At 41.1% G+C, this 115343-nt stretch carries 127 protein-coding genes, 1 other RNA gene and 2 riboswitches (2 of these 130 cut by a window edge); of the genes, 111 read left to right on the top strand and 17 right to left on the bottom strand.

Features of this window, described 5'->3' with window-relative positions; genetic code table 11:
* Positions 1-1490: the 5' portion of a phosphoglycerate dehydrogenase gene (serA, locus tag AAZR19_RS14110; RefSeq protein WP_024422834.1), read on the bottom strand. It extends 85 nt beyond the left edge of the window; 1490 of the gene's 1575 nt are visible here — the first part of the coding sequence; it begins with the start codon at positions 1488-1490; its stop codon lies off the left edge, out of view.
* A gap of 287 nt (positions 1491-1777) precedes the next feature.
* Positions 1778-1908: riboswitch (FMN riboswitch) on the top strand.
* Between the two features lie 144 nt (positions 1909-2052).
* On the opposite strand from serA, the gene AAZR19_RS14105 reads away from it, so the two are divergent.
* Positions 2053-2634, top strand: coding sequence for an ECF transporter S component (locus AAZR19_RS14105; protein WP_041109656.1), 582 nt, complete (start codon positions 2053-2055; stop codon positions 2632-2634).
* A gap of 34 nt (positions 2635-2668) precedes the next feature.
* Here the strand turns inward: AAZR19_RS14105 and AAZR19_RS14100 are convergent, their stop codons facing one another.
* Entirely contained in the window at positions 2669-2917 is a 249-nt protein-coding gene (locus AAZR19_RS14100; RefSeq protein ID WP_008361239.1) for a ferredoxin, read from the bottom strand.
* Positions 2918-3184: 267 nt separating this feature from the next.
* Between AAZR19_RS14100 and AAZR19_RS14095 the strand changes: the two genes are divergently transcribed.
* From AAZR19_RS14095 to fni, 17 genes are all read left to right on the top strand, one after another.
* Positions 3185-4237 carry a helix-turn-helix domain-containing protein gene (locus tag AAZR19_RS14095; protein ID WP_218677300.1) on the top strand — a complete coding sequence of 351 codons (1053 nt, stop codon included), beginning with the start codon at positions 3185-3187 and terminating at the stop codon, positions 4235-4237.
* Positions 4230-5738, top strand: a complete 1509-nt coding sequence (locus AAZR19_RS14090; protein ID WP_218677299.1) for a RecQ family ATP-dependent DNA helicase — start codon at positions 4230-4232, stop codon at positions 5736-5738. The genes AAZR19_RS14095 and AAZR19_RS14090 overlap by 8 nt, the downstream gene beginning before the upstream one ends.
* Positions 5735-6376, top strand: a complete 642-nt coding sequence (locus AAZR19_RS14085) for a CPBP family intramembrane glutamic endopeptidase (protein ID WP_041109653.1) — start codon at positions 5735-5737, stop codon at positions 6374-6376. The genes AAZR19_RS14090 and AAZR19_RS14085 overlap by 4 nt, the downstream gene beginning before the upstream one ends.
* On the top strand, positions 6321-7109 hold the full coding sequence (locus tag AAZR19_RS14080; RefSeq protein WP_041109652.1) for a LysM peptidoglycan-binding domain-containing protein: 789 nt from the start codon (positions 6321-6323) through the stop codon (positions 7107-7109). The genes AAZR19_RS14085 and AAZR19_RS14080 overlap by 56 nt, the downstream gene beginning before the upstream one ends.
* A 64-nt stretch (positions 7110-7173) precedes the next feature.
* Positions 7174-7629 carry a DUF2663 family protein gene (locus tag AAZR19_RS14075; protein ID WP_041109651.1) on the top strand — a complete coding sequence of 152 codons (456 nt, stop codon included), beginning with the start codon at positions 7174-7176 and terminating at the stop codon, positions 7627-7629.
* An 86-nt stretch (positions 7630-7715) separates the two neighbouring features.
* A complete protein-coding gene (locus tag AAZR19_RS14070; protein ID WP_076841009.1) occupies positions 7716-8504 on the top strand; it encodes a metallophosphoesterase in 789 nt (262 codons plus the stop codon).
* Positions 8505-8669: 165 nt separating this feature from the next.
* Positions 8670-9248 (top strand): genetic competence negative regulator, encoded by a 579-nt coding sequence (locus AAZR19_RS14065; protein ID WP_024428080.1) that lies wholly within the window; start codon positions 8670-8672, stop codon positions 9246-9248.
* Positions 9249-9444: 196 nt separating this feature from the next.
* Complete coding sequence (locus AAZR19_RS14060) at positions 9445-10719, top strand: Glu/Leu/Phe/Val family dehydrogenase (protein ID WP_007500982.1); 1275 nt, start codon at positions 9445-9447, stop codon at positions 10717-10719.
* 124 nt (positions 10720-10843) lie between these two features.
* Positions 10844-11815, top strand: coding sequence for a YpdA family putative bacillithiol disulfide reductase (locus AAZR19_RS14055; RefSeq protein ID WP_041109649.1), 972 nt, complete (start codon positions 10844-10846; stop codon positions 11813-11815).
* Between the two features lie 155 nt (positions 11816-11970).
* Complete coding sequence (gene prsW / locus AAZR19_RS14050; RefSeq protein ID WP_024422824.1) at positions 11971-12627, top strand: glutamic-type intramembrane protease PrsW; 657 nt, start codon at positions 11971-11973, stop codon at positions 12625-12627.
* A gap of 134 nt (positions 12628-12761) precedes the next feature.
* Positions 12762-13673 carry a spore cortex-lytic enzyme gene (gene sleB / locus AAZR19_RS14045; protein WP_434703537.1) on the top strand — a complete coding sequence of 304 codons (912 nt, stop codon included), beginning with the start codon at positions 12762-12764 and terminating at the stop codon, positions 13671-13673.
* A gap of 16 nt (positions 13674-13689) precedes the next feature.
* Positions 13690-15039, top strand: a complete 1350-nt coding sequence (gene ypeB / locus AAZR19_RS14040) for a germination protein YpeB (RefSeq protein WP_041109647.1) — start codon at positions 13690-13692, stop codon at positions 15037-15039.
* A 102-nt stretch (positions 15040-15141) separates the two neighbouring features.
* Entirely contained in the window at positions 15142-15789 is a 648-nt protein-coding gene (locus AAZR19_RS14035; RefSeq protein WP_041109646.1) for a flagellar brake protein, read from the top strand.
* A gap of 63 nt (positions 15790-15852) precedes the next feature.
* Positions 15853-16035 (top strand): YpfB family protein, encoded by a 183-nt coding sequence (locus AAZR19_RS14030; protein WP_041109645.1) that lies wholly within the window; start codon positions 15853-15855, stop codon positions 16033-16035.
* 71 nt (positions 16036-16106) lie between these two features.
* Positions 16107-16784 carry a (d)CMP kinase gene (gene cmk, locus AAZR19_RS14025; protein ID WP_024428083.1) on the top strand — a complete coding sequence of 226 codons (678 nt, stop codon included), beginning with the start codon at positions 16107-16109 and terminating at the stop codon, positions 16782-16784.
* A 223-nt stretch (positions 16785-17007) separates the two neighbouring features.
* On the top strand, positions 17008-18159 hold the full coding sequence (gene rpsA, locus AAZR19_RS14020; protein ID WP_024422818.1) for a 30S ribosomal protein S1: 1152 nt from the start codon (positions 17008-17010) through the stop codon (positions 18157-18159).
* Between the two features lie 14 nt (positions 18160-18173).
* Positions 18174-19229: a type 2 isopentenyl-diphosphate Delta-isomerase gene (fni, locus tag AAZR19_RS14015; RefSeq protein ID WP_076841010.1), complete on the top strand. Its 1056-nt coding sequence runs from the start codon at positions 18174-18176 to the stop codon at positions 19227-19229.
* Positions 19230-19246: 17 nt separating this feature from the next.
* Here the strand turns inward: fni and AAZR19_RS14010 are convergent, their stop codons facing one another.
* Positions 19247-19378 (bottom strand): YpzI family protein, encoded by a 132-nt coding sequence (locus AAZR19_RS14010; RefSeq protein ID WP_073206119.1) that lies wholly within the window; start codon positions 19376-19378, stop codon positions 19247-19249.
* A 120-nt stretch (positions 19379-19498) separates the two neighbouring features.
* Here AAZR19_RS14010 and AAZR19_RS14005 point away from each other — a divergent pair, with 120 nt between their 5' ends.
* The 36 genes from AAZR19_RS14005 to ypjB all read left to right on the top strand — a co-directional run bounded on the left by AAZR19_RS14005 (position 19499) and on the right by ypjB (position 51240).
* Positions 19499-20101, top strand: coding sequence for a YphA family membrane protein (locus AAZR19_RS14005; RefSeq protein WP_422109582.1), 603 nt, complete (start codon positions 19499-19501; stop codon positions 20099-20101).
* Entirely contained in the window at positions 20098-20982 is an 885-nt protein-coding gene (locus AAZR19_RS14000; RefSeq protein ID WP_041109639.1) for a YIEGIA family protein, read from the top strand. The genes AAZR19_RS14005 and AAZR19_RS14000 overlap by 4 nt, the downstream gene beginning before the upstream one ends.
* 6 nt (positions 20983-20988) lie before the next feature.
* The gene (locus AAZR19_RS13995; RefSeq protein WP_008344527.1) at positions 20989-21183 is read left to right on the top strand and encodes a capping complex subunit for YIEGIA; all 195 of its coding nucleotides are present in this window, start codon (positions 20989-20991) and stop codon (positions 21181-21183) included.
* A 159-nt stretch (positions 21184-21342) separates the two neighbouring features.
* Entirely contained in the window at positions 21343-22653 is a 1311-nt protein-coding gene (gene der, locus AAZR19_RS13990) for a ribosome biogenesis GTPase Der (protein WP_024422815.1), read from the top strand.
* 14 nt (positions 22654-22667) lie between these two features.
* Complete coding sequence (locus AAZR19_RS13985; RefSeq protein ID WP_041109636.1) at positions 22668-23705, top strand: NAD(P)H-dependent glycerol-3-phosphate dehydrogenase; 1038 nt, start codon at positions 22668-22670, stop codon at positions 23703-23705.
* A gap of 266 nt (positions 23706-23971) precedes the next feature.
* Positions 23972-24175, top strand: coding sequence for a DUF2768 domain-containing protein (locus AAZR19_RS13980; RefSeq protein ID WP_024422813.1), 204 nt, complete (start codon positions 23972-23974; stop codon positions 24173-24175).
* Positions 24176-24193: 18 nt separating this feature from the next.
* The gene (locus AAZR19_RS13975; protein WP_041109634.1) at positions 24194-24919 is read left to right on the top strand and encodes a hypothetical protein; all 726 of its coding nucleotides are present in this window, start codon (positions 24194-24196) and stop codon (positions 24917-24919) included.
* A gap of 205 nt (positions 24920-25124) precedes the next feature.
* A complete protein-coding gene (spoIVA, locus tag AAZR19_RS13970) occupies positions 25125-26603 on the top strand; it encodes a stage IV sporulation protein A (RefSeq protein ID WP_008344534.1) in 1479 nt (492 codons plus the stop codon).
* Between the two features lie 374 nt (positions 26604-26977).
* Positions 26978-27256, top strand: coding sequence for a non-specific DNA-binding protein Hbs (gene hbs / locus AAZR19_RS13965; RefSeq protein WP_003215863.1), 279 nt, complete (start codon positions 26978-26980; stop codon positions 27254-27256).
* 190 nt (positions 27257-27446) lie between these two features.
* Entirely contained in the window at positions 27447-28016 is a 570-nt protein-coding gene (gene folE, locus AAZR19_RS13960; protein WP_003215789.1) for a GTP cyclohydrolase I FolE, read from the top strand.
* A 24-nt stretch (positions 28017-28040) separates the two neighbouring features.
* Positions 28041-28271, top strand: coding sequence for a trp RNA-binding attenuation protein MtrB (mtrB, locus tag AAZR19_RS13955; RefSeq protein WP_008344541.1), 231 nt, complete (start codon positions 28041-28043; stop codon positions 28269-28271).
* Positions 28272-28385: 114 nt separating this feature from the next.
* Positions 28386-29153 (top strand): heptaprenyl diphosphate synthase component 1, encoded by a 768-nt coding sequence (locus tag AAZR19_RS13950; RefSeq protein WP_041109632.1) that lies wholly within the window; start codon positions 28386-28388, stop codon positions 29151-29153.
* Between the two features lie 3 nt (positions 29154-29156).
* On the top strand, positions 29157-29861 hold the full coding sequence (locus AAZR19_RS13945) for a demethylmenaquinone methyltransferase (protein ID WP_024422810.1): 705 nt from the start codon (positions 29157-29159) through the stop codon (positions 29859-29861).
* A 24-nt stretch (positions 29862-29885) separates the two neighbouring features.
* Positions 29886-30848, top strand: coding sequence for a heptaprenyl diphosphate synthase component II (gene hepT / locus AAZR19_RS13940; RefSeq protein WP_041109630.1), 963 nt, complete (start codon positions 29886-29888; stop codon positions 30846-30848).
* 129 nt (positions 30849-30977) lie between these two features.
* Complete coding sequence (gene ndk / locus AAZR19_RS13935) at positions 30978-31424, top strand: nucleoside-diphosphate kinase (RefSeq protein WP_024422808.1); 447 nt, start codon at positions 30978-30980, stop codon at positions 31422-31424.
* 145 nt (positions 31425-31569) lie between these two features.
* Positions 31570-32349 (top strand): CheR family methyltransferase, encoded by a 780-nt coding sequence (locus AAZR19_RS13930; RefSeq protein WP_024422807.1) that lies wholly within the window; start codon positions 31570-31572, stop codon positions 32347-32349.
* A gap of 73 nt (positions 32350-32422) precedes the next feature.
* Entirely contained in the window at positions 32423-33595 is a 1173-nt protein-coding gene (gene aroC / locus AAZR19_RS13925; RefSeq protein WP_024422806.1) for a chorismate synthase, read from the top strand.
* Positions 33595-34686, top strand: coding sequence for a 3-dehydroquinate synthase (gene aroB, locus AAZR19_RS13920; protein WP_041109628.1), 1092 nt, complete (start codon positions 33595-33597; stop codon positions 34684-34686). The genes aroC and aroB overlap by 1 nt, the downstream gene beginning before the upstream one ends.
* A complete protein-coding gene (aroH, locus tag AAZR19_RS13915; RefSeq protein WP_024422804.1) occupies positions 34683-35066 on the top strand; it encodes a chorismate mutase in 384 nt (127 codons plus the stop codon). Before aroB ends, aroH begins: the two co-directional genes overlap by 4 nt.
* 231 nt (positions 35067-35297) lie before the next feature.
* Positions 35298-36845 (top strand): anthranilate synthase component I, encoded by a 1548-nt coding sequence (trpE, locus tag AAZR19_RS13910; protein WP_041109626.1) that lies wholly within the window; start codon positions 35298-35300, stop codon positions 36843-36845.
* Complete coding sequence (trpD, locus tag AAZR19_RS13905) at positions 36817-37839, top strand: anthranilate phosphoribosyltransferase (protein WP_041109624.1); 1023 nt, start codon at positions 36817-36819, stop codon at positions 37837-37839. Before trpE ends, trpD begins: the two co-directional genes overlap by 29 nt.
* Entirely contained in the window at positions 37832-38584 is a 753-nt protein-coding gene (gene trpC / locus AAZR19_RS13900) for an indole-3-glycerol phosphate synthase TrpC (protein WP_041109622.1), read from the top strand. Before trpD ends, trpC begins: the two co-directional genes overlap by 8 nt.
* Positions 38581-39249 carry a phosphoribosylanthranilate isomerase gene (locus tag AAZR19_RS13895; RefSeq protein ID WP_041109620.1) on the top strand — a complete coding sequence of 223 codons (669 nt, stop codon included), beginning with the start codon at positions 38581-38583 and terminating at the stop codon, positions 39247-39249. The genes trpC and AAZR19_RS13895 overlap by 4 nt, the downstream gene beginning before the upstream one ends.
* On the top strand, positions 39230-40429 hold the full coding sequence (gene trpB / locus AAZR19_RS13890; protein ID WP_041109618.1) for a tryptophan synthase subunit beta: 1200 nt from the start codon (positions 39230-39232) through the stop codon (positions 40427-40429). Before AAZR19_RS13895 ends, trpB begins: the two co-directional genes overlap by 20 nt.
* Positions 40426-41229 (top strand): tryptophan synthase subunit alpha, encoded by an 804-nt coding sequence (gene trpA / locus AAZR19_RS13885; RefSeq protein WP_041109616.1) that lies wholly within the window; start codon positions 40426-40428, stop codon positions 41227-41229. The genes trpB and trpA overlap by 4 nt, the downstream gene beginning before the upstream one ends.
* Positions 41230-41240: 11 nt before the next feature.
* Positions 41241-42338: a histidinol-phosphate transaminase gene (gene hisC / locus AAZR19_RS13880; RefSeq protein WP_024422797.1), complete on the top strand. Its 1098-nt coding sequence runs from the start codon at positions 41241-41243 to the stop codon at positions 42336-42338.
* Between the two features lie 114 nt (positions 42339-42452).
* Positions 42453-43568: a prephenate dehydrogenase gene (locus AAZR19_RS13875; RefSeq protein ID WP_041109614.1), complete on the top strand. Its 1116-nt coding sequence runs from the start codon at positions 42453-42455 to the stop codon at positions 43566-43568.
* A gap of 10 nt (positions 43569-43578) precedes the next feature.
* Complete coding sequence (aroA, locus tag AAZR19_RS13870; RefSeq protein WP_041109612.1) at positions 43579-44865, top strand: 3-phosphoshikimate 1-carboxyvinyltransferase; 1287 nt, start codon at positions 43579-43581, stop codon at positions 44863-44865.
* A gap of 280 nt (positions 44866-45145) precedes the next feature.
* Positions 45146-46417 carry a tetratricopeptide repeat protein gene (locus tag AAZR19_RS13865; protein WP_024428100.1) on the top strand — a complete coding sequence of 424 codons (1272 nt, stop codon included), beginning with the start codon at positions 45146-45148 and terminating at the stop codon, positions 46415-46417.
* Between the two features lie 75 nt (positions 46418-46492).
* A complete protein-coding gene (locus tag AAZR19_RS13860) occupies positions 46493-47032 on the top strand; it encodes a ReoY family proteolytic degradation factor (RefSeq protein ID WP_008344562.1) in 540 nt (179 codons plus the stop codon).
* A 61-nt stretch (positions 47033-47093) separates the two neighbouring features.
* Complete coding sequence (locus AAZR19_RS13855; RefSeq protein ID WP_218677293.1) at positions 47094-47540, top strand: YpiF family protein; 447 nt, start codon at positions 47094-47096, stop codon at positions 47538-47540.
* A 144-nt stretch (positions 47541-47684) separates the two neighbouring features.
* The gene (locus tag AAZR19_RS13850; protein WP_007500911.1) at positions 47685-48191 is read left to right on the top strand and encodes a ubiquinol-cytochrome c reductase iron-sulfur subunit; all 507 of its coding nucleotides are present in this window, start codon (positions 47685-47687) and stop codon (positions 48189-48191) included.
* Positions 48192-48193: 2 nt separating this feature from the next.
* Positions 48194-48868 (top strand): menaquinol-cytochrome c reductase cytochrome b subunit, encoded by a 675-nt coding sequence (qcrB, locus tag AAZR19_RS13845; protein ID WP_003215804.1) that lies wholly within the window; start codon positions 48194-48196, stop codon positions 48866-48868.
* A 41-nt stretch (positions 48869-48909) separates the two neighbouring features.
* Positions 48910-49677, top strand: coding sequence for a menaquinol-cytochrome c reductase cytochrome b/c subunit (locus tag AAZR19_RS13840; RefSeq protein WP_024422792.1), 768 nt, complete (start codon positions 48910-48912; stop codon positions 49675-49677).
* 100 nt (positions 49678-49777) lie between these two features.
* Positions 49778-50371, top strand: a complete 594-nt coding sequence (locus AAZR19_RS13835) for a DUF1405 domain-containing protein (protein WP_024428102.1) — start codon at positions 49778-49780, stop codon at positions 50369-50371.
* 65 nt (positions 50372-50436) lie between these two features.
* Positions 50437-51240 (top strand): sporulation protein YpjB, encoded by an 804-nt coding sequence (gene ypjB, locus AAZR19_RS13830; RefSeq protein ID WP_041109608.1) that lies wholly within the window; start codon positions 50437-50439, stop codon positions 51238-51240.
* A gap of 30 nt (positions 51241-51270) precedes the next feature.
* On the opposite strand, the gene AAZR19_RS13825 is transcribed toward ypjB, so the two are convergent.
* Positions 51271-52143, bottom strand: coding sequence for a YitT family protein (locus AAZR19_RS13825; protein WP_024422789.1), 873 nt, complete (start codon positions 52141-52143; stop codon positions 51271-51273).
* A gap of 137 nt (positions 52144-52280) precedes the next feature.
* Between AAZR19_RS13825 and AAZR19_RS13820 the strand changes: the two genes are divergently transcribed.
* The 17 genes from AAZR19_RS13820 to AAZR19_RS13740 all read left to right on the top strand — a co-directional run bounded on the left by AAZR19_RS13820 (position 52281) and on the right by AAZR19_RS13740 (position 67233).
* Complete coding sequence (locus AAZR19_RS13820) at positions 52281-52616, top strand: nucleotide pyrophosphohydrolase (RefSeq protein ID WP_024422788.1); 336 nt, start codon at positions 52281-52283, stop codon at positions 52614-52616.
* A gap of 5 nt (positions 52617-52621) precedes the next feature.
* Positions 52622-53425 (top strand): 4-hydroxy-tetrahydrodipicolinate reductase, encoded by an 804-nt coding sequence (gene dapB, locus AAZR19_RS13815; RefSeq protein WP_041109607.1) that lies wholly within the window; start codon positions 52622-52624, stop codon positions 53423-53425.
* Between the two features lie 17 nt (positions 53426-53442).
* On the top strand, positions 53443-53862 hold the full coding sequence (mgsA, locus tag AAZR19_RS13810) for a methylglyoxal synthase (RefSeq protein WP_024422786.1): 420 nt from the start codon (positions 53443-53445) through the stop codon (positions 53860-53862).
* Entirely contained in the window at positions 53849-54553 is a 705-nt protein-coding gene (gene bshB1 / locus AAZR19_RS13805; RefSeq protein ID WP_024422785.1) for a bacillithiol biosynthesis deacetylase BshB1, read from the top strand. Before mgsA ends, bshB1 begins: the two co-directional genes overlap by 14 nt.
* A gap of 2 nt (positions 54554-54555) precedes the next feature.
* A complete protein-coding gene (gene bshA / locus AAZR19_RS13800) occupies positions 54556-55701 on the top strand; it encodes an N-acetyl-alpha-D-glucosaminyl L-malate synthase BshA (protein WP_041109605.1) in 1146 nt (381 codons plus the stop codon).
* Positions 55694-56896, top strand: coding sequence for a CCA tRNA nucleotidyltransferase (locus AAZR19_RS13795; protein ID WP_041109604.1), 1203 nt, complete (start codon positions 55694-55696; stop codon positions 56894-56896). The genes bshA and AAZR19_RS13795 overlap by 8 nt, the downstream gene beginning before the upstream one ends.
* Positions 56869-57852 (top strand): biotin--[acetyl-CoA-carboxylase] ligase, encoded by a 984-nt coding sequence (locus AAZR19_RS13790; RefSeq protein WP_041109603.1) that lies wholly within the window; start codon positions 56869-56871, stop codon positions 57850-57852. Before AAZR19_RS13795 ends, AAZR19_RS13790 begins: the two co-directional genes overlap by 28 nt.
* A 197-nt stretch (positions 57853-58049) precedes the next feature.
* The gene (gene panB / locus AAZR19_RS13785; RefSeq protein WP_024422781.1) at positions 58050-58889 is read left to right on the top strand and encodes a 3-methyl-2-oxobutanoate hydroxymethyltransferase; all 840 of its coding nucleotides are present in this window, start codon (positions 58050-58052) and stop codon (positions 58887-58889) included.
* Entirely contained in the window at positions 58886-59752 is an 867-nt protein-coding gene (gene panC / locus AAZR19_RS13780; protein ID WP_041109602.1) for a pantoate--beta-alanine ligase, read from the top strand. Before panB ends, panC begins: the two co-directional genes overlap by 4 nt.
* Positions 59745-60128: an aspartate 1-decarboxylase gene (panD, locus tag AAZR19_RS13775; protein ID WP_024422780.1), complete on the top strand. Its 384-nt coding sequence runs from the start codon at positions 59745-59747 to the stop codon at positions 60126-60128. The genes panC and panD overlap by 8 nt, the downstream gene beginning before the upstream one ends.
* A gap of 114 nt (positions 60129-60242) precedes the next feature.
* Positions 60243-63035 (top strand): ATP-dependent DNA helicase DinG, encoded by a 2793-nt coding sequence (dinG, locus tag AAZR19_RS13770; protein WP_041109600.1) that lies wholly within the window; start codon positions 60243-60245, stop codon positions 63033-63035.
* A gap of 132 nt (positions 63036-63167) precedes the next feature.
* Complete coding sequence (locus tag AAZR19_RS13765) at positions 63168-63338, top strand: YpmA family protein (protein WP_065214698.1); 171 nt, start codon at positions 63168-63170, stop codon at positions 63336-63338.
* A gap of 12 nt (positions 63339-63350) precedes the next feature.
* Positions 63351-63836 (top strand): cell wall elongation/penicillin-binding protein regulator TseB, encoded by a 486-nt coding sequence (gene tseB / locus AAZR19_RS13760; RefSeq protein WP_024422779.1) that lies wholly within the window; start codon positions 63351-63353, stop codon positions 63834-63836.
* A gap of 114 nt (positions 63837-63950) precedes the next feature.
* Entirely contained in the window at positions 63951-65243 is a 1293-nt protein-coding gene (gene asnS, locus AAZR19_RS13755) for an asparagine--tRNA ligase (protein ID WP_139336401.1), read from the top strand.
* 99 nt (positions 65244-65342) lie between these two features.
* On the top strand, positions 65343-66047 hold the full coding sequence (locus AAZR19_RS13750; protein WP_076841027.1) for a DnaD domain-containing protein: 705 nt from the start codon (positions 65343-65345) through the stop codon (positions 66045-66047).
* A gap of 17 nt (positions 66048-66064) precedes the next feature.
* A complete protein-coding gene (gene nth, locus AAZR19_RS13745; protein ID WP_024422776.1) occupies positions 66065-66727 on the top strand; it encodes an endonuclease III in 663 nt (220 codons plus the stop codon).
* Positions 66724-67233: a YpoC family protein gene (locus AAZR19_RS13740; RefSeq protein WP_163115415.1), complete on the top strand. Its 510-nt coding sequence runs from the start codon at positions 66724-66726 to the stop codon at positions 67231-67233. Before nth ends, AAZR19_RS13740 begins: the two co-directional genes overlap by 4 nt.
* Before the next feature lie 35 nt (positions 67234-67268).
* Here AAZR19_RS13740 and AAZR19_RS13735 read toward each other — a convergent pair whose 3' ends face one another.
* A complete protein-coding gene (locus tag AAZR19_RS13735) occupies positions 67269-69983 on the bottom strand; it encodes a PBP1A family penicillin-binding protein (RefSeq protein WP_163115416.1) in 2715 nt (904 codons plus the stop codon).
* A 19-nt stretch (positions 69984-70002) separates the two neighbouring features.
* Positions 70003-70638 carry a Holliday junction resolvase RecU gene (recU, locus tag AAZR19_RS13730; RefSeq protein WP_034280474.1) on the bottom strand — a complete coding sequence of 212 codons (636 nt, stop codon included), beginning with the start codon at positions 70636-70638 and terminating at the stop codon, positions 70003-70005.
* A gap of 46 nt (positions 70639-70684) precedes the next feature.
* Between recU and AAZR19_RS13725 the strand changes: the two genes are divergently transcribed.
* On the top strand, positions 70685-71641 hold the full coding sequence (locus AAZR19_RS13725) for a DUF2515 domain-containing protein (protein ID WP_041109590.1): 957 nt from the start codon (positions 70685-70687) through the stop codon (positions 71639-71641).
* A gap of 24 nt (positions 71642-71665) precedes the next feature.
* Here AAZR19_RS13725 and sspM read toward each other — a convergent pair whose 3' ends face one another.
* Entirely contained in the window at positions 71666-71770 is a 105-nt protein-coding gene (gene sspM, locus AAZR19_RS13720; protein WP_024422772.1) for an acid-soluble spore protein SspM, read from the bottom strand.
* A gap of 197 nt (positions 71771-71967) precedes the next feature.
* Here sspM and AAZR19_RS13715 point away from each other — a divergent pair, with 197 nt between their 5' ends.
* The 3 genes from AAZR19_RS13715 to AAZR19_RS13705 all read left to right on the top strand — a co-directional run bounded on the left by AAZR19_RS13715 (position 71968) and on the right by AAZR19_RS13705 (position 73201).
* Positions 71968-72201 carry a DUF5446 family protein gene (locus tag AAZR19_RS13715; RefSeq protein WP_223251001.1) on the top strand — a complete coding sequence of 78 codons (234 nt, stop codon included), beginning with the start codon at positions 71968-71970 and terminating at the stop codon, positions 72199-72201.
* Positions 72202-72250: 49 nt separating this feature from the next.
* Positions 72251-72631 carry a YppE family protein gene (locus tag AAZR19_RS13710; RefSeq protein WP_224426683.1) on the top strand — a complete coding sequence of 127 codons (381 nt, stop codon included), beginning with the start codon at positions 72251-72253 and terminating at the stop codon, positions 72629-72631.
* Positions 72632-72739: 108 nt separating this feature from the next.
* Positions 72740-73201 (top strand): YppG family protein, encoded by a 462-nt coding sequence (locus tag AAZR19_RS13705; protein ID WP_076841032.1) that lies wholly within the window; start codon positions 72740-72742, stop codon positions 73199-73201.
* A 19-nt stretch (positions 73202-73220) separates the two neighbouring features.
* Here the strand turns inward: AAZR19_RS13705 and AAZR19_RS13700 are convergent, their stop codons facing one another.
* Positions 73221-73640, bottom strand: a complete 420-nt coding sequence (locus tag AAZR19_RS13700; RefSeq protein ID WP_076841033.1) for an Hsp20/alpha crystallin family protein — start codon at positions 73638-73640, stop codon at positions 73221-73223.
* A 169-nt stretch (positions 73641-73809) separates the two neighbouring features.
* On the opposite strand from AAZR19_RS13700, the gene AAZR19_RS13695 reads away from it, so the two are divergent.
* The gene (locus AAZR19_RS13695) at positions 73810-74316 is read left to right on the top strand and encodes a PTS sugar transporter subunit IIA (protein ID WP_087975941.1); all 507 of its coding nucleotides are present in this window, start codon (positions 73810-73812) and stop codon (positions 74314-74316) included.
* A 53-nt stretch (positions 74317-74369) separates the two neighbouring features.
* Here the strand turns inward: AAZR19_RS13695 and AAZR19_RS13690 are convergent, their stop codons facing one another.
* Complete coding sequence (locus AAZR19_RS13690; RefSeq protein ID WP_229137046.1) at positions 74370-75488, bottom strand: NADH-dependent flavin oxidoreductase; 1119 nt, start codon at positions 75486-75488, stop codon at positions 74370-74372.
* Positions 75489-75647: 159 nt separating this feature from the next.
* On the opposite strand from AAZR19_RS13690, the gene AAZR19_RS13685 reads away from it, so the two are divergent.
* From AAZR19_RS13685 to pbuX, 12 genes are all read left to right on the top strand, one after another.
* Positions 75648-77894: a DEAD/DEAH box helicase gene (locus AAZR19_RS13685; protein ID WP_087975879.1), complete on the top strand. Its 2247-nt coding sequence runs from the start codon at positions 75648-75650 to the stop codon at positions 77892-77894.
* 24 nt (positions 77895-77918) lie between these two features.
* Positions 77919-79166 (top strand): ribonuclease H-like domain-containing protein, encoded by a 1248-nt coding sequence (locus AAZR19_RS13680; protein ID WP_434703512.1) that lies wholly within the window; start codon positions 77919-77921, stop codon positions 79164-79166.
* 317 nt (positions 79167-79483) lie between these two features.
* Positions 79484-79726, top strand: coding sequence for a spore coat protein CotD (gene cotD / locus AAZR19_RS13675; RefSeq protein ID WP_434703510.1), 243 nt, complete (start codon positions 79484-79486; stop codon positions 79724-79726).
* 48 nt (positions 79727-79774) lie between these two features.
* Positions 79775-80317: a DUF1273 domain-containing protein gene (locus AAZR19_RS13670; protein ID WP_029706022.1), complete on the top strand. Its 543-nt coding sequence runs from the start codon at positions 79775-79777 to the stop codon at positions 80315-80317.
* A 75-nt stretch (positions 80318-80392) separates the two neighbouring features.
* A complete protein-coding gene (gene gpsB / locus AAZR19_RS13665; protein WP_012010336.1) occupies positions 80393-80698 on the top strand; it encodes a cell division regulator GpsB in 306 nt (101 codons plus the stop codon).
* A 60-nt stretch (positions 80699-80758) separates the two neighbouring features.
* An RNA gene (gene rnpB, locus AAZR19_RS13660) (RNase P RNA component class B) lies at positions 80759-81145 on the top strand.
* A 108-nt stretch (positions 81146-81253) separates the two neighbouring features.
* Positions 81254-82408: a THUMP domain-containing class I SAM-dependent RNA methyltransferase gene (locus AAZR19_RS13655; protein WP_034623490.1), complete on the top strand. Its 1155-nt coding sequence runs from the start codon at positions 81254-81256 to the stop codon at positions 82406-82408.
* A gap of 105 nt (positions 82409-82513) precedes the next feature.
* Positions 82514-82711 (top strand): hypothetical protein, encoded by a 198-nt coding sequence (locus tag AAZR19_RS13650; protein WP_075623376.1) that lies wholly within the window; start codon positions 82514-82516, stop codon positions 82709-82711.
* A gap of 75 nt (positions 82712-82786) precedes the next feature.
* Positions 82787-84724 (top strand): ATP-dependent DNA helicase, encoded by a 1938-nt coding sequence (locus AAZR19_RS13645; RefSeq protein ID WP_434703507.1) that lies wholly within the window; start codon positions 82787-82789, stop codon positions 84722-84724.
* Between the two features lie 125 nt (positions 84725-84849).
* Positions 84850-86355 (top strand): carboxypeptidase M32, encoded by a 1506-nt coding sequence (locus AAZR19_RS13640; protein ID WP_041109575.1) that lies wholly within the window; start codon positions 84850-84852, stop codon positions 86353-86355.
* A 136-nt stretch (positions 86356-86491) separates the two neighbouring features.
* Positions 86492-86591: riboswitch (purine riboswitch) on the top strand.
* Between the two features lie 117 nt (positions 86592-86708).
* Complete coding sequence (gene xpt / locus AAZR19_RS13635; RefSeq protein ID WP_395893876.1) at positions 86709-87293, top strand: xanthine phosphoribosyltransferase; 585 nt, start codon at positions 86709-86711, stop codon at positions 87291-87293.
* Positions 87290-88609: a xanthine permease PbuX gene (gene pbuX, locus AAZR19_RS13630; RefSeq protein ID WP_087975882.1), complete on the top strand. Its 1320-nt coding sequence runs from the start codon at positions 87290-87292 to the stop codon at positions 88607-88609. Before xpt ends, pbuX begins: the two co-directional genes overlap by 4 nt.
* Before the next feature lie 189 nt (positions 88610-88798).
* On the opposite strand, the gene AAZR19_RS13625 is transcribed toward pbuX, so the two are convergent.
* Positions 88799-89653: a polysaccharide deacetylase family protein gene (locus AAZR19_RS13625; protein WP_041109569.1), complete on the bottom strand. Its 855-nt coding sequence runs from the start codon at positions 89651-89653 to the stop codon at positions 88799-88801.
* A gap of 674 nt (positions 89654-90327) precedes the next feature.
* Between AAZR19_RS13625 and AAZR19_RS13620 the strand changes: the two genes are divergently transcribed.
* From AAZR19_RS13620 to AAZR19_RS13590, 7 genes are all read left to right on the top strand, one after another.
* Positions 90328-90834: a GrpB family protein gene (locus tag AAZR19_RS13620; RefSeq protein WP_041109567.1), complete on the top strand. Its 507-nt coding sequence runs from the start codon at positions 90328-90330 to the stop codon at positions 90832-90834.
* Between the two features lie 318 nt (positions 90835-91152).
* Positions 91153-92253 (top strand): type III polyketide synthase, encoded by a 1101-nt coding sequence (locus tag AAZR19_RS13615; RefSeq protein ID WP_434703503.1) that lies wholly within the window; start codon positions 91153-91155, stop codon positions 92251-92253.
* A complete protein-coding gene (locus tag AAZR19_RS13610; protein ID WP_434703501.1) occupies positions 92250-92759 on the top strand; it encodes an isoprenylcysteine carboxyl methyltransferase family protein in 510 nt (169 codons plus the stop codon). Before AAZR19_RS13615 ends, AAZR19_RS13610 begins: the two co-directional genes overlap by 4 nt.
* A gap of 64 nt (positions 92760-92823) precedes the next feature.
* Positions 92824-92931 (top strand): Fur-regulated basic protein FbpC, encoded by a 108-nt coding sequence (gene fbpC / locus AAZR19_RS13605; RefSeq protein WP_306299200.1) that lies wholly within the window; start codon positions 92824-92826, stop codon positions 92929-92931.
* A gap of 133 nt (positions 92932-93064) precedes the next feature.
* Positions 93065-96661: a dynamin family protein gene (locus AAZR19_RS13600; protein WP_434703499.1), complete on the top strand. Its 3597-nt coding sequence runs from the start codon at positions 93065-93067 to the stop codon at positions 96659-96661.
* Between the two features lie 41 nt (positions 96662-96702).
* Positions 96703-96966 carry a YpbS family protein gene (locus AAZR19_RS13595; protein ID WP_041109561.1) on the top strand — a complete coding sequence of 88 codons (264 nt, stop codon included), beginning with the start codon at positions 96703-96705 and terminating at the stop codon, positions 96964-96966.
* Between the two features lie 278 nt (positions 96967-97244).
* Complete coding sequence (locus tag AAZR19_RS13590) at positions 97245-98132, top strand: 5'-3' exonuclease (RefSeq protein ID WP_024428128.1); 888 nt, start codon at positions 97245-97247, stop codon at positions 98130-98132.
* 19 nt (positions 98133-98151) lie between these two features.
* Here the strand turns inward: AAZR19_RS13590 and AAZR19_RS13585 are convergent, their stop codons facing one another.
* Genes AAZR19_RS13585 through AAZR19_RS13575 form a run of 3 tightly spaced genes read right to left on the bottom strand, consistent with a single transcriptional unit; the run spans position 98152 to position 99406 of the window.
* Entirely contained in the window at positions 98152-98277 is a 126-nt protein-coding gene (locus tag AAZR19_RS13585) for a hypothetical protein (RefSeq protein WP_003215584.1), read from the bottom strand.
* A 42-nt stretch (positions 98278-98319) separates the two neighbouring features.
* Complete coding sequence (locus AAZR19_RS13580) at positions 98320-98715, bottom strand: reverse transcriptase-like protein (protein WP_041109559.1); 396 nt, start codon at positions 98713-98715, stop codon at positions 98320-98322.
* 1 nt (position 98716) lies between these two features.
* The gene (locus AAZR19_RS13575) at positions 98717-99406 is read right to left on the bottom strand and encodes a queuosine precursor transporter (RefSeq protein ID WP_024422750.1); all 690 of its coding nucleotides are present in this window, start codon (positions 99404-99406) and stop codon (positions 98717-98719) included.
* A 94-nt stretch (positions 99407-99500) separates the two neighbouring features.
* On the opposite strand from AAZR19_RS13575, the gene AAZR19_RS13570 reads away from it, so the two are divergent.
* The 3 genes from AAZR19_RS13570 to AAZR19_RS13560 all read left to right on the top strand — a co-directional run bounded on the left by AAZR19_RS13570 (position 99501) and on the right by AAZR19_RS13560 (position 100711).
* On the top strand, positions 99501-100172 hold the full coding sequence (locus AAZR19_RS13570; RefSeq protein ID WP_041109557.1) for a ribonuclease H family protein: 672 nt from the start codon (positions 99501-99503) through the stop codon (positions 100170-100172).
* Position 100173: 1 nt separating this feature from the next.
* A complete protein-coding gene (locus AAZR19_RS13565; protein ID WP_024422748.1) occupies positions 100174-100356 on the top strand; it encodes a zinc-finger domain-containing protein in 183 nt (60 codons plus the stop codon).
* Between the two features lie 172 nt (positions 100357-100528).
* Positions 100529-100711: a hypothetical protein gene (locus AAZR19_RS13560; RefSeq protein ID WP_008346368.1), complete on the top strand. Its 183-nt coding sequence runs from the start codon at positions 100529-100531 to the stop codon at positions 100709-100711.
* 51 nt (positions 100712-100762) lie between these two features.
* On the opposite strand, the gene cspD is transcribed toward AAZR19_RS13560, so the two are convergent.
* Positions 100763-100963 (bottom strand): cold-shock protein CspD, encoded by a 201-nt coding sequence (cspD, locus tag AAZR19_RS13555; RefSeq protein ID WP_024422747.1) that lies wholly within the window; start codon positions 100961-100963, stop codon positions 100763-100765.
* A 261-nt stretch (positions 100964-101224) separates the two neighbouring features.
* Here cspD and AAZR19_RS13550 point away from each other — a divergent pair, with 261 nt between their 5' ends.
* Positions 101225-101926: an AIM24 family protein gene (locus AAZR19_RS13550; RefSeq protein ID WP_024422745.1), complete on the top strand. Its 702-nt coding sequence runs from the start codon at positions 101225-101227 to the stop codon at positions 101924-101926.
* Between the two features lie 33 nt (positions 101927-101959).
* On the opposite strand, the gene AAZR19_RS13545 is transcribed toward AAZR19_RS13550, so the two are convergent.
* A complete protein-coding gene (locus tag AAZR19_RS13545; RefSeq protein WP_041109555.1) occupies positions 101960-103111 on the bottom strand; it encodes a diglucosyl diacylglycerol synthase in 1152 nt (383 codons plus the stop codon).
* A 228-nt stretch (positions 103112-103339) separates the two neighbouring features.
* Positions 103340-104248: a homoserine O-acetyltransferase MetA gene (gene metA / locus AAZR19_RS13540; protein WP_024428133.1), complete on the bottom strand. Its 909-nt coding sequence runs from the start codon at positions 104246-104248 to the stop codon at positions 103340-103342.
* A gap of 139 nt (positions 104249-104387) precedes the next feature.
* Between metA and AAZR19_RS13535 the strand changes: the two genes are divergently transcribed.
* The 12 genes from AAZR19_RS13535 (at position 104388) to AAZR19_RS13480 (ending at position 115258) form a co-directional block, all read left to right on the top strand.
* Entirely contained in the window at positions 104388-106070 is a 1683-nt protein-coding gene (locus AAZR19_RS13535) for a formate--tetrahydrofolate ligase (RefSeq protein WP_076841086.1), read from the top strand.
* A gap of 74 nt (positions 106071-106144) precedes the next feature.
* Positions 106145-106627: a glutathione peroxidase gene (locus AAZR19_RS13530; RefSeq protein ID WP_041109551.1), complete on the top strand. Its 483-nt coding sequence runs from the start codon at positions 106145-106147 to the stop codon at positions 106625-106627.
* Positions 106628-106640: 13 nt separating this feature from the next.
* Positions 106641-107252, top strand: a complete 612-nt coding sequence (locus AAZR19_RS13525; RefSeq protein ID WP_242056736.1) for an HD domain-containing protein — start codon at positions 106641-106643, stop codon at positions 107250-107252.
* A 30-nt stretch (positions 107253-107282) separates the two neighbouring features.
* Positions 107283-108419: a conserved virulence factor C family protein gene (locus AAZR19_RS13520; RefSeq protein WP_034280519.1), complete on the top strand. Its 1137-nt coding sequence runs from the start codon at positions 107283-107285 to the stop codon at positions 108417-108419.
* 307 nt (positions 108420-108726) lie between these two features.
* A complete protein-coding gene (gene ilvD, locus AAZR19_RS13515) occupies positions 108727-110403 on the top strand; it encodes a dihydroxy-acid dehydratase (protein WP_024422739.1) in 1677 nt (558 codons plus the stop codon).
* Between the two features lie 81 nt (positions 110404-110484).
* Entirely contained in the window at positions 110485-110919 is a 435-nt protein-coding gene (locus tag AAZR19_RS13510; protein ID WP_024422738.1) for a BrxA/BrxB family bacilliredoxin, read from the top strand.
* Positions 110920-110985: 66 nt separating this feature from the next.
* Entirely contained in the window at positions 110986-111774 is a 789-nt protein-coding gene (locus AAZR19_RS13505) for a class I SAM-dependent methyltransferase (protein WP_041109546.1), read from the top strand.
* A gap of 297 nt (positions 111775-112071) precedes the next feature.
* The gene (locus tag AAZR19_RS13500) at positions 112072-112689 is read left to right on the top strand and encodes a YpjP family protein (RefSeq protein WP_076841085.1); all 618 of its coding nucleotides are present in this window, start codon (positions 112072-112074) and stop codon (positions 112687-112689) included.
* Positions 112690-112707: 18 nt separating this feature from the next.
* The gene (locus AAZR19_RS13495; RefSeq protein ID WP_024428140.1) at positions 112708-113235 is read left to right on the top strand and encodes a phosphatidylglycerophosphatase A family protein; all 528 of its coding nucleotides are present in this window, start codon (positions 112708-112710) and stop codon (positions 113233-113235) included.
* Positions 113236-113338: 103 nt separating this feature from the next.
* Positions 113339-114133 carry a thymidylate synthase gene (locus tag AAZR19_RS13490; RefSeq protein WP_434703490.1) on the top strand — a complete coding sequence of 265 codons (795 nt, stop codon included), beginning with the start codon at positions 113339-113341 and terminating at the stop codon, positions 114131-114133.
* On the top strand, positions 114130-114615 hold the full coding sequence (gene folA, locus AAZR19_RS13485; RefSeq protein WP_041109543.1) for a type 3 dihydrofolate reductase: 486 nt from the start codon (positions 114130-114132) through the stop codon (positions 114613-114615). The genes AAZR19_RS13490 and folA overlap by 4 nt, the downstream gene beginning before the upstream one ends.
* 19 nt (positions 114616-114634) lie before the next feature.
* Entirely contained in the window at positions 114635-115258 is a 624-nt protein-coding gene (locus AAZR19_RS13480) for a lysophospholipid acyltransferase family protein (RefSeq protein ID WP_434703488.1), read from the top strand.
* A 37-nt stretch (positions 115259-115295) separates the two neighbouring features.
* On the opposite strand, the gene trhA is transcribed toward AAZR19_RS13480, so the two are convergent.
* Positions 115296-115343: the 3' end of a PAQR family membrane homeostasis protein TrhA gene (trhA, locus tag AAZR19_RS13475; RefSeq protein ID WP_024428144.1), read on the bottom strand. The gene runs 591 nt beyond the window's last position; 48 of the gene's 639 nt are visible here — the last part of the coding sequence; its start codon lies beyond the right edge, outside the window; its stop codon occupies positions 115296-115298.

The following is a 115343-nucleotide window of genomic DNA, read 5'->3' as shown; positions in this document are numbered from 1 at the left end:
GAAAGCATCATAATGGCTTCGCCGCCTTTTTCTTTACGTCCCACCTGCATTGTTGCGATGTTGACATCATGGTCGCCTAAAATCTGTCCAACCTTTCCAATCACACCAGGTGCATCTGTATGCTGGATGTAGACAAGGTGTCCATCTGGGTAAAAATCAATATTAAAGCCATTAATAGAAACAACGCGTTCCCCTAAATGCGGGATGTAAGTCGCTTTTAGAGTAAAGGTTGAAAGATCACCTTTGACTTCAATAGAAATACTGTTTTCGTAACCAGATTCGCTGGAAGAAATTTTTTCACTAAAGCTAATGCCTCGTTCTTTTGCGACCATTCCAGCATTTACTTCATTCACAGTCGAATCAACACGCTCTTTTAAAAACCCTGACAGGAGACTCTTTGTGATAAAGGATGTTTCGAGTTTTGAAATAGAGCCTTCGTAAGAAATGCCTACTTCTTTTACAGGTTCTCTCATGGATTGAGAGACAAGACGTCCAAGTTTTCCTGCAAATTGATGATAAGGCTGAATCTTTTTAAACTCGTCTTTTGTCATCGCTGGTAGATTAATAGATGACATGACAGGAAGGCCTTTAGCAAATTGAAGGACTTCTTCAGATACTTGCGCCGCTACATTTAATTGTGCTTCTTTTGTAGAGGCACCAAGATGCGGAGTTGCAATGACGTGTGGATGATCCACAAGCGGATTATCAGTTGGCGGTTCTACCTCGAATACATCGAGTGCAGCTCCCGCAACATGGCCGCTTTCAAGTGCCTCAAGAAGGTCAGCTTCGTCAATAATGCCGCCGCGCGCACAGTTTACAAGGCGAACACCTTTTTTCGTTTTTGCAATCGTTTCTTTATTGAGAAGTCCTCGTGTTTCTTTTGTTAATGGCGTATGTACAGTAATAATATCTGATACTTCGAGTACTTCATCAAGTGATTTCGCATTGACGCCAATTTTTTCTGCACGTTCCTTTGTGAGAAATGGGTCAAACACGTTGACTGTCATGCCAAATGCTCTTGCACGCTGGGCGATTTCACTTCCGATTCTGCCTAAGCCGACAATCCCAAGAGATTTTCCGTAAAGCTCAGCACCAACATAAGCACCTCTGTTCCATTCTTTTGATTTGACAGAAATATTGGCCTGCGGAATATGACGCATAAGTGATGAAATCATAGCAAACGTATGCTCAGCTGTCGAGATCGTATTACCGTTTGGTGCATTGATTACAATGACGCCATGCTTGGTCGCTTCATCAATGTCAATATTGTCTACTCCCACACCAGCACGGCCGACAATTTTTAATGAAGTCATTTTTTCATAAAGCTCTTTCGTTACTTTCGTGGCACTTCTGACAAGTAAGGCATCAAACGTGTGTAATTCATCTTCTGCTTCTGCTACATTTTTTTGGACAATTTCAACAAAATCTGATTCTAAAAGTGGTAGAAGACCATCATTGCTCATCTTATCTGAGACTAATACTCGAAACATCGTAAGATTTCCTCCTAAAATAAACGTCATAAATATCTGATAATTTACCATATTCCTTTTCACTGTGTCAATCAAATTAAAGCAGTAAAGTGAAAAAGAAAACACGAACATTTCTTTGTGTCTTTATAAAGAATGAACACCTTTAAACAAAAGATAACCAATTTTTGCGCATTTGTCATTATAATTTTTGTGTTTTTTACGATTTCTTAAAACTGATGAATTTGCTCAGGATTTTTATCTGTACAAATGCTCATATATCATATATAATGATGTCGAATTGAATAATGATCAATCTTCGGGGCAGGGTGTAATTCCCTACCGGCGGTGATGAGCATAGTCTCTAAGCCCGCGAGCCTTTTTGGCAGGATTCGGTGTGATTCCGAAGCCGACAGTATAGTCTGGATGGGAGAAGATGGAGGTTCGTAAACGTTGAAAACATTGATGTTCACACGTTTATTTGTCTAGCCCAATTTCCCCGCTCCTGTTTTCAAGGGCGGTTTTTTTGTGGCTAAAATGGAACAATCCTCTTTTCGAAAGATTTGATCGAAAAGGAGAGAGAATATTGAATCAAAGTAAAGTAAAGCGTTTAGTTGTTACCAGTATGCTCAGCAGTATTTCGTTTGTGTTAATTTTATTGGATTTTCCTTTCCCGGGTCTTCCAGCGTATTTGAAAATTGATTTCAGTGATATCCCGGCGATTATTGCGATTTTAATTTATGGACCGGGTGCAGGGATTGCTGTTGAGGCATTAAAAAATGTACTGCATTACCTCATTCAAGGCAGTATGTCCGGTGTTCCTGTTGGGCAAGTCGCGAACTTCATTGCAGGCACATTATTTATCTTGCCAGTCGCCTTTATGTTCAAAAAAATCAAATCAGCAAAAGGGATGGCATGGTCTATGATCGCGGGTACATTGCTTATGACTGTGATGATGAGTATTTTAAATTACTTCTTATTCCTGCCAGCTTACACATGGTTCTTAAACGCGCCAGAACTATCTGATCATGCGCTCAAGACGACCATTACAGCAGGGATCTTACCATTTAACTTTATTAAAGGAATCATCATTACCATCGTGTTTAGCCTCATTTTTGTGAAAATGCGTCCATGGTTTGAAAATAAACGCCGACTTCAAAATAGTTAATATAAAAAAAGCCCCTGCATAAGGGGCTTTTATACTATTCGTGCTTAAGCGGGTCACCATCGAAAGATTCGTCCGCAACTTTGATTGAATCTGTTGGACATCCTTCAAATGCATCAAGCATATCTTCTTCAAGTACTTCTGGAACTTCTACAGTCCCTTGGTTGTCATCAAGCGTAACAAATGCAATGCCTTCATCATCATAATCATAAATGTCTGGAGCAGCTGCACCGCATGCGCCGCAAGCAATACATGTGTCTTTGTCTACAATTGTATATTTTGCCATGTTAAAAAAATACCTCCCAGATTGTTCGATGGAACAAATGGTCTAACCTTTTTAGTTTCACCGATAAAAAACAATTTCCTCAAACCTTATTGTAATGATTTTAATTTCACATTTCAACTGTAAAGTGATTGAGAATGCTTATCACATAAGGGTTTGTTCATAACTTTCCCCCACAAATTGAGTTTAAACATTTCTTCTTCTATGAAATCTGTTAAAATAAAGGGAGAAAATATTCGAATTTTGTCAGGAAGACAGGTGCTTTGGCGAATGACTCTTCATTACTTGGATGTCATGTTAATGGACAGCGTATATAAATTGAACGGCGAACGCTCCATAAGTGCTGTCTACCATCTTTTTAAAGGGAAAAAATCATCACAAACCATACAGGATGCCAGTTTGTTTCAGCTTTCAAAGTATTTCGGCTGTTACCCGGGGTTTACGAGGAATCAGCTGAATCGCTCTACTATAAAACTTGACGAAAAGCACTACATCAAAAAAACAGGGGAGACATTCACTGTTACAGATGCAGGACAGCATATGCTAAACCAGTATTTCTCAGAAAAACCGATGCCCGCTTATTTTCATGGTGCCAAATATCATGATAAAGCAAAGGTGCTATGGATGAGGCTCTCGTTACTTGTACAAGTGCTGTCTCACCATCTGGCTGGATCGCATCAATATGTCCCAATACAAAGAGATGTATCTGTACAAAGCTGGACGAAATCCTTCTTAAAACAGCATCACGAGAAGAATAAGCTTTCGGAAGAGCTGCATCATGAACTCGAAAAGCTCCTTAGCCGTATAAGTGATCAAGAGGCGCTGATATTTGTTTATTCATTGACCTCAAATGAAAGAATTGGGCGTACGTATCAGCAAATGGCAGAGTGGCTAAAAGAAGATGTGTGGTATGTGTACCTGCTTTTTTGGAATGTCCTCCATTATTTTATTCATGCTGCCCAAAAAGGTGAAGCGCAGGTCATGCAGCAGCTCGTAGGTGACCTTGAATTCAAACGCGTGCTAACAACCTCTACCCATAAAACGCTCGAGCTTGTGCAAAAAGGCTATGATATTGATCAGATTGCTCACATTCGTTCATTAAAAAAGGCAACGATCGAAGACCATATTGTCGAGCTTTCCATACATGAACCGAGCTTCTCAATAGAGCCGTATGTGAGCGAAGAAGAGCAGCAGGCCATTCATGCAGTAGCCAGGGAGCTTCAAACAAATAAAATGAAGCTGATTAAAGAAAAACTCGAACATCCATTTACTTATTTTCAAATACGATTGGCTCTGACAAGGATGGTGAAAGCAAATGGATAAGCTTCATCAGACGCTCATGCGATATTTTGGTTACGACTCATTTAAGGCAGGTCAAGAGAACATTATTCAAAGTGTACTGAATCAGAAAGATACGGTTGCCATGCTGCCTACTGGCGGCGGAAAGTCCATCTGCTATCAAATTCCCGGCTATATGACTGAAGGATTAGTTCTCATTATTTCGCCGCTGTTATCGCTTATGGAGGATCAAGTCGAACGAATGAAAATGCGCGGAGAAAAACGAGTGGCGGCACTGAACAGCACATTGTCTTTTCAGGAAAGGCGACATATCATTCGGCATTTGCCATCATATAAATTTTTATTTGTCGCGCCTGAGGCATTAATGTCAGAGGTGCTGCTAGAACAGCTCAAATCGATGCATATTGGTCTGTTCGTCGTCGATGAAGCCCATTGTATATCGGAATGGGGGCATGATTTCCGTCCGGAATATTCCAAGCTGGGAGAATGGAGAGAAGCGTTAGGTCATCCTGTCGCATTAGCACTGACGGCAACAGCAACGAAACAAACGCTAAAAGATACCGTGCAAACGTTAAGATTGCAGCATCCAGACTTTCATATCCATTCTGTCAACCGGCCAAACATCGCATTAGTCAAAGAAGCGCACGAAACGAAAGAAGCAAAAGAGAAACGGGCCATTGAGCTTGTGGAATTCCTGCAAGGCCCTGGCCTGATTTATTGCCCGACCCGGCAAATGACAGAAGATATGGCGCTCATAATGAAACAAAAAACCCATCAGCGTGTAGAGTATTACCATGGCGGGATGGATGCAGGAGACCGTATGCTTATTCAGCAGCAATTTATCAGCGGACAGCTTGACCTCATTTGTTGTACAAGTGCTTTTGGAATGGGAATTGATAAAGCAGATATACGATTTGTTATTCATATGAGCCCGCCGCAGTCAATTGAAGCATTTATGCAGGAAATTGGAAGAGCAGGACGGGACGGGAAAAAGAGTGTCAGCATTCTTTTATATACAGAAGAGGATGCGGACATTCAACAGCATTTAATACAAGCAGAGGGCTTTGATGAGCCAGAAATTAATTTCTTCTTAGCTAGGCTGACACAAATGCAGACAAATGATGAAAAGAAATTACGTGAACAATTGATGGAATCAGGGCTTCAGGAGACACGTGCAAGAATGCTGATCCATTATTACAGGATGTATCAGTCTGACGAGCCGCGTGTGCTCCTGGTGAAACTGAAAGAGAAATTGCAGGACAGACAAACAGAAAAACTGAGAAAAGTGTGGCAATTTAAAGAGCGAATCACAGATCATAGCTGCTTTAGACAATCTCTGTTATCATACTTTTACGAACAGCTTGATCAAACGGAGAGCGCATCCTCTGGCAGCTGCTGCTCTTCTTGCGGACTTGACCTGTCTGATTATGAAAAAAAAGATCAACCATTGGAGCTGAATGAAATGAAACACTGGAAGATCGTGCTGGATCGTATGTTTCATCTGACAAAAGAGGCGCAGCATTGATTGAACAACATCGCCGGATCATCGAAAAATTAACCGATCGACAAGTGGTAGAACAGCTGTATTTCACGCAGCTGCTGATGCTGGTCATTTCCTTTTTACTAGGTATATTTATGTTCGATCATTGGACAGATTTTACATCCCTTTGGGAGATCCAAGATGCGCGGATACTGACTTATGGAATTGGCGGCGCTGTGCTTGTGATCATCGTGGATGCGATTGTCATGAAGGTGTTTCCTGCTCATATGTATGATGATGGCGGTTTAAATGAAAAAATGTTCAAAAACCGCAGCATCCCGCATATTGTTTGGTTAACACTGCTCATCGCCTTTTCAGAGGAAATTCTATTCCGAGGGATCGTCCAGCAGCAATTTGGATTGGAAATTGCCAGTATTGTGTTTGCGCTCCTTCACTTTCGCTACTTATCAAAAATACTCTTGTTTATCCTTGTGGTTTCTATTAGTATTTTTTTAGGACTTTTATACGAGTGGACGGGGAATTTATTTGTTCCTGTCATGACCCATTTTGTCATTGACTTAGTCTTTGCTTGTCAAATTCGTTTGAAATATAGGGGGAGGGATGAACATGGAAGAAATGTCGAGAATGAAGAGAAAGAAGGAGCAGCTGACAAACATCCATGATGATGATGCAGAGGAAATTTTTGAAGAAGAAGTTCAGCCTTCAGATGACTCTCACTTTCCTACAAGAGAAGATTTCCATGAATATAAAAAGCAGCGCACGAAAAAGGTGCGAAATCCATTATTTACAACACTGGCTATTATCTTTCCTATTATCGTTGTCACAGTGTTCTTCCTTTTGATCTACTACACATCAAAGGAAATCAACCATAATAATAATCAAGATGTATATAATATTGATTCTACATCAAGTGCTGACACAGACCCAGTCCCGTCAGCACTTGTCGAAACGAAAAATGATTCTAATACTGATAAAGCGGATGCGTCTGATGATGAGAAGCAAAAAAAAGAGGAAGAAAAACAGCGATTGAAAGAAAAAGCTGAACAGAAGAAAAAAGAAAAAGCTGCTAAAGAGAAAGAAGAGCGTGAACAAGCAGCGAAAGAAAAAAAAGAACGCGAGAGAGCTGAAGCTGCCAAAAAGCGTGAACAGCAGCAGCTAGCCTTGCAAAAGCAACAGGAAGAGAAAAAAAGAAAAGAAGCCGAAGAGAAAAAGCAGCAGGAAGAAAAGCCAGTCCGTGTCGTACAGCACACTGTTGGTCCAGAGGAAAACCTGTATCGAATTTCAATGAAGTATTACAAAAACCGTTCGGGTGAAGAGAAAATTAGAGCCTATAATCATTTAAAAGGTAACAGCGTGTACAGTGGTCAAGTGCTAAATATTCCACTAGAAAACTAATCACCTGACATGAATGGAGAAGCACGCACATACATATGTAGAAAAAAGGGACAGGGTGTATGTGATGACATTGCACACAATCAGCCGATATATGGATCAGCCGACACAGAAGATGATGGAAACATTGATCAAAAGAAAGCATAAATATGAGGGTTTTGCCAAGCAGTGCAAAAGATGGCAATGGACAGCCCTTCTATCGCTGGCCATTCTTTTGTTTTATTTTGTGATCACGGCAAATGCGGGAGGCGGCTCGCTTCAGCCGGAAGCCATGATTGCAACACTGCTTGGTCATGAAGTATTTCTGTTTTGGATCATGGCCGAGGTCTTTGCTTTTTACGCCTCTTATTACTATAAGAAAAAAGAAGAAAAGGCTGAGGATGAATATCATCGGCTTAGATGTGAAATTATACAAAAAAGCACAGATTTATGGCCTCAATCAAATCAGTGGAAAGAGCGCGAGACGGTTTTTCACTTTATGCAGAAGCAATATGACATTAATCTCTATTATGAAAGTAAATAAATGAGAAAAAAGACGTTTAACAGTTGAAACGTCTTTTTTCTTTCAAGCGTCTTATGAAAGAAAGATACGTAAGGGAGCCATTTGTGATGAAATATGCCATCGGATTTACTGCCGCCATTGCGGCTGTTACAACAGGTGTGTGTGTAACGGCAAAAATGGTGAAAACGGCAAAACAAAACAACATCAAAAAGCATTATTTTACAATAGAAGCACTTCAATCAGATCGGCCTGCTGTCATTTTCTTTATTTCTGATACACACAGACGTCTCATCAGTGACACTTTATTAGCAGAAATCAGACAGGAAGAGCCAGATGTGATTATGATTGGCGGAGATTTAGCAGAAAAAGGTGTACCCTATGCAAGGATTGAAGAAAATGTGAAACGTTTATCAAGAATTGCGCCGGTTTATTTTGTTTGGGGAAATAATGATCATGAGCTGCACCAGCAAAGGTTTAAAGAGATTCTTCATGCATACAATGTCACGACTTTGCAAAATGAAACGGCTGTATGGAATTTCGAAGGCCAGCGAATCAAAATCGGAGGAATTGATGATATTCGGCTTGAAAAAGCAGATTATGAAGCCATACGGCCTGAGTTTGTGAAAGATGATGTCAATATTCTCTTATCACACAATCCAGATGTACATCATTTGATGAGTGAAGAAGAGGGAATCGACCTTGTCCTGAGCGGTCATACGCATGGGGGGCAGATCCGAATTGGGAAATTTGGTCCATATGAAAAAGGAAGAACAGGCCAGGTCAAGGGTGCGTTCTTTCTCATTAGTAATGGCTACGGGACAACAAAAATTCCCATGCGTCTCGGAGCAGAACCAGAAACCCATCTGATCTATTTAATGCCTCTAAAAACACGTTAACTTGCGGCACCCTCAATATTTTCCATAAAAGTCACCGTAAGCATAGCTTCATGCTTGTCTTCCGTCTTGACACAGTGTAAACTGAATACAAAATTAAGAACCTATGACTCATCATCTCATATACTACAGTATGATGTGTGTTTAGAAGAGGCAGGAGGGAACGTTATGCGACTGGAGCGTCTGAATTATAATAAAATCAAAATTTTTCTCACACTAGATGACCTGACAGACCGAGGTCTTACGAAAGAAGACCTTTGGAAAGATTCGTTCAAAGTCCATCAGCTGTTTAAAGACATGATGAACGAAGCGAATCAGGAGCTCGGTTTTGAAGCGAATGGACCGATTGCAGTTGAAGTATTTTCTCTTCAGGCGCAGGGGATGGTCGTCATTGTCACAAAGAGTCAGCAGGAAGATGCTGATGATGAGTTTGATGAAGATTACATTGAGATGCAAGTCAAGCTCGACGAGAGTAAGCATGTGCTCTATCAATTTGCCTCGTTTGAAGATGTGATTCAACTGTCCCATAGTTTAAGTCGTATTGGACTTTTAGGGGGTACAGTTTACCATTATGAAGGTCAATATTATCTCAGCCTGGATGATGTTGGAGAATTATCTGCTGATACAGTCATTTCGATTTTAGCAGAGTTTGGTTCACCTACGACACTCACCATTCACCGGCTAAAAGAATATGGAAAAGTGATCATGCAAGAAGATGCTGTGAAAACGATTCAAATGTATTTTTAATCACTTTTTTCTATTATATTTAATACTGTTGTGATGAAACAACAGTATTTTTTTATATCCTTTTTTATATTTATAAACGCTGATATTTTATTTTGATAAAAAACGCTTTTTACCTTTGCTTTACCAGTACGAAGGTGTATACTATTGCTTGAAAGGGAGCAGTAGATCATGAAAGATTTCTAGGGGGTTTATTTTAATGGCAGCCGATCAAAACGCCGCTCATAACGCAGAAGATAAGCTAGATGTTTTAAAGTCAACTCAAACCGTCATACATAAAGCGCTAGACAAATTAGGGTATCCGCAGGAAGTGTATGAATTGCTGAAGGAGCCAATTCGTCTATTAACGGTCAAAATTCCAGTACGTATGGATGATGGATCGGTGAAAATTTTCACTGGTTACCGTGCACAGCACAATGATGCTGTCGGTCCAACAAAAGGCGGAATCCGTTTCCACCCGAACGTTACGGAAAAAGAAGTAAAAGCGCTTTCAATTTGGATGAGTTTAAAATGTGGAATTGTGGATCTTCCTTATGGCGGAGGAAAAGGCGGTATTATCTGTGATCCAAGAGAAATGTCATTCAGAGAGCTTGAAAAACTAAGCCGCGGCTATGTTCGCGCCATCAGTCAAATTGTTGGACCAACAAAAGATGTTCCAGCACCAGACGTGTTTACGAACTCTCAAATTATGGCATGGATGATGGATGAATATTCTAGAATTGATGAGTTTAACTCGCCAGGATTTATTACAGGAAAACCAATTGTTCTTGGAGGATCACACGGACGTGATACTGCAACAGCAAAAGGTGTGACGATCTGCATCAAAGAAGCGGCGAAGAAAAAAGGAATTGACATTAACGGAGCTCGTGTTGTCGTACAGGGATTCGGGAATGCAGGAAGCTACTTAGCTAAATTCATGTATGATGCTGGAGCAAAAATCGTAGGGATTTCAGATGCATACGGCGGATTATACGATGAAGATGGTCTAGACATTGACTACTTGCTTGACCGACGTGACAGCTTTGGAACCGTCACTAAACTATTTAACGATACAATTACAAACCAAGAGCTGCTTGAGCTGGATTGTGATATCTTAGTACCTGCAGCCATTGAAAACCAAATCACAGAAGATAATGCGGCAAACATTAAAGCCAAAATTGTCGTAGAAGCAGCAAATGGTCCAACGACACTGGAAGGAACCAAAATTCTTTCAGATCGTGGTGTACTGCTTGTTCCAGACGTGCTTGCGAGCGCGGGTGGTGTAACTGTTTCTTACTTTGAATGGGTTCAGAATAACCAAGGGTTTTACTGGACAGAAGAAGAAGTTGAAACTCGTTTAGAAGATATGATGGTGAAATCATTTAATAATATTTATGAAATGGCGCAAAACCGCCGAATTGATATGCGTCTTGCTGCATATATGGTCGGTGTACGTAAAATGGCTGAAGCTTCTCGATTCAGAGGCTGGATTTAAGCGGCTGATTTGCATCGCGCCTTAAAATCTCCTATCCTTAAATAGGAGATTTTTTTATGGAATGGAACAAAGAATCAAACAGCCCAGCAATTGTTATTGCAGTGAAATGACAGGAGTGGAACAAATGAAACAAGAAAAAGCGATCATAATAGGAGGCGGCCCCTGCGGGTTATCAGCTGCCATCGCATTCAAGCAAATTGGGATTGATGCACTTGTGATTGAAAAGGGGAATGTCGTGAACAGTATTTATCATTACCCAACACATCAAACCTTTTTTAGTACAAGTGAAAAACTTGAAATCGGTGATGTCGCTTTTATTACTGAGAACCGTAAGCCCGTTCGTATTCAGGCACTTTCTTATTACCGAGAGGTCGTCAGACGAAAAAAACTGCGTGTGCATGCTTTTGAAAAAGTAAACGCCGTGACGAAACAAGATGGCCGTTTTACGGTGAGTACATCAAAAGACGACTATTCATGTGATTACGTCGTCATTGCGACTGGCTATTATGATCATCCAAACTATATGAATGTCAAAGGAGAAGACCTTCCCCACGTATATCACTATTTTAAAGAAGGACATCCATATTTTGATAAAGATGTGACGGTGATCGGCGGAAAGAACTCCAGTGTGGATGCTGCGCTAGAACTTGTGAAATGCGGAAGCAGAGTCACTGTGCTGTATAGAGGAACCGAATATTCATCCAGCATCAAGCCTTGGATTTTGCCAGAGTTTGAAGCGCTTGTCCGTAATGGAACGATTCGAATGGAGTTTGGCGCGCAGGTGAAAGAAATCACAGAAGAAGATGTGATTTTTACAAACCAGCAAGATCAAACGGATCGAGTGAAAAGTGACTATGTATTTGCTATGACTGGCTATCACCCAGATCATTCTTTCTTAGAAAAAATGGGTGTCAAGATTGATCCAGAATCAGGCCGTCCAGCATTTGATGAACAGACGATGGAAACGAATGTTGAAGGTATTTTCATTGCGGGAGTCATTGCTGCTGGTAATAATGCCAATGAAATTTTCATCGAAAATGGAAGATTTCATGGCGGACTCATTGCAGAAGAAATCAACAAAAGAATGAACGGATAAAAAAAGAACTGAACCCTTCAAAGGGGTTCGGTTCTTTTTTATATAAATTGGGATTATATAGAAAGATATTTTTAGAAAAATGGGCCCGAGTCATATAAAAAAAGGGTAAATCATGGTACGATAATGAAGGATAATGTAGGGAAAGAGGTCTGGTTATGATCGCAATCATCTCAGCAGGTTTAGCTCCCGGCATCGCACTTTTAAGTTATTTTTATTTGAAAGATCAGTACGACAATGAGCCGGTTCACATGGTCATCAGATCTTTTATGCTAGGTGTCATACTTGTGTTTCCAACCATGTTTATTCAATATGTCCTTCAAGAGGAAAATATCGCAACAAACCCTATCTTGATTTCATTTGTGACGTCGGGCTTTTTAGAGGAATCATTAAAATGGTTTATTTTAATGGTCAGCGTTTATGCACATGCCCAGTTTGACGAACACTATGACGGAATTGTGTATGGAACGAGTGTCTCACTTGGTTTTGCAACACTTGAAAATATCCTTTACTTAGTCGGTCACGGGGTCGAATATGCGTTTACCCGTGCTTTATTACCTGTATCAAGTCACGCATTATTTGGTGTTGTGATGGGTTTTTATATCGGAAAAGCCCGCTTCTCTGATAAAAAAGAGCAGCGCAAATGGCTGATCCTTTCTTTAACGCTCCCTGTGCTGTTTCACGGCCTGTATGATTTCATTCTATTAGGGATGAAAAACTGGGGATATATCATGGTGCCGTTCATGATTTTTTTATGGTGGTTTGGTTTAAGGAAAGCAAAAAAAGCCCGTGCGGTAAAAATGGTGCAAATTTAATTTTGGAAAACGTCCTATTTGTTTATAGGGCGTTTTTTTGTCTTTTCCATCCAATTCTCTCCTGTGTTGAATGTATAAAAATAGGGATCGGAAGAAACATATATTCAAACATCAAAAGTACAGGAGGATCAAATATGGATAAAGCTCGTTTCATGAAACAAATTGTTCTTATCTTCTCAATCGTTCTTCTTGCGTCTTCACTTTTGACAGCCAGTAAAAGTGAAGCATTCACCGGTCAAGTCATCCAGCGCGGGGCAACAGGAGAAGATGTAGTCGAGCTGCAAGCGCGGCTCCAATACAATGGGTTTTACAATGGCAAAATCGATGGCGTCTATGGCTGGGGGACGTACTGGGCCGTTCGCAACTTTCAAAGCCAATTTGGCATGAAGAAGGTCGATGGACTTGTAGGTCAGAAAACAAAAAACTTATTAGTTCAAAAGACGAAATACTACAAAGAGTTTGTTCAAAAGCAGCTGCAGCAAGGGAACCAGTTTACCCATTATGGCGGGAAGCCTCTTGATCAGCAAACAAAGGCTCCTGCGCAAAGAAGTTCGCAAAAAAAGACAGCCCAAGGTACAAACGAAAATCAAAAAAGTCAAAGTGGATCATCTGGGAAGCCTGGCAATCAGTCAGGCAGCCAGCAGGGAAATCAAACACCAAAACAAACAGCAGCCAACATGCCTGGTGGCTTTTCTAGTAATGACATTCAGCTCTTGTCGCAAGCTGTTTACAGTGAAGCAAGAGGTGAGCCGTATGAAGGACAGGTGGCCATCGCGTCCGTTATCTTAAACCGCTTGAACAATCCGACCTTTCCAAATACGATCGCAGGAGTCATTTTTGAACCGCTTGCGTTTACCGCTGTAGCAGATGGACAATTTTATATGACGCCAGATGAAACGGCAAAAAAAGCTGTATTTGATGCAATCAATGGCTGGGATCCATCTGAGAGCGCCATCTATTACTTTAATCCTGATACAGCAACAAGTCCTTGGATTTGGGGAAGACCACAAATTAAACGAATCGGGAAACATATATTCTGCGAATAAAAAGGGGTGTAAATAAATGATCAGAGGAATATTGATTGCTATTTTAGGAATTGCTGTCATCTCAACAGGTTACTGGGGCTATAAAGAACATCAAGAAAAAGACGCCGTGCTGCTTCATGCTGAGAACAACTACCAAAGAGCCTTCCATGATTTAACGTATCAGGTGGATCAGCTGCATGACAAACTGGGCGCAACACTTGCGATGAACAGCCAAACATCCATCTCACCAGCACTTGCAGATGTATGGAGAATGTCATCAGAAGCGCATAACAATGTCAGCCAGCTCCCTCTCACATTGATGCCTTTTAATAAAACGGAAGAATTTCTGGCGAATGTCGGAGATTTTAGCTACAAATCATCAGTCAAATCTTTATCAGATGAACCATTAAATAAAGATACACACAAAACCATTACAGCTCTATATAATCAAGCGTCAGATATCCAAAACGAACTTAGACAAGTGCAGCACCTCGTACTTAATAAAAACTTAAAATGGATGGATGTTGAAATGGCGCTCGCTGACGGCGATCGAAAGAACGACAACACCATCATTGACGGGCTGAAAACAGTCGAGAGAAATGCAGATGCATTTGCAGATGTCGATCTTGGGCCTACAAATGTGTCCACAGAAAAAGAAACACAAGGCTACAATCATTTAAAAGGCGATAAGATTACAAAAAAAGAAGCGATCCGCATTGCACAGCAATTCACACCCGACCATAATCAACATTTTAAAGTGAGAAAAAGCGGCAGCAAAACCAATCGCGACGTGTACAGCTTATCGATGTCTGATCCAGACAGCCATGCAAACTTTTACTTAGATTTAACTGAAAAAGGAGGACACCCAGTCTACCTTCTTCAGAATCGTGACGTGAAAAAACAGAAAATCAGTTTAAATGAGGCATCAGAAAAAGCACTCAGCTTTTTAAAGAAGCAAGGGTTTGACACAGAATCGTTCCATTTAGATGAAAGTGCACAATTTGATAATATCGGTGTATTTACCTATGTTCCTCTTCAGGAAAATGTTCTGCTTTATCCAGATAGTATACGCATGAAAGTCGCATTGGACGATGGTGAGGTTGTTGGGTTTTCAGCGAAGGATTACTTAACGAATCATAAAACACGAGACATTAAAGCACCTAAAATCTCGCAAAAAGAAGCGAAGAAAACATTAAATCAGCATGTAAAGATCGAAGATACTCATTTAGCGATTGTACAAAATGATATGTCAGAGGAAGTTCTGTGCTATGAGTTCCTCGGAACGATAAAAAACGATACGTATCGCATGTTCATTAATGCAGATACTGGAAAAGAGGAACGAGTAGATAAACTAAAAAACGCAGAACCTATATATAAAGACCTATAGAAGAGGAAACGAGGAAAAGGCTAATAAGTCTTTTCCTTTTGTTTTAGACATGGTTTAATATAGGAGAGGATACGATTTCACAGATGAAAAGAGTGATGAGGAATGTTACAAATAGGGGATGCAATCACAATTGAATATGTCAATGAGAACAAAGAAGTGAAAACAGCAAAATCGAAGGTTTTGGAAAATAATAACGATGATATTTGCATTAATTATCCAGCTGATCAAGAAACGGGACGCACCATCTACTTAAACCAGCAAACAGAAATCACCGTCTTCTTTTTTGACGAAAACCAAATTCCATACAAATGTACAAGCGAAGTCATCGGAAAAAGAAAAGAAGATATTCCGATGATTGTCATTTCCATTCCGCCAAAAGAAAAAATGATTCGCCTTCAGCGAAGAGAATATCTGAGAGTGGATACGATGGTCAAAGCTACTATCATGCAAACGGACGAAGAGGCCTTTGAGACGTTTATTGTGAATATGAGTGCTGGCGGCGTAGCAATCTCTGTTCCTGAGGGCGTGTCATTGAAAGAATATGGAGAAGTGGTCACAGAGTTTGAACTTCCCCTAAAAGAGCCCGTGAAAATAAAAGCGGTTGCAGAGATGAATCGAGTATATGAAGATGAACAGTCTGGCAAAACAAGAGCGATCATGGAGTTTTCAGAGATCACAAATGACCACCAGCAGCACATCATGAAATACTGCTTCCAGCAGCAGCTTTTAACACGTGTGAAAAAAGCATAAGAATAAAGGGTGTAAAAAGCTTCCATACTAGAGAGGAAAGAATCTAGCGTGGAGGCTTTTTGTATGAAGACAATGGAAAGATGGTTATTGAAAGTGGTGTTCATTCAGCTTGTTTTATTGCTCACCGTTCAGATCACACTTCATTTGACGAAAGGAGAACTTTTTTTGTCAAAAGTCGTGCAGTATGAGGGTGTGAACAACATGAGCATTGAAGAATGGATTGAAACGTTTAAGCAGAAGGATTGATAGAAAATTCCCCCGTTTGAGCGGTGATCGTGTTACAATTCATAAGGGAGATTCAATCAAGGAGAGGTATTATGAAAAAGAAATTATCTATTGCAATTGACGGTCCTGCAGCAGCAGGCAAAAGCACTGTGGCAAAAATTGTCGCAGCCAAAAAATCATATATTTATATTGATACAGGTGCTATGTACCGCGCGATTACACTTGCGGCACTCAATCAAGGTGTAGACCTTGAAGACGAACAGGCACTTGATTCATTACTGAAAAAAACGGTCATTGAACTAGTAACAACAGACGAGGGTCAAAAAGTCCATCTAAACAACACGGATGTCACAGAGGATATTCGCACAGACCGCGTAAGCAACCAAGTATCGGTTGTTGCAAAGCACAGAGCTGTTCGGGAAGAAATGGTCCGCAGGCAGCAAGAGCTTGGCAAACGAGGCGGCGTCGTTATGGACGGAAGAGACATAGGCACTCACGTACTTCCAGATGCTGAAGTGAAAATTTTCTTGCTTGCATCAGTAGAAGAAAGAGCAAAACGCCGCTTTGAAGAGAATCAGAAAAAAGGCTACGATGTCAATTACGATCAGCTGATCGAAGAGATTGCAAGACGCGATAAGCTTGATTCTGAGCGCGAAGTTTCACCTTTGAAGAAAGCAGATGACGCCATTGAAATTGACACCACTTCCCTTTCTATTCAAGAGGTGGCAGGGAAAATTTTAGATGCAGCAGACCGCGTGGAGAAACAGTAAGAAATTTTAGAAAACTTTTATAAGTTAGAGGTTTATCTCTTGACAAACAAGGTCTTTTATTAGAAGTTTATACTAATACTATTTTTATTGATCATTCAAGCAATTATATTGATTTGAATGTTTCTATAATACATATTCGGCTGGCAATCATCATGCTTAAGACACATATTCGCCCAGTCGTTTTAACTAAGCTGTGTAGGTTTGGACCAAGGAGGTTATCGAAATGACAGAGGAAATGAATCAAATCGATGTTCAGGTACCAGAGGTTGGAGATGTAGTGAAAGGGATTGTTTCTAAAGTTGAGGACAAGCATGTCAATGTAGATATCGTCAATGTGAAACAACCTGGTATCATCCCAATCAGTGAATTATCAAGTCTTCACGTTGAAAAAGCATCAGATGTCGTGAAAGATGGCGACGAGTTAGAGCTTAAAGTAACAAAGGTCGAAGACGATGCTTTGATTTTATCTAAACGTGCTGTTGATGCAGACCGCGCTTGGGAAGACCTAGAGAAAAAGTTTGAAACAAAAGAAGTATTTGAAGCTGAAGTAAAAGACGTTGTAAAAGGTGGTCTTGTCGTTGACATTGGTGTGCGCGGATTTATTCCTGCATCTCTTGTAGAAGCACACTATGTAGAAGACTTCACAGATTACAAAGGAAAAACACTCTCACTTGTCGTGGTAGAACTTGACCGCGAAAAAAATCGCGTGATTCTCTCGCACCGTGCAGTCGTTGAGCAAGAGCAATTAGACAAAAAGCAAGACTTCCTGCAAAAGCTTGAAGTAGGCAGTGTGATTGATGGTAAAGTGCAGCGGCTTACTGATTTTGGTGCATTTGTTGACATTGGCGGCATTGATGGATTAGTTCACATTTCTCAACTATCCCATGCGCATGTTGAAAAGCCATCTGACGTAGTAGAAGAAGGACAGGAAGTCAAGGTCAAAGTACTTGCTGTTGATCGTGATAACGAACGTATCTCACTATCTATTAAAGAAACATTACCAGGACCTTGGAGCCAAATTGGTGAAAAGGTAAAACAAGGTGATGTGCTTGAAGGAACCGTTCAACGTCTTGTGAGCTTTGGTGCATTTGTTGAAATTCTGCCAGGTGTAGAAGGGCTTGTGCATATTTCCCAAATCTCTCATAAACATATCGGCACGCCGCAAGAAGTCCTTGAAGAAGGGCAGACTGTGAAAGTGAAAGTGCTTGATGTGAATGAAGACGAAGAGCGCATTTCACTAAGCATCCGTGATTTAGAAGAAAATCCTGAAAAACAAATCGAAGAGGATTATCGTCAATATCAGGCGAAAGAGGAAAACACAAGCGGCTTCCAGCTTGGTGACCTGATCGGCGATAAACTCAATAAACTAAAATAATTTGGTGATCAAAATTGACGCGAGCAGAAAGAAAGAAGCAGCATATTGAGCATGCGTTGTCCACTGGCCAGCATGCAGCAACAGGTTTAGATGATGTTTCCTTCGTTCACGCCAGTTTACCAGATCTTGCGACATCACAAATTGATACACATACGACAATTGGCGGACTGACTTTCGGTTCGCCAATTTTTATCAATGCAATGACTGGCGGAGGCGGAGAATCCACCTATGAGATCAACCGCTCTTTATCGATCGCAGCGAAGGAGACCAATATCCCAGTAGCAGTTGGATCACAAATGGCTGCACTGAAAGATAAAGAAGAAAGACGAACATATGAAGTCGTTCGTAAAGTCAATCCGGATGGAATTGTATTTGCGAATTTAGGCAGTGAAGCGACAATGAAGCAAGCTCAAGAAGCAGTCAACATGCTCGAGGCAAATATGCTCCAAATTCATCTGAATGTCATCCAAGAGATTGTCATGCCTGAAGGCGATCGAGATTTCAGGGGAGCGCTTGAGCGGATTGCAGCTATCGTTGAATCTGTTGGTGTGCCTGTTGTTGTAAAAGAAGTTGGATTTGGCATGAGCAAGGAGACGGCAGGAAAGTTATTCCAAGCTGGGGTTGCAGCCGTTGATGTAGGCGGATTTGGTGGAACGAACTTTTCAAAGATTGAAAATCTCCGCCGCCAAAAAGCACTTCGTTATTTTGATCAATGGGGAATTCCAACTGCAGCGAGTCTTGCTGAAGTACATACAGCCTTTCCGAATCAAACGATTTTAGCCTCCGGAGGTATTCAAGATGCTCTTGATGTAACCAAATCAATGGCTCTTGGCGCATCTGCTGCTGGTCTAGCTGGATTTTTCTTAAAATCATTGACCAGTGGAGGAGAAAGCGGCCTCATCGCAGATATCATGGAACTTCAAGAAGATATCAAGATGATGATGACAGTGCTTGGCGTGAAGACGATTGAAGAACTGAGACAGGCTCAAGTTGTGATCTCAGGGGAAACAAGTCATTGGCTCAAAGAAAGAGGCGTTGACACAACGTACTATAGTAAGAGAGGCATGTGATGATCACATGCCTTTTTTTATTGATTTCTTTTTCGAGCGCTTTCTGGACCTTCTAATGCTGTTGCACCTTTATGATGAATGGATTGATCGCGGTCAGATTCCACTCTTCTTGACGCCTTTAAACGCTTTTCCTGTCTATCTTTTCCCATCATGTATCCCTCCTCAGGTTATTAGGGTGTCACCTCTTGTTTATTTCATACAAAGCCGGTAACGATCCGCATGTTTAAAAATTGGAGATTTTCCCATAATGTAATTGAGGTGATGAGGCGTTGGAGGCTTTGTACTATTATTGGTCTATATGGTTCGTTTGGATTATGGTGACATTTATCATGGAAAAAAGTTTGTGGCGCAGCGTGCTGGGCATTTGTGTACTTGTCCATATTATATTCAGTCATGTCATGATATCCGTTTTAGATATAAGAATCAATGCGGGATTCTTGATGACTTTTTTATATGCATGTGCCGCTTTCGTCATATTCAGGCCCAGTTACCGAATGATGAGAATCATGCAATTGGGCTCGATGGTGAGCGCGTATGCCTTTTTTATGATATTTGCATTATATGACCCTGTTTGGTTCACGATAATAAAGGTGGATTGGGTCGTATTTGCCCTGCTGATCTTAATGTGTATGACATATGGACAGCCGTTAACGGAACGAATCACCCTATGGATGATGTCAGTATGTCTCGGCGAAGCCCTTTATGCGCTGACGATTCACCGCCTCACATCATCTATTGTCATAGGGGATCTCTCTTTTCTTTCCTTCGTTGTTCAAGGAGCGGTCTTCCTATTAGGTGTCGATCAGCTTGAAAAGCTCTTGAACGCCCGTTCATCAAGAAAATCAGTAAAAGGGGCTGCAAAATCAACATGACAGACTATACGTTTCCTGTGATTATTGGTGTCATCTTTGGGATGGCGGCCAGACTTTACATGTTAAGAACAGATTACCGGCAATATCCTACGTATATTCATGGACAAGTGATTCACATTGCGCTTGGTTTTATTGCATCAGGCTTAGGTGCGATCATTATGCCTGCACTGATTCAGGAGGAATTTACGGCGATTACCTTTCTCACTTTGGCAGCCACGCAATTTCGAGATGTCCGAAATATGGAAAGAAATACGTTAACCCAAATGGATTCGTATGAGCTTGTCTCACGAGGCAGTACATATATAGAAGGCATTGCCATTGCCTTTGAAAGTCGAAATTATATTGCGATTCTCACTGCACTCATTACAACGACAGCCTGTATTTTCTTCTCACTTGTTGTTGGAACAGTGGTCGGTATTCTTTGTTTTTTCATGGCAAAGCTTTTAATGTCAGGCAGTCAATTAAAGGATATCGTCAGCATTCAAAAAGGGGAGCTTCGCTTTGATGGGGCAGGGCTTTATGTGAATGATATATACATTATGAATATCGGGCTGCCCGAAAAGCAAAAACTCATTTTAGAACATGGGATGGGCTTTATTTTGACACCGAAAAATTTCAACTCTGCTACAACGATTGCCAATCTTGGACAGCGGCAAGCGATTTTATTTGATTTATCAAACGTGCTTGGCGTGTACCGCGATTCTGGTGAACCATCGCTCTGTCCGCTCGCAAAACGTGATCTGAATACCGGCACACTTGGTGTGTTCATTTTACCGCAATGGTACCGTGAAGATTTAGCTGTCCGTGTATTAGAAGAGGTGCCTATTTTAGAAAATGCCATAAGAATGCCGACAGATTTCATTAAAAAGAAAGTGAGGTAATAAGGCATGGCGAACACCATTGAACAATTTATATTGGCTGTGGCAACAACAAATAAAGAGCGGGTTATTGGCGGAACAGCGGTTTTTTTCTGTGAAAATAAAGAAGAGCTCGACATGTATGCCATGAATTTAGAGGCCATTTTAGACGGAATTGCACACGGCATTGGAGAAGATCTTTACTTGATTGTCAAACATTTTTAAGTTATTCATTGTGGTCTGATTAAAAATTGATATAATATATAAGTTGAACCCTTCATGTTTGAAGGGTTTATTTCATAAAACTGAATGAAAATTATAAATCCCGGTTGAAACATGATGATGAACATATTGAATCGCGGCTGGATTGAAAGGAAGGGTACTATGGGTAAACCTGTCGTAGCCATTGTTGGAAGGCCCAACGTTGGAAAATCTACAATTTTTAATCGAATCGCAGGCGAAAGAATATCGATTGTAGAAGACACACCTGGTGTAACAAGAGATCGAATCTATAGCTCTGCTGAATGGTTAAATTATGACTTTAATTTAATAGATACTGGTGGAATTGATATTGGAGATGAGCCATTCTTGGCGCAAATTCGCCATCAGGCAGAAATCGCAATGGACGAAGCAGATGTCATTATCTTTATGGTGAATGGCCGAGATGGCGTGACATCTGCGGATGAAGAAGTCGCAAAAATTTTATATCGCACGAAAAAGCCAGTTGTACTTGCTGTCAATAAACTGGACAACCCTGAAATGAGAAGCGACGTGTATGACTTTTATGCACTCGGATTTGGCGAGCCGTATCCGATTTCTGGAACACACGGATTAGGACTTGGTGATCTGCTTGATGCAGTGGCAGAACATTTTAAAAATTTACCGGATACGCAATATGATGAAGAAGTTGTCCAGTTCTGCTTAATTGGCCGTCCGAATGTAGGGAAATCTTCTTTAGTGAATGCGATGCTCGGAGAAGACCGCGTCATTGTCAGCAACATCGCTGGTACAACAAGAGATGCTGTCGATACGATGTTTACGTACAATCAGCGTGACTTTGTCATTGTTGATACAGCAGGTATGAGGAAAAAAGGGAAAGTATATGAAACAACAGAGAAATACAGTGTGCTTCGTGCATTAAAAGCCATTGACCGATCTGATGTTGTCGCTGTTGTACTTGACGGCGAGGAAGGCATTATTGAGCAGGATAAACGAATTGCTGGCTATGCACACGAAGCTGGTAAAGCTGTTGTCATCATTGTGAACAAATGGGATGCTGTTGAAAAAGATGAGCGCACGATGAAGGAATTTGAGCAAAACATCCGCGAGCATTTTCAATTCCTTGATTATGCACCTGTCTTGTTTATGTCTGCTCTTACGAAAAAGAGAATTCATACATTAATGCCGTCCATTATCACAGCAAGCGAAAACCATGCAATGCGCGTTCAAACCAATATTTTAAATGATATCATCATGGATGCGGTGGCGATGAATCCAACGCCGACCCATAACGGACAGCGCCTAAAGATTTACTATGCAACACAGGTGGCCATTAAGCCTCCTTCCTTCGTTGTGTTTGTCAACGATCCAGAGCTTATGCACTTTTCTTATGAGCGTTTCCTAGAAAACCGCATTCGAGATGCATTTGGTTTTGAAGGAACACCGATTAAAATATTTGCGAGAGCGAGAAAATAAAAAGGGTGAGCAGGATGAAGAAAATTTCAGTACTTGGAGCAGGCAGCTGGGGAACAGCTCTTGCGCTTGTATTAGCTGATAATCATCATGATGTACACATGTGGGGACATAGACAAGAGCTCATTGATCAAATCAATGAGAAACATGAAAATCATGATTACTTGCCAAATGTCGAACTGCCAGCGTCTATTCAGGCGACAACCGATATGAAGCAGGTTTTAGAGGGGACAGAGGCGGTTATTGTCGCTGTGCCAACAAAGGCCATTCGTGAGGTATTGAAGCAGGCAAATGAGTTGATCTCATCGAAGGTGCCATTTGTCCATGTCAGTAAGGGAATTGAACCAGATACACTTCTTAGAATTTCTCAAATGATTGAACAAGAAGTCCCTTCTGAGAAAAGAGAGGCTGTCGTTGTCCTATCAGGGCCGAGTCATGCAGAAGAAGTAGGTCTGCGTCATCCGACAACTGTCACTGTCTCGTCAGAAAATATTGAAGCAGCTCAATTTGTTCAAGATTTGTTCATGAACAATCATTTTAGGGTGTACACCAACCCTGATGTGATTGGGGTGGAAATTGGCGGCGCATTGAAAAATATCATTGCTCTAGCGGCTGGGATCACAGACGGACTTGGATATGGAGACAATGCAAAAGCGGCGCTTATCACTAGAGGACTCGCTGAAATCGCACGTCTTGGCACAAAAATGGGAGGGAATCCCCTTACATTTGCCGGATTAACAGGCGTTGGCGATTTGATTGTGACATGTACAAGTGTTCATTCGCGTAACTGGCGCTGCGGGAATTTACTCGGTAAAGGATATAAGCTCGAAGAAGTGCTTGAAAAAATGGGCATGGTTGTAGAAGGCGTCCGCACAACAAAAGGCGCTTATCAGCTCTCCAAAGAATACAAGGTCAGCATGCCGATTACAGAGGCTCTTTACGGCGTCCTGTTTGAAGGGAAAAAGGTGGACGATGCTGTAGAATCATTGATGGCACGTGTGAAAACACATGAGATGGAAGACCTTGTGAACATGTTTGAAAACCAAACAAAATAAAAGGAAAGACTGAACTTAGGCATGTAGAGGATGCAAGAAGGGGAAGACTTGCATAACATAGCAATGAAGTTTGAATAGAGCTTTGCCTCTACAGAATGAGGAAAATAGTCGATCCAATGACTGAAGCAGAGTCCCCCTCTTTGCTTCAGTTTTTTTATGCGCTTTTTTCTGAATGATTGGAAAAATGATTGATATTTACCTTATTTTTGGTTTAAAATGAAATATAAACGCTTACAATTCGTTCGTTTTGAAGGGGGACAGGCACGATGAGTTTTGCTTTAATCAAGATGTGGTTTGCGCTTGGTTCAATGGGGCTCATGTTTTTAGCCGTAGTAACCATTTATCTCAGCAGGTTTAAGCTGAAAAGCAAATTTCTTAAAATAACGGCCTCGACCGTTGCATACAGCTTGATGCTGATATCAGGTATCATTGTGTTTTTAGTTGTCTTTAGCGGACCGGTCAATGAATAAAGAAAAAGGAAGAATATGATGATCAAAGCAAAAGTCAGTGTCACACTGTTAGCATTTATTTTATTAACAGGATGTCTGTATCCAGAAAATCGCAAAGCTGAGAACCGGGTGCCATACGAAGAGCAGCTGCAAAGTGTACAGACAGCGATTGAGGAATTTCAAAAAGCAACAAATGGTCTTTTGCCTATAGAAACGAAAGAAGCAGACACGCCGGTTTATCAGAAATATGTCATCGACTTTAAGCGCTTGTCACCAAGATATTTACACGATGTACCGTCTACATCTTATGAAGGCGGGGGCGAATATATTTATGTCCTCACAGACGTCGAAAAGAAACCCACTGTGAAACTGCTTGATGTCAAAATGACACAGACCATCAATGAATTACGGCTTAGAATCAAGATGTATCAAGATGAACATACATATCCGCCATACGGCAAAGTCGTATCAGCCAATTTATATACGTTAAATGAAAAAAAACTAGGATTAAAATCGTCGCCTGCGGTGATAAGTCCTGTGACAGGGAATTCCCTCCCACTACTGATTTCATCAAACGGTGACATCTATGTGGACTACCGCAGTGATTTTGCTCACATTTTGAAGAATACGAAGCAAAAGCTGAAACCAGGTGAAAACATTCAAGATGTATATTGGCAGGAAACCCCGTTTGTACCCGCGTTTTCTGTCCCATATACCATCAACAAAAAAGGTGAGCCTGCCTTTTTAGAAAAAAAGACGTCATAAACAAGAATGAACCTTTTTCCTCTGCATATAAATGAGGAGAAAGGTTTTTTTTATGGCTAAACTTACTCTCAAAACAAAAAGGTGTCATATTCAAATAGGACAACGTCATACACATATATTGTCCAGACACCTTTCAAGCACAGTTTGATTGAAGAATAGAGTATTTCATTTGAAAACGAGGATAGCAAGTCCGGGAGGGGATCACTTGGAAAAAGTCGATATTTTCAAGGATATCGCTGAACGAACAGGAGGCGATATATATTTAGGAGTCGTTGGCGCTGTTCGTACAGGGAAATCTACGTTTATTAAAAAGTTTATGGAGCTCGTGGTGCTCCCGAATATCAATAATGAGGCAGATCGTGCAAGGGCACAGGATGAATTGCCGCAAAGCGCAGCAGGAAAAACCATTATGACCACAGAGCCTAAATTTGTACCGAATCAAGCAGCATCAATTCACGTGAGTGACGGTCTTGATGTCAACATCAGGCTTGTCGATTGTGTGGGATACACTGTCCCTGGTGCGCGCGGGTATGAAGATGAAAATGGCCCAAGAATGATCAATACGCCGTGGTATGAAGAGCCAATCCCGTTTCATGAAGCAGCGGAAATTGGTACACGCAAGGTCATTCAAGAGCATTCAACAATAGGTGTAGTGATTACAACAGATGGTTCCATTGGAGAAATTCCAAGACATGATTATATTGAATCTGAAGAACGTGTGATTGATGAACTCAAAGAGGTTGGAAAGCCATTTATTATGGTCATTAACTCTGTGAGGCCATATCATCCTGAAACAGAAGCGCTCCGGCAGGAACTTAGCCAAAAGTATGATATTCCAGTACTCGCCATGAGCGTAGAAAGTATGAGAGAGCAAGACGTACTCAGCGTTCTTCGTGAAGCATTATATGAATTCCCAGTCCTAGAGGTGAATGTGAACCTGCCAAGCTGGGTGATGGTGCTAAAAGAAGATCACTGGCTGAGAGAGAGCTATCAGGATTCAGTAAAGGAAACTGTAAAGGATATTAAAAGATTAAGAGATGTCGACCGTGTCGTTGGTCAATTCAGTGAATTTGATTTTATCGAAAGAGCGGGTTTAGCAGGAATTGAAATGGGTCAGGGGATTGCGGAGATTGACCTGTATGCGCCAGATGATCTATATGATCATATTTTAAAAGAAGTGGTTGGTGTAGAAATTAGAGGAAAAGACCATCTTCTAGAGCTGATGCAAGATTTTGCTCATGCTAAGACAGAATATGATCAAGTATCAGACGCATTAAAAATGGTGAAGCAGACTGGTTACGGGATTGCAGCGCCAGCGTTGTCCGATATGAGTTTAGATGAGCCAGAAATCATTAGGCAGGGATCAAGGTTCGGCGTGAGATTAAAAGCGGTCGCTCCATCTATTCATATGATCAAAGTAGATGTAGAGAGCGAATTTGCACCGATTATCGGAACAGAAAAACAAAGTGAAGAGCTCGTCCGCTACTTAATGCAAGACTTTGAAGATGATCCGCTTTCGATCTGGAATTCAGATATATTTGGCCGCTCCCTCAGCTCCCTTGTCAGAGAAGGCATTCAAGCGAAGCTGTCTCTCATGCCGGAAAACGCAAGATATAAGCTGAAGGAAACGCTTGAAAGAATCATTAACGAAGGATCAGGCGGTTTGATCGCGATTATTTTATAGCAAGTGAGACCTCTCATTGATGGGGTCTTTTTTTTGCGTGTAGAATGAGTCATAAAAAGACAATTGTATAAAGATTAGTCAGATTCAGGCTGAAATTAGGAATATTCGTTCGCAAAAGTGCCCTTAATCCTTGACGAATAAGGATTCTTCCCTTTAAAATGCTTGATATGGTATTTCATATGTGTTAATCTACTTACAGAAAATCTTCACTTTGTTGGACAAACATTCCTTCAAAGAGACGTTTTCTAATGAAAAGCCATGTATAACGCTTTCTAGACGCTCTTTTTTTCTGAAAAAGGGTATAGAAAGAAGACGAATTGTGAAGAAATGATAACAATCTACTGAATGCATATTTTTGGGAGGAGGTGAAAGGCATGAACAAGACAGAACTTATTAACGCGGTTGCTGAAGCAAGCGAGTTATCTAAAAAAGACGCGACAAAAGCAGTTGATTCTGTTTTTGATACAATTTTAGATGCACTTAAAAATGGTGACAAAATCCAACTTATTGGTTTTGGTAACTTTGAAGTACGTGAGCGTTCAGCTCGTAAAGGACGTAACCCACAAACTGGTGCAGAGATCGAAATCCCTGCAAGCAAAGTACCTGCTTTCAAACCAGGTAAAGCACTTAAAGACGCGGTGGCAGGTAAATAATCGTTATGTGTAATGATCCTGTTGAAGGAGTTATACATATACAGTTTCACACTGGTCTAGAAAAGCCCCTTTCATAAGGGGCTTTTCCTTTTGAATCAAAAGGTTCGTTTAGAACGCTCTCCTTTGCTTTTAGGATCTGAAGTGTGCTAGAATCTGAATGAAATGTAATCGCCTTTGGAGGATATAATACATGAGTGAAATAAATAAAGAATTAATCGAACACGCAGTACGCGATATATTAAAAGCAATCGGAGAAGATCCGGATCGTGAAGGACTTCTTGATACCCCAAAACGAGTCGCAAAAATGTATGAAGAAGTGTTCTCGGGATTAAATGAAGATCCAAAAGAACATTTTAAAACCATTTTTGGCGAAGACCACGAAGAACTCGTCCTTGTAAAAGATATTGCTTTCCATTCAATGTGTGAACACCACCTTGTGCCTTTCTACGGGAAAGCCCATGTCGCTTATATTCCGCGCGGAGGAAAAGTAACGGGACTTAGTAAGCTGGCAAGAGCTGTAGAAGCCGTGGCTAAACGCCCGCAGCTTCAGGAACGCATTACATCAACCATTGCAGATAGTATGGTGGAAACACTTAATCCGCATGGCGTGATGATTGTCGTTGAAGCAGAGCATATGTGTATGACTATGCGCGGAGTGAAAAAGCCAGGCGCTAAAACAGTGACCTCAGCAGTCCGCGGCACATTTGCAAATGATGCAGCCGCAAGAGCAGAAGTGCTTTCCTTTATTAAAAACGACTAATTCAATAGATGGAAGGTGAACAAAATGAGTGAAAATAAAGCATCTGATTTTGTGGTGATTAAAGCCATTGATAATGGTGTAAACGTCATCGGCCTGACAAGAGGCTCTGATACAAGATTTCACCATTCCGAGAAACTCGATAAAGGTGAAGTGATCATTGCACAATTTACTGAGCATACGTCAGCGATCAAAGTAAGAGGCGATGCTGTCATTCAAACAAGCTTCGGCGAAATTCAAAGCGAAGCAAAGAAATAAAGAACTTGTAGCACTTGATAGCATAAAAGTGAGAGCTGATATGGTATAATAAATCTCTATACAATGTGCAGGTCTACATATGAAACTGTAATTTTTGGGACAAGGGTGATATCTTTGCAAGACATCTACGGAATTTTATCTAATCTAAATATAAAATTAAATAAAAAGCTTTCTCATCCTTATTTGGCGAAGCATTTACGCGCACCACTCATCGATGAAGATAAGCTCCTTCTTTTTCATGCAATGTTTGAAGAAGCTCAAATTGATGCAGAGAAAAAAGAAAATTATATTTTAACGGCGATGCTTGTGCAAATTGCCCTTGATACCCATGACGAAGTCACAACTGCTGCAGCCATCAAGCAAGACGAATTCAAAAATCGTCAGCTGACCATCCTGGCAGGAGACTATTTCAGCGGTCTCTATTATTCTCTTCTCTCTGACATGAAAGACATTTATATGATCCGCACGCTCGCTACGGCGATCAAAGAGATCAATGAACATAAAATTAGACTGTATGACCGGTCCATTCAAGATGCAGCGCACTTTTACAAAAGTGTAGCTACAGTTGAATCTGCGCTTTTCCAAAGGATTTCTGAGCACTTTCAATTAACGCATTGGAATGAGATTGCAAGTCGTTTTCTTGTTTATAAACGCTTCATGAAACAAGCAGAAAATGACAAACATTTAAAACTTTTTTTGAACGATCGTTATACGGACGCCTATTCATGTTTTGACAATTTTGAGAATGAAGGCTATGAAAAGGCCAAACGACCGATCAAGGAGCATCTTGTGTCATTTCCGGTCGTTCAAAAAGAGCTATTAAATCGCTTGGATCATATGAAAAATGAGCCTGCGTACCATCAGAAAGTGGAAGAAGGGTAAGTCATGCAGCAATCAAAAGAACAGCGAGTACACGGTGTATTTGAAAAAATTTATAAAAACTATGATCAAATGAACTCTGTCATCAGCTTTAAACAGCATAAAAAATGGCGCGATAAAACAATGAAACTTATGAATGTGCAAAAAGGGTCTAAAGCATTAGATGTATGCTGCGGGACAGCCGATTGGACAATTGCGCTTGCAGATGCTGTTGGGGAAAAAGGCGAGGTCAAAGGCCTTGATTTTAGTAAAAACATGCTGAGTGTTGGAGAAACGAAGGTGAAGACTGGGGGCTACAAACAAATTGAATTGCTTCATGGCAATGCGATGGAGCTCCCTTTTGAGGATAACTCATTTGATTATGTCACCATTGGTTTTGGACTTAGAAACGTTCCTGATTATTTAACGGTGTTAAAGGAAATGACAAGAGTAGTGAAGCCTGGCGGAATGGTCGTCTGTCTTGAGACTTCACAGCCTGAGATGATCGGTTTTAAACAGGGCTACTACATCTATTTCAAATACATTATGCCGCTCTTTGGTAAACTGTTTGCCAAAAGTTATCAGGAGTATTCATGGCTTCAAGAATCAGCCAAAACGTTCCCTGGTATGAAAGAGCTGGCGGCTCTATTCGAAGAGGCCGGGTTGTCTGATGTCTCGTATCATCCATTTACAGGCGGTGTAGCAGCAACACATATCGGAAAGAAGCTTTGAATAAACGATATTTGGGTGAAGATAATGAAACTAAAAGCAATGATCTCTTTTTTAAATCATGATATCGATATAATTGAAAAAGAGCTTGAACAAACAGTTCGCTCTGATTATGCATTATTAAGTGAAGCAGGTCTTCATTTGCTGCAAGCGGGCGGAAAACGAATCCGCCCCGTTTTTGTTCTCCTTTCAGGCATGTTTGGTGACTATGACATTAATAAAATTAAATATGTTGCCGTTGCCCTCGAGCTGATTCATATGGCATCACTTGTTCACGATGATGTTATTGATGATGCAGAGCTGAGAAGAGGCAAACCAACGATAAAGGCAAAATGGGATAACAGAATTGCCATGTACACAGGGGATTATATGTTTGCGAGATCACTTGAATACATGACAAAAATCAATCACCCAATGGCACATGAAATTTTGTCAAAAATGGTCGTCGAGCTTTGTCTTGGTGAGATAGAGCAAGTGAAAGATAAATATAATATGGAACAAAACCTCCGTACATATTTAAGAAGAATCAAACGAAAAACAGCCTTGCTCATTGCAGGCAGCTGTCAATTAGGCGCCATTGCAGCAGGTACAGATGAAAAAACACATAAAGCCCTCTATTGGTTTGGATACTATGTCGGCATGTCTTATCAAATCATTGATGATGTCCTTGATTTCACATCAACTGAAGAAGAGCTGGGCAAGCCTGTCGGAGGAGACCTTTTACAAGGGAATGTCACACTCCCAGTCTTATATGCACTGAAAAATCCGACACTAGAAGGTCAATTGAAGCTGATCAATAGTGAAACGACGGAGAAGCAGCTGAAGCCTGTCATTGAAAGCCTCAAACAAACAGATGCGATCGACCGCTCGATGCGAGTGAGTGAAATGTATTTGAAAAAAGCTTTTGAACAGCTCGACAAACTTCCTCGAGGACGTGCGAGAACGTCACTCGCCTCCATTGCAAAATATATTGGGAAACGAAAATTCTAATCAACGTGATGTTGATTGGTTTTTTTGTGAAATTTTTTGTCAAAAATTGATTATTATAAAAAAAAATGATACGATCACTTTGTAACAATGTAAGCCTATACATACATAACGACGGGGTGGAAAACGTATATGGACAAAACATTTCTTATGGTCAAACCTGATGGTGTGGAAAGACAATTAATCGGTGACATTGTGTCAAGATTCGAAAAAAAGGGGCTTCAGCTTGTTGGTGCAAAACTAATGAGTATTCCAAAGGAAGTAGCAGAAACCCATTACGGAGAGCATAAAGAAAAACCGTTTTTCGGGGAATTGGTTGACTTTATTACGTCAGGACCTGTATTTGCAATGGTATGGCAAGGTGAACAGGTAGTAGACGTGACAAGACAGATTATCGGCAAAACAAATCCAAAGGAAGCGCTTCCAGGCACAATAAGAGGAGACTATGGATTGACTGTTGGGAAAAACATTATCCATGGGTCAGACTCACCAGAAAGTGCTGAAAGAGAAATTAACTTATTCTTCAAACAAGAAGAACTCACAAGCTGGGATCAAACCATCTCAAGCTGGATTTATTAAGATTCAAGCCAAGGTGTTCATCTAATGAGCACTTTGGCTTTTTTTATATTGAACTTTCTACACGAAATTTCGCATGAGAAGATACAAATTTTCGATAAAAACAGCTATACTAGGACAAAGATAGATGAGACAGGAGAGGACATTGATGGATCCATATCAAGTATTTGTTGGAAAATGGAAAAAACTAACCGGGGTTGATCTAAATTTATATAAAGAAGCACAAATGAAACGGAGATTAACATCACTTTATGATAAAAAAGGATATAAAGATTTTGAAGCATTCGCGGCCGCGCTTGAAAAGGACAGAGCATTATTAGATGAGACGATGGACCGCATGACGATTAATGTATCAGAATTTTACCGAAACTATCAGCGCTGGGAAGTACTTGATCAAAAAATCCTGCCGCTGCTTTCGAAAAATGGCGGCACCTTAAAGATTTGGAGTGCAGCATGTTCGACAGGAGAGGAGCCATATACACTCTCCATGCTGCTGTCAAGCCATCCTCTTGTGAAAGACTTCCAAATTATTGCAACTGATATTGATGATAAAGTTCTGCAGTCAGCTCAAAAAGGCAGATACCATGAACGCTCTCTGCAAGAGGTGCCAGATCATATCAAGCAAAAATATTTCACAAAAGAAGATTCTTCATTTTACACTGTGAAGGATGAGGTTCGAAAGCATATTCAATTTAAGAAGCACAACCTTTTAGCAGATCCATATGAAAAACAGCTTGACCTCATCGTCTGCCGAAATGTACTGATTTACTTTACTGAAGAGGCAAAAGAAGAAATTTACTTAAAAATGAGCAGCAGTTTAAAACAAAATGGCGTATTATTTGTTGGTTCTACAGAGCAAATTTTTCATCCAGAAAAGTTTGGACTGACATCTGCTGATACTTTCTTTTATCAAAAGAAGGGTATGTAGCTGACTTTTTAGTAGCAAGTGTGTTATTATATTTTTACTTAAAAGCGTTAATGCGATGAAGGGAGATTGAGTCATGAGGTACTTAACAGCAGGTGAATCACATGGTCCACAACTGACCACAATTATTGAAGGAGTTCCAGCGGGACTTTACATAGAGCAGGATGACATCAATTATGAATTGGCTAGAAGACAAAAAGGTCATGGCCGCGGAAGAAGAATGCAGATTGAAAAAGACCAGGCGAAAGTGTTAAGTGGTGTTCGCCACGGGAGAACATTAGGTTCCCCAATCGCACTTGTTGTTGAAAACAACGACTGGAAGCATTGGACAAAGGTGATGGGGGCAGAGCCGATCACGGAAGAAGAAGAAAGTGAAATGAAGCGTCAAATCTCCCGTCCAAGACCAGGACATGCGGATTTAAATGGGGCGATCAAATATGGACACCGTGATATGAGAAACGTATTAGAGCGCTCATCAGCCCGCGAGACAACGGTTCGTGTAGCAGCAGGTGCAGTAGCGAAACAAATTTTGGCTCACCTTGGAATCAAAGTGGCTGGTCACGTCCTTGAAATTGGTGGAGTAAAAGCAGCTCATACAGCATATGAGTCTATTGAAGATTTGCAGAAGGTAACAGAAGAATCACCTGTTCGCTGCTATGACAGTGAAGCAGGTCAGAAAATGATGGATGCAATTGATGAAGCGAAGAAAAACGGCGATTCAATTGGCGGAATTGTTGAAGTCATCGTTGAAGGGATGCCCGTTGGGGTTGGCAGCTATGTTCATTACGACCGTAAATTGGACAGCAAGCTTGCTGGCGCTGTACTTAGTATCAACGCTTTTAAAGGGGTTGAATTCGGTATTGGCTTCGAGGCAGCCTCTAAAAATGGCAGTGAGGTCCATGATGAAATCATCTGGGATGAAGAAAAGGGCTATACGAGAAAAACAAATCGCCTAGGTGGTCTTGAAGGCGGAATGTCAACGGGTATGCCAATTGTCGTAAGAGGGGTTATGAAACCAATCCCAACGCTTTATAAGCCGCTTCAAAGCGTTGACATTGAAACAAAAGAACCTTTCTCTGCAAGTATTGAACGATCTGACAGCTGTGCTGTTCCTGCTGCAAGTGTTGTTGCAGAAGCAGTCGTTGCATGGGAAATTGCCAATGCAGTTGTGGAGCAGTTTGGCCTTGACCAAATCGACCGCATTAAAGAAAATGTTGAGAAAATGCGCCAGCTTCAGAGGGAATTTTAATGAAAACACTGGAAGTTAAGACGTCTTCAGCCACTTATCCTGTATTTATCGGTGATGGGATTAAACGCAATATCGTCGACTTGATAACTTCCACTGGGCATTCCTATACGAAGCTCTTAATCGTCACAGATGCAGCTGTTGATGCCATTTATGGTGATGAGATGGTTCGCTTACTTCAGCAGAAGTGGCCAGTGAACAAAGTGGTTGTGCCGAGCGGAGAGCAGTCGAAATCCTTTGCCGAATTTGAGCATATTCATACGAAAGCCATTCAATTTCAGCTTGATCGTTCCTCCTGCATCATTGCGCTGGGAGGCGGCGTGATTGGAGATTTGGCTGGCTTTGCTGCTGCCACTTATATGAGAGGCATTGATTTTATCCAAGTGCCGACGACGCTCCTGGCACATGATAGTGCAGTTGGCGGGAAAACAGGGATCAACCATCCGCTCGGTAAAAATTTAATCGGTGCGTTTCATCAGCCGAAAGCTGTGATCTATGATACTAGTATGCTTGAGACACTATCTCAAATTGAACGAAGATCAGGCTTTGCAGAAGTCATCAAACATGCACTGATTTCAAGTGAAGAATTTTTATCAGAACTCATGTCCATTCGTTCTTTGACGGATTTATCAAAAAGCGAGCTGGCACATATGCTGTATCAAGGCATTCAAGTCAAAGCGTCAATCGTTCAAGAAGATGAAAAAGAACAAGGTGTGCGTGCATTTTTGAATTTAGGCCATACACTGGGGCATGCCATTGAAGCAGAGTATGGATATGGCGCCATCACGCACGGAGATGCCATTGCAATCGGCATGCAGTTTGCGCTGTATGTGAGCGAAAAGCAGCTGGGGCTCAGCCTTAATCGTTTGGAACTAAAAGAGTGGATGAAAGAGCTTGGATTCCCTGTACAAGTCACACAAGATATTTCCACGAAAACATTTGTTGACCGGATGATTGGTGATAAAAAAGCAAGAGGCGGCAGTGTTCAATTTGTTTTATTAAAACAGGTTGGAGACGTCACCTTACAGTCTTTCACAAAAGGTGAGCTGCACTACTGGCTCGAAGAATGGAAACGGGAGGAGGGATGTCTATGATGTTTCGCGGGATACGTGGGGCTACAACTGTGATAGAAGATACAGAAACAGAAGTGTTAAACAAAACGAAACAGCTGCTAGAAGCGATCATTTCAAGAAACCAAGTAGATCCAGAACGTGTCGTGCAGATCTTGATTTCAGCTACACAAGATATTCACTCCGTTTTTCCGGCAAAAGCACTTCGTCAGTTTGAAGGATGGACATATGTACCGGTTACTTGCATGCAGGAACTGGACATTGATGGCGGTTTAAAGCAATGTATTCGTGTCTTAATGACTGTCCAGACAGATACAAAGCAGGAAGACATACAGCATGTATACTTGGAAGAAGCTGTGACGCTTCGCCCTGATTTACAGTTGACAAAAAACAAGGAATTATAATACGATATGAACAGCCGAAGTTTACACACAGGTGTAAACGGCATTGCAAGCTTAGAGAAGATGAGAATGAGACTAGGGTAGTTGAGATGAGTAGAGTTGAGCAGAGATACGATACTTCTATTTAATCATACTGCCTAAAAGAGCAACCCTCTTTTAGGCTTATTTCGTATACTCATACAAACCCTCTATATGTCCCCTCATTCTCCTTAATCCCATTTAAGGAGTGTGCTTATGAATTCCCAATCAAACCTGACTCAATTTTTAAAGGACAGTGAGTCCTACAAAACGATCCCAATTGTTGAAACCATTACAGTCGATACGCTCTCACCGATTCAAATTGTTGAAAAACTCAAACAAGATATTGTGTATTTGCTAGAAAGCAAAGATGAGTCTTCCAGCTGGTCGAGATATTCCTTCATTGGATTGCACCCATTTTTAACCTTACATGATGACCAAAACAAATACGTTGCACGTGACGCTGCGGGGCAGGAAGTCATGCAAAAGCAAGAGCTGAAAGAACTGCTGGATTGGATGAAAGAGCAATATCAAATCAAAACGCCAGATATTGATATCCCATTTACAGGCGGGGCTGTTGGGTACTTAAGCTACGATCTGATCCCAAACATTGAACCTTCTGTCAGGCCTCACCGAAGCGCATCGACGACAGAAAATTGCACATTATTTGTCTGCCAAACGATGATTGCCTTTGATCATGAAACAAATCATGTTCATTTTATCCAATACACTCAGCTGGCCGGACATGAAACAGAAGACGAAAAAATTCGAGCTTACAAAGAAAATCAAAAACAGCTTGAACAGATGATTCACAAGCTCCATTCAAAGGTTGATATGAAAGAACTGATTTTATCAGGGAATATGAATGAGCCGCCATCCTTTGAACATGTGACGTCAACCTATGAAAAAGCGCAATTTTTAAAGGATGTAGAAAAAATCAAAGAATACATTCGAGCGGGTGACATTTTTCAAGGCGTACTCTCGCAGCGATTTGATATCCCTGTATCAGTGAGTTCATTTGAGTTATACCGCGTGCTTCGCATTGTGAATCCATCTCCTTACATGTATTTTATGAAATTAAAAGATCGTGATTTAGTCGGCAGCTCGCCAGAACGATTAATCCATGCCAAAAATGGGCATTTAGAAATTCATCCTATTGCTGGCACAAGAAAACGAGGAACAACAAGAGAAGAGGATGCTGAACTAGCAAGAGAGCTGCTTGAAGATGAAAAGGAAAAAGCCGAGCATTACATGTTAGTGGATCTTGCCAGAAATGATGTAGGCCGTGTGGCAGAATACGGCAGTGTGTCCGTACCAACCTTTACAAAAGTAGTGAACTTCTCTCATGTCATGCACATCATCTCCATTGTGACAGGAAAGCTAAAGCGGGATACACATCCAGTTGATGCGCTCATGTCCGCATTCCCAGCAGGCACATTAACAGGTGCCCCGAAAATAAGAGCGATGCAATTATTAAATGAAATGGAGCCTGAGCCAAGGGAAACGTATGGCGGCTGTATTGCTTATATTGGATTCGACGGCAATATCGACTCCTGTATTACGATTCGTACGATGAGCGTCAAAAATCAGACCGCTTCTATACAAGCAGGCGCCGGCATTGTGGCTGATTCTGTCCCGGAAAATGAATGGGAAGAGACTTGTAACAAGGCAGGAGCACTTCTGAAAGCCATTCAGCTTGCGGAACATATTTTCTCAGAAAAGGAGAGTGTGCAGGATGAATCACCGACTATCAGCTCTTGTTAATGGAGGCTTTCTATCAGAAAATGAAGCAAATAAACTCATGCATGATATGATGAGCGGCTTTTTAACAGATGCTGAAGTCGCTGCAAGTCTCTCGATTTTAGCGCATAGAGGAGAAACCGCTGAAGAAATGACGGGTTTTGTGAAAGCCATGAGGCAAAATGCAGCACCAATGGAACGAGCGCTTGATGTTGTAGATACTTGCGGCACAGGAGGCGATGGACTCTCCACCTTTAATATATCAACTGCCGCTGCCATTGTCGCTTCCGCTGCTGGAGCCAAAATCGCCAAACATGGAAATCGATCAGTTTCTTCTAAAAGCGGGAGTGCCGATGTACTAGAGTGTCTTGGGATTCATATTCAATCCACACCAGAAGAAACAAGAAGACAAATACAAGAGAAAAACATGGGCTTTTTATTTGCTCCATTGTATCATTCATCTATGAAACAAGTAGCCGCAGTCCGCAAGCAGCTCGGCTTCCGGACGGTATTTAATCTCTTAGGACCGCTTTGCCACCCAATGCAAGCCAAAAAGCAAATCATCGGTGTCTACTCAAAGGAAAAGGCAAAATTAATGGCAAAAGCCCTTGCACCGTTAGAGCCAGAACATGTGCTGTTTGTTTGCGGAGAAGATGGACTGGATGAATTAACGATTACAGCAAATTCATATGTGATTGAACTTAAAAAAGATGTCATGACAGAATATACACTCAATCCAGAAGACTTTGGGCTGCAAAAAGGATACTTATCAGATATTCAGGTCCAATCACCGGAAGAGAGTGCTAAATTGATTCAGAATATATTGAATCATCAAACAGGAGGGGCACCGCTTCATATTACAGCCCTGAATGCTGGAGCCGCTTTATATGTCGCAGGGAAGTCAGAAAGCCTCATGGCCGGAACATTAAAAGCGATTGAAACGATTAAAAACGGCGCAGCCAAAGAACAATTGGCTCGTTTAAAACAAAAAACGAGAGAGGAAGAGATCTATGCTTAATCAAATCATTGCCCGCAAAAAAGAACATATCCAAACATTGCAGTTACCAGTAGATGGACACTTTGAAAGACGATCATTTAAAGAAGCACTCATGAATCCTCATCGCTCAATTGGTCTAATTGCGGAGGTGAAAAAAGCGTCTCCTTCCAAAGGAATCATTCAACCGAATTTTGATCCTTTACAAACAGCAAAAGCTTACGAAAAATCAAACGCTGATTGCTTATCTGTTTTAACGGATGAACCGTTCTTTCAAGGGAAAAACGAATACTTATCCCTCATTAAAAAACACGTAGATCGTCCAATTTTAAGAAAAGATTTCATCATTGACTCCATACAGGTAGAAGAGTCAAGACGTATAGGGGCAGATGCCATTTTATTAATTGGAGAAGTACTTGAGCCGCAAAAGCTGCAAGAGCTCTATGCTGAAGCGAAAGAGAAAGGCCTTGATGTCCTTGTCGAAGTACATGCAGCAGATACACTGGAAAATATTTTAAAGTTGTTCACTCCTGAAATCATTGGAGTGAACAACCGGAATTTAAATACATTTACAACAACAGTTGAACAAACAAAAGAGATCGCACCCCTCGTTCCAAACGATGTCTTACTAGTGAGTGAGAGCGGTATTCAAACATTTGATGATCTGACCTTTGTGAAGAAACATGGAGCGGGTGCAGTTCTTGTAGGAGAATCATTAATGAGAGAACAATCACAAGAAAAAGCCGTTCAAACATTGTTTGGAGAATGAACAGGATGAAGCCTTATGTAAAATATTGCGGGGCAGTATCACAAGATGATGTGGAATGTATTGCGCAATCTCACGCAGATGCCATTGGATTTATTTTTGCTCCAAGTAAAAGACAAGTCCAGCCAGATCAAGTGAAACAATGGCTCATCCATACAAAGTGTGAGAAAAAAATTGCCGGTGTATTTGTAAATGAAAAGATCGAAAAAGTGTGTGAGATCACAAAACATATACCTTTAGATATCGTACAGCTTCATGGAGATGAAACGCAGGATGACGCTAAAGAAATCAAACAACAAACAGGGGCTGTCGTTTGGAAAGTGTTCCACCACGAATCCAATATCACAAACACGCTTGAAAAAATGACGGCATTTGCGCCTGTTGTCGATGGCTTCCTTATTGATGCGAAAGTAAAAGGGATGAGAGGCGGCTCTGGAACAGCTTTTGCTTGGGAGGCGGTGCCTGCATACGTTAAGCATGCAAAACGGCTGGAGAAAACTTGCATAATTGCAGGCGGTATCACACCAGAAACGGTAGCAGAGCTCCTTGCCTATGGTCCAGAAGCGATCGATCTTTCAAGCGGAATAGAAGAAAACGGGAAGAAAAGCAGCGCTAAGATTGAAGCGCTCGAAGAAAGGATGTTAAATGATGTACGCATATCCAAATGAGATTGGCAGATACGGAGAATTCGGAGGGAAATTTGTCCCGGAAACGCTCATGCAGCCACTAGCAGAAATCGAGCAGGCATTTCGTGAATTAAAAGAAGACCCTGCTTTTCAAGCAGAATATGTATCACTACTTCGAAACTATTCAGGCAGACCAACTGCGCTTACATATGCTGACCAATTATCAGCATACCTCGGCGGCGCAAAAATCTATTTAAAAAGAGAAGATTTAAACCACACGGGTGCTCATAAAATTAACAATGCGCTTGGTCAGGCCTTGCTTGCGAAAAAAATGGGGAAATCAAACATCATCGCAGAAACAGGCGCGGGCCAGCACGGAGTAGCTGCTGCAACGGTGGCCGCAAAGTTCGGGTTATCCTGCACGGTATTTATGGGAAAAGAAGATGTGGAAAGACAATCACTCAATGTCTTTCGAATGAAACTGCTTGGCGCTGAAGTCATACCTGTCACAAGCGGGAATGGCACACTAAAAGATGCAACCAACGAAGCCATCCGCTATTGGGTTCAGCACTGCAGTGATCATTTTTATATGATTGGCTCCGTTGTAGGCCCTCATCCGTATCCTCAAATCGTCAGCGAGTTCCAGCGGATGATTGGTGATGAAGCAAAAGAGCAGCTGCTTGAAAAAGAAGGAAGGCTTCCTCATAAAGTCATTGCCTGTGTTGGCGGCGGAAGTAATGCCATTGGAATGTACCGGGCATTTTTAGATGAAGAGGTAGATATCATTGGTGTAGAGGCAGCTGGAAAAGGAATCGATACGCCGCTCCATGCTGCAACCATCACGAAAGGAACCAAAGGTGTGATCCATGGGTCTTTGACATATTTAATCCAAGACGAATTTGGCCAAATTATTGAGCCATATTCTATTTCCGCTGGTTTAGATTATCCGGGAATTGGACCAGAGCACGCATATTTACATGCGAGCGGGCGGGTTCAATATGTGAGTGCAACAGATCAAGAAGCACTAGATGCCCTAAAACTGCTAACTGAAAAAGAAGGAATACTTCCAGCAATTGAATCTGCACATGCGTTAGCCAAGGCGTTTGAGGTAAGCAAGACGATGAATGAAGATGAAATCATTCTTGTCTGCCTGTCAGGAAGAGGCGATAAGGATGTGCATACATTAATGAACGTGCTCGAAAGTGAGGGGAAAACAAAATGATTAGATTTCAATTAGAGCAAGGCGAAAAATTATTTATCCCATTTATCACAGCTGGAGATCCGTCAGAAGACATCACGATTGATTTAGCTATCTCCCTTCAAGCAGCCGGTGCACATGCGATTGAACTCGGTGTTCCTTATTCCGATCCACTAGCAGACGGTCCTGTCATTCAAAGAGCCTCCAAAAGAGCTCTAAATCATGGCATGAATATCGTAAAAGCGATAGAATTAGCAGGGAAGATGAAAAAAAACGGTGTAAAAATTCCTGTAATTCTATTTACGTATTATAATCCTGTGTTACAATTAGACACAGAATACTTTTTCGCTTTACTGCGCAAAAATCATATTTCGGGACTCTTAACACCCGACTTGCCGTTTGAAGAGAGCAGCGAGCTGCAAAAGAACTGTCAAACACATGACATTTCATATATTTCACTCGTTGCACCAACAAGCAAGGAACGATTAGTAAACATTGTAGAGCAGGCAGAAGGTTTTGTGTATTGTGTTTCATCTCTTGGTGTAACAGGTGTCAGACAATCCTTTGACGCGTCAATTACAGATTTTATTCAACAAGTGAAACAGCTGAGTCACATACCGGTTGCGGTCGGTTTTGGCATCTCAACAAGAGAGCAGGTAGACTCAATGAATAAACTGAGTGACGGTGTTGTTGTCGGAAGTGCACTTGTGAAAAAAATTGAAGAGCTTCAAGAACAATTGCTGGCAAGTGATACACGTCAAGAGGCTTTAAGAGAATTTGAAACATATGCAAAAACATTTAGTCCCCTCTATTCATTCAAATGAGGTGAAACATTTTGCAAATCAAAGATCAATTAAAACAGCTAAAACCGTATCAACCTGGGAAACCAATTGAAGAGGTCAAAAAAGAATATCAATTAGACAAAATTGTGAAATTGGCTTCAAATGAAAACCCTTTTGGATGTTCTGTACATGCAAGAGAGGCAATACAAGCTGAGCTCGAACATCTAGCGATTTATCCGGATGGATACAGCGCAAGTTTAAGAACGGAGCTTGCTGAGTTTCTTCAAGTAAGTGAAAAACAATTAATTTTCGGGAACGGCTCAGATGAACTTGTGCAAATTATTGCGAGAGCATTCCTTGACCAACATACAAATACCGTCATCCCATCTCCATCTTTTCCGCAATATCGTCACAATGCAGTGATTGAACATGCTGAAATTCGAGAAGTGCCTCTTTTAGAAGGGGGAGCTCACGATCTGAAGGGCATGCTGGATGCGATCGATGAAAATACGAAGGTTGTCTGGGTATGTAATCCAAATAACCCAACAGGAAATCATTTGTCAGAATCTGAGATTGTGGCGTTTTTAGACGAAGTGCCAGCTCACGTGCTTGTTGTACTAGATGAAGCGTATTTTGAGTACGTTCGTGCGGAAGATTTTCCAAACAGTTTATCTTTATTACACAATTATCAAAATGTCATTGTACTTCGAACGTTTTCTAAAGCATATGGACTTGCAGCGCTTCGAGTAGGCTACGGAATTGCATCAGAAGAGCTGATTACTGCCATTGAACCAGCGAGAGAGCCGTTTAATACCAGCCGTATCGCTCAGGCAGCTGCTCGTGCAGCGATCAAAGATCAAGATTTCATACAATCATGCAGACAGAAAAACGAAGCAGGTCTCAAGCAATATCAAGATTTTGCTGACCGTTTTGGACTATATATCTATCCATCTCAAACAAACTTTGTGCTGATTGATTTTAAAAGAGATGCAGATGAATTGTTCAATGCATTATTGAAAAAAGGTTACATTGTTCGTTCCGGTAAAGCACTTGGTTTTCCGACTTCTTTACGTATTACCGTCGGAACAAAAGAGCAAAATGAAGACATTCTAAGCACACTTGCCGATTTACTACAAGGCATTCGTGCGTAGCATAACCATAAAGTCATATCCTAAGGCAGGATATGGCTTTCATTGTACCAACCTCAATACATATAAGCTGTTGAAATAGGTTGTTTAATTTTCGCGAAAAATCAGGTGATGAATATGAATGATGCAAACGAAACAATATTAATCGCTGGACTCGGTTTAATTGGGGGATCCATTGCACTCTCGATTAAAAAAGAGTATCCTCATAAAAAAATTGTAGGATTTGATGTTTCCAAAGAGCAAATGGTTGCTGCAACGAAGCTGGGAATTATTGATGCAACAGCTGATTCGTTTTTGGCTGGTTTAGAAGAATCTTCGACCATTATTTTGGCAACACCTGTCCAGCAAACAGTAAAGATGCTTAGTGATATTGCAGACTCTGGAATTGAAAGAGAGCTCATAATCACTGATGTCGGCAGCACAAAGCAAAAGGTCGTCCATTTTGCTGAAAAAGCGCTGCCTGAGCATTACCAATTTATTGGTGGACATCCAATGGCAGGCTCTCATAAGTCAGGTGTTATTGCAGCAAAAGACTTTTTATTTGAAAATGCGTTCTACATTTTAACGCCTGCAAAGGAAACAAACCGCCAAGCTGTTGATCAGTTGATGGATTTGTTAAAGGGGACAAATGCTCATTTCATCGAGATGACACCAGAAGAACATGATGCTGTGACAAGTGTAATTAGCCATTTTCCTCATATTGTTGCAGCCAGCCTTGTGCATCAAGCACATCATTTTGAAGAACAATTCCCACTTGTTAAACGGTTTGCTGCTGGAGGCTTTCGTGATATCACACGGATTGCTTCAAGCAATCCTGCAATGTGGCGGGATATCCTGCTGCACAATAAACACAAGATTTTAGACCGATTCCATGAATGGAAAAAAGAGATTAACCGCATTGAAACCTTCGTAGAGCAAGAAGATGCTGAAGGATTGTTCTCTTATTTTCAAGATGCAAAGGAATATCGTGATGGACTGCCTCTAAGGAAAAAAGGAGCCATTCCTGCCTTTTATGATCTGTATGTCGATGTTCCGGATCACCCTGGGGTCATATCGGAGATTACAGGGCATCTAGCAAGTGAAAACATTAGTATTACAAATATCCGTATTATTGAGACGCGGGAAGACATTAATGGGATTTTACGCATTAGTTTTCAAACAGATGACGACCGCAAGCGTGCAGAAATCTGTATAAAAAATAGAGCGAATTACGATACATTTTATGCTGACTGAGGTGACAAACATGAAAATTCATAAAAATGCTCCTATGAATGGAGAAATTCATATCCCAGGTGATAAATCTATTTCACATAGATCAGTGATGTTTGGTGCAATTGCTGAAGGGACCACAGTAGTGAAAAACTTTCTTCCTGGAGCTGACTGTTTAAGTACGATTGATTGCTTTAGAAAGATGGGCGTTGAAATTGAACAAAAAGGGACAGATGTTGTCATTCATGGTAAAGGATTGAAAGAGCTCAAGGAGCCGTCTGACATTCTCGATGTTGGTAATTCTGGTACAACCATTCGATTAATGATGGGAATATTAGCTGGTTGTGAGTTTCACAGTACACTAATTGGTGATGAGAGTATTGCCAAAAGACCAATGAAACGTGTGACGGGTCCGCTTAAACAACTAGGAGCCAAAATAGACGGCAGAGCAAATGGCGAGTATACACCACTGTCTATTCGTGGCGGTCATTTAAAAGGCATCTCTTATGAGTCTCCGGTGGCAAGTGCACAAATTAAGTCGGCTGTCCTTTTAGCTGGGCTGCAAGCAGAGGGTACAACAACATTAACTGAACCACATAAATCAAGAGATCATACAGAAAGAATGCTCTCTATGTTTGGTGTAAAACTAGATGAAGATGAACAAAGTGTTTCCATTGATGGTGGCCAGACATTAACAGCAACAGATATATTTGTTCCTGGAGACATCTCTTCAGCTGCATTTTTCCTTGTAGCTGGATCAATCGTTCCTAACAGCCGGATTGTCTTAAAAAATGTCGGGCTAAACAAAACAAGAACAGGTATTATTGATGTGCTGAAACTTATGGGTGCAAATCTTGAAATCAATGAAGTAGATGCCAAAGGCGGAGAACCGTATGGTGATTTAACGATTTCTACTTCATCATTAAAAGGGATTGAAATTTCTGGTGACATGATTTCAAGACTCATCGATGAAATTCCGATTATTGCGCTTCTTGCGACCCAAGCAGAAGGAACAACGATCATTAAAGATGCTGCTGAGTTAAAAGTTAAAGAAACTAATCGAATTGATACAGTCGTATCAGAACTTAAAAAACTCGGTGCTGATATTGAAGCAACAGATGATGGTATGAAGATTCATGGTAAAACTACGCTTCAAGGCGGCGCAGTCGTCTCAAGCTACGGAGATCACCGTATCGGTATGATGCTGGGAATTGCCGCATGTGTGACAAAGCAAGCCATTGAGATTGAAGATACAGATGCTGTTCGTGTCTCATACCCGAATTTCTTTGAACACATTGAATATTTAACGAAAACAGTCTGAGGAGGTCCTCAGGCTTTTTCTTTCCTTTTGCATATTTGTCAGAAATATAGCATAGCTTGTCTCAAGGTGAAACCTTGAAAAAAAACATTTTGTCCGATAAAAATAGTGTCTGCAGTTTACAAATCATCAGTTTCGTATAGGATGAAATGAAAAACAGTCTTTAAAACACAAAAATGGGTTCATTTTAAAAGAGCAACATATTTGCTGGATGTGTACCTGTCGATTATGATATGAAGTAACAATAGTTTAGGTTTTTGGAAACAGAAAGGAACGGTTTGATTTGAATAGTTCATTACAAGAAGCCATAAAATTAGTTGAGGCGGGTGAGACTGAAAAAGGACTCCAAACACTTGCTCAAGCAGAGAAGCATTTGCATGATGAAGAAAAGGCGCAAGCGGCTCAATTATATTATGATTGGGGAGATATCGATAAAGCACGGAATCTCATCAGTGATTTACATGATTTATATCCAGAGGAAACAGGTTTAACGTGTTTTTATGCAGAGCTGTTGATTGACTCTGATGAAGAAGAGAAGGCGATTTCAGTATTAGAAACGATTCCTGAAGATGATGATGCGTACCCAGAGAGTTTATTGTTAATGGCAGATTTGTATCAAATGCAAGGACTATTTGAAGTCAGTGAACAAAAGCTTTTAAAAGCGAAAGAACTACTTCCGAATGAAGCCATCATCGATTTTGCATTAGGTGAGTTGTATTTTTCTCAAGGCCTTTCAAAAAAAGCGGCTGATTATTTCTACAAAGTGGCAGATCAACAGCATGAGGTTGGCGGTGTCAATGTGTATCAGCGGCTCGCTGAATCGCTCAGCACAGCTGGAGAATTTGAGGATGCACTTGAATGGTACGAAAAGGCAGTAAAAGATCAAGCAGACCCGAATACTCTTTTTGGCTACGGATTTACAGCAATGAGGGCTGGCAGAACGAAAACAGCCATTCAGCAGCTTACAGAACTGAAAGATATTGATCCGTCCTATTCGTCACTATATATGCCTTTAGCGAAAAGTTATGAGGAAGAAGGACTATATCACGAGGCTTTAGAAGTAGTAAAAGAGGGTATTAAAGTTGATGAGTATAACAAAGAATTATATTTATATGGTGCCAAGATTGATTTGAAAAATGGGGATTCAGAAGATGCGAAAAAACTGCTTCAAGAAGCACTTGCTCTCGATCCGGGTTATATTGAAGCAGTTCAAACATTGCTGGCGATCTATTTAAATGAAGAGCTGTTTGATGAAATTCTGGATGTTATTAAAGAGGTTAAAAGCTTTGGGGAAGATGATCCAAAATGGAATTGGTATGCTGCATCTGCTTCTGTCGGGCGAGAAGAATACAAAGAAGCTGCCGAGTATTTCAAGCTTGCCCTGCCTGATTTTGATGAGGAGCGTGACTTTTTATATGAATACGCTTCGTTCCTTTTAGAAGAGGGCAGACAAAAAGAAGCATTGCCGTTATTACGCAAAGTTCTAGAGAAAGATGGTACGAATGAAGAAATTGAAGAAACCATTTTAAGAATTGAAGACGAAATTTCCTTATAGTTTGCAGGAATGAAGAACTGGTTTGTTGAATAATTCATGTATAGCAATTTAATTTACGATAGAGGAGGGAATAACATGCAGACCCCTGTTTCTGTCAATGAAAAAAAGGAATTTATCCGGTGGTTCTTAAACCATTATCAGCTAAAGCGAAGAGAATGTGTTTGGATATTAAATTATTTAATGAGTCACGACTCTTTGATGGAAAAGGTTCATTTTGTAGAGCAAGCAGAATTTTGCCCAAGGGGAATCATCATGTCAACACACTGTGTGGATGAAGTTCCCTTTAGATTTTATAAAGAAAACATCATGACGACAGATGCTGAAAAGTCATTTCATGATATTCGTTTGAATAAACAGCAGGATTTGTTTATTCAATTGAATTTCCGTTCTGCTTATCGTTCGCCGGAATATGCAGCTGTTCTTGAAACAAATCCTCATATTCCAAAGGATCTTTATGAGAACGAAAAAGATAAGGATCTTGCTGAGAAAGTGCTTGAGCACTCAATCGCAACTTTCCAAAAAGAACGGCTCATGAAAGAGATAGATGAAGCACTTGACCGTCATGATCAAGAAACATTTAATAAGCTGGCAAAAGAATTAAGCCTATTGTCATAAACTGAACGAATAAGCCTTGCCCTATACAGGCAGGGCTTATGTCATGAAAGAGGGGAATTTGATGAGGTTTCAATCAGAGGATGCGGATCGCTTTTTGCAATCTAAAGCTTACATTGATACCGCTATCATTCCATTAGTTGGGATTGATGCGGATCAAATGAAACAAACCGTGTCTTTAGGAGAGTTTACTATTCTTGTAGCAGATGAACTTGAAAGACAGTTAAAAGGGCGGGTTTTTCTTTTTCCGCCACATACATATTTGGAAGTGAGTGACCGGAAACCAGAAGACATACTCACAATGAAGCAGTCGCTCAAAGATCATTTTCAGCATGTCATATTGATCACATCTGATCACAAGTGGAAAGAGCATGGTGAGATCAGTGAATCGCTATTTTTGCTCAAGCCGGTTCCGCTGGAGCATTTGAAGGTTGAATTAAAGCAAAAAGTCATTCAAGACAGTGTAGAACAAATTTTGAACTTTTTGTTACAAAAATGGAACCCTTCATAAAAACCCTTACATTTGCATTGTACATAGCTTTTTAGGATGTTGACCTTGTGAATAGATTGATATATTATGAGGGTGTCCTAGTTTTATGAAATTTTTTCTAATTCAGTTATAAAGTAGCTGACGACCTGAGGGGGGGAGAAAAAAATGAGCGAGAAGAGACATGGAGTGTCCAGGCGTCAATTTTTGAATTACACGTTGACCGGCGTGGGGGGATTTATGGCCGCTGGAATGCTCATGCCTATGGTTCGCTTTGCGCTTGACCCTGTGCTAAAAGGAACAGAGGATCAGGATATGGTTCAAGTTGTCAGTGTAGATGAATTGACAAAGGAACCGAAGCGCTTTGACTTTAAAATTGATCAAGTAGATGCATGGTACGAGTCAAAGGAATCTAGGTCAGCATGGGTGTACAAAGAAGGGGATGAAATTGTCGCTTTATCGCCAATTTGTAAACATTTAGGATGTACAGTGAACTGGAACAGTGATCCGAAAAATCCAAACAAATTTTTCTGCCCGTGCCATTATGGGCTGTACGACAAGGATGGTACAAACGTACCCGGAACTCCACCGCTTGCACCGCTTGACCATTATAAGCAGCAAGTGAAGGACGGATACCTCTATCTTGGAAAAGCTGTGCCGAAAGGGGAAGGGTAACGATGCTTAACAAGATTTACGATTGGGTAGATGAGCGGCTGGACATTACACCGATATGGAGAGATATTGCGGATCACGAGGTGCCAGAGCACGTCAACCCAGCACATCATTTCTCCGCTTTTGTGTATTGTTTTGGCGGTTTAACGTTTTTTGTGACAGTCATTCAAGTCCTTTCGGGCATGTTTTTAACGATGTATTACGTGCCGGATATTAAAAATGCCTGGGAATCTGTCTATTATTTGCAAAATGAAGTGGCATTTGGACAGATTGTCAGAGGGATGCACCACTGGGGTGCGAGTTTAGTCATTGTGATGATGTTTTTACATACGCTAAGGGTCTTTTTCCAAGGGGCGTATAAAAAGCCTAGAGAGCTGAACTGGATTGTTGGTGTGCTCATTTTCTTTGTGATGCTTGGACTTGGTTTTACAGGTTATCTTTTACCATGGGATATGAAGGCGCTGTTTGCGACGAAGGTTGGTCTTCAAATAGCAGAAGCAACACCTTTCATTGGTAAAGAGATCAAAACGCTGCTTGCAGGTCATCCTGACATTGTAGGGGCACAAACGCTGACGAGATTTTTCGCTATCCATGTCTTTTTCTTGCCAGCGGCATTATTTGGGCTGATGGCTGCCCACTTTATTATGATTCGTAAGCAAGGAATTTCTGGACCGCTATAAAATGCTGCGTTTGATGAATGTTCAATGAGGAGGGGATGACTTTGCATAGGGGAAAAGGGATGAAGTTTGTCGGAGATTCCAGAATACCGGCAGAAAGAAAACCTAACATACCTAAAGACTATTCCGAATATCCGGGAAAAACAGAAGCCTTTTGGCCGAACTTTCTTTTAAAGGAATGGCTTGTAGGTGCCGTTTTTTTAATTGGATTTCTTGTCCTAACTGTTGTTCATGCGCCTCCGCTTGAGCGGATGGCTGATCCAACAGATACTGGCTATATTCCGCTGCCAGACTGGTATTTCCTATTTTTGTACCAGTTATTAAAATATGAATTTGCTGCAGGAAACTTCACTGTCGTCGGCGCGATGATTATGCCTGGAATTGCGTTTGGTGCACTTTTGCTCGCACCATTTCTTGATTCAGGTCCAGAACGCAGACCGTATAGAAGACCAATTGCAGTCGGGATGATGATTCTTGCAGTCGGCGCAGCAACGTATTTAACGTGGGAGTCTGTTGCAACTCATGATTGGGAAGCAGCGGCAAAACAAGGTGAGATTAAGAAAGAAGCAGAGATTGATACTTCAGCTGAAGAGTATAAAATTTATCAAGAGCAGACATGTATCTCCTGCCATGGGGATAACATGCAGGGCGGAGCAGCCGGACCGTCACTCGTTGACAACGGTCTTTCGCCTGAGGAGATCGCTAAAATCGCTGTAGAAGGTAAAGGCAATATGCCGAAGGGTGTTTTTAAAGGCAGTGATGAAGAACTTGAGAAGCTCTCTAAATATTTATCTGAGGTCAAATCAAAATAATTCAGTTGTTTAAATGCAAGTACAAGGATATACTCAAAAGAGAAAAAGCTGGCGCTGTCAGCTTTTTTCTGATTTTAACAGATCGTGAGTGAAGAGACATATGAGATGGATTCAATATTTGCTAGCGACGCGCTACATGCTTGTGCTGGTGCTTATGATCAATTTCCTTGGCACTGTGTACGGCTACTATTGGTATATTCCGCAGCTCGTAGAGACACCGGCTGTCTTTTTAGCTTTTGTACCAGACAGTCCAACGGCCAGCTTTTTCTTTTTATTTGTATTACTTGCGTTTTTGATGAAACGAAATGCTCCTTATTTTGAAGCACTTGCTCTTGTGACCTTGATTAAATATGGGTTATGGGCGGTAGGAATGAATATCTTTGTGCTTTTATCTGTTGATGATTTTCCGTGGGAAGGATACATGCTGATTGGGTCTCACTTTGCGATGGCGGTTCAGGCTGTATTGTTTGCGCCGTATTATCGTTTTCAAATGCGTCATCTCGTAGTAGCCGGCATTTGGATTTTACATAACGATGTAATTGATTATGTATTTGGTATGATGCCCCGTTATTCTATGCTGTCTGCTTATTCAAACGAGATCGGCTACGTGACGTTTTGGCTAAGTATTGCGGTTCTTCTTGTTTCGTATTATCTCGTTCTATCGAAAAAATCGGTCAAGCTGGAACTCCCTTAACAATGTTGGTCTAACCTTGTCCTTTTCTTCATACGCTGTAAGGAGAAGGGCTAGGAGGGACTTGCATGAAACGAAAGCCAATCGCGATGATTCTATTATTTTTTCTCGTATTACAGCCAGCAGTTGCTAAAGGTGAGGAAACAGCTGCTAACACGCTGCAAGAATTAACGGAACTATCAGATTCCATCTTTCAATTAACGAGACAAGCTAAATATGATGAGGCGTTACAAGTCGCATTGTATGTTGAAAAGACATTTAAAGCTGAGAATTGGCGTGGAACTTTGACGAATACGCAGATTCGGCAAATTACACTTGGCTATCAAGATATGATAAAAGGGCTGCCGCAGGAAGAATTGAATGAGCGCGAAAAACTTCGTTATGCCTCTCAATTTAGAATGCTGCTTGATGCGATCCAGTCGGATTCTGAGCCTCTTTGGGGTTCGCTGGAGAAGCCTATTATGGGGTCTTTTCCTACTTTGAAAAAAGAAGTAAAAGATCCAGAATCGACGACATTTTATGAAACTTGGAATGAGCTGGTTTCTTTATACGATATGATCTATCCAAGTTTAACCATTGATATTTCGCCTGAAAAGCTGCAGACAATTAAGCAGCACATGGAAGTGATTGAGCAAGGTGAATTTTTAAAAGCATCAAGTGGGACAAAGCTTGAACGTCTCACGAAGCTGGAAGAGGATTTATCGAGTGTGTTTGCTCACGTCGATGAAGATGAAGCTGATCCATCGCTTTTATGGGTCATCTTAACAACCGGGAGTATCATTTTATTAACGTTAACGTATGTTGGATTTCGGAAATATCGTGCTGAAAAAGAAAAGAAGCAAAAACGTCAGGCTGATTATCCTAAATCATAAAAAAAGAAGCCCAAAACTGGTGCTTCTTTTTTAATGTGGATTGAGCGGCTTTTTGTGTTCATCTAATGTAAAGCCTTCACCGAGTACATCATGCACGTCACTGACAGATACAAACGCATGAGGATCGACTGAGGTCACGACGCTTTTAAGGTGGACAAGCTCGTTTTTCGGAACGACGCAATAAAGAACGTTGCGCTCCTGTTTCGTATAGGAACCGACCCCTTTTAAGATGGTGACACCGCGCTCCATTTCATCCGTGATTTTCTTTTGAATGATGTCATCTTTTTCAGAGATAATCATGGCGCCTTTGGCAGCATAAGCGCCTTCTTGCATGAAGTCAATGACCTTCGCAGCAACAAACACTGCGACAAGTGTATACATCGCTTCTTTATAATTTAAGTAGGTCAGAGAGATGGTAATGACGCATGCGTCGAAGATGAACATCGTTCGTCCCATTGCCACCTGATAATGCTTGTTGATCAGTCTTGCAATGATGTCCACACCGCCTGTTGTACCGCCGAATTTAAAGATGATTCCGAGGCCTGTTCCGATAAATACACCTGCAAAGAGGGCGGCTAAGGCTAAATCGTGCTGGAGAGGCATATGTATTTGAAAGCGCTGGAAGATGGCAAGAAAGACAGAAAGACTCACTGTTCCTACAATTGTATAAGTAAACATCGTTCTGCCGAGCATTTTCCAGCCTATAAAAAAGATCGGAATGTTTAAGACAAGGTTTGAAATAGATGGGTCAATGTGAAATAGAAAATATAAAAGCAGTGTAATACCTGTAAATCCGCCTTCCGCCAAGTTGTTCTGCATATTAAAATGAACAAGACCGAAAGAAAAAATCGCAGATCCTATTAAAATAAATACGATATTTTTAAGACGAATTTCTTTTAGCAAGAGACCACTCCTTTTTTTGCTTAGACAGCGATAATATTATATGGTATGGGAGAGAAACAAGCAAACTGAGACTTAAACATTTGTCAAATATTTATGATTTCGCTAACATGTAAGAGATGGATAGGAGGATGAGCTTCATGACGAAAGAAAAAACGCTGCGTCACGTGCAGCAAGAAGTAGATGATTACATAGGACAATTTAAAGAAGGCTATTTCAGCCCGCTTGCCATGATGGCCCGTCTGACAGAAGAATTAGGGGAGCTGGCAAGAGAGGTTAACCATTACTATGGAGAAAAGCCGAAAAAAACAACGGAAACAGAAAAAAGCATGGAAGAAGAAATTGGCGATGTTTTGTTTGTGTTAACATGCCTCGCTAATTCACTTGATATTTCACTAGAAGAAGCACATGATCGTGTGATGCATAAATTCAATACAAGAGATAAAGACCGCTGGACGAAAAAAGAAGGGAAGTAGAGACGATGACGAACGAAACCATCAAAGTAGTAATCGCTGGAGCAAGAGGAAGAATGGGGATAGAGGCTGTGAAGCTGGCGGAAGAAACAGGCCATTTTGAGCTGGTGGCAGCACTTGATCACACGCATGAAGGAAAAAAATTATCTGATGTGATTCATACGACATCTCATGCACCGATTTATACGGATATTGATGTATGTCTTTCAGAAACAGCACCAGATGTATTAATTGATCTGACAACACCAGAAATCGGGAAAGTACATACAAAAAAAGCACTTGAACATGGCGTGCGTCCAGTCGTCGGAACAACTGGATTTTCAGAAGATGACCTAAAAGAGCTTCAGCAATTAACAGAAGAAAAGGGCATAGGCTGTATTATTGCACCAAACTTTGCTGTCGGTGCGGTCTTAATGATGAAATTTGCCAAAATGGCAGCGAATTATTTTCCTGACGTTGAAATCATTGAGCTTCACCATGATAAAAAACTAGATGCCCCAAGCGGTACGGGCTTAAAAACGGCTGAAATGATTGCAGAAGTAAGAGAAAGCAAAAAGCAGGGACATCCAGAAGAGAAAGAATTGATCGAAGGGGCACGAGGAGCTGATTATGATGGTATTCGTCTGCACAGCGTGAGACTTCCTGGCATGATTGCACATCAAGAAGTGCTGTTTGGAATGGACGGACAGACGCTCACCATTCGTCATGATTCTTATAACCGTGCATCCTTTATGTCAGGCGTGAAGCTTTCAGTAGAGCAGGTCATGCACATTGATCAGCTCGTTTATGGTTTAGAAAATATCATCGACTAATAAGGAGTGGATTCCTGATGAACATTGCTTTAATCGCTCATGATAAGAAAAAAAGTGACATGATTCAGTTTACCACTGCGTACCGTGATATTTTGGCAGATCATACACTTTACGCAACAGGGACAACAGGCTTGAGAGTGAAAGAAGCGACGGGGCTTCCCATTCATCGTTTCCAATCAGGACCACTTGGGGGAGATCAGCAGATCGGTGCTTTAATTGCTGATAATGCAATGGATCTTGTGCTCTTTTTTAGAGACCCGCTAACTGCGCAGCCGCATGAACCGGATGTATCTGCACTCATCCGGCTTTGCGATGTGTATACCATTCCATTAGCCACCAATATGGGAACTGCTGAAATTTTAGTCAGGAATTTAAATAAAGGTACGTTTGATTTTCGAGATGTAGCAAAAAACGGAGGAACAAATGAAACGACTTGATATCCTTGCATTCGGTGCCCATAGCGATGATGTAGAGATCGGAATGGGCGGAACGATTGCAAAATACGTAAAAAAAGGGGCGCGCGTCGGGATTTGCGACTTGACCCAGGCCGAATTATCTTCAAATGGAACAGTAGAGAGCCGCAAAGAAGAAGCAAAAGCCGCCGCCGCTATTTTAGGTGTCAGAGCGAGAATCCAGCTCACACTGCCAGATAGAGGGCTGTATCTAAACGACGAAGCGATGAAGGAAATTGCGGGCGTGATTCGAACTTACAAACCGAAACTGATTTTCGCTCCGTACCACCAAGATCGGCATCCAGATCATGGCCATGCGGGCTCACTTGTAGAAGAGGCCGCTTTTTCTGCAGGTATACATAAATTTGAAGATTCATACAAGCAGCCAGCGCATAAAATAAGCCAAATGTATTATTACATGATTAATGGGCACCATCGTCCAGATTTTGTGATCGATATTTCTGAGGAAATGCACCAAAAAATTGATAGCTTGCATGCGTATAAAAGCCAATTTGTTAAATCGGCAAACTCAGTAGAGACGCCTCTTGTGAACGGTTATATTGATTTTGTCAAAATGAGAGAGTCTATGTATGGAAGAGAAGTCAACAAAGCTTATGCAGAAGGGTTTATCACAAAGAAACCACTTTTGTTGGACGATGACTTACTTGGGGGGTAATTATGAAAAAACTGAAGGTCGGAATTACTTGTTATCCAAGTGTCGGCGGCTCAGGCATTATAGCAACGGAGCTTGGAAAACGTTTAGCTGAAAAAGGGCACGATGTTCATTTCATTACCTCTAGCATTCCGTTTAGGCTTAATAAAGTATATCCGAATATTTATTTTCATGAGGTGGATGTGAATCAATATGCAGTTTTTCAATATCCGCCTTATGACCTTGCGCTGGCAAGTAAATTGGCAGAAGTTGCAAAACGAGAAAAGCTTGATATTATTCATGCGCATTATGCAGTCCCGCACGCTGTCTGTGCGTTTCTAGCCAAACAAATGACTGGACACTCTGTGAAAGTCGTTACGACGCTTCATGGAACGGATATTACGGTTTTAGGCTATGATCCATCATTAAAGGAAGTGATTCGGTTCGCCATCGAATCATCGGACCGCGTAACAGCGGTGTCGCATTCATTAGCTGCGCAGACATACGATCTCATCAAACCAGATAAAAAAATTGATACGATTCATAATTTTGTTGATGAACGGGTGTATTTGCGTGAAGATCACGATTTGCTAAAGACACATTATGGTCTTTTACCGAACGAAAAGGTCATCATCCATGTATCAAACTTTCGAAAGGTGAAACGGGTGCATGATGTGATTCATGTGTTTCAAAAGATTTCTGAACAGGTGCAGGCAAAGCTGCTGCTCATTGGTGATGGTCCTGAGAAATCGGTTGTATGCGAACTCGTGAAAAAATTAGGACTGACAGACCGCGTATTGTTTTTAGGCAAGCAAGAGAAGGTTGAGGAGCTATATTCAATAAGTGATTTGAAACTGCTTCTTTCAGAGAAGGAGAGCTTTGGGCTTGTGCTTCTTGAAGCAATGGCGTGCGGTGTCCCTTGTATCGGTACGGATGTCGGTGGTATTCCAGAGGTGATTACACATGGAGAAACAGGGTTTCTTGTCCCGCTCGGCGATATAGACGGAGCAGCAAAGCACGCAGTGTCTCTGCTGAAAGACGAAGCGCTTCATGAAAAAGTGTCAGCGGCAGCTCAGTCTAGTGTTCAGGCTCATTTCTCTTCTGATAAGATTGTGAGTGAATATGAGAAGCTTTACCTAGAATTGATCGAAGGTGATGATGAAGATGAATGAACCATTCACACATGCGATCCCTATATTACATACACTGCACGAACATGGGCATCAGGCTTACTTTGTCGGCGGAGCGGTGAGAGATGTTCTATTAGGACGGGAAATCGGTGATATCGATATTGCGACAGATGCAACACCTGATAAGGTTGAGTCTTTATTTGAAAAAACAGTAGATGTCGGTAAGGAGCATGGCACTGTCATTGTGTTGCATGATGGTGTCAGCTATGAGGTCACGACGTTTCGAACGGAATCAGAATATGAAGATTTTCGCAGACCGAAAGAAGTGGCGTTTATCACGTCGCTTAAGGAAGATCTTTTAAGAAGAGATTTAACGATTAATGCGATGGCCATGGATATAAATGGGGAAATTATTGATCATGTAGGTGGTAAACAGGATATTAAGCGGAAACGAATTCAAACTGTTGGAGATCCTGCGTGCCGCTTTCAAGAAGATGCGCTTCGCATGATGAGAGCTGTCCGTTTTTTAAGCCAGCTTGGCTTTGAACTCGCTGATGAAACGGCTGAAGCTATGAAAAAGGATAAGCATCTGCTTGCCAACATATCAGTTGAGCGCAAAAAGATTGAAATGGAGAAGCTTTTAAAAGGCCGTCATTGTGAGCAGGCCATTCAAGTACTCATTTCAACCAAATTACATGAAGAATTGCCAGGTCTCAAAGAGGAGCGTCTTCATGAATCCTTTCAAGCCTTTCCATATTACTTACTGGATGGACTAGAAGAGGTATGGGGGGCTTGCATCCATTTGCTCGGCCTAGATGAAGCGGAGGCTGCGGCCTTCTTAAAAGAATGGAAGCTGTCAACCAAGCTTTTGAAAGAAGCAGTAGCCATTAGTAAATACGTTGATTGTGACTGGGATGCGGAAAACATGTTTGAAGCTGGTGAACACGTGCTCTTATCTAGTTTGAAGATCACACAGCTAAAACATGAGCGCCGCATTTTCTTTGATGAGCTGGAGGCAGCGAAGCGTTCTTATGATGCACTGCCGATTAAAAAGCTCCAAGACCTCGCTGTTTCAGGAAAAGATTTAATGGCATTTCGGCAAAAGTCGTCTGGGAAATGGATTGCAGAGGAGCTCAATTTTGTGAAAAAAGCCGTTTTGCAAAACCGTTTAGAAAACCGAAAAGAAGCCATAGAGGAGTGGCTTATAGCATGCGATCCGCAATTAGAAAACGATTAATTGAACTATTTACAGCATCCAGCCAGGATTTTGTCTCAAGTCAGCAGATTTGTGATGAACTTGGCTGCTCCCGAACAGCTGTGTGGAAGCATATGGAGGACTTGCGAAAAGAGGGGTATGAGGTAGAAGCAGTTAGAAGAAAAGGATACCGTCTGCTTCGTAAACCGGACAAAATTAGTGAGGACGAAATTCTGTTTGGTCTGGAAACAGAGAGCTTCGGCAGGCATATTTACTTTCAGAAAGAAGTCGCTTCAACTCAGCTGATTGCCCATGATCTTGTCAATGAAGGTGCGCCCCACGGCACAATCGTTGTCAGCGATCATCAGACAAACGGAAAAGGGCGTCTTCAAAGAACGTGGCATTCACCATACGGGACAGGCATTTGGATGAGTCTTATTCTCCGGCCTGAGATCCCGCTGCATAAAGCGCCGCAAATGACGATTTTGGCATCTGTAGCCATCGCAGAAGCGATTGCGCAGCAAACGGGACTCAATCCATCTATTAAATGGCCAAACGATATTTTGTTGAATGGAAAAAAGGTCGTTGGCATTCTGACTGAATTAAAAGCAGAAGCTGATCAGGTTCATGCGGTCATTATTGGGCCGGGCATTAATGTGAACCAAACAGCTGATGACTTCCCAGATGAACTAAAGGATGTCGCCACAAGTCTGCGAATGGAACTGAATGAAAAAGTGGATCGGGCTGCACTCATACAACAGATGATGTCCACTTTTGAAAAAAGGTATGACGATTACATGAAGCAAGGATTTGCGCCGATTAAACAATTATGGGAATCGTTTGCGATGACGATCGGTCAACATATTGTTGCCCGCACCGTCAATGGGCAATATACGGGGAAGGCGCTTGGCATCAATGAAGAAGGTGTTTTATTGCTTAAAACGGAGGACGGTATCCAAAAAATCTACTCCGCAGACATTGAGATCAAGTCAACTTGAGTGGAACACCCGGCGCATTTTTGATATACTTCGTGTGGGCAGTATCTGCAAAGAACTGTACCTGTTAGGAAGAAAAATTCGATAAATTTCTGCCTTGATCCTAAGGGACTTGGACAGAGGGATGATTCGCCGCACATGAGAAATCAAAGCATGTGATGTGAGGCTAGCCATCTCCTCTCCAGAATGAGGAGGAACAAATGAAGACAAAGCTAGATTTTTTCAAAATGAAAGAACAAAACGAACCTATTGTGATGCTTACTGCATACGACTATCCAGCTGCAAAGCAAGCGGAAAAAGCGGAAGTCGACATGATCTTAGTTGGTGATTCACTTGGGATGGTTGTACTTGGACTAGATTCCACAGTTCAAGTCACGATGGATGATATGATCCATCATACAAAAGCAGTGAAAAGAGGCGCAAAGGACACATTTGTTGTGACTGATATGCCATTTATGTCTTACCATTATTCGTTAGAAGAAACAATGAAAAATGCAGCACGCATCATGCAAGAAAGTGGTGCCGATGCCTTAAAGCTAGAAGGCGGAGATGGAGTATTTGAATCCATTCAAGCTCTAACAAGAGGCGGAATTCCTGTCGTCAGTCATTTAGGCCTCACACCTCAATCAGTTGGTGTACTTGGCGGGTATAAAGTGCAAGGAAAAGACCACGAAAGTGCTCAAAAATTGATTGAAGACAGCTTGAAATGTGAGGAAGCCGGTGCAATCGCACTTGTGCTGGAATGCGTACCTGGTGAACTGACAAAACGAATTACCGACATGCTGAAGATTCCTGTGATCGGAATTGGTGCAGGAGCTGAGGCAGACGGACAAGTTCTCGTTTACCATGATGTGGTAGGATACGGGGTGTCTAGAACACCTAAGTTTGTGAAACAATACGCGCAAATTGATACTGTTTTAGAAGAAGCGCTCATTCAATATACAAAAGAAGTAAAAGCACGCACATTTCCAGAGGACATGCATACGTTTCATATCAAAGAAGAAGTCCTTGATGGCTTATATGGGGGAATCAAAAAATGAACGTTGTCACCCATATTCACGAGCTAAAAGAATTAATCAAGCAGCATCAAGAAAAGCAGCATTCCATCGGCTTTGTCCCGACGATGGGCTTTCTTCATGAAGGACATCTGACGCTTGCGAAAGAGGCAAGAGGACAAAATGACATTGTCGTGATGAGTATTTTTGTCAATCCGTTGCAATTCGGACCAAATGAAGACTTTGAATCCTACCCAAGGGATATGGAAAGAGACCAACGTCTGGCAGAAGCAGCAGGGGTGGATATTTTATTTACACCTGATGTGAAGGAAATGTACCAAAATGAACCATCTATTACGATGACGGTTCAAAAGCGGACAGATGTCTTATGCGGAAAAAAACGTCCAGGACATTTTGACGGTGTTGTCACTGTGCTCACAAAGCTGTTTCATCTTGTGTCACCAACAAATGTCTACTTTGGTCTAAAGGATGCACAGCAAGTCGCTGTGATCGATGCGATGATCAAGGATTTCTTCTTTGATCTTCACCTTGTATCTGTACCGACAGTCAGAGAAGAAGACGGTTTAGCGAAAAGCTCAAGGAATGTGTACTTGTCAGAAAAAGAAAGACAAGAAGCACCCGCTTTATACCGCGCATTAAAAAAAGGACGGTCAGCTGTTGAAAACGGTGAACGTGATGTCAGTCGTGTGTATCAGCTGATTGAAGAGGAACTTGTTCAGACGTGCGGAGAAATAGATTATATTGAGATCTATTCATATCCAGAACTTGAGCCGCTTCAGCAGTTAGCAGGTCAAGTCATTATGGCGATTGCGGTGAAATTCTCACGGGCAAGACTGATTGATAATGTGATTTTCCATGTTCCTGAAAGCGGTGAAAAACATGTATAGAACCTTTATGACATCTAAGCTTCATAAAGCAACGGTAACAGAAGCAAACTTACATTATGTAGGAAGTATTACAATTGACGAAGATTTACTTGATGCGGCAGGTATGATGGCAAATGAGAAAGTACAAATTGTCAATAATCATAATGGCGCGAGACTTGAAACATATATTATTCCCGGCGAAAGAAAGAGCGGTGTCATTTGTCTAAATGGGGCGGCGGCGAGACTCGTTCAGCCAGGGGATGAAGTCATTATTATCGCTTATGGGATGCTGTCAGAAGAAGAAGCTAAGACACATACACCAAAAGTGGTCGTGTTAAATAAACAAAATCAAATTGAACAAATGATTGGGCAAGAGCCTGCGAGAACGATTTTATAACGCAGGCTCCGTGGAAACAGAACAGTTTCAGGAAGAGAGGCTGTTCTGTTTCATCTATTTTGTCCAGAGCGTGTTTCACTTCAGGGTGAAACGAGGAATTGAGGTGTCCATTTTATGACCGATCAAAGGTTTGTTGTCGTTGATATTGAAACCACCGGGAATTCACCTAAAAAGGGTGATAAAATCATTCAAATAGCTGCGGTGGTCATTGAAAATGGACAAATTGTCGAACGGTATTCAAAATATGTGAACCCGGGAAAAGCAATCCCTGGATTTATTGAACAGCTGACAGGCATTCAGCAGCACATGGTTGACGATGCGGTGTTTTTTGAGGACATTGCCCAAGAGGTGTATGATCTCATACAGGGTGCTTATTTTGTTGCGCACAATGTTCATTTTGACTTGAATTTTTTAAATGATGAACTAAAAGCATGCGGGAAACATGAGCTGGATGTGCTAGCAATTGATACAGTTGAGATCTCTAGAATTCTTTATCCTGAGCTTGAAGGTTATAAGCTCACTGAATTAAGTGAAGAGCTCATGCTTCCACATGACCACCCGCATAGGGCGGATAGTGATGCGGAAGTTACTGCCATGTTATTTTTAACTTTATTACATCAATTAAAACATACACCGAAAAATGTGCTGAAGCAGCTGCGCAGATTATCCTCTTATCTCCTAAGTGATATAGGACTTTTAATTAAGCAGCTTGAAACGAGCCATGCTAGCCGGGAAGATTCTTTGGTGGAAGTCGGCTCTTTTGCTGTAAAAGATGTCACCAATCCTATCAGCAGGGCGACACATTCAGTAGGTGAAGATGATGAACAGCTGTTTGAGGAGATCAAAAAGAAGCTTCCGCAAACGGTAGAAGGCTATGAGGTAAGAGAAGGCCAGCTTACGATGATGAATAAAGTGAGAGACGTGTTTCATGAAAGAGCCTATGCATTAATTGAAGCGGCACCGGGTATTGGGAAAACGCTCGCTTACCTCATCCCAGCTGCTCTAGAAGCGAGGAAATCAGGAAAACCTGTCATTATTAGTACATATTCCATACTTTTGCAGCAGCAAATGCTTCAGCGCGATGTGCCGATGTTGAATCAATTGCTCCCGTTTGAGCCTGCTGCCTGTGTATTTAAAGGTCGGGCGCATTATATTTGTTTAGATAAGTTTGAGCATGTGCTTCATGAGGAAGATGATAACTATGATGTCGTCTTAACGAAGGCGCAAATTTTAATGTGGCTCCTTGTAACAGAAACAGGTGATTTATCTGAACTGAATTTACCGTCAGGAGCTGCCAATATAAAAGACCGCATTTCCTGTGTGCATATGCCGTTTACATCGAAAAAGCGCCGTTTTAAAGAGTATTGCTTTTATGAGCGCGCCAAAAAAAGGGCAAAAACAGCTGATTTAATTTTAACGAATCATCGTCTGCTCTTATCACAAACGGAGGCATCGTCTATCTTTCAGCATGCTGACGTATATGTGATAGACGAAGCCCATCAATTTGAGAAAACAGCCAATGAAACATTAGGGGATAGTGCGTCTTATATCCAGCTTCACGCGAAATTAACGCAGCTTGGCTCCTTGCAAGGCGGACTGTTAAAGAAACTGAAAAAGAGATTTCATCATGCAGGGTTACAGACAGACACCTTTATTGAAATGGATGAGTATCTCAATCAGCTTCAAATGGAAAGTGACGCTTTCTTTAGCACCGTCCATTCATTTGTGAAAAGGACAAAACCAAAAGCCGACATCAATCGTCTCATTCATAGAGTACGTCATCATTCAAAGCATGCTCAGTGGAAACGGATTAAAGAAACGGCAAGTAAGCTTTGTTCCTTGTTAATTGCTTGTGAGAAGCTGTATGAACAGCAAAAAAACGAGCTTCTTCAAAAAAGTGATCAGCTGACAGAACACTTTGCCTTTGAAGCAGAGGAATACGACCAAGTCATGTCGTTTATGCATACTTTTTGCAGTACACTGTACCGGTTTATCTTTGAACCGAAAAACGATGAAACAGTTTGGATTGAAATTGATGCAAAAGGTGCCAAAAACGCTGTCTTTATGCATGCACAGCCGTTAGATACTGGGGAGCTTTTGGCTGATCGTTTCTTTATGAACAAAAAGAGTGTTGTCCTCACATCAGGGACACTCACCATCAATCACCGCTTTGATTATTGCTTGGAACGGTTTGGCCTGCAAGATTTTTACCCTCATCTTGTGCAAATTGATTCACCTTTTGAACTTGAAAAACAGCTTAAGGTCATTGTTCCAGCAGACATGCCGCCGATTACAAACCGTGATGAACGAGATTATGTAAAGCAGGCTGCGCAATATATTAAGGTTATGGAAAAGCAGCAGCATGCAAAAATATTGGTTTTGTTTAATTCACATGAGATGTTAAAAGCAGTCTATGAAGAGCTAAAAACAGAAGGGATGCAGTCCGCCCTTTTTGCTCAAGGTCTGACAGGCGGAAGCCCCGTAAAATTAACGAAAATGTTCAAATTAGCAAAACAAGCCATTTTACTTGGTACGGGTAGTTTTTGGGAAGGTGTTGATTTTCCGGGTTCAGAGCTGACAACAGTCATCATGGCACGTCTTCCGTTCAGGCCGCCTGATTCTCCTCTCATTGAAGCCAAATGTGATGCAGCAAAAAAACAAGGGAAGAATCCGTTTAAAGCCGTCGCTTTACCAGAAGCTGTGTTAACCTTTAAGCAAGGAGCTGGACGCTTGCTGCGCTCTGAAAAAGACATAGGCACATTGCTAATTTTAGACCGCCGAGTGAAAACCGCTTCATATGGAAAACTATTTTTAGAATCACTCCCTCATGCGCCGGTTCACGAGATGTCAAAAGAGTCACTTGAGGCGTATATAGAAAACCTTAACAACGAAAAGCCGCTGTCATAAGCGGCCTTTAGCTGGTGTGGGTTTGGAGTTAATTTATCGTAACGGCTTTTTGTGTTCCGTTGTAAAAATAGTATCGGTTCCCGTGCAGAAAAGTATGTCTAACAATATTTACGTACCGAGGAGGAATTAGAAGTGGAAAGTAAAATAGAGGTACTTTCAACTGTTCAAATTAAGCATTCAGAAGACCTATACAAAATCGTTGATTTATTGAACAGAACGCTTAAAAGAGAAGATCTCATGTTTGGATTAGCATTAGATCAAGAAGACCAAAATCAAGCGGTATTTACGATATATCGCACATAGGGGAAGCTTGACATGAAAAAAATAGTCTGGATTATTTCATCTGTAGTGGCTCTCGTTCTGCTTATTGGCATCATCAGCTTTACGTGGATTTATCAAATTGCCATGGGACAAAGAGAACAAGGGCATGAAGCAGCGATCGAACGAGCAAAAGAACAAGCAAACATCGTACAAGTGGAGCAAGTGGAAACCTTTGTCGGGAAAGAAAAACAATTTATTGTTGAAGGGAAAAACAAACAGAATGAAACGACCTACGTTTGGGTTCCTGCCAGCAAAAAAGAAAAAGTGATCGCAAAAAAAGCAAAAGAAGGCATTACCTCGAATCAAGCAGTACAAGCCGTTCAAAAGGAGAACACGGTCTCTAAGCTAAAAGAAGTCAAATTAGCAAGAGAAGGTGACGTACTTCTTTGGGAAGTGACATACTTAAATGAAAACAATCAATATAGCTTCAGCTATGTCGACTTCTCGACAGGACACGTCGAAAAAAATTTAACACCGTAGTTTCTCCTGTCTTGCGTTGACCATGCTGATTTAGAACGGTTATAATAAAATGTATGAAAAAAGATTCACACCTGTCTAAAGGTGAGTTTCTTTCTGGCTTTGGAGGGAATTATGTTGAAAACAACGATTAATCAAGTGTTCAAACACGTCGATCAAGAAGTAACCATCGGCGCATGGATTGCCAATAAACGTTCAAGCGGAAAAATTGCATTTTTGCAGCTGCGTGACGGGACAGGCTTTATTCAAGGAGTCATAGTAAAAGCAGAAGTGGAAGAGGAAGTCTTTAAGCTTGCGAAATCAGTCACTCAAGAAACATCTGTCTATGTGACAGGTCAAGTGACAAAAGATGAGCGTTCACCGCTAGGTTTTGAATTGCAAGTGAAATCCATTGAAGTGATTCATGAAGCGACAGATTATCCAATTACACCAAAAGAGCACGGAACAGAATTCTTAATGGATCACCGTCATTTATGGCTTCGTTCTAAAAAACAGCATGCCATTATGAAAATCCGTAACGAAATTATTCGTGCTACATATGAATACTTCCATCAAGAAGGTTTCGTGAAAGTAGATCCGCCAATTTTAACTGGAAGTGCACCTGAAGGCACAACGGAACTGTTTGCTACGAAATATTTTGATGAAGATGCATACCTTTCTCAAAGCGGCCAGCTTTACATGGAAGCTGCAGCAATGGCACTCGGAAAAGTATTCTCATTTGGCCCAACATTTAGAGCTGAAAAATCTAAAACAAAACGTCATTTAATTGAGTTTTGGATGATTGAGCCTGAGATGGCTTTTGTCGAATTCAATGAAAACCTTGAGTATCAAGAAAATTATGTGTCTCATGTTGTTCAAAGTGTACTTGAAAACTGTAAAGTTGAGCTGCATACATTAGGCCGTGATACAGCTAAATTAGAAAACATCAAAGCACCATTCCCGCGCATCACTTACGATGAAGCGATTAAATTCTTGCAGGAAAAAGGCTTTGATGATATCGAATGGGGAGATGACTTCGGCGCGCCTCACGAAACTGCGATCGCCGAAAGCTATGATAAACCAGTGTTTATTACTCATTACCCAACATCATTAAAACCGTTTTATATGCAGCCAGCACCGGATCGTGAAGATGTTGTCCTTTGTGCAGACTTGATTGCACCAGAAGGCTACGGAGAGATTATTGGCGGTTCTGAGCGTGTTCATGATTTAGAGCTTCTTGAAGCAAGATTGAAAGAACATGGGCTTGATCAGGAAACTTACAAATGGTATACAGAATTAAGACAATACGGTTCTGTACCGCATTCAGGTTTTGGTCTTGGACTTGAACGTACAGTTGCTTGGATTAGCGGAGCGCCGCATGTGCGTGAAACCATTCCTTTCCCAAGATTATTAAACCGTTTATACCCTTAAGACGTGAAAGCCTCCAACAAATGGAGGCTTTTTCAAACGTCTTTTTAGAGAGGCACGTGAAATAAAACGTGATATACTTAAAGTGAAGAGGTGTATCCGATGAATAGGCAGCAATTTATTAATATGCAGCAAATGGGGTCGACAAGTTTGCCTAATTTGCTGATTGCTCATTATGAGCAGTTAGGACTGAATGAATCACAGATGATGGTGATGCTCAAGATTAAAATGAATGAAGAACAAGGCGTTTTCTTTCAAACATTTGAAGAGCTTTCTCATGGCATGACCATTTCAGCGGAAGAGTGCGCGTATATGGTTCAGCATCTGATTCAAAAAGGGTTTATCTCGATTCAGCCATTTGAAGACAGGTCTGGTATTCAGCATGACCGCTATTCAGTAGAACCTTTATGGGGCGTACTGTATGACTTTTTAGAAGCAAAACAGGCGAAAGAAGCGCAAAAACATCATGTGCAGGCTGAAAAATCTTTATATGCTTTATTTGAAGATGAATTCGGCAGACCGCTGTCACCTCTTGAAGGAGAAACACTTTCGATCTGGATGGATCAAGACCATCATGATGCTGAGATGATTCGGCTAGCACTAAGAGAAGCCGTTTTATCAGGGAAATTAAATTTCCGTTATATTGATCGAATTTTATTTGAGTGGAAAAAGAAAGGGCTGAAAACAGCGAAAGAAGCAAAAGAACATAGCCAGCATTTCCGTTCTCAGCAGAAAACGCCACCTTCAAACGAAGAGACGTCTACTTATAAACGACAAGTTCCTTTTTATAATTGGCTGGAACAATAACCAATAAAGGAGAAGGCATGTTATCAAAAAAACAAATCAATGAGTGTTTAGATATTATAGGAGATATGTTTCCAGAGGCTGAGTGTGAGCTTGTTCATGCCAACCCATTTGAGCTTGTGATTGCTGTTGCGCTCTCTGCTCAATGTACGGACGTGCTTGTAAACAAGGTCACCAAAACGTTATTTCAAAAATATAAAACACCAGAAGACTATTTAAGTGTACCGCTTGAAGAACTGCAGCAAGATATTCGCTCGATTGGTCTTTATCGAAATAAGGCTAAAAACATTCAAAAGTTGAGCAAAATGCTGATTGAAGAATATGGCGGTGAAGTACCAAAGGACCGGGATGAGCTTGTTAAGCTTCCTGGGGTTGGCCGGAAAACAGCAAATGTCGTCGTTTCGGTCGCTTTTGGTGTACCGGCAATAGCAGTAGATACACACGTAGAACGAGTCAGTAAACGTCTAGGCATCTGCCGCTGGAAAGATTCTGTGCTTGAAGTAGAGCAAACCTTGATGAAAAAGGTGCCAAAAGAAGATTGGTCTGTGACGCATCACCGTCTGATCTTTTTTGGGAGATATCATTGTAAGGCGCAGCGGCCGCAGTGCGAATCGTGTCCACTTCTTGATATGTGCAGAGAAGGGCAGAAGAGGCTGAAAAAAGGATTGGTGAAGCTGGCATGAGCGGGACAGCTGTTTTCACCTCATATGTCGAAAAGCTAAAAGAAAAAAAGGTAGAGATTAAAGGTGATCGAGTAGATATACTGAGAGCCAATCCGCTCGCATATGATCTATCTTCAGAACCTTTAACAGACGAGCTTCCATGGCAGGAAACTGAAGAATTTGTTCCTGTGATGTTTGAGCTGTGGAACGAATTAAAAGAAAAAATGCTTCCTCGTTTCCAAACAAGAAAATCCCGCTGTGAAGAAGATGATATGCTGCAAGGAATCGTCAGTATGATTGCGATGTTTTACTGGATCAAAGGGGAGAGTGTCCAAACGTTTGAATGGGAACATATCAAGCAAGAGACATTTCCTGTTGCTCCGATTAATTGGACGGAACGTTTAGAGTTCATTTTGCTAAAACCAACTCAATATCACTGTTTTATTCAATTGGACGAGCTATACATGGAATTAAAAAAGCAGTATGGAAAATTTGAAGCACTTAAGAAAATCAGACAGCAGCGTTAAAAAAGCACTTGCCATAGGAGGCAAGTGCTTTTTCATTATTCATCTTCTTTTCGAGAAGTAGCATTTGATTGCGAATTGGAACTTTGAGAGTTGGCTTTCTCATCATCTTTCTTTTTATCTTTATTATCAGTTTGCGAGTTGCTGTTCCCATTTGTACTGTCTGAGCCATCATCTGAAGAACCATTATTTCCGTTTTCTGTATTTCCGCCTTGGTCCTGATCTTTATCTTGATCTTGATCTTTTTTGTCATCAGGCTTTTGCTCATCAGTGCCAGGGGGCTGATTTTTGTTATCGTCTGTTTGGTCTGTCTGCTCGTCGTCAGGCTGCTGCGGTTCTTCTTCTTCTTTATTCTCATCATCCGCTTTTTCTTCCTCATCTGCGTCATCCTTAATGGTGAGGAAGGTAGAAGCCGCTTTACTTGTGACATCATCTACAGTGGCTGTCACTTGGAATTTATATGTGGAGCCAGGCTTCACATCAGAGATGACCGCTTCTTTAGCAGAGCTGTTTTGAATCTCTTTATAGCCGCCATTATCAACCGCTTGCTTGACATTAAATGTAGCATCAGCGTCGTCAGAATAGCCCCAAGTCAGTGTGATGGATTTTTTCTCTTCATCATACACCGCTTTTAAATCAGAAGGCTTATCGGCTTCTTTTTTCTCGTATGTGTCAGACACTTTTGTTGGAACCGTTCCTTTAACAAAGTATTCTGTTGTCTTCTTGTCACTTGGTGTATTCGGTCCGGCTAATTTCGCAGGATCGGATCCTTTTTCAACCGTTGCTTCAACGACACTGTCTGGTTTTTCAAACGATCCGCTTCCATCATCAATTTGAGAGATTAATCGCTGGAAGACGACTTTGGCAACACGCTGCTCATAATCATTCAGCCATATTTTGCCGTCTGCATCTTTTGAATTACCGATTCCAGTCCAAACGGCCGCTGTATATTGCGGCGTATAACCGACAAACCACGAATCTTTCGCACCGCCAGAAGGAATATTGTGTTTATTAATATCATCTTGTGTAAAGTTCGTTGTACCTGTTTTACCAGCTACTTGAACGTTCGGTACTTGTGCAAGTGTACCAGTTCCAGATTGGACAGCAGTTTTCAGCATATCTGTAATCATAAATGCTGTGTAATCACTCATTGCTGCTTTTGAGTCCGGCGTAAGGTCAAGCTTTGTCCCGTCATTAAATTCAACAGATGTGACAGCGTGCGGTTCATTATAGTATCCGTTATTGCCGAACGCACTAAATGCACCTGCCATTTTTAATGAAGACACACCATCTTCAAATCCACCAATTGAATAAGATTCTGGAATATCAGAAGGTAAGTCCATGCCTAAATTATTAGCAAATTGAGCGGCATTGGCTGAACCAGCTTCTTGGAATGCTTTAAGTGCAGGGATGTTACGCGATTGTGCCAAAGCGCTTCTCATCGACATTTTACCTAAATGTCTTCTGTCAAAGTTGTTAATCGGTGTACCATCCGAGTACGTATACGGTGCATCATCAATTTGCTGATATGTTGACCATTTTTTGTTTTCAATGACTGGCCCGTAGTCTAAGATCGGTTTGATTGTGGACCCTGGCTGGCGTTTTGCATCCGTCGCATAGTTAAAGCCGCCGGCTGGAACATCACGTCCACCGCCAATGGCGCGTATTTCACCATTTTTCGTATCAAGCAGGGTGACACCCGCCTGCATCCCTTTCGTAAATCCAACTGAATCTCCATTGATGATATCATCTAAGTGATCCTGTGCTTTTCGATCAAGTGATGTATAGATTTTTAATCCATCAGTTGATGCATCCACTTTGGCTTTTTTCTGTACTTCTTCCATCACTTCTTCAATGTAGGCAGAGTACTTACTAGAGTTTTGGCTCTTATATTTACTAGCTGAAACAACTGTCTTACTGACAGGGGTTGCTTTTGCAACGTCATATTCTTTTTCTGAAATGTAGCCTTGTTTTTTCATAAGGCTTAAAACGATATTACGGCGTTTTTCCGCTGCCTCGGGATGTTTCACTGGGTTATAGGCAGAAGGACTCTGCGGCATACCTGCAAGTGTGGCAGCCTGTGCAACGGTTAGTTTATTTAAATCTGTCACTCCAAAAAATTGTTCAGCTGCTTTTCCAACACCATAAGCATAAGGAGAGAAGAAAATACGGTTTAAATACATTTCTAAAATTTCATCTTTAGAGTATTTTTGCTCAAGCTGAATCGAGAGCCATACTTCCTGTACTTTCCGTTTTAACGTCTTTTGATTGCTTAGGAGGGAGTTTTTCACAACCTGCTGTGTAATTGTACTTCCGCCTTCAGCACCAAAGCCGTCCTCAACGTTTGCGACAAGTGCACCGCCGATACGGATTGGATCAATCCCGTGGTGCTTATAAAAACGTGCATCCTCAGTCGCAATAAACGCGTCTTTTACCACATCGGGTATATCTTTTATCGAGACATATGTTCTTTTTTCTGCACCAACTTCTGCAAACACTTTCTTGTCTTTATCATAAAGCTTTGAAGAGTATGGTGTTTTAAGCTTACTATCATCAATAGAAGGAGCGCTTGATGCAAAAACGGCAAAAGTTGTGATTCCGGCAACTAAACAAAGTAGACCGATCACGAGTAAAGATAAAAATATTTTTTTAAATAGACCTGCTTTCTTTTTGCCTTTTTTGTTCTTTTGCTTCTTATTGTTTTCTTGACTTGCTTTACGTCGCTGTTCACGACTTGTAAATTGATCAGACATCACATCTCAACCTTTCGTGTTAAACCTTTTTCGAACGTAATTGCTGCTTGCTTTCATCCGAAAAATGAAGTGTCTCCACTACTTTAATATAATCAATTCTTGGCGAATATCCAAGTGTCATTATGTGGCCAGCTTCCATTAATTCGTCTTTGCTAATGGATTTACGGCCGTTTTTCTTCTGCCGCTCCCAGAAGAAAAAGAGATCTGAAGCCGGCAAATAATAAACGGAGCCAAAAGCGGATATAATAACGAAACAAATGCCGCCTTGCTTTTCAACCTGTTTCATATGCTCAATTTGATGGTCGTGGAAATTTTTGAGCGGAAACGAGGTAGTGCTTTTGGTTTCCTTTGCTTCAAAATCGATATAGCGGCCTTTGTACACTCCGTTATAGTCTGTTGTGGATGATTGTTTAAAATAGGCTTCTTTAATGACAGCAGCACTTCTTTTTGGATAATCCACATTCACAATTTGAACTGGGGTAGGCTTTTTATGAATGACTGCGATCCCGTTGACCAAATAGTATTGGTTTGTTTCATTTAAATCAGCCTCAAGCGTCATCCCGCGGTTACTATAAGAGGATTCGCCGCTGATTCTTTTTTTTGTCCCAATTTGTTGAATGGGCTGATACGATTTTCCGTTTGGATACCGAATCATCAAGTTTCAGCCTCCTTTTAATGCATTTTGTATTGGAGAGATCACCATGTTGTCCCAAGAAGAGCACATCATCACTCAGCAAATTTTGCGTGAAACGAAAGCAAAAAATAAAGACAACCTGACGAGGACAAATGCTTACAAGCGCTTTTATGACCGGCATCCAGAGATGAAATGGTCGCTGCTCGCTTCCTTTGTCTCGAGAAATGCTGGGTGGTCCATGACGGATTTAAAGGGCGAGCTCTTCCATCCAGGTTTAACGGATCAGCAGGGGCACCTTTTTTTCACAGCATATGAAAGAGCGAATTGGCTGATCTTTTCGGATGCTTACCCTCAGCTTCTTTTGTATGAATGGTCTAAGCGATGCAGTAAACCTTTGTTTCATCTGCTTCCTTATTTCTCCGTGTCTCGTTTTATGAGTGCTGAGTGGGAACGTTTCTGGCTAAAGCGTGACACAGAGCGTCTGCTTTATGCACTCATCATAAATGAACAATATACTATACAATCTCCTATTATACAAAATCCTCTTCTGAAAAAGAATGTTTTTCACTCGATTCAATATCTTTTCAGCGAGTGGGGACATTTCCAAACCGTTGTTTTTCCAACGGTGGACGGGCATTTGTACGGCTTAACCATACGGAAGTTTTCCAATGTAAAGGAACGCATTACATTAGGTAAAAAACTAGCGAAACTATTATTTCGAGCCGATTTGTTTTCGGATTTTTATCATTTTTTGCATACCGTTCCGCATACGGGGTCTCGGTTTGATTTTGAGCCGTTTTTAGGGATCGCTAGAAGGTCAACACCTTTTCTTCGGACGGTTTATCCGGTGATGACACATTCATTAGACGATCTAAGGGAAGATTGGTTTCAAAAGAAATTGAGTCCATCTTTATTTGAGGCAGAGCCGCTGCCAAAGCAGATTGATCTGACCGACTGGTATTTTCATAAAAAAAGACAGCTTCGTTTTCTTTTCTCATTAGAGCACTATTTTTTGCATAAATAAAAAGCAGGGGGTGCCTGCTTTTTTTTACGTAGATGGACGATTAGGACCGCCGAGCTTTTTATCCAGCTGATCTGGACTGTTTTCTTTCCCTTTTGGCTTTTGCTCTTTTGGTGCTGGCTGCTTTTTCATGAAATCTACCTCCTTTTGTCCTTAGAATTTACACAATCGGACGCAATCATACAAAGAAGGACAAGCATCTGTCGAAAAGGAAGAAATAGCGCTTATCTACACTTAGATTGGCGATTTGCTTCTAGTTTTGTCATGTGTGAAGGAGGGGGAGAAAGAAAAGAGAATGTAACGAGAGACAATAAAGGAGGAATCTGATGATGAGCGAATTTGTATCAAAAGAATCCATTATGCAGTTGTTAGAGGAAATCGAGCGGAAAATTGATGCGGTGGAGGAAGAGCTGTCTCTTGCTGTGAAGCAGACGAAACGTGCAGCGATAGAAGAGCAAGAACAAATAATTGACCGGCTTGAATCAGAAGTAAAGGACTGTGAAGTGAAGCTTCATGCAGCCGAGTATAAACTGGCAGCAAGACCGGCATATCACGCCGGATAGCTTTTCTATTTGAGCAATAGGTAAACGTTTGATAGGATGGTTCATAGAGGTGAACACTTTGGATAATCAAACATTACTTGAACATACACAAAACTTGAGAATATGGATCGAAGAAGCGTATGAGCAGTACCAAAAGGGAAAGGCTGAAGAGGAGTACCCATCGTATGATTTTTATACGGATATTCAGCCGGCCGTTGTTACATTTGATCAGAAAATGGAGGAGTGGCTCACCGCTGCGATCTCGTTTATTGAGCAGGCCAAACCTAGATATTTACACCAAGAACAGCTTGAAGCCGTAAAAGAAAATGGTAAAGAGGTTGTCCTGCAATCTTATTTTGGTAAACAGCACGCGCCCCGTGTGAAAAATTTAGTTGAGTCAGTGGTTTACACTCTGAACCTTTTAATAGAAGAAATCAAAAAGCGCAGCTAAAGACATGATGCTGCGTTTTTCTTATGGCTTCTTTAGGCACATCTTCTGCTCTTGGTCATAATATATGAGTGACATCAATATGTGTTGAGAGCGAGAGGAGCGAGATAAATGTTCCCTTATTCAAACCAGCAGCCTTATGAATTCAATCAATTCAAGCAAAGGCCTTTTCCGTATTCAGAGATGCAGCAGCAGCCTCCGCAGCCTCCAGACTATTTCATGCCGCCGTATCAAGGTGGAGGGGGAATGAATCAGGCACCATCTACTGTTTATCAGCCCCCTTATGGATACCAAGAAAACGTGCCGCCTTTAAAGCCGCCCGAAGCGATGAATCCACCCCAAATGCAGCCGCCTCCAGGCATGATGCCCATGCAGCCGCCTATGAACCCTTATCCATTGCCGAGGCCGCAAAAACAGCAGCCATCTCAATTTAAAAGTGTGCTGTCACAATTCAAAAAGTCAAATGGGCAATACGATTTTAACAAAATGTTTGATACAGCTGGCCAAATGATGAGTACAATGAATCAAGTAGGCTCATTGGCGAAAGGATTTACAAGCATTTTTAAAGCATAGCTAAACCCAATAGATTGAACTATTGGGTTGTTTGCTTTGGCGCAGACACATGAAGCGATTGATCTTTCCACACACTCTTCATTTTTGTCTCATCTATTTTTGCCGGCATTAAAATGGTTTTGGTAAAGCTTGAATACGAAGAAGTCGTATCCGTTTTGATTTTTTCCTGCACTGATAAGTGTAAATATTGGGCTTTTACTTCTAGCGCAATGTCTCCTTCGACAAAATGGTCTGGAAAATGAATCTCGATATACACATTTTGTTCATCCTCTGTCACATCGGTCGTAATGGATGCAAGTGAATGCGATGTGGTCATGAGTGCCTCTGCACTATTTAATATCTCGTGAAACGGGGAGGATGCAAAAAATTGTTCAATCGCTTCATATAGCATATCTTCATTTGCCAGCATTTCATGTTTTTTTTCGCCTTCATGTTTCATTGGAATCACCTCTCATCTACAGCCTATGCAGAGGGGGCTCAGGCGGTTATCAATTGATGAGAGGAAAAAATTATGATTAAATAGTGTTGAATGAAGCAAGGTGTATGGGCGTAAAGTTTCATACACGAAATAGATTTAGGAAGCAAAGCTTGAAGGGAGCAAATTGACATTGCTGAAAAAATTATTCGGTTTCGGAAAAAACCAAGATGATGTAAAGGAAGAAGTCATTTATTCTCCAGTTGATGGAGAGTTAATGGATATGACTGATGTACCAGATCCAGTCTTTTCTCAAAAGATGATGGGAGACGGCGTAGCAGTAAAACCAAAAAGTGGGACGATTGTGTCACCAGTAGAGGGTGAAATCATTCAGCTCTTCCATACAAAACATGCAATTGGCATTCGAACACTCTCGGGGCTTGAGCTTCTGATTCATATCGGACTTGAAACAGTTGGGTTAAATGGTGAAGGATTTGAAGCGCACATGAAAGAAGGGGATAAGGTGAAAATCGGGGATCCTCTTATTACGTGTGATTTAGAACTGATTGAAGAGAAAGCGTCAAGTTCAGTGACACCGATTGTGATTATGAATGGTGACCTTATCGAACGACTTGATAAAGAACCAAAAGGCTCTGTAGAAAAGCAGACGTCCAAGCTCTTTACAGTGAAAATGAAATAGTTCATGAAAAAAACTACCCATTGATAGGGTAGTTTTTTATTGAGGTGAGGACATTAATCCTCCATCGGAACCCAGCCTTGACTCGCTTCCATGACAGACCACAATCCTTCTGGAATGAGATACTTGTCTTTTTGGCTGCGTTTAATGACGGTTTCAATTTCTTGTTCTCTGCCTTCTTTAATTTTCTTTGCCCAATCTGGGTCGACGATCAGCTCTCGTGCGACAGCGATGAGTGGAATTCCTTGATTGTAAGCATGGAGTGCATCTTCAGCTGTAATGACGCTGCCTACTCCAATAAGCGGAAGAGCATCGCCGCAGCGTTCTTTTAGCAGTTCCATACGTGTTTTATTAGAATCTGCGCCTCGTCTTGCTTTAGAGCCAATCTCCATTAAAGAGATATGCAAATAATCGAGGCTTTTTGTTTTGAGAACATCCACTAATGTAAACGTCTCTGTCATTGTTAAACCAGGTGTTTCTGGTTCTTCAGGAGATAATCGGTATCCAAAGATAAACGGTTTAGCCGCATGTTCTTTAATGGCCTCTTTAACTGCATCTACAACAGCAATAGGGAAAGCTAGACGTTTCTCTTCATTTCCTCCCCATTGATCTGTACGCTGATTGCTATGCGGTGAGTAGAATTGCTGTAATAAATAACCGTTTGCTCCGTGGATTTCCACACCGTCAAACCCTGCTTGAACCGCTCGTCTTGCCGCTTCTTTAAAGGAGTCGATAATATGCGTAATTTCCTCTTCTTTTAAAGCGCGTGCAATTTGTTTTCCATCTTTAAACACATCACTTGGCGCAACCACATCACCGTTTGGAACTAAATGAGGGAGGGCCTGAGAGCCGCCGTGATGAATTTGAATAATGGCTTTTGTTCCTTTTGCCTGGATAGCTGCAGCCAGTTTTTTCAGGCCTGGTATATCTTCATCTCTTGCGATAGAAGGCTGTCCTTCAAATGCCTTCCCATCTGGAGTCACATTCGCACATGCTGTAATCACCATGCCCATTTCACTTGATCTAGCTGTAATGAAGTCAATTTCGTCTTTTGAAATGGTGCCGTCGTCATGAGAACCAAAGTGTGTCATTGGAGCAACCACTAACCGGCCATCAATAGAGGCGCCTCCTGGAAACGTAAATGGTTCAAACAAAGGCTTAAATTCGTTTTTCAATCTGATCATCTTCTTCCTTGATAAAATCATTTCACTTTAGAAGTGTAATAGATATTGTTACAACAGTTCAAAGTATTTGCTCATAAGTCTGCATCAAAAAATTGCCGCCTAGTCATGCAAACAAATATTCGGTACACTAGAATGAGAGGTGGACGCAATATGAAAAAGAAAACAATGAACGAACTGATAGAAGAATTAAAGAAAGACGAACAGATAGAACATTGGCATGAAATTGAAGCAAAGCCTGCACAGACCTCACCCGTTCCTGAAAGAGTGGACGACAGGCTAAAAAAGGCGCTTGAAAAACGAGGCGTGAAAGAGCTGTATATTCATCAAAAGGAAGCCTTTGAACGTGTAATGGATGGTGAGCATGTAGTGACTGTTACACCAACAGCTTCAGGTAAAACGCTTTGCTACAATCTGCCTGTTCTTCAGTCGATCGCAGAAGACCAGACAAACCGCTCTCTTTATTTATTCCCAACAAAAGCGCTCGCGCAGGATCAAAAGAGTGAACTGAACGAGATCATCCACGAGATGGATGTTCCGATTCATAGTGAAACATATGACGGGGACACCTCCCCGGCCATTCGGCAGCGAGTCAGACAAGCAGGACATATTGTCATCACAAACCCAGATATGCTGCATTCAGCTATTTTGCCTCATCATACGAAATGGGTCAGCTTATTTGAGAATTTGAAGTATATTGTCATTGATGAGCTTCATACATATCGAGGCGTATTTGGCAGTCATGTGGCTAATGTGATTCGCAGGTTAAAACGAATTTGTGCATTTTATGGAAGTGATCCAATTTTCATTTGTACTTCAGCAACGATTGCAAATCCAAAAGAGCTGGCGCAGCAGCTCACAGGGAGCAAAGTGCATCTTATTGAACGAAACGGAGCGCCTAGCGGTAAAAAGAATTTTGTGTTTTATAACCCGCCAGTGGTGAATAAACCATTAAATATTAGACAAAGCGCTGCCACTGTCGTCAACCAATTGGCTAAAACATTTTTAAAAGAAAAAATTCAAACGATCGTTTTTGCTAGAAGCAGAGTACGAGTAGAAGTGATTTTAAGTCATATTCAAGAGCTTGTGAAAAAAGAAATCGGTCCAAAATCGATTCGCGGGTATCGAGGAGGCTATTTGCCAAAAGAGCGGCGCGTGATTGAAAAGGGGTTAAGAGAAGGAGACATTCTAGGTGTCGTCAGCACAAACGCACTAGAATTAGGGGTAGATATAGGTCAGCTAAAGGTATGCATTATGACGGGGTATCCTGGCAGTGTAGCGAGTACATGGCAGCAGGCAGGACGTGCTGGAAGGCGTCATGAGGAGGCGCTCATTATCATGGTGGCAAGCTCCTCACCCCTTGATCAATATATTGTCAGACACCCTGAATATTTCTTTAATAGACCGCCTGAAGCAGCCAGAATCAATCCTGAAAATCTCATTATTTTAGTGGATCATCTAAAATGTGCTTCCTACGAGCTGCCATTTCGGACGGATGAACAGTTTGGCGGCATGGAAGTAGAAGACATTTTGCAATACTTACATGAGGAAGGGGTTCTTCATTTTAGCGGGAACCGGTATTATTGGTCAGATCAATCTTTCCCAGCGCATGGCATCAGCCTGCGGTCTGCAAGCCAGGAAAATGTGGTAATTGTGGATCAATCCGACGTAGCGAATGTTCGGATTATTGGAGAGATGGATCGATTCAGTGCAATGACATTGCTTCATGATGAGGCGATTTATTTACATGAAGGGGTTCAGTATCAAGTAGAAAAGCTAGATTACGAGCATTTGAAGGCTTATGTGAAACAAGTAGATGTAGAATACTATACAGATGCTAATTTAGCTGTTCAGCTCAAGGTGCTGGAAATCGACCAGACAACAGAGAAAGAAGCGGTATCTGTTCACTACGGTGATGTGACTGTCAACGCAATGCCAACAATTTTCAAAAAAATCCGGCTCAGTACCGGTGAAAATATCGGCTCTGGTCCAATTCACCTACCTGAAGAAGAAATTCATACGAGTGCGGCTTGGTTTGAATTACATGATGCAGAGCGGAGATTTGAAGAGAAAACACTTGAACAGCTGCTGCTTGGCATTGCAAATGTTCTTCAGCACATTGTACCTGCTTTTGTGATGTGTGACCGCTCAGATATTCATGTTGTTTCACAAATTAAAGCGGCACATACCGGTAAACCGACAGTCTTTTTATATGACCACTACCCTGGCGGAATCGGTTTAAGCAAAGAAGTCCAAGCTCGTTTCGATGAAATAGCAGGTGCAGCCATTCAGCTGATAGATCGGTGCCGCTGTGAGAACGGCTGTCCATCCTGCATTGGCATGGAAATGAAAGAGGTGAGCGGAAAAAGCAGCATTGTTGAATTGATGTCTGTATTTTAAGGGAAAGGAGGAAGGCACCTACTTATGTCTTTAAAAGGGAAATTAAATCGAATGAAGAAGCACCTATCGCACAACCAGCCAAATGAAAGACGGCAAAAAGCAGTGGAAGGGCAACCTCAGCCTGTAACGGCCGAAAACATCCCATTTTTAAAGGAATGGGAGCAATTGGGTGCAGCTCCTTATCACTTTGAGGATTCCTTTTGTCTCATTCGAGAAGTCACCTATTCATTAGAAGACAAGCATGGACTCTACTCGTTTGCGGAACTGCCAAAGATCATCGAGGCTTGGAACAAAAGCGGCATCCAGCATTCTCTATCGGCTAAAGGTTACAAGCCGCATGAACTGTTTTTCTTTGATACAGAAACAACTGGATTATCTGGCGGAACGGGAAATATGATCTTCTTGCTAGGACATGCGCGGGTCTTTGCTGACAAAGTAGTGGTGAAACAGCACCTGCTCACAAATCCGGGAAATGAAGCAGCTCTTTATAAAAGTTTTCTCGATGAAGTGAACGTAGAATCACTTGTTACATATAATGGAAAATCATTCGATTGGCCGCAAGTGAAAACGAGACATACTTTGTTGAGAGATCAAATCCCTGCGCTTCCAGAGTTTGGCCATTTTGATCTTCTGCATGGGTCAAGACGGTTGTGGAAGCATAAATATGAACGAATGGCGCTGTCTGTGGTTGAAAAAGAAGAGCTGCACGTTCACAGGGAAGGAGACACACCGGGTTTTTTGGCACCGATGATCTATTTTCACTTTTTAAAGGAACAAAATCCGAAGCTCATTGAAGGGATTTTGACTCATAATGAATTAGACGTCCTTTCGTTAATCAGCCTCTACATTCATCTATCCAAAAAAATTCTATCTATGGATGCGGTAAAGGAGCACGATGAGAAATACGCGCTGGCTAGGTGGCATCTTGCGCATCGTGATGTACAGGAAGCTACGAAGCATTTGCGGGAATTAACAGGTGCTGATTTTGAACATGCCAATCAGGCGGCTTTTGATCTCTCCTTACAATATAAACGGCTAAACGAGTGGGATGAAGCAGTTCGAATTTGGGAAACATTATTTGAATCAAGTGATGTCCATTTAGCATTAAAAGCGGGCATAGAGCTTGCGAAGTTTCAGGAGCATCGCCAAAAAGATGCAAGATCAGCTCTTTCCATCACGGAATCTTTATTATCTTTCTCTTTATTAAGCGAACTAGACACGAAAGAGCTTGAGAAGCGCAAAAAACGGCTATTGAGAAAAGCTGGGCAATGAACTATTTATTGCCCGGGAAAGCGCAAAAAATGACAACGTTCGGCTCTCGGCCGAAAATAAAAATTGTTTAGCACTTTTATTGTAGAAAGGCCGCGAATCCTGTAAAATAGCGTTAGAAATTGAATGAGGAGCGTAGAGCATGTATAAGGGTCTTTTCTACTTGTTTTTTCTTGTGGTCATTTTGGTCGCTTTTGTGTTTTCAAACTATAAAGATATTTTTCTTGCCAACTTTTAAAATAGGTTAATGCATTAGTACATGTACACCTCTTAATTCATACATTGTTAATGTAAGAAAATAAAGGAGAGGGGAATGCTACATGTACCATCATCATCATCATCATTGCCATCCAAATGTTACACAGCCAATTGTTCATCCGACGAATCATTGCTGTACACACAGCGAGTCAACAACAATTGTGCCGCATATCCACCCGCAGCATGTGACAAATGTTCACCACCATAATTTCCAACATGTTCACTACTTCCCGCATACGTTTTCTCAGGTGGACCCGGCAACACATCAACACTTTAACTGCGGTGGACCTTGCTGTAACAGATAAAGTGAATGGGACTTTAATAAGTCCCATTTTTTAAAAGCAGGTGAAAAAATGAAAATTATTGCTGTCACAGGGTACAAGCCGTTTGAGCTTGGGATATTCAAACAAGACGAGCCTGCACTTCAATACATAAAAGCGGAGCTTCAAAAAAGGCTGACAGCCCTTATCGAAGAAGGTCTGGAATGGGTTCTCATATCAGGCCAGCTTGGGGCAGAAATTTGGACAGCCGAAGTGGTTTTTGAGCTTCAGGAGGAATATCCAGCGTTAAAACTTGCAGTCATTACGCCATTTTATGAACAGGAAGAGCGCTGGAATGAACAAAACAAAGAGTTGTATGAAGGAATTCTTGCACAGGCCGATTTTGTAGAAAGTGTCACGCATAGACCGTACGAAAGTCCGGCACAATTTAAACAAAAGAACCGCTTTTTTATTGAAAAAACAGATGGTCTTCTCGTCTTATATGATCCCGAGCATGAGGGATCGCCGAAGTATATGATCAGGGAGGCGGAAGCCTATACCGATTACCCCATTATGTACATCACGATGGATGATCTAAGAGCGCAGGTTGAGGCGGAAGATCCGTTTTTTGATTAAAAGCAAGAGAAAATTTGACAACGTCACGTATTTCTGAAAAAATATACTATGAATTCACGATATGAGGTGAAAAAGATGCTTGCTGATAAAGTAAAGCTTTCTGCGAAAGAAATTTTAGAAAAAGAATTTAAAACAGGTGTCAGAGGGTACAAACAAGAAGAAGTCGATAAATTTTTAGATATGGTCATTAAAGACTATGAGACCTTCAACCAAGAAATCGAAAAACTTCAACAAGAAAACCTCCACTTGTCAAAACAGCTTGAAGAAGCTGTTGAACAAGGGAAAAGACAGCCTGCACAGTCTAATACAACAAACTTTGATATTTTAAAAAGACTATCGAACCTTGAGAAACACGTTTTCGGCAGCAAACTTTATGATTGAGTCTTGCTGAAAAAGCTTGTGTCAGATGTCATTGTCGTTTATAATAACGCTTATTGATTAACGTTCGGGTAATCGCTGTAATGCTATTTAGGGCATTGCAGAGGAAAGTCCATGCTCGCACGGTGCTGAGATGCCCGTAGTGTTCGTGCCTGGCGAAAAAATAAGCCAGGGCAGCCTGGGAAAGGCTGACGGCAGGAAAAATGCCTACGTCCTTTTTAGGATATGGCAAAGTATCCTTGAAAGTGCCACAGTGACGAAGTCTCACTAGAAATGGTGAGAGTGGAACGCGGTAAACCCCTCGAGCGAGAAACCCAAACTTGGTAGGGGAACTTTCTCAAAGGAACCAAACGGAGAGAAGGACAGAGAATTCTGTAGATAGATGATTACCACCTGAGTACGAGGCATTTGCCGTTTGCAGTACGATGGAACAAAACATGGCTTACAGAACGTTAAATCCGTTATAATAAACATGATGAAACAAAGCTCTCCTATTTCAACATATGGAGAGCTTTTATCTTGAATACATAAAAGGACGAGAAAACAGGTGATAAATCAATGAAAACCTATACACTCATCGCAACAGCTCCAATGGGAATTGAAGCAATTGTTGCAAAAGAAGTAAGAGACCTTGGCTATGAGTGCACAGTCGACAACGGAAAAGTGATTTTCAAGGGGGATGCTCTTGCGATTTGCCGTGCAAACCTTTGGCTGCGCACAGCAGACCGAATTAAGGTACAAGTTGCTGAATTTTCGGCAAAAACATTTGATGAGCTTTTTGAACGGACAAAGGCGATTGACTGGGCCGCTTTTTTACCAAAAAACAGTACGTTTCCTGTCATTGGGAAATCTGTGAAATCTCAGCTTGCCAGTGTGCCGGACTGCCAGCGCATCGTCAAAAAAGCCATTGCGCAAAAGCTTAAATCCTCCTACAACATTCAGTCTGAATGGCTTGAAGAGACGGGACCTGAATATAAAATCGAGATCGCTCTTTTAAAAGATAAAGCGGTTCTTACGCTTGATACATCTGGTGTAGGTCTTCATAAACGCGGATACCGCATGGATCAAGGCGGTGCACCTATTAAAGAAACGCTTGCTGCTGCGCTTGTCTTATTAACGAACTGGACACCTGACCGTCCGTTTGTTGATCCTTTCTGCGGATCAGGAACAATCGCCATTGAAGCAGCGATGATAGGACAAAACATTGCCCCAGGATTTAACCGGGATTTTGCGTCTGAATCATGGGAATGGATCGGTGAAGACGTATGGAACAAAGCGCGTGTGGAAGTAGAAGAAAAAGCAAACTATGATCAGCCGCTCCGCATCATTGCAAGTGACATCGACCATCGTATGGTAGACATCGCAAAAATGAATGCAGAAGAAGCAGGACTGAGTGAACTGATTGAGTTTAAACAAATGCAAGTAAAAGACTTTCAAACAAAAGAAGAGTACGGTGTGATTGTCGGAAATCCTCCTTACGGTGAACGACTGAGTGATAAACCAGCAGTTGAAAAAATGTATCAAGGAATGGGTGAAGCGTTTAAGAACCTAGATACATGGTCCATTTACATCTTAACGTCACACGAAAAATTCGAAGAGTGCTTCGGAAGAAAAGCGACGAAAAAGAGAAAGCTGTTTAATGGATTTATTAAAACAGACTATTATCAATATTGGGGAAAACGCCCGCCTAGAAAGCAACCAACCGAATCGTAAGAAATGGCCGCACCGAAAGAAGGTGCGGCTTTTTTATACTGAAAAGGTATAACTCTCAGCGAGACGGAATAAACTGAACTTGATTTTAAAAAAAGAGGTGTCTTCATGATTCATTATGATCAAATTCAGTTAATCCAAAAAGCACTCGCTTCGACTGCTCAAGAAATAGAAGGGCGTGAAGGTGGACAATCTGCTCAGCTTACGGCGGCCATCGAAGATTTGGCGCTGGCTCAGGCATACATAGAACGTTCTGAGCATGCATTTTTAATGAAGGAAAGCTATCAACATCGCCTGCGCTCATAAAAAAAGATTGTTTTTCCCCAGCGTAAATGGTACTATTGAATGTCTGAATGATTCAAAAGTTGGGGGTTGAAGCAGGTGACAGCATCTCGTTTGCCTTTTTCATTATCAAAAGAACACAATTTTTACGAAGAACTGGGCAACTGGATTGGTGATGTGTTTTATGACATTTTGCCAGAAAAGGGCTTTGATCTTCGAGATGAACAAATATTTATGGCTTTTCAACTAGAAAGAGCCTTTAAAGAAAAAAGTGTGATGTTTGCCGAAGCTGGGGTAGGCACAGGCAAAACCATCGTCTATCTATTATTTGCCGTCACATATGCAAGGTATACAGGGAAGCCTGCGATTATTGCATGTGCAGACGAAACGTTAATTGAACAGCTCGTTAAACAAGAAGGTGATATCTATAAAATTGCCAATCACCTTGATATTCAAATAGATGCGAGATTAAGTAAATCGCATGATCAATATTTATGCTTAAAGAAGCTGGAGAAAACGATGCAGCGTGAAGATGATGAAAAGTGGCTCGATATTTATGAATCACTGCCTTCATTTGTTCATGAATCACATGGCATGCAAACCTTTTATCCGTATGGCGATCGAAAAGAGTATCCAGAGTTATCAAATGATGAATGGTCACGAATTGGCTATGACTCGTTTCAGGACTGCCTGACGTGCGATATGCGTCATCGCTGCGGTCTGAATTTATCAAGAGATCATTACCGGAAAGCGACAGATCTCATCATCTGTTCACATGATTTTTACATGGAGCATGTGTGGACAAAGGAATCCCGGAAACGTGAGGGCCAGCTTCCGCTGCTTCCTGAGCATAGCTCCGTCGTATTTGATGAGGGACATCTTCTCGAGTTTGCCGCACAAAAAGCGTTAACGTACCGAGTGAAGCAATCAACGCTCGAAACATTTTTGGAACGTCTTTTGCAAAACGACATACGCGAAGAATTTGCAGAGCTTGTTGAAGATGCACTTGCAACAAACGATGAGTTCTTTTATCTCTTAAAAACGCATGCCAAAGAAGTCAAAGGCTCGCACCGGCTTGAAATTGGGCGTGTCGATGAGGTGAAGCATTCTGCAAGTGAATTGTGTGACTTGCTTGAAAAAATCGGAGAAGCGCTCGTGTTTGAATCTGAGATGTATACGATCGATCAATACGAATTATCTGTTGTGGAAGAGTACATTGAACAAATGGCGTATTCTTTATCGCTTTATCAAAAAAATGCCATTAGCTGGCTGGAAAAACAGGAATTAGATACAACATTTGTTGTGATGCCGAAAACGGTCGCAGAGGTGCTTGGCGAAAAAGTATTCTCGCAAAAAAGACCATATATTTTCTCTTCCGCTACATTGTCTGAGAATCAATCCTTTGATTATTTAGCTGAAAGTCTTGGGATTAAAGATTACTTATCAATGAGTGTCGCTTCGCCGTATGATTACGATGAACAAATGAAGATTTACTTCCACGGAATTCAGCAGCTCGCTGAGCAAGAGGCAAAAGCACAGCAAGTGATGACTCAGCTGAAAGAAAATGGAGGACGATCTCTGATTCTCTTCCCTTCATTTGATGAACTTCATTTCTTTAGAAAACAACTTGAAGCAGCAAATGAATCATTGCCGTTTGACGTATATTTTGAGGGAGACGAGGAAATCAGCACGATTGTTCAAAAGTTCCAAGCTGATGAGACATCCGTGTTATGCTCAGTTCATCTGTGGGAAGGGCTTGATATTCCAGGTGAATCATTAACGAATGTGATCATCTGGGGACTTCCTTATCCGCCGCATGATCCAGTATTTGAAGCGAAACGGAATGAAGCAAAGGATGCACATGCTGAAGTTGACCTTCCGTATATGCTGCTTCGCTTACGCCAAGGGATCGGAAGACTGATCCGGACAAGCCAAGATGCAGGAAGCATTCATATTTACTTTGATCGTAAGGAAGATACTGAACTTCAAAGTAAAATTGAATCCGTCCTGCCAGTGAAGCCCATCATCATATCTTAAATAGGTGAAAACTTGCAAATGAGGAGGATACCATGGTGTATCCTCCTTTTTCATTGACAAAAGAACATTCATTGAAGTAGCCTTGAAACGTACATACATATTTTATTGATTGGGGGAACAAACGCATGAGTCTTGAAGCAACTGAGAAAGCGTTTTATCAATTACTAGGGAAAATCGCCCATTATACAGAGGCGCTCCATTTACTTTACTGGGACTCTAGAACACAAGCACCTAAAAAAAGTGCGGATTTTAGAGCTGAAACGATCGGTCAATTATCAAGTGATATTTTTAATATGAAGACTTCTGATGAAATGAGAGATCTTCTTCTAGCATTAAACAAACATCGAGATGAGCTGTCAAAAGATACACAGAAGGCGCTCGAATTATCACAAAAAGAGTATGATGAAAACAGTAAAATTCCGAAAGAAGAATTTAAAGAATACTCGATTTTACAATCAAAAGCAGAGCATGTTTGGGTAGAAGCAAGGGAGAAATCAGACTTTTCACTCTTTGCACCATACTTAAAACAGCTTATTGACTTTAACAAGCGTTTCATCCAATATTGGGGCGTGAAAAAAACGCCTTATGATGTGCTGCTCAATAACTATGAGCCAGATATGACGGTTGAACAGCTTGATCAAAAATTTGGTGCACTTCGTGACGCTATTGTTCCTCTTGTGAAAAAAATCGAAGCCTCACCTAATAAGCCGGATACTTCATTTTTATCGAAAAGCTTCCCAATCGATAAACAAAAGGAATTGAGTCTCTTTTTCTTAAAAGAATTAGGATATGACTTTGACGCAGGCCGTCTTGATACAACAGTCCATCCATTTGCTGTAACGTTAAGCAGAGGTGACGTACGTGTGACGACCCGTTATGATGAGCATGATTTTCGAATGGCGATCTTTGGAACGATTCATGAATGTGGTCATGCGATCTATGAGCAAAACATTGATGAAGCACTGAGCGGAACACTTTTATGTGATGGGACTTCGATGGGAATCCATGAATCACAGTCCCTTTTCTTTGAGAACTTTATCGGCAGACACGAAGATTTCTGGAAAACGTATTATCAAAAGCTGCAAGAAGCTTCTCCTGAGCAATTTAAAGATGTTTCTTTAGAAGACTTTGTGCATGCAGTGAATGAATCGAAGCCGACTTACATTCGAATTGAAGCCGATGAACTGACGTATCCGCTTCACATTATCATCCGCTATGAAATTGAGAAAGCGATTTTCAATGAAGAAGTAGCAGTTGAAGATCTGCCTGCACTTTGGAATGAAAAATATCAAGCGTATCTTGGCATTACGCCTCCTAATGATGCACTCGGTATCTTACAGGATGTTCACTGGTCTGATGGAAGCTTTGGCTATTTCCCTTCATATGCTCTTGGTTATATGTATGCAGCGCAATTAAAGCAGCAAATGATCAAAGATTTACCAAATTTTGATGAGCTCATTCAAACTGGGTCTTTTGCACCGATAAAAGCATGGCTGACGGAACATGTTCACCAGCATGGTAAACGGAAAAAGCCATCTGAAATCATTCAAGATGCAACAGGCGAAGAATTAAATGTTCAATATTTAATCGACTACTTAACGGATAAATATACGAAACTGTATTTATCATAAAAGAAGGGCACCCTTTCATGAGAGGGGTGCTTTTTTGATGCTTGAATATTCTAAAAACGAACATTTTGTTCAGATCTATTATTTAAGTTCGGTATTTTTCTAGAAAAGTGCTTTCCAAGCGTCTGAAATCTTGTTATAATTTGAACACTATAACACTCATATAATCGCGTGATGATGGCACGCAAGTTTCTACCGGACACCGATAAGGTCCGACTATGAGTGAGCAAAATGAAACAGCTCTTGTTTGAGCTGAAGATCCGTTGATCGTTTTCGCATTGCTTGCTCCTCATGGACAGCAATGCTTTTTTTATGCCAAAAATTGAATGTTTGCCAATATGCTAGGGGGAAGAATGATGGAATTGTTACGTCAAAAAATTGAGAACGAAGGAATCGTTCTGTCAAATCAAGTGTTAAAGGTAGATGCTTTTTTAAATCATCAAATTGATCCTGTGTTAATGCATGAGATCGGGCAAGAGTTTGCTAGATTATTTAAGCAGGATGGCATTACAAAAATCATCACAATTGAATCTTCTGGCATCGCACCTGCTGTGATGGCTGGGCTTGCTCTTCAAGTACCTGTTGTGTTTGCAAGAAAACGTCAATCACTCACATTAACGGATAACCTGTTAACAGCTAGTGTGTACTCTTTTACAAAAAAAGTAGAAAGCACGATTGCTGTTTCAAATACGCATCTGAGTGAAAATGATTGTGTGTTAATCATCGATGACTTTTTAGCGAATGGTGAAGCTGCGAAAGGGCTTGCTGCGATTGCAAAGCAGGCGAAGGCGAAAGTAGCCGGAATTGGCATTGTCATTGAAAAATCATTCCAGCCTGGAAGAAATGCGCTTGTGCAAATGGGCTACCGCGTTGAGTCTCTTGCACGTATTGAATCACTTGAGGAAGGGAAAGTCACGTTTGTACGGGAGGTACAATCATGAGTGCCGCTAAAAAAGCCAAAACGCTCTCACTGGGTATTCAGCATGTACTGGCAATGTATGCAGGTGCTGTTCTTGTACCGCTCATTGTTGGAGATGCGCTCGGGCTCACGCCTGCACAGCTGACTTACTTAATCTCTGCGGATATTTTCATGTGCGGGGCTGCCACATTGCTTCAAGTATGGAAAAACCGCTTCTTTGGGATCGGTCTGCCTGTTGTATTAGGCTGTACATTTACTGCGGTTTCGCCGATGATTGCGATTGGCTCTAAGTATGGAATTTCGTCTATCTATGGAAGTATTATCGCTTCAGGATGTATTATTATTCTTCTTTCATTTTTCTTTGGAAAGCTTGTGAAATTTTTCCCGCCTGTTGTCACAGGTTCTGTCGTCACCATTATTGGTATCACCCTCATTCCTGTAGCGATGAACAATATGGCAGGAGGAGAAGGAAGTGCAGACTATGGTTCTTTTGAAAATCTAGGACTCGCTTTCCTTGTACTGTTTATCATTGTACTGCTCTATCGATTCACGAAAGGATTTATGAAGGCGATCGCCATTTTAATCGGTATTCTTCTTGGGACAGCAGTTGCTGCGTTTATGGGGAAAGTGGAAACAGCTGAGGTGGCAAACGCTCAGGTTTTCCGTATGATTGAGCCATTTTATTTTGGGATGCCGACCTTTGAATTTGCACCGATCATGACCATGACGTTAGTTGCGATTGTGTCATTAGTTGAATCAACAGGCGTTTATTTCGCATTAGGTGATTTAACAAACCGGTCATTAAAAGAGAAGGATTTGGCCAAAGGCTATCGGGCAGAGGGGATTGCTGTGTTATTAGGCGGAATCTTTAATGCTTTTCCGTACACAGCCTACTCGCAAAACGTTGGATTGATCCAGTTAACAGGCGTCAAGAAAAACCAAGTCATTGTTGTAACAGGAGCATTGCTCATGTTATTTGGTCTTTTTCCTAAGATCGCTGCCTTTACGACGATTATTCCAAAGTCAGTCCTTGGCGGTGCAATGGTTGCCATGTTTGGCATGGTCATTGCATACGGTATTAAAATGCTCTCGCGCGTGGACTTTGCAAAGCAGGAGAACTTGCTGATCGTTGCTTGCTCCGTGGGAATCGGCTTAGGAGTTACTGTCGTACCGCAAATGTTTGAGCATCTGCCAGATTCGATTAAATTATTAACAAGTAATGGAATTGTGGCCGGAAGCTTTACCGCTATTTTGCTTCATATTATTTATCACATGATTCCATTTAAAAAAGAAGCCGGGCATGACCTGGTAGAAGAACCTAAGCAATCTGTTATGTAAACCCCTCTCTTGGAGAGGGGTTCAGATTATGGACAAAGAGCTAAAATGACTTATTTTAGCTCTTTGTCTTCTTTTTAGCTTGATAAAAAACCTTTGAAGTTCTAGAATCCTAGGAAGGAGCGTGTGAGGGTTTGTCTACAGGCTGAAAGCCCGCATCTTTTGGATACGGGCTTTTTGTGATTAGTGCTATTAATGTTGTACCGGTGGCATTGTTTCGTTAATGACTGCAAATGTATAGCCCCTTGCTTTTAGTTGTGTAATCAGGCTATCTAAATAGTTCGTGGTAGAGGGTTGATCATGCATTAAAATCACTTTTGGTTCCCATGGTTTATTTATCTCAAACATTTGCAGTTGATTCAACACCTCTGGAACATATTGTGAGTTTTTATATCTCCAGTCAAGGCTATCAATCGTCCAATCCCAGTAAATAAAGCCATTTTGGATTAAACGTACTTTTTGATGATATGTTAAATTTGGAACACTGCCATAGGGGGTTCTTACAAGACGGCTGTAGACGCCTGTAACAGAGGCAAGAATACGCTGAGCTTCTCTCATTTCATTTGCGGGAGACTCGCTGTTCTGATAAAAGAGGTTTATATCATGCGTCATGCCATGAAGACCTAATTGATGTCCTTCTTGATAAAGTCTTTTCACAGCTGATTGGTGTGCTTGGATTTGCGGTCCAAGCATGAAGAATGTTGCCTTCACGTGATGTGCTTTTAATACATTTAACAGCTGATTTGATGTAGCAGAAGGACCATCATCAAATGTTAAAAAGACCGTTTTATTCGTTGCCTGTTGGTTTGGATTGGTCTTAAAATGTGTATCCAATGTTCTTGTAGACTGATCTTTTGCTTTCAGACTGATGCTTGTGTCACGGAGGTCACTGCTAGCAACATTTTTTGCTTGCCCATTTGTCGCCTGCAAATGGGGTTTAGACATATCCCAGATAAAAAAGAGAAACAGTGTAAGAAGCACTAAACCAATTATCTTCGAGAGAAGTATCGTGTTGTAGGGTGTCTGTTTTTTGGACACCTTTTTCATTACAATCACTCCAGTCAATTAAATTTTGTGCCGAATCATGTAGTAGATTCTGTCTTTTTTCACTGTTTTTCATGGTGTTCATATTGATTAAGTATACAGGAAAAAAACACCTTTTCATATATAATAATCAAATAAATTAGCATTTTATGGTTATTTCTTTGTGTTGATCAGAATAAAAGGTGACCCATTCATGTTTAAATGAAATAATTCTGAATAATGATCGAAACGTTGATATTTATACGCTAAGATAGCAACAGTTTTAACCATTAATGCGAAGTGAAGGGAGATTCCGTGTGTTGTAAAATGACGATTTCATTGAAAAAAGGATGCTCATGTGGATATTGGAGATAGAGGCTATCAATCGCGAAATACATAGAGAAAAGCTCTTACCCCTACAAAATAAAGAAGAAACAAAAGAAATCAAAGTCAGTACAACTGAATCAGTGATTGGCTACTATGTAAAAGGTGAACGTGAAAACTCATTTCTTTAGATATAAAATAAGATGAGAGTGAATTGTTAAGAATCGTATTGAATGACATCAACCAGGAAATAGATCTAAACGAATAGGATTATTATTGAAATCTGTCTGCTCTCTACAAATGAGACCTATGATAAATTTGGTTTATTAAAATTTTCCAAATGGACGTTGAAATTAAAAAGGTGGGATAAGCAAATGCTTGGATTACCAAGAGGGGAAGTCTTTTTAGTCCCTTGGTCTATTGAGTGGACAAAAGAATTTGAAAGAGAAAAGCGCAAGATAATAGGTGATATTGGTCAATACATAATCAATGTACACCATATTGGAAGTACAGCAGTAAAAGGTTTAAGTGCTAAGCCAATTATTGATATTGCAATTGAAATAGATCATTTTTTTGATGGAGAAAAATGTGTAGTAGCTTTGGAAGGACTCGGTTACTCATATAAAGGAACAAATGTATTACCTGAAAGACACTACTTTAATAAAGGAGAACCAAGAACACATCAAATCCATATGTACCAAAGAGACAATAAGTTTTTACTTGAACAGTTAAATTTCAGAGATTACTTGAGCAATAACGAGCAAGCTAGAAGTGAATACCAACAGCTTAAACTCAAATTGTCAAGTTTACATGAAAATGACAAACACAAATACGCAGATGAAAAAACTGATTTTATTAAGTCAATCCTTGAAAAGATTTAGGCGAAGCTTTGCGCTTTAGGTGTACGTAAGAGAGGTCATTCATAGTGGGACTCCCAATTAACGGAGTCCTTTTCTTTTTTCATTAAATCAACATAATTCTTGTACAGTATGCATAAAAAAAGCAGGTTCGCTTGGCTTAGAACGAACCTGTGAAGGAGGAAAACTACATCATGTTTTCACCTATATTATCCAATATTTATCAATTGTCGTCAAGACAAAAAGTTAGCCGGAGGAAAATATTTTGACTGAATTGTGACGTTTTGGCATGTATATCCTTTTTTCGATAGGGGATATTAATCGAAAAAAGAGGTGAAGCCGATGGCATACATTCTTTCTGTTGGAACGAGTCTGCCAAAACATCATGTGGATCAGAAAAAGGCGGCTGATTTTGCTAGATCCCAATTTAAACGATCGTTTAAAGATATCGACCGGCTGCTGAGAGCTTTTCAAAACGGAGAAATCGAGAGCAGACAGTTTGTGCAGCCAATTGAATGGTATCAGACGCACCACTCTTTTGAGGAGAAAAACAATCTCTATTTGGAAAAAGCATTGGCTCATGCAAAAGAAGCGGTCATACACTGTCTTCATGAGAAGGCGTTCCTGAAAAAGCCGATTCCGTTTGAAGAGATTGATGCATTGTTTTTTATTTCAAGCACCGGACTTTCGACACCAAGTCTTGATGCAAAACTGATGAATGTTCTTCCTTTTTCGCCTTATACGAAACGAGTACCGATCTGGGGATTAGGGTGCGGAGGCGGAGCGGCAGGGTTGTCCCGGGCTTACGAGTACATAAGGGCATTTCCAGAAGCAAAGGTGCTGGTTGTCGCCTGTGAACTGTGCAGTTTAACTTTCCAGCCGCAAGATCAATCAAAAAGCAATTTAATCGGGACATCTTTGTTCGGAGACGGGACAGCAGCGGTACTCTTAACTGGAGAAAAAGGTGTATCAGAATATACCCATCTAAAAACAGTCCCTAAAGTGATTGGTACACAATCCGTCACAATGAAAGAGTCTGAGGATGTGATGGGCTGGGAATTTACAAGTGACGGCTTTCGGGTTATTTTCTCCCGTGACATTCCTTCCATTATTTCCGGATGGTTAAAAGAGCAGGTTGATCAATTTTTAGAGCAGCAAGGGTATTCGGCAGAAGATCTATCAGTTTTTCTTGCTCATCCTGGAGGAAAAAAAGTGATTGACGCCTATATTGAAAGTCTATCCTTACAAGAGGATCAACTTTTTTCATCAAAAGAAGTACTTAAACAACACGGGAATATGTCCTCTGCCACAGTTATGTATGTGATCAAACATTATCTTGAACATCAATCCGCTGAAGCGGGAGATATGGGTCTTTGCGGAGCACTTGGTCCGGGCTTTTCCTCAGAGCTGCTGATGATGAAATGGGAGGAGGTCTTGTCATGATCATTTGGCTCGTCATTGGTTTTTTCGTTTGTCAGCGGCTTATTGAAATGCTTGTGGCTAAAAGAAATGAAAAGAAAGTAAAAGCGATCGGTGCCATTGAATTTGGTGCAAGTCATTATCCTTATATGGTCGCTATGCATGCGGGCTTTTTTCTCTCACTTATGGTTGAGGTATGGGGGTTAAACAGGCCGCCGTCACGCTATTTTATTGTGCTGCTCGTTTTCCTGCTGGCCACACAGGTGATTCGATACTGGGCATTATGTTCTCTTGGGACGTATTGGAATACAAAGATTTTAGTTGTACCAAATGCGATGATGGTGAAAAAAGGACCTTATCGCTGGTTAAAGCATCCTAACTATGTCGTGGTGGCGATTGAGCTTATGCTGATCCCGCTTTTATTTAATGCTTATTTTACCACCATTTTGTTCACATGTTTAAATGCATGGATGATGGCTGTGAGAATTCAAACAGAAGAGAAAGCGCTCAATCAGTATTTGTTAAATTAATATTGAAAATCATTATCAATTGTGATACACTTTCATTATTGATAAGCATTCTCAATCACGAAGGATGGACGGTGATCACATGACAATGGTTTTCTTACTCGGTACGGTCTGTGTATACAGCCTATTAATTGGCTTCGTATTAAAAGGTGTTTCTAAAAAATCTGCTTCCTGATCGCAGTCAATTGCGACTGATCGGGCAGCAGATTTTTTTTATTTCCTTAGATTAGAAGAAAAATCTCTTCATTTTGTGTAAAATGGTATCACATACATAACTGACTTTTCTAAAAACAAAGGGGTTTATCGTCATGAAAGACTTGTCTATTCGAGATTCGCTCGTTCAAACTACAGGTGCTTTATATCAAAGCCTTCTCAAAAGGGATGATCATGAACGCGCAGCCAAACTTGCATCGATTATCAAAAAGGAAGCAGAAGAAGAAGTGTATATCGCATTTACCGGCCACTATTCAGCTGGAAAGTCATCACTTGTGAATCATCTGCTTCATGATCACATCCTGCCAACGAGTCCAATTCCAACAAGTGCAAACTTGGTCGTCGTGAGGAAAGGGGAGAGTGAAGTGAAGCTTCACACCTCAGATGGCCGTTTTGCAAAAATGAGCGGTTCTTATGATAAAGAAGCAGTTCAGCGTTTTTGTAAGGATGGAGAACAGATTGAAATGGTGGAAATTAGCGGGGACTATAGAGGACTGGAAGAAAAGGTGGCAGTGATTGATACGCCCGGAATTGATTCAACGGATCATGCTCACTTTTTATCTGCTGCGTCTATTCTTCACCAAGCAGATGCTCTTTTTTATGTCGTTCATTACAACCATGTTCATTCGGAGGAAAACATTCGTTTCATTCGCTCCATTAAAGAGAAAGTGCCAAATCTTTATTTCATCGTCAATCAAGTCGATCGACATGATGAACATGAGACAGCGTTTGAAGACTACAAAAATCAAGTAGTTGATATGCTTCAAAAAGAAGGCATTGAAGAAGAACATCTATACTTTACATCTGTGACTGATGAGTCGCATCCAAGAAACGAAATGATTCGTTTAATCGAGAAACTGCAAGAATTACAAACATTGCCGAAAGCATCGCTTCGGGCCTATACCGAGCAGAAAATAGAGCATGTTTTAAAAGAACATATTGACTCATTAAAAGAAGAGCTGCAGGAAGAGGATCTTAATTTACAGCTTCAAGAAAAAAGAAAAGAAGTGAAGGAACTTGAAGCGAGAAGCAGCTTCATTGAAAATGGAGCAAAACAGTTAGAAGATGAAGTGTCTTCTGAAGTCGAGAACATTTTAAAAAATGCAAATCTAACCCCATTTAAAATGAGGGAGCTCGCAAGTGATTATATTGAATCGAAAGCACCTGGCTTTAAGGTAGGTCTGCTGTTCGCTAAAAATAAAACCGAGCAGGAAAAAGAAAAGCGGGCGAATGAGTTCTTAGCAGATGTCAAAGCAAGAATGAAAGCAGAAGTAGACTGGCATATTGCTGAGCTGCTCAAAAAAGAAGTCAAGAAGCATCAGCTTGGTGAAAAATTATTAAATCAAGTGATGGCGTTTGAAACGCCTGTAGAAGAATCACTGCTTGAAAACGTGATCCATCACGGTGCGACATTTTCAAATGAATACGTTTTGCAATATGCAAAAGATGCTGGTGAAGCACTGAAAAGACAGACGAAACAGAAAGCAATACCATTGATTGAACAAATGACCGAGATGCTGAAAACCCAGCTCCTGAATGAAAAGGGAAAGCAGCAAGATAAATGGGCTCAGGCAGCACAGGAGCTCCAAGCGCTTGAGCGATGCATGGAAAAAAATGATCAAATCAGAAAAGATATTGAGCATGTCTGGGATATATGGCAAAACGGAACAAATGAGCAGATCGAAGAAGATTGGTTTTATGTGAAAAAACATCGGATGCAGCATGACGAGCTAAATCAGAATCAAACATCAACTCATACGGAAGAAAGCGAAAAAGAAAATCAGCAGCAGACAGAGCTTGATCAAATGAGACAATCACAGCATATCCCGACAGCACAGTCGATTGCCCAGTTTGAGCAGCTTTCTCAAATTTTAATGCCATTAAACACGCTTGGGTCTCAAAGAAAGTCCTTTGAAAAAAGAACAAAGCGGCTGCAAGCGAAGGAATTTACACTCGCCTTATTCGGTGCTTTTAGTTCGGGGAAATCTTCGTTTGCCAACGCCCTTGTTGGGAGAAAGGTGCTGCCATCATCTCCTACACCAACGACGGCCACGATCAATAAGCTGACGCGGCCGACAGAAGACCATCCGCATGAAAGTGTGAAAGTAGTGTTCAAAACCGAGCAGGAAATATTAGAGGAGCTCGATCAAATTCTCGGTTATTCTATAACAGAAGAAAAGGGAGATACGTTTCAAGCGAAACTCGAGCGAACACTGAAAAAAAGAGAGCTTGAACAGGATCACCGCATCATTGTTGACCATTTTTTAAACGCTCATGAAAAGTTCCGTGATTCCATTCAAAAACAAACACCGCTCAATGTCACCCTGCAAGAATTAAAGCCATATGTGGCAGAAGAGGCTGTTTCTTGTGTGGTGAAGGAAGTGACGGTCTATTTAAGTACACCTTTAACAGATAAAGGACTGACGATTGTTGATACACCAGGCGCCAGCAGTATGAATAAACGTCACACAGAGATTGCCTTTCAATATATGAAGGACGCTGATGCCCTTCTTTATTTAACTTACTACCAGCATTCTTTCTCAAAAGCAGACCGGTCATTTTTACGTAAACTCGGTCTTGTAAAAGATTCATTTAGCATGGATAAAATGTTTTTTATTATCAATGCAGCTGACCTCGCAAAGGATCAAACAGAGCTTGAAACCGTCTTTGACTATGTGAAAAACGAGCTCACAAAAGAAGGCATCCGGCATCCAAACCTTCATCACGTATCCAGTAAGGAAGAGATCGAAGGAAAGGGACAGTCGCCTTATAACCAGTATGCACAGCTTAGAACACAGCTCGACTATTTTATTGAGGAAGAATTAACGAAAGATGCGATTGAGCTTCTGTATTTTGAAGCTAGTACATTATGTAGAACAGTTGAGAAGCTGCATGAGACGCTGCATCAGTCGGAAGATGAAAAGCAAGCAGAAAAGAAAAAGATAAACACATCCTATGAAGCGATCGTTGATCAAATGAGTCATATTAAACGATCTAAGCTAGTGACAGAAAGTGTGAAAAAGGATTTGCACGAACAGCTTTACCACATTGTTCAGCGCTTGTCACTTTATGCAAATGATCTGTTAAAGACAGCCTTTTATCCTGGAATATCTCAAGGGGACTTCAGACAGGAGTTGAAAAAAGCGCTGGAACAGGCGTTAAAGGATTATGAATTTGAATTTGTACAGGAGATAAAAGCGCTTGATATTCGAATGGAATCGTTTATCACTCAATACTTCAAAGAGGAGTGGGAGAAAGGATTACAGGCTGCGTGTGCAGAAGATCCTTACTTTTCTCTCCGGCTGTCGCCGCCAGATGAGAAAAATGCAGAGCTGAAACAAATTGAAGTGGAAGCGGACCTGATGCCGTTTGAGCCGCTCTTAAAGAAGCAAAAATCAGCGAAAGCTTTCTTTGAACAGAACGGGAAGGCAGCGTTTATTGAAGCGATTCGAGATGTTCTTTTCCAGTTAACGACGAAATGGGCAGATAAAGAAAAAGAAGAACTACAGAGCAGATACGATATGATGGTGAAGACCTTTACTGAAAGATATGAAACAGAAGCGCTCAAGCAGCTGAGTGAACAAAAACAAACATTTATCATGAGCTTGACGACAGATGCGAAAGAGCAGGCGATGATAGAACAAGTATACAAACAAACAAATGAATGGAAGAACCAGTTGAAAACCATTTGATTCATGATAGACTATATAAAAAAGAAAGCAGTTGATAAAAAATGACGAGCGTACACGAAGAGATTTCCGCACATTCACAAAAACAGAATGCTCATATCAAGTCGTTTCTTGCGCTTGAGCAGAAAAGAGAGCAGGCAATAGAGACTGCTGTTTTCAAGTGTGAGCAAAACGAACCATTTACAACTGACGAGATCAATGCGATTACCTCGAAGATGAATGAGCTTGCACGAGGCGGAATTGTTCCTCTGCGTAAGCATGTCACAATTGATATGGTCAGGGAGTATGTCGAACGAAAACAGAAGTAAAGAGTAACTTTCTCTTTTTTTGGTCATCTTAACAAGTGAACCGAGAAAGGGGAATGATGATGGAAAAAAAGCAGCATGCAAAAAAGCAGGATGAGCGTAACCCTAAACAAAAAGAGATGCCGTCCTACGCAGAAGCAGAATCGAAAAAAATGCAATACGGTCAAAAGTAATCCCCAGGTGCCACTTCTTTTCCAAAAGAAGAAGGCGCCTTTTTTATGTCGAATTCTATGTTCTATGATAGAATAGGAGTATTGTTTTGAAAAAGGGAGTTTATAAGAATGAATAAACACGTATTGCTTGTTGATGGCATGGCGCTTCTATTCAGATCGTTTTATGCAACGGCTGTCCATCGAAATTTTATGATAAATGATCACGGTGTCCCGACGAATGGAGTAAATGGCTATTTGAAGCATTTATTAACCGCTGTTCAGACATTTGAGCCAACCCATATTGTTTGCTGCTGGGATATGGGAAGCCAAACATACCGAAATGAATTGTTTCAAGATTATAAAGCAAATCGAGGAGAGGCACCTGTCGAGCTCATTCCGCAATTCGATTTAGCAAAAGAAGCGACAGAAGAACTAGGAATTGTAAACGTTGGTATAAAGGGCTTTGAGGCAGATGATTGTATCGGCACGCTGGCGGCAGTCTATCAGAATGAAGCACGTGTGACTGTCCTAACTGGGGACAGAGATTTGCTGCAGATATTGAATGAACAAGTGACGGTTGCTTTAATGCAAAAAGGAATCGGGAACTATAAACATTATACAAAAGCCTTATTTGAAGAGGAAATGGGTATCTCTCCAAAGGCGCTGATCGATATGAAAGCACTTATGGGGGATTCAAGTGACAATTACCCAGGCGTCAAAGGAATCGGAGAAAAAACAGCATTAAAATTTATTCAAACATATCAAACCATTGACGGATTATTAGAAAATGTTCATGAACTAACGGCTGCGCAGCAAAAGAAAATGCAAGCAGGATTAGAAGATTTGAAGCTTTCCCGTCTATTGGCAGAGATCAAATGTGATGTCCCGCTGAGCTGTCCAATTGATGAGACGAAGGTGAACATCAATCAAGAACGGGCTGCTGCCATGCTGCGATACCATCAAATCAAAGGAATTGAACCGATGGTAAATCGGTTAAGTAAAATAGAGATCAGCTAAGCTAAGCTGATCTCTAAATTCATCTTTTTGTGTTGCTTTTCTTCGCTCTATTTTCGAGCTGAGATAGTGGCTGCTTATCTTTTGTTTGCGCATCACCTTGAGGGGTTGTCCCATTTGTGACACGACCTTTATTTTCTTTATCCAATCAGTATCACCTCATACATTAGCATAACCGAAAAAAAGCGATTCATCCTTTAGAAAGGTGAATCGCTTTTCTAGCGAGCTGATCAGCTACTTGATTTTCCTTGCTTGGAATCCACTTAATGAAAAATAAATCAAACTGGCTTTGAAGCTCGATCATCTCTTTTATAAAATGCTGAAAGGCTGGATTTTTAGCAAATCCTGCATTGGCCGCACGGTCAACTACCTGTGAATCTGTTCGAAACGAAACGGATCGCAGTCCTTTTTCTACGCAGATTTTCATCCCTTCAATGAGAGCGGAAAATTCTGCTTCGTGATTGCTCATTGATCCAAGAGGAATCGAGAAAGATTCTGCCTTTCCATCATATTTAATGAAAATACCGATGCCAGAAGGACCCGGATTACCTGCGCTAGCACCATCAATGTATATTTCAGCTGGCAATTTATTTCACCCTTTCATCAAGCGGAACCATTTTTTTCGCTGCATACGCGTATGGTGTCGCAATCGCGGCGACGATAAATTTAATCACATAAGTCGTGATGAAGATTTCGATCCATACATGAAATGGATAGGTCCCAAGAAAGGCAATCGTTGTGAAGATCAGTGTATCAAGCAGCTGGCTGATCATCGTACTTCCAGCGTTGCGCACCCAGAGCGCACCATCAGAAGGAAATATCCGGCGAATAAACGAATATACATAAACATCTAACATTTGACTGATGATATAAGCAGCAAGACTGCCAAGAGCGACCCTTGGCATAAAGCCAAATATGGTTTCCAGCGATGTTTGAGAAATGTCAGATGGAGCGGGATGGAAAAGTAAAGCCTCCTGCATGACAACGGTTAGTGTTAAAAGGGTGGCAAAACCAATCCAGACAGCTTTTCTCGCTTCATTTTGTCCATATTTTTCATTCAATACGTCCGTTGCAAAGAATACACTGCCGTATAAAATGTTTCCAAGTGTTGCTGTTAAGCCAAACAATTCAACGGTTTTGACCACTTGTAAATTTGCAGCAACCGTCGCAAAGCCAATCCAGACGAAAAGGCCCATCTTGCCAAATCCTTTATAAAATAGAAGAACAATGATAAAATTAATGATCGCAAATAAGATCCAAATACCTTCATTAAACAAGTGACATGAACTTCCTTTCTCATTGTAAAATGTAACTTTTTGATTATAGCATAACGTATGTTTACCTTAAAAGCACGGGAAGGCGATGTGATCAATGAAATTAAGAGCACACTATACAATGAAAGTGAAATCGATTGGGTCCATTGCTTTTTTCCAAGAAGATTGGATGGAGCTAGAAGAGGCCTTGATTTTAGCCAAACATATCGATAAAAAAGAACCACAGTCCCTCCTATCATTTGAAGATGAAAAAGGGGCGATGTGGTCTATTAAAGAACTTGAAAAGCTAAATGAAGAACTAAAGCTTGAACCTGATCAGCTTCAGGTCTATTTTGATGCAAGTTTTCACAAAGAAACAGGCGACTCTGGTCTTGGGGTTGTCGTCTACTATAAGCTCGGAGAAGATGCTTATCGTTTGAGAAAAAATCAGCCCTTCAAAGGAATCACCAATAATGAAGCAGAGTATGCGGCTTTATTTGAGGCAGTCAAAGCTTTAAAAGACCTTGGAGCAAGCAGAAATTCTGTCACGATTAGAGGCGATTCACTTGTTGTCATGAATCAATTAAAAGGAGAATGGCCTTGTTATGATGATATACATAACAAATGGCTCGACCGGATTGAAGAGGCTTTAAAAGAGCTGAGGCTAACGCCAACCTATGAAGTCATCGATCGTAAACAAAATGCAGAAGCGGATCAGCTTGCAAGGCAGATGCTTGCAGACGTTCCAATTGAAAGTAAATTGAAATTAGAAGCAGACGGAGCTGAATAATGTGGATAAAAAAACAGCAGTACAAGAATTGACGGATCTCCAAGACACGTATTGTTCAGATTGTTTGATTAAGAAGCACTTTCGAAAAGAATATGGAAAAAAATACGCCCACTCCTTTTGTATTCAGCAATGCACAGTAGGAGAGAAAATAAAAGAATACGGACAGACGCTGCTTAAAAAGTAAGCGGCTGCCGCCCCGGTTTTCCCTGCTCAAACATCCGCTCATGAAAAAAAACGGATAGAATGTGTAAAAAAAGAACATATTCTGAAAAATGAGCCGATATAACTATAGAAAGTTTTGGTTGAGTTACTTTTTGACTAAGTGACGGATAATAGAGGAAAAGGGGAAGGCCGGCATGGATAATAAGGATTTCGAAACGGTATTACATCGAACATTTCAAGAGGTATACAGCGATCTAGAGCAGCTAGTAGATGTAGCAAAGAAGGGAAGACCTTTTCTCGAAAAAGATATTTCTGAAATTGAACAACGACTGAAACAAAATATTTTAGCCATTGAAATTCAGCTGAAAATCAAATAAGAGAGGCATAAGCCTCTCTTTATTTTGTCGTTTCATCATTGATTTAGTTGATTAAAGTTTTGTTACGTTTGCAGCTTGAGGTCCACGATTACCTTCAACGATTTCAAAAGAAACTTCTTGTCCTTCTTCTAAAGACTTGTAGCCGTCACCTTCGATAGCTGTGAAGTGAACGAATACATCGTCTCCGCCTTCAACTTCAATGAAGCCGAAACCTTTTTCATTATTGAACCATTTTACTTTACCGTTTTGCATATTGCTTTTTCCTCCTAGTACTGTAGCACACCTTTTGGCATACTAAAAAAAATTTTCATCACCTAACGACTTTGCAGTTGTTAAATGATGGTTCCACTATACACCATCAAAAGTAAAGCGTCAAGCAGGCGAGCCAAATTTTGAGCAGAATGTTTGATTTTTTTGTTTTTTGGTGAATAACAGTGAAATATAAAACGTTCTTTTCGGAACCTCACGTGCAGCTTGTCCGTATATAAAAAAAATACAGAAAGAGGTGCAATCATGAATCGTTATACACTTGAAGAATTTGTTCAGAATACGCAGCAAGAAGATAAAGGAGAAGGTGTCTTCGAACTTGAAACATCAAGACTTTTAGAAATTAATTTGACTGACACGATTTGGGCAAAAACGGGTTCCATGGTTTCCTATCGAGGGAAAATCAAATTTGAACGTGAAGGTGTTTTTGAGCACGGCGTCTCAAAAATGTTCAAAAAAATGCTCTCAGGAGAAGGCACCTCACTAATGAAGGCGACAGGTGATGGGAAATTATATGTGGCAGATCAAGGTAAAAAAATCTCGATTCTTCGTTTGGCTCAAGGAGAATCCATTTTTGTGAATGGAAACGATCTGCTCGCGTTTGAACCATCTGTCCGCTGGGATATCAAATTGATGAAAAAAGTGTCTGGCATGCTTGCAGGTGGATTATTTAATGTCAAATTAGAAGGGCCGGGCTTAGTAGCAATCACAAGTCATTATGAGCCGCTGACACTCATTGTTCAGCCGGGTGACTCTGTTTATACAGATCCGAATGCGACTGTTGCGTGGTCAGGGGATTTAAAAACTGAATTTGTGACAGATGTTTCCTTTAAAACTTTTATTGGCAGGGGAAGCGGAGAGTCCATTCAAATGAAGTTTACCGGAAGCGGCTTTGTTGTCGTTCAGCCGTTTGAAGAAGTATACACAACAAATGGAAATCAAGGGTGAAGAAAAAGGTGTCCGTCAATGACGGACACCTTTTTATGATAATGCGCGAGCATAAGTTTTGTTATTCATGATGAGATCTGACTGCTCGACGATATCTTCCAAAATGGTTTGGGAAGATTGTTTTAAGTGCAGTTTTTTCATGTTTTGTTTCATTGTTTCTAATTTTTCTTCATCCTGCAGTAAGCTGGTCACAGATTCTAAAATGTCTTCATGTCTGTTAATGACAATGGCAGCGCCATAATCCTCAAAGAAAAGAGCATTTTCCTTTTCTTGTCCAGGGACAGGCTTGTAAAGAATGACCGGGACACCGATTGCAGTTGCTTCTGTTAAAGTAATGCCGCCTGGTTTTGTAATCATACAATCTGTTACTCTGAACAATTCATCAATTTGTTCCACATATCCAAGCGCCTTCAATTGATCTGGGTGTGCTTGTTCAAGAACGCTAAGCGATTGTTTCAGCGCGGCGTTCTTTCCGCATACAACAACAATTTGTACTTCACTGTCGAGAAGCAGCGCCTCACATAATTCCTTCACATTTTTTAGTACACCGTGAGCACCGGCCATGATGAGAAGAACTTTTTTATCTGATGATAATCCATATTTCTTATAGATCATCGATTTTGGCACGTCTGCTTCAAACTGTGGTCTAATAGGAATACCTGTCACCTTGACATCGCTTGGATGTGTGCCGATTTCCACTAATTTTTGTTTCACATAATCGGTTGCAACATAGTATCGGTCGATGTTTTCATGTACCCAAATCTTATGGAGACAAAAATCTGTCATGACATTAAAAGTCGGAATCACTTTACCTGTTTTGTTTCGGTATTCTGGTACCACAATCATTGGGAATGTAATAATGATGATGTCCGGATTGTGTAACTGAATTAATTCATCGAGACGCTTATTTCCCATTTTTAAATAAATGTTAAATTTGCGTTTATTGTAAATTTTATCTACACCGTAATAAAACAAGCGATAAAATTGTTTCCCAATGGAAAAGCTCTTCAAGTATAAATATTGAGTCACTTCTGACACAATGGGATTCGATTCTTGATACAAATTAGAAACTACAACATGTTCAAACCCTTGGGATTTGCATTCATCATACAGTGTTTTTGCTACCTGCATATGTCCATTTCCATAATTTGCGGTCAAGATTAATATTTTTTTATTGGTATTCAAGAATATTCACCTCAAATGTAATCAACAACAACAAAACTTCGTACGAAAACTATTAATCTCATAGGTCTACATATACATAAAGATAACATATAAACAGTTAGAGCATATCATTCGTTACGAAAGAATTAAACTAATTTTAAAAAACAAACAGATTCAATTGATAATGGAAGACAGAGCCATTTGTATTTTAACACATTTTGACGATTTATCATCAGACCACAGTCTATTTTATTCCCAAACGTATGGTGTTTCTTGATAAACATAATAATTAAGCCAATTCATAAACAATAAGGTTGCATGGGCTTTCCAGCGATTTACTGGAATTAATGTGTCACCATCTTCTATAAAATAGTGGACAGGTTTTTGGACTGTATCATGTTTCAACAAATCTCTTTCATATTCCTGCATCAATGTATCTGTATCATATTCAGGATGTCCAGTTAAAAATACTTGTTTATCATCATCTGAAACAATTAAACAAACACCCGCTTCTTCAGACATACTCAAGACTTTCAAATTCGGCGTGTTTTTTAATTGTTCTGTATTAATATCTGTATGCCTAGAATGTGGGACATAGTATACTTCATCAAAACCTCTGACTAATCTTTCTTTTTTCTCTTTCACAATATGCTCAAATACGCCAAATTTTTTCTCGGGAAGCTTGATTTTTTCAATCCCGTAATGGTGATATAAACCTGCCTGTGCACCCCAGCAAATATGAAGGGTAGACGTCACATTGGTTTTACTCCAGTCCAAAATGTCCTGCAGTTCTTTCCAATAAGAAACTTCTTCAAAAGGTAAGTGCTCGATTGGTGCGCCAGTGATGATCATTCCATCAAATTTTTTATGGCGAATCGATTCAAAGGTCGTATAAAATTCATCTAGATGCTCTCTCGACGTATTCTTCGGTGTATGTGTACTTGGAATCAAAAACGTAAAGTACACTTGTAAAGGAGAATTTCCGAGCATTCTCAGCAGCTGCGTTTCAGTTTGTATTTTTTTTGGCATTAAATTTAAGATCACGATATTCAAAGGACGGATATCTTGCTTGAATGCCCTTGTCTCATCCATGACGAAAATATTTTCGCTCTCTAGTATTTGTTTTGCCGGCAGATGAACTGGTATGTTAATAGGCAACTCGCCACCCCCTGAACCAAAGCTAATTTCACTTCATTATAGGAACTTTCTGGCGATATTTCAATGTTTCAATTATGTTACAATGAAAAATAGAGCAAAAAAGAATGCTGTTTCTGTAAAAAAAGGAGGCCGTTTTGTTATGATCACAAAGCATTTATCAGATATTGACATTGCCCAAAAGGCTAAGCTGAGACCGATTCAAGACATCGCAGCAAAGCTGCAAATACATGACGAAGAATTAGAATGCTATGGTTTCACAAAAGCGAAAATTTCTTTGACTATTTTTGACCGTTTAAAGAAACAAAAAGAAGGACACGTGATTCTTGTCACTTCGATTAACCCTACGCCAGCAGGTGAGGGGAAATCCACCGTAACTGTCGGCCTTGGTCAAGCCTTCGAAAAAATTGGCAAAAAAGCGATCATTGCGATGCGTGAGCCATCATTAGGTCCTACAATGGGGATTAAAGGCGGAGCAGCGGGCGGAGGATATTCACAGGTGCTGCCAATGGAAGAAATCAATCTTCATTTCACAGGAGATTTTCATGCCATTACATCTGCACATAACGCCCTATCTGCATTTATTGATAACCATATCCATCACGGAAATGAACTCGGCATCGACACGCGCCGTATTGTGTGGAAGCGGGTGCTTGATTTAAACGATCGTGCATTAAGACAGGTCGTTGTCGGACTTGGCGGTCAGTTAAATGGGTATCCTAGAGAAGACGGATTTGATATTACAGTGGCTTCTGAAATGATGGCGATCCTCTGTTTAGCAGAAGACTTAAACGACTTAAAAAAACGTCTTTCTTCTATTGTTGTTGCCTATAATCAAGAAGGAGAGCCAGTCACTGTGGGAGCACTTGGATATGAAGGTGTTCTGACGTTACTTTTAAAAGATGCACTCAAACCGAACCTTGTTCAAACGATTGAAGGAACCCCAGCCCTTGTCCATGGCGGTCCTTTTGCTAATATTGCACATGGATGCAATAGTTTAATTGCAACCAAAATGGCAGCAAAATTAGCTGATTATGTCGTAACAGAAGCTGGATTCGGAGCAGATCTTGGAGCAGAAAAGTTCCTGCACATTAAAACAAGAGCTGGTGATTTCAAACCTGGTGCAGTTGTCATTGTGGCGACAGTGAGAGCATTAAAGATGCATGGCGGAATGAAGAAAACCGAACTCAAAGAAGAGAATGCACACGCCGTATTAGAAGGTATACATAATTTAGAAAAGCATATTGAAACCGTGCAAGCTTTTGGTCTTCCATATATCGTCGCGGTAAACCGGTTTATGACGGATACAAAAGAAGAGATTCAAGCGATAGAAGATTGGTGCGGCAAACATGGCCATCCAGTCAAAGCCGTGAATGTATGGGAAGAAGGGGGCGAAGGCGGGACAGCTCTTGCCGAGGAACTAGCGGCACTCATTGAAAAGAAAAAGAACAACTTTACCTATTTGTATGAAGAGAACGATTCCATCGAAGGAAAGTTATCTAAAGTGGCCAAAGTGGTTTACGGGGCAGACGGGGTCACGCTCACAACTAAAGCAAGAAAGCAGCTGGCTGCCATTGAGGAAAACGGCTGGGCTCATTTGCCGGTTTGTATGGCAAAAACACAATATTCTCTTTCGGATGATCCAGCTTTAATCGGCAGACCTAAAGGCTTTACCATTACGATTCGAGAGTTAAAACCATCTGTAGGAGCAGGGTTTATAGTAGCCTTAACCGGAAGCATTTTGACAATGCCTGGCTTACCTAAAAAACCTGCGGCTCTCGAAATGGATTTATTAGAAGACGGCAGTGTGACAGGACTCTTTTAAACGGGAGCATAAAAAGCGATTTTCTAAAAGAAGCATGTTACGATAGGAAAAAGTGAATCCTAGGAGGCTATGAGATGTCAATTTATGATATTCAGGTCAAGACCATTAACGGTCAGGAACAATCGATGGCAGATTATAAAGGAAAAGTGCTCATTATTGTAAATACAGCAAGCAAATGTGGGCTGACTCCTCAATTTAAACAATTACAAGAGCTATATGATCAATATCATGAAAAGGGCCTTGAAATTTTAGGATTTCCGTGTAACCAATTTATGAACCAAGAGCCAGAAGGAGAAGAAGCCATTCAAGAATTCTGTTCTTTGAATTATGGAGTGACCTTCCCTATGTTTGCGAAAGTAGATGTCAATGGCGAAGAGGCGCACCCGCTGTTCAAGCATTTAACAAGTGAAGCGAAAGGTGTGCTTGGGACAAAAACAGTGAAATGGAATTTCACAAAATTTATCGTGGACCAAGACGGAGAAGTTATTGAACGATTCTCGCCGAAAACACCACCAAAAGAATTAGAAAGCTCAATCATTGCTCTGCTTAACAAATAAGATGCTGACAGTCATGCAGCGAAAACAATTGGAGGCAGCTGCCTCCTTTGTTTCAGACAGGCTGAAGAATGAACCGACTGGACACGATGCGACTCATGTTGCTCGTGTGCGCCAGCTTGCCGTTCGTATTGCAAATCAGGAAGGCGGCTCTCTTTTTATCATCGAAATGGCGGCGATTGTACATGATGTCATTGATGAAAAGCTGTCAAGTGAATGGAAGGTCACTGAAAAGCAGCTTGAGAACCAGCTCCTTTTGTGGGAATTGGACACGCGGGATGTCCGCTATATCATGGACATTATTACAACGATGTCTTTTCGTCATCGGCATAAGCAGTTTAGGCCAATGACGTTAGAAGGGGCCATTGTTCAAGATGCGGATAGGCTGGATGCGATAGGAGCAAGCGGTATCGCTAGAGTGTTTACGTATGCTGGCGCAACAGGTGAGCCTCATTATACAGAGGACACGCAGCAGGGCTCTGTGCTAAAGCATATGGAAGAAAAACTGCTCAAATTAAAAGACTTGATGAACACTCATGCAGGAAAGCAGCTTGCTGATGAGCGGCATGAATTGATGAGTTTATTTATCAAGAAGTGGAAAGAAGAATGCGGCCTTACAGATGAGTAGGGTCTTTATGTATGTAAGGAGGATATATCAATGAAAATAACAGCAATAGAACCAACGCCAAGTCCGAATACCATGAAGGTTATTTTGACAGAAGCACTTGCCGGTGGTAAAAGCAACAACTACAAAAAGGATCAAAAAGACGAAGCGCCAGAAATGATTAAGCGTATTTTAAGCATTGAAGGTGTAAAAGGGGTTTATCATGTTGCAGATTTCTTAGCGGTTGAGCGAAATGCAAAGTTTGACTGGCAGGGAATTTTACAACAGGTCAGAGAAGCCTTTGGACAAGAAACAGAAGGTCTTCAGGAAGGATCGCAGTCAGGCGATGACACATTTGGTGAAGTGAAAGTGTTTGTCCAAATGTTTAATGGGATTCCAATGCAGGTCAAACTGTCAGACGGTGAAAGAGAAGAGCGGTTTGGCATGCCTGAACGTTTTCAAGCAGCCATTTTAAAGCTTAGAAGCAGCTCAGACAATGTCGTGTTTGAACGTGTGTGGAAAGAACACGGCGTTCGTTTTGGAGAATTTGCTGATATCGGTCAGGAAGTCACAGAAGAGCTGCAAGCAGCCTATGATGACGAGCGTTTAGCTCGATTAACAGAGGCGGTTAAAGAAGGGCAGGAAGCTGTAGATAGACAGGTGAACCGAAAGGCATATGATGTAACAGAAGACATGCTGCAAGAGGAAGATTGGAAAAAACGTTTTGCCCATTTAGAGCAAATGCAGCCAGAGCTAAAGGATATACCTGTTTTAATGAAAGCAATGGAGGATCCCAAAACGTCTATTCGCAGACAAGCTGTTGTGAATGCTGGCATGATTGAAGATCCTGCCATTCTGCCTATTTTATATAAAGGGCTCGAAGACAAAACAGTGACGGTCCGCAGAACGGCTGGCGACTGTATTTCTGACCTTGGTGATCCAAGTGCTATCGAAGCCATGATCGCAGCATTAAAGGACCCGAGTAAGCTTGTCCGCTGGCGTGCAGCTATGTTCCTTTATGAAGAAGGGGACGAAACGGCACTTGAAGCATTAAAAGAAGCAGAGCAAGACCCTGAGTTTGAAGTCAGTCTCCAAGTGAAAATGGCGATTGAGCGCATTGAGCATGGAGAAGAAGCAAAAGGCTCTGTGTGGAAGCAAATGACAGAAAGTAGAAAGAATGCATCAGAATGATGAGAAAGATGAACAAGCTGCCAATGAAAAGCAGCTTGTTTTTCTAAAAACGATAGACAGAAAAATTTTTTTAGAAAAATTATTTTGAATATTGTTGAAATATGCGAAAAAACTCTATATAGTAGTACCAATATAGAATATTGGAGGTCAGATTTTATGACACGAACCTTGCTGAGCGCTTGCTTCAGCAGCCATGTTAGTCATCGGTCATTCATAGGTGGCTAAATAAACAGAAAATTTGTAAAATAAAATCAACTCAAAATCATGCAGTCAACAAGACTTGTAGTATAGGAGGCTTTTTAAACAGATGGCAGAACTACGCAGTAATATGATTAAACAGGGAATCGACAGAGCACCTCACCGAAGCTTACTAAGAGCGGCGGGGGTAAAGGATGAGGATTTCGGCAAGCCATTTATTGCCGTATGTAATTCCTATATTGATATTGTCCCAGGACATGTCCATCTTCAGGAATTCGGGAAGATTGTGAAAGAAGCCATTCGTGAAGCTGGCGGAGTGCCATTTGAATTCAATACGATTGGCGTCGATGATGGAATTGCCATGGGTCATATCGGGATGAGATATTCATTGCCAAGCCGTGAAATCATTGCTGACTCTGTGGAAACCGTCGTATCTGCTCATTGGTTTGATGGAATGGTTTGTATTCCTAACTGCGATAAAATCACACCAGGAATGATGATGGCAGCGATGCGCGTGAATATCCCGACTGTCTTTGTGAGCGGGGGACCGATGGAAGCGGGTAGAACAAGTGATGGCAGAAAAATTTCTCTTTCTTCTGTGTTTGAAGGCGTTGGTGCATACCAGTCAGGTAAAATCAATGAAGAGGAATTAAATGAATTAGAGCAGTTTGGCTGTCCAACCTGCGGATCTTGTTCAGGTATGTTTACAGCTAACTCAATGAACTGTTTAGCGGAAGCACTCGGGATTGCTCTTCCTGGAAATGGAACGATTTTGGCGACATCACCAGAGCGAAGAGAATTTGCGAAGAAGTCTGCAAAACAACTCATGGAGCTCATCAAAAAAGATATTAAACCACGGGATATTGTCACTGAAAAAGCAATTGATAATGCATTTGCATTAGATATGGCACTTGGTGGTTCAACCAATACCGTTCTTCACACATTGGCAATTGCGAATGAAGCAGGTGTTGAATATTCACTTGAACGTATCAATGAGGTAGCAGAACGTGTGCCTCATTTATCGAAACTTGCTCCAGCTTCAGACGTTTATATTGAGGATTTACATGAAGCAGGCGGCGTTACAGCGGCACTAAATGAATTGTCTAAAAAAGAAGGAGCTCTTCATTTAGATACAATGACCGTCACTGCGAAAACGCTTGGCGAGAACATTGCGGGGCATGAGGTAAAAGATTATAACGTCATTTATCCAATTGACAAGCCATTTACTGAAAAAGGCGGCTTAGCCGTTTTATTTGGAAACCTTGCGCCAGATGGAGCCATCATTAAAACGGGCGGGGTACAAGACGGGATCACACGCCACGAGGGGCCTGCGATCGTATTTGAATCCCAGGAAGAAGCCCTTGAAGGTATCATTAATAGAAAAGTAGAAGCAGGACATGTTGTCATCATTCGCTACGAAGGACCTAAAGGCGGACCTGGCATGCCTGAAATGCTTGCACCTACTTCACAAATCGTCGGCATGGGTCTTGGACCAAAGGTTGCTTTAATTACAGACGGACGTTTTTCCGGCGCTTCTCGCGGATTGTCTATTGGACACGTCTCTCCAGAGGCAGCTGAGGGCGGCCCGCTTGCCTTTGTTGAAAATGGTGACCATGTCGTTGTCGATATCGAGCAGCGCATTTTAAGCGTAGATGTTCCAGAGGAAGAATGGGAAAGAAGAAAAGCAAACTGGAAAGGCTTTGAGCCAAAAGTAAAAACGGGTTATCTTGCTAGATATTCAAAACTTGTGACATCAGCCAATACAGGCGGAATCATGAAAATTTAATCTGATATCGAACATTTGAAAATTGGCTCTCTCTATAGTATCCTTTATTCACAACATAAGGATTATAGAGGGGGCTTTTTTATGTCAATGGCATATGAAGAATACATGCGCCAGCTCGTTGTACCGATGCGTCAAGAGCTGACAAGTGCAGGATTTCAAGAACTAACAACGGAAGAAGAAGTAGAACAAACGATGCAAGAAGCAGAAGGAACGACATTTGTCGTTGTCAATTCTGTATGCGGGTGCGCTGCCGGCTTAGCACGCCCAGCTGCTACACAAGCTGTGATGAAGGCAGAAAAAACACCAGATCGAATTGTCACAGTTTTTGCTGGTCAGGACAGGGAAGCAACGGCAAAAATGAGAGAATACTTCACAGGCGAAGAGCCATCGTCTCCATCTATGGCACTTTTAAAAGGAAATGAACTCGTTCATTTTATTCCGCGTGACGAAATTGAAGGTCATGAAATGGAAGACATCATGAACAACGTCTTATCTGCATTCGAAAAACATTGCTAATACACATGTTGAAATGTCCTGTGATCAAATCAGGGCATTTTTTCTTGATCATGATGGAGGAACCGCATGCTTATCACAACAAGCTTTAGAGCAAATGAACAAACAATTGAAACAGCAAAAGCCCTTGCAGAGGATTTACATGGTGAGTATGTAGAAAGGCGCAAACAATCCGTCAAGCAGCTTGCGATGAAACGAGGAGACGTCCTTGTTGTGGGGAAAGAAAGATTCGAATGGTATCAGCCAAATGGTGAAAAGTTCTTCTTCCATCCAAGCTCAGCGATGTTCAGGGTGAAGCGGCTCATGCGCGGAGAAAAGGATCCTTTAATCGAAGCCACGCAGCTTCAGCCGGGCGATTCCTTTTTAGATTGTACGCTTGGCTTAGGATCAGATGCCATTACAGCAAGCCTACGAGTAGGTACGGATGGAAGGGTCGTCGGTATCGAAAAGAATCCGATGACAGCATTGCTAGTGCGAGAAGGTCTAAATACATGGGAGACAGGAGTAAGAGAGGCCGATGAAGCGATGAAGCGGATATCTGTTGTAAGTGGAGACAGTATCGAGCAGCTAAAAAAGCTCTCTGATGAATCATTTGATGTCGTCTATTTTGACCCGATGTTTGAGGAGACGATTCAAGAATCTGCAAGTATCGCACCGCTCCGTCATGCGGCAGAGCACCACTTTGACCACGAAACAGCCGTCCAAGAAGCACTGAGAGTGGCGAGAAAAAGAGTGGTTTTAAAAGATCATTGGAAAAGTACCCGATTTCTAGCAGACTCCTATCAATTTCACGTTTTAAAACGAAAAACCGCCCAATTTCATTATGGATATATTGAGAAAGAAAAAAGCCCTCGCTAAAGGTTCAGGTGTGCAGACAATTCTTTTTAATTCCTGTCAATCATCTAAAAAAGCCCTTATTCAGGGCTTTTAATCTGTAATCTCCATATAGACAAAATAAAATAATGTCAGCAAGGAAGCCGTAATAAAAAACCCTTCAAGCATACCCATTCCTCCCAAATTTTAGTCGCCCTTACTGCCATTGTAAACGTTTTATTATAAAAAAGAAAGTCTCAAATCGGTGACCAAATTGAATGACTGAAAATTCATTATATGCTAGAATAGCAGTATGATAACTTATGGAAGGAATTAGATATCATGAAGATGTGGATGAGAAAAACGCTTGTTGTGCTCTTTACGATTGCAACTTTTGGTTTAGTCTCTCCTCCGTCGGCTTTGATGACAGACAAGCCCTCTGAACTTTCTTCATCTGATCAAACGCCTTATACAGCTGTTTATGATACATCAGATGAATTGCGCAGCTGGGAACTAACGCAAGAGGAAAGCAAAGAGCAGATAGACCCCTTTGAGCAATATAAGCAAGAGGTGCTGTCAAGTGCAGAAAATCAATCCTTTCTCAAATTTGGCCGTAAAATCACACCTGTCATTGAGGACGAGTACAGAGAAGAGATTCAGCCGAAGATTGAACAAGTGTTAACCGACTATTTAACAAATTTCAAAGATGACGAAAAATTTCAAGATGTTGTGATAACTGATCAGCCTTCAAGCGGAAATGGCGAAAAAATCTTCCACATTTACAACCGCAAGACCGGAGAAGATTTGCTCCGTTTTCATGTCAGAAGAGATCAGCCGCCTCACAGCGGATATTGGTTTAACTTTCATTACCATACAGCAGAAGATGGATTCCAGACGCATCATGAACTCGGTAATATTTACTGGGACAAAAACACCCCGCCGAGCTGGATGAGCCACTAGAAGGAGATGTCATGCCAATTGAAAAAATATACAATGAACGAAATGGTGCAGATTACAAAACAAATGTTAAACGATCGCGGAGTGAAAATTGAAGATATCGCACACATTGTGCTGAAGCTCCAAGAAAAATATCATCCAAACCTTCCACTTAGTGTCTGTATTGAAAATGTTGAAAAAGTGCTGAATAAAAGAGAAATTGTCCATGCAGTTTTAACAGGACTTGCCCTTGATCAGCTGGCAGAAAAAAAGCTTTTGCCAGAACCTTTACAGCACTTAGTTGAAACAGATGAGCCGCTATATGGAATTGATGAGATTATTCCGCTTTCCATTGTCAATGTATATGGATCAATCGGTTTGACCAACTTCGGTTATTTAGATAAAGAGAAATTTGGTATTATTCGTGAATTAGATGAAGGCCGTCCAGGTGAAGTGCATACTTTCCTTGATGACCTAGTCGCTGCACTTGCCGCAGCAGCTGCAAGCCGTATTGCTCACTCACACCAAGATATTAAGGATGAAGAGCAGGAACGAGTGAATCAAGCATAAAAAGAAAAACATGTCTGCTCATCATGCAGGCATGTTTTTTTGGTTTCAAGAAAAGCTGAAATAAGGTAAACTACAAAAAGAACATAAATAAAGGATGAAAAAAATGAAACAATACAAAGAGTTATGCCGTCATGTATTACAGCACGGGGATGAAAAAGGTGACAGAACGGGTACAGGTACAATCAGCACGTTCGGTTACCAGATGAGATTTGATTTACAGGAAGGGTTTCCTCTTTTAACCACAAAGAAATTACACCTGAAATCAATCATTCATGAGTTGCTTTGGTTTTTAAAAGGTGATACAAATGTCAAATATCTTCAAGAAAATGGTGTCCGGATTTGGAACGAATGGGCAGATGAAAATGGAGAGCTGGGCCGTGTGTACGGTGCACAGTGGAGATCATGGGCGAGCGGAGACGGCGAGACAGTGGATCAGATCGCAAAGCTGATTCATGATATTGAGCACAACCCGAATTCAAGACGACTGATCGTCAGTGCTTGGAACCCGGGGGAAATTGATCAAATGGCGCTGCCTCCTTGTCATTGTCTGTTTCAATTTTACGTATCAAACGGGAAGCTTTCCTGCCAGCTATATCAAAGATCGGCAGATATCTTTTTAGGCGTGCCATTTAATATCGCTTCATATGCTCTTCTAACGATGATGATTGCCAAAGTCACAAATCTTGAGCCAGGAGAGTTTATTCATACACTCGGAGATGCTCATATTTACCAAAATCATCTTCCACAGGTGAAAATGCAGCTAGAGCGCGAGGAACGTACGCTTCCTACGCTTCGTATTACGAGAAATGTAAAAAGCATTTTTGATTTTACCTTTGATGATTTTGTGCTTGAGAACTATGATCCGCATCCGCATATTAAAGGAGAAGTCAGTGTATGATTTCCATGATTGCGGCGACAGGAGAAGATAGAGTCATTGGTCAAGATAATCAAATGCCTTGGCATTTACCAGCAGATTTAGCGTATTTTAAAAAAGTCACAGGCGGTCATACGATTGTCATGGGCAGAAAAACCTTTGAATCGATTGGACGAGCGCTGCCTAACCGCCGAAACATTGTGCTGACCACAAGTTCTTCTTTTAAAGCAGAAGGATGCGAGGTTGTTCATTCAATTGCTGACATTTTGGCAATTGCGGAAAGCGAGACAGAGCTATTTATCATTGGCGGGTCTAAGCTGTATGAAGAAATGATGCCATATGCGGATCGTCTCTATATCACGCACATTCACCATGCGTTTGAAGGAGACCGCTATTTCCCGTATTACAATGAAGATGAATGGACGATTGTATCACGCGAAAAAGGCCATCGTGACGAAAAGAACCCCTACAATTATGAATTTGTCGTCTATGACAAAAAAGGATAAGTGAGTAGGAGGAGTACGGTTGTTTCGTTATTGGTTTTTAACGATTTATGTTGTTGTATCCTTTTTAAAAAGTATGAGGCATTTGTACGATCATGAATTAACGGATCCACGCATTTCCTATACGAAACGAATGCATCTCATTCATGAGCATGCAAAAAGGTTTGCCCGGGGATGTATTGATCAATCAGGATCAGTCATGACCATTCATCAGCAAAAGAAGCTGCCAGATGGCCCGGTTATTTATGTCACAAAAGAGCTGAATCCAGTCACGACGACATTATTGATCGGCCACCTTGAGAAGCCATTTGCTTTTATGGCAAAGCCGAAGCTCTTTCGGTATCCGATTTTAAAAAAATGGCTGAAAAAAATGGCGGTTATCCATCAGAATCAAACGGATGAGGTCTTATTAGAAGAAGCAAAGGAAAGAATCATGTCTGGGCAGAGTCTATTGCTTTCAGAAGCGTATCGTCACATTGCAGAAGCACTTGCTGAAGAATACGATTGTCCGCTTGTACCGATTGAAACTAGCGGAACGGATCGTCTTTTAACTGGGAAGATCGTGAAAAGACTGCGTCCTGTTAATGTCGATATTCATATTAAAGCTCCTGTCATGATCAGTGATTACGCACAAAAGCGTGCATAGAAAAAACCAGCATCCGAATAGTGGATGCTGGTTTTTTTCATGCAGCAGGAATGTTTACGCAATAGAATAAAATACAGAAGAACAT

The organism is Bacillus sp. Je.9.29.b (genome assembly GCF_051129925.1).
Classification (GTDB): Bacteria; Bacillota; Bacilli; order Bacillales; family Bacillaceae; genus Bacillus; species Bacillus safensis.
Note: the sequence above shows the minus strand (reverse complement) of the source record. Positions and strands in the feature narration are given on the sequence as shown.

Bases quoted from the DNA above. Each gene is read 5' to 3' on its own strand.
- folE (WP_003215789.1), top strand. From the start codon at position 27,447: ATGAGTGAAATAAATAAAGAATTAATCGAACACGCAGTACGCGATATA.
- AAZR19_RS14100 (WP_008361239.1), bottom strand. From the start codon at position 2,917: ATGGCAAAATATACAATTGTAGACAAAGACACATGTATTGCTTGCGGC.
- tseB (WP_024422779.1), top strand. From the start codon at position 63,351: ATGAAAAAAATAGTCTGGATTATTTCATCTGTAGTGGCTCTCGTTCTG.
- mtrB (WP_008344541.1), top strand. From the start codon at position 28,041: ATGAGTGAAAATAAAGCATCTGATTTTGTGGTGATTAAAGCCATTGAT.
- AAZR19_RS13750 (WP_076841027.1), top strand. From the start codon at position 65,343: ATGAATAGGCAGCAATTTATTAATATGCAGCAAATGGGGTCGACAAGT.
- AAZR19_RS13895 (WP_041109620.1), top strand. From the start codon at position 38,581: ATGAACAGGATGAAGCCTTATGTAAAATATTGCGGGGCAGTATCACAA.
- bshB1 (WP_024422785.1), top strand. From the start codon at position 53,849: ATGAAACGACTTGATATCCTTGCATTCGGTGCCCATAGCGATGATGTA.
- hepT (WP_041109630.1), top strand. From the start codon at position 29,886: ATGAAACTAAAAGCAATGATCTCTTTTTTAAATCATGATATCGATATA.
- mgsA (WP_024422786.1), top strand. From the start codon at position 53,443: ATGAACATTGCTTTAATCGCTCATGATAAGAAAAAAAGTGACATGATT.
- AAZR19_RS13995 (WP_008344527.1), top strand. From the start codon at position 20,989: ATGGCGAACACCATTGAACAATTTATATTGGCTGTGGCAACAACAAAT.
- panD (WP_024422780.1), top strand. From the start codon at position 59,745: ATGTATAGAACCTTTATGACATCTAAGCTTCATAAAGCAACGGTAACA.
- AAZR19_RS14000 (WP_041109639.1), top strand. From the start codon at position 20,098: ATGACAGACTATACGTTTCCTGTGATTATTGGTGTCATCTTTGGGATG.
- AAZR19_RS14070 (WP_076841009.1), top strand. From the start codon at position 7,716: ATGAAATATGCCATCGGATTTACTGCCGCCATTGCGGCTGTTACAACA.
- trpB (WP_041109618.1), top strand. From the start codon at position 39,230: ATGTACGCATATCCAAATGAGATTGGCAGATACGGAGAATTCGGAGGG.
- AAZR19_RS14030 (WP_041109645.1), top strand. From the start codon at position 15,853: ATGAAGACAATGGAAAGATGGTTATTGAAAGTGGTGTTCATTCAGCTT.
- AAZR19_RS13980 (WP_024422813.1), top strand. From the start codon at position 23,972: ATGAGTTTTGCTTTAATCAAGATGTGGTTTGCGCTTGGTTCAATGGGG.
- AAZR19_RS14075 (WP_041109651.1), top strand. From the start codon at position 7,174: ATGACATTGCACACAATCAGCCGATATATGGATCAGCCGACACAGAAG.
- AAZR19_RS13560 (WP_008346368.1), top strand. From the start codon at position 100,529: ATGGATAATAAGGATTTCGAAACGGTATTACATCGAACATTTCAAGAG.
- AAZR19_RS13640 (WP_041109575.1), top strand. From the start codon at position 84,850: ATGAGTCTTGAAGCAACTGAGAAAGCGTTTTATCAATTACTAGGGAAA.
- aroH (WP_024422804.1), top strand. From the start codon at position 34,683: ATGATGTTTCGCGGGATACGTGGGGCTACAACTGTGATAGAAGATACA.
- hbs (WP_003215863.1), top strand. From the start codon at position 26,978: ATGAACAAGACAGAACTTATTAACGCGGTTGCTGAAGCAAGCGAGTTA.
- AAZR19_RS13625 (WP_041109569.1), bottom strand. From the start codon at position 89,653: ATGAAAAAGGTGTCCAAAAAACAGACACCCTACAACACGATACTTCTC.
- AAZR19_RS13850 (WP_007500911.1), top strand. From the start codon at position 47,685: ATGAGCGAGAAGAGACATGGAGTGTCCAGGCGTCAATTTTTGAATTAC.
- trpA (WP_041109616.1), top strand. From the start codon at position 40,426: ATGATTAGATTTCAATTAGAGCAAGGCGAAAAATTATTTATCCCATTT.
- bshA (WP_041109605.1), top strand. From the start codon at position 54,556: ATGAAAAAACTGAAGGTCGGAATTACTTGTTATCCAAGTGTCGGCGGC.
- AAZR19_RS13985 (WP_041109636.1), top strand. From the start codon at position 22,668: ATGAAGAAAATTTCAGTACTTGGAGCAGGCAGCTGGGGAACAGCTCTT.
- AAZR19_RS13600 (WP_434703499.1), top strand. From the start codon at position 93,065: ATGAAAGACTTGTCTATTCGAGATTCGCTCGTTCAAACTACAGGTGCT.
- AAZR19_RS13715 (WP_223251001.1), top strand. From the start codon at position 71,968: ATGAGCGAATTTGTATCAAAAGAATCCATTATGCAGTTGTTAGAGGAA.
- AAZR19_RS13795 (WP_041109604.1), top strand. From the start codon at position 55,694: ATGAATGAACCATTCACACATGCGATCCCTATATTACATACACTGCAC.
- AAZR19_RS13510 (WP_024422738.1), top strand. From the start codon at position 110,485: ATGTCAATGGCATATGAAGAATACATGCGCCAGCTCGTTGTACCGATG.
- cotD (WP_434703510.1), top strand. From the start codon at position 79,484: ATGTACCATCATCATCATCATCATTGCCATCCAAATGTTACACAGCCA.
- AAZR19_RS13680 (WP_434703512.1), top strand. From the start codon at position 77,919: ATGTCTTTAAAAGGGAAATTAAATCGAATGAAGAAGCACCTATCGCAC.
- AAZR19_RS13615 (WP_434703503.1), top strand. From the start codon at position 91,153: ATGGCATACATTCTTTCTGTTGGAACGAGTCTGCCAAAACATCATGTG.
- AAZR19_RS13505 (WP_041109546.1), top strand. From the start codon at position 110,986: ATGCTTATCACAACAAGCTTTAGAGCAAATGAACAAACAATTGAAACA.
- AAZR19_RS13875 (WP_041109614.1), top strand. From the start codon at position 42,453: ATGAATGATGCAAACGAAACAATATTAATCGCTGGACTCGGTTTAATT.
- trpE (WP_041109626.1), top strand. From the start codon at position 35,298: ATGAATTCCCAATCAAACCTGACTCAATTTTTAAAGGACAGTGAGTCC.
- dapB (WP_041109607.1), top strand. From the start codon at position 52,622: ATGACGAACGAAACCATCAAAGTAGTAATCGCTGGAGCAAGAGGAAGA.
- AAZR19_RS13620 (WP_041109567.1), top strand. From the start codon at position 90,328: ATGCTTGGATTACCAAGAGGGGAAGTCTTTTTAGTCCCTTGGTCTATT.
- AAZR19_RS13650 (WP_075623376.1), top strand. From the start codon at position 82,514: ATGATTCATTATGATCAAATTCAGTTAATCCAAAAAGCACTCGCTTCG.
- AAZR19_RS13530 (WP_041109551.1), top strand. From the start codon at position 106,145: ATGTCAATTTATGATATTCAGGTCAAGACCATTAACGGTCAGGAACAA.
- ndk (WP_024422808.1), top strand. From the start codon at position 30,978: ATGGACAAAACATTTCTTATGGTCAAACCTGATGGTGTGGAAAGACAA.
- AAZR19_RS14065 (WP_024428080.1), top strand. From the start codon at position 8,670: ATGCGACTGGAGCGTCTGAATTATAATAAAATCAAAATTTTTCTCACA.
- AAZR19_RS13700 (WP_076841033.1), bottom strand. From the start codon at position 73,640: ATGAAACATGAAGGCGAAAAAAAACATGAAATGCTGGCAAATGAAGAT.
- der (WP_024422815.1), top strand. From the start codon at position 21,343: ATGGGTAAACCTGTCGTAGCCATTGTTGGAAGGCCCAACGTTGGAAAA.
- AAZR19_RS13590 (WP_024428128.1), top strand. From the start codon at position 97,245: ATGAATAAACACGTATTGCTTGTTGATGGCATGGCGCTTCTATTCAGA.
- ypeB (WP_041109647.1), top strand. From the start codon at position 13,690: ATGATCAGAGGAATATTGATTGCTATTTTAGGAATTGCTGTCATCTCA.
- aroC (WP_024422806.1), top strand. From the start codon at position 32,423: ATGAGGTACTTAACAGCAGGTGAATCACATGGTCCACAACTGACCACA.
- fbpC (WP_306299200.1), top strand. From the start codon at position 92,824: ATGGACGGTGATCACATGACAATGGTTTTCTTACTCGGTACGGTCTGT.
- recU (WP_034280474.1), bottom strand. From the start codon at position 70,638: ATGATTCGGTATCCAAACGGAAAATCGTATCAGCCCATTCAACAAATT.
- AAZR19_RS13490 (WP_434703490.1), top strand. From the start codon at position 113,339: ATGAAACAATACAAAGAGTTATGCCGTCATGTATTACAGCACGGGGAT.
- AAZR19_RS13945 (WP_024422810.1), top strand. From the start codon at position 29,157: ATGCAGCAATCAAAAGAACAGCGAGTACACGGTGTATTTGAAAAAATT.
- AAZR19_RS13655 (WP_034623490.1), top strand. From the start codon at position 81,254: ATGAAAACCTATACACTCATCGCAACAGCTCCAATGGGAATTGAAGCA.
- AAZR19_RS14060 (WP_007500982.1), top strand. From the start codon at position 9,445: ATGGCAGCCGATCAAAACGCCGCTCATAACGCAGAAGATAAGCTAGAT.
- AAZR19_RS13570 (WP_041109557.1), top strand. From the start codon at position 99,501: ATGAAATTAAGAGCACACTATACAATGAAAGTGAAATCGATTGGGTCC.
- AAZR19_RS14080 (WP_041109652.1), top strand. From the start codon at position 6,321: ATGGAAGAAATGTCGAGAATGAAGAGAAAGAAGGAGCAGCTGACAAAC.
- AAZR19_RS13975 (WP_041109634.1), top strand. From the start codon at position 24,194: ATGATCAAAGCAAAAGTCAGTGTCACACTGTTAGCATTTATTTTATTA.
- AAZR19_RS14095 (WP_218677300.1), top strand. From the start codon at position 3,185: ATGACTCTTCATTACTTGGATGTCATGTTAATGGACAGCGTATATAAA.
- folA (WP_041109543.1), top strand. From the start codon at position 114,130: ATGATTTCCATGATTGCGGCGACAGGAGAAGATAGAGTCATTGGTCAA.
- gpsB (WP_012010336.1), top strand. From the start codon at position 80,393: ATGCTTGCTGATAAAGTAAAGCTTTCTGCGAAAGAAATTTTAGAAAAA.
- cspD (WP_024422747.1), bottom strand. From the start codon at position 100,963: ATGCAAAACGGTAAAGTAAAATGGTTCAATAATGAAAAAGGTTTCGGC.
- AAZR19_RS13685 (WP_087975879.1), top strand. From the start codon at position 75,648: ATGAAAAAGAAAACAATGAACGAACTGATAGAAGAATTAAAGAAAGAC.
- AAZR19_RS13820 (WP_024422788.1), top strand. From the start codon at position 52,281: ATGACGAAAGAAAAAACGCTGCGTCACGTGCAGCAAGAAGTAGATGAT.
- AAZR19_RS13550 (WP_024422745.1), top strand. From the start codon at position 101,225: ATGAATCGTTATACACTTGAAGAATTTGTTCAGAATACGCAGCAAGAA.
- AAZR19_RS13500 (WP_076841085.1), top strand. From the start codon at position 112,072: ATGAAGATGTGGATGAGAAAAACGCTTGTTGTGCTCTTTACGATTGCA.
- sleB (WP_434703537.1), top strand. From the start codon at position 12,762: ATGGATAAAGCTCGTTTCATGAAACAAATTGTTCTTATCTTCTCAATC.
- AAZR19_RS13705 (WP_076841032.1), top strand. From the start codon at position 72,740: ATGTTCCCTTATTCAAACCAGCAGCCTTATGAATTCAATCAATTCAAG.
- AAZR19_RS13525 (WP_242056736.1), top strand. From the start codon at position 106,641: ATGCAGCGAAAACAATTGGAGGCAGCTGCCTCCTTTGTTTCAGACAGG.
- aroA (WP_041109612.1), top strand. From the start codon at position 43,579: ATGAAAATTCATAAAAATGCTCCTATGAATGGAGAAATTCATATCCCA.
- sspM (WP_024422772.1), bottom strand. From the start codon at position 71,770: ATGAAAAAGCAGCCAGCACCAAAAGAGCAAAAGCCAAAAGGGAAAGAA.
- aroB (WP_041109628.1), top strand. From the start codon at position 33,595: ATGAAAACACTGGAAGTTAAGACGTCTTCAGCCACTTATCCTGTATTT.
- AAZR19_RS14090 (WP_218677299.1), top strand. From the start codon at position 4,230: ATGGATAAGCTTCATCAGACGCTCATGCGATATTTTGGTTACGACTCA.
- AAZR19_RS13790 (WP_041109603.1), top strand. From the start codon at position 56,869: ATGCGATCCGCAATTAGAAAACGATTAATTGAACTATTTACAGCATCC.
- AAZR19_RS14035 (WP_041109646.1), top strand. From the start codon at position 15,142: ATGTTACAAATAGGGGATGCAATCACAATTGAATATGTCAATGAGAAC.
- panC (WP_041109602.1), top strand. From the start codon at position 58,886: ATGAACGTTGTCACCCATATTCACGAGCTAAAAGAATTAATCAAGCAG.
- AAZR19_RS13855 (WP_218677293.1), top strand. From the start codon at position 47,094: ATGAGGTTTCAATCAGAGGATGCGGATCGCTTTTTGCAATCTAAAGCT.
- AAZR19_RS13520 (WP_034280519.1), top strand. From the start codon at position 107,283: ATGAAAATAACAGCAATAGAACCAACGCCAAGTCCGAATACCATGAAG.
- AAZR19_RS13535 (WP_076841086.1), top strand. From the start codon at position 104,388: ATGATCACAAAGCATTTATCAGATATTGACATTGCCCAAAAGGCTAAG.
- AAZR19_RS13860 (WP_008344562.1), top strand. From the start codon at position 46,493: ATGCAGACCCCTGTTTCTGTCAATGAAAAAAAGGAATTTATCCGGTGG.
- ypjB (WP_041109608.1), top strand. From the start codon at position 50,437: ATGAAACGAAAGCCAATCGCGATGATTCTATTATTTTTTCTCGTATTA.
- panB (WP_024422781.1), top strand. From the start codon at position 58,050: ATGAAGACAAAGCTAGATTTTTTCAAAATGAAAGAACAAAACGAACCT.
- AAZR19_RS14055 (WP_041109649.1), top strand. From the start codon at position 10,844: ATGAAACAAGAAAAAGCGATCATAATAGGAGGCGGCCCCTGCGGGTTA.
- prsW (WP_024422824.1), top strand. From the start codon at position 11,971: ATGATCGCAATCATCTCAGCAGGTTTAGCTCCCGGCATCGCACTTTTA.
- AAZR19_RS13670 (WP_029706022.1), top strand. From the start codon at position 79,775: ATGAAAATTATTGCTGTCACAGGGTACAAGCCGTTTGAGCTTGGGATA.
- trpD (WP_041109624.1), top strand. From the start codon at position 36,817: ATGAATCACCGACTATCAGCTCTTGTTAATGGAGGCTTTCTATCAGAA.
- trpC (WP_041109622.1), top strand. From the start codon at position 37,832: ATGCTTAATCAAATCATTGCCCGCAAAAAAGAACATATCCAAACATTG.
- rpsA (WP_024422818.1), top strand. From the start codon at position 17,008: ATGACAGAGGAAATGAATCAAATCGATGTTCAGGTACCAGAGGTTGGA.
- pbuX (WP_087975882.1), top strand. From the start codon at position 87,290: ATGAGTGCCGCTAAAAAAGCCAAAACGCTCTCACTGGGTATTCAGCAT.
- nth (WP_024422776.1), top strand. From the start codon at position 66,065: ATGTTATCAAAAAAACAAATCAATGAGTGTTTAGATATTATAGGAGAT.
- qcrB (WP_003215804.1), top strand. From the start codon at position 48,194: ATGCTTAACAAGATTTACGATTGGGTAGATGAGCGGCTGGACATTACA.
- AAZR19_RS13930 (WP_024422807.1), top strand. From the start codon at position 31,570: ATGGATCCATATCAAGTATTTGTTGGAAAATGGAAAAAACTAACCGGG.
- xpt (WP_395893876.1), top strand. From the start codon at position 86,709: ATGGAATTGTTACGTCAAAAAATTGAGAACGAAGGAATCGTTCTGTCA.
- cmk (WP_024428083.1), top strand. From the start codon at position 16,107: ATGAAAAAGAAATTATCTATTGCAATTGACGGTCCTGCAGCAGCAGGC.
- dinG (WP_041109600.1), top strand. From the start codon at position 60,243: ATGACCGATCAAAGGTTTGTTGTCGTTGATATTGAAACCACCGGGAAT.
- AAZR19_RS13595 (WP_041109561.1), top strand. From the start codon at position 96,703: ATGACGAGCGTACACGAAGAGATTTCCGCACATTCACAAAAACAGAAT.
- AAZR19_RS13835 (WP_024428102.1), top strand. From the start codon at position 49,778: ATGAGATGGATTCAATATTTGCTAGCGACGCGCTACATGCTTGTGCTG.
- AAZR19_RS14010 (WP_073206119.1), bottom strand. From the start codon at position 19,378: ATGGGAAAAGATAGACAGGAAAAGCGTTTAAAGGCGTCAAGAAGAGTG.
- AAZR19_RS13735 (WP_163115416.1), bottom strand. From the start codon at position 69,983: ATGTCTGATCAATTTACAAGTCGTGAACAGCGACGTAAAGCAAGTCAA.
- AAZR19_RS13725 (WP_041109590.1), top strand. From the start codon at position 70,685: ATGTTGTCCCAAGAAGAGCACATCATCACTCAGCAAATTTTGCGTGAA.
- AAZR19_RS13610 (WP_434703501.1), top strand. From the start codon at position 92,250: ATGATCATTTGGCTCGTCATTGGTTTTTTCGTTTGTCAGCGGCTTATT.
- AAZR19_RS13740 (WP_163115415.1), top strand. From the start codon at position 66,724: ATGAGCGGGACAGCTGTTTTCACCTCATATGTCGAAAAGCTAAAAGAA.
- ilvD (WP_024422739.1), top strand. From the start codon at position 108,727: ATGGCAGAACTACGCAGTAATATGATTAAACAGGGAATCGACAGAGCA.